Source organism: Nocardioides sp. L-11A, from assembly GCA_029961745.1.
Taxonomy (GTDB): Bacteria; Actinomycetota; Actinomycetes; order Propionibacteriales; family Nocardioidaceae; genus Nocardioides.
The window spans coordinates 1425656-1540336 of sequence record CP124680.1 but is presented as its reverse complement, the minus strand read 5'-3'; the positions used below and the strand labels follow the sequence as shown (position 1 = coordinate 1540336).

Annotated in this window: 104 protein-coding genes and 1 pseudogene (2 of these 105 only partly in view); 32 read left to right on the top strand and 73 right to left on the bottom strand. The window is 72.3% G+C overall.

What is annotated here, in order from left to right:
- On the bottom strand, positions 1–802 hold the 5' portion of the coding sequence (locus QJ852_07235) for a solute carrier family 23 protein (GenBank protein ID WGX98229.1). Its footprint begins 560 nt before the window's first position; the window shows 802 of its 1362 coding nt (coding positions 1–802); its start codon is at positions 800–802; the stop codon falls past the left edge of the window.
- 163 nt (positions 803–965) lie between these two features.
- Positions 966–2195 carry a helix-turn-helix domain-containing protein gene (locus tag QJ852_07230; GenBank protein WGX98228.1) on the bottom strand — a complete coding sequence of 410 codons (1230 nt, stop codon included), beginning with the start codon at positions 2193–2195 and terminating at the stop codon, positions 966–968.
- A gap of 119 nt (positions 2196–2314) precedes the next feature.
- Here QJ852_07230 and QJ852_07225 point away from each other — a divergent pair, with 119 nt between their 5' ends.
- The 3 genes from QJ852_07225 to QJ852_07215 are packed head-to-tail and all read left to right on the top strand — an operon-like array spanning position 2315 to position 5999.
- Positions 2315–3118, top strand: a complete 804-nt coding sequence (locus QJ852_07225) for a DUF2877 domain-containing protein (protein ID WGX98227.1) — start codon at positions 2315–2317, stop codon at positions 3116–3118.
- Positions 3115–4590, top strand: coding sequence for an FdrA family protein (locus QJ852_07220; GenBank protein WGX98226.1), 1476 nt, complete (start codon positions 3115–3117; stop codon positions 4588–4590). Before QJ852_07225 ends, QJ852_07220 begins: the two co-directional genes overlap by 4 nt.
- Complete coding sequence (locus tag QJ852_07215; protein WGX98225.1) at positions 4587–5999, top strand: DUF1116 domain-containing protein; 1413 nt, start codon at positions 4587–4589, stop codon at positions 5997–5999. The genes QJ852_07220 and QJ852_07215 overlap by 4 nt, the downstream gene beginning before the upstream one ends.
- A gap of 18 nt (positions 6000–6017) precedes the next feature.
- On the opposite strand, the gene QJ852_07210 is transcribed toward QJ852_07215, so the two are convergent.
- Together QJ852_07210 and QJ852_07205 are read right to left on the bottom strand one after the other, a co-directional pair.
- Complete coding sequence (locus QJ852_07210) at positions 6018–7328, bottom strand: thymidine phosphorylase (protein WGX98224.1); 1311 nt, start codon at positions 7326–7328, stop codon at positions 6018–6020.
- On the bottom strand, positions 7325–7750 hold the full coding sequence (locus tag QJ852_07205) for a cytidine deaminase (GenBank protein ID WGX98223.1): 426 nt from the start codon (positions 7748–7750) through the stop codon (positions 7325–7327). The genes QJ852_07210 and QJ852_07205 overlap by 4 nt, the downstream gene beginning before the upstream one ends.
- A 219-nt stretch (positions 7751–7969) precedes the next feature.
- Between QJ852_07205 and QJ852_07200 the strand changes: the two genes are divergently transcribed.
- The 6 genes from QJ852_07200 to QJ852_07175 all read left to right on the top strand — a co-directional run bounded on the left by QJ852_07200 (position 7970) and on the right by QJ852_07175 (position 15603).
- Positions 7970–9061, top strand: a complete 1092-nt coding sequence (locus tag QJ852_07200) for a BMP family ABC transporter substrate-binding protein (protein ID WGX98222.1) — start codon at positions 7970–7972, stop codon at positions 9059–9061.
- 161 nt (positions 9062–9222) lie between these two features.
- Positions 9223–10737, top strand: a complete 1515-nt coding sequence (locus QJ852_07195) for an ABC transporter ATP-binding protein (GenBank protein ID WGX98221.1) — start codon at positions 9223–9225, stop codon at positions 10735–10737.
- The gene (locus tag QJ852_07190; GenBank protein ID WGX98220.1) at positions 10734–11936 is read left to right on the top strand and encodes an ABC transporter permease; all 1203 of its coding nucleotides are present in this window, start codon (positions 10734–10736) and stop codon (positions 11934–11936) included. Before QJ852_07195 ends, QJ852_07190 begins: the two co-directional genes overlap by 4 nt.
- The gene (locus QJ852_07185; protein ID WGX98219.1) at positions 11933–13222 is read left to right on the top strand and encodes an ABC transporter permease; all 1290 of its coding nucleotides are present in this window, start codon (positions 11933–11935) and stop codon (positions 13220–13222) included. The genes QJ852_07190 and QJ852_07185 overlap by 4 nt, the downstream gene beginning before the upstream one ends.
- A gap of 60 nt (positions 13223–13282) precedes the next feature.
- Positions 13283–13804 carry a hypothetical protein gene (locus QJ852_07180; protein WGX98218.1) on the top strand — a complete coding sequence of 174 codons (522 nt, stop codon included), beginning with the start codon at positions 13283–13285 and terminating at the stop codon, positions 13802–13804.
- Positions 13801–15603 carry a hypothetical protein gene (locus QJ852_07175; protein ID WGX98217.1) on the top strand — a complete coding sequence of 601 codons (1803 nt, stop codon included), beginning with the start codon at positions 13801–13803 and terminating at the stop codon, positions 15601–15603. The genes QJ852_07180 and QJ852_07175 overlap by 4 nt, the downstream gene beginning before the upstream one ends.
- A 26-nt stretch (positions 15604–15629) precedes the next feature.
- On the opposite strand, the gene QJ852_07170 is transcribed toward QJ852_07175, so the two are convergent.
- From QJ852_07170 to QJ852_07095, 16 genes and pseudogenes are all read right to left on the bottom strand, one after another.
- Positions 15630–16193: a neutral/alkaline non-lysosomal ceramidase N-terminal domain-containing protein gene (locus tag QJ852_07170; GenBank protein WGX98216.1), complete on the bottom strand. Its 564-nt coding sequence runs from the start codon at positions 16191–16193 to the stop codon at positions 15630–15632.
- A 58-nt stretch (positions 16194–16251) separates the two neighbouring features.
- Positions 16252–17379: pseudogene (locus tag QJ852_07165) on the bottom strand (neutral/alkaline non-lysosomal ceramidase N-terminal domain-containing protein).
- 74 nt (positions 17380–17453) lie between these two features.
- The gene (locus tag QJ852_07160; GenBank protein ID WGX98215.1) at positions 17454–18077 is read right to left on the bottom strand and encodes a MazG family protein; all 624 of its coding nucleotides are present in this window, start codon (positions 18075–18077) and stop codon (positions 17454–17456) included.
- 4 nt (positions 18078–18081) lie between these two features.
- Positions 18082–18789, bottom strand: coding sequence for a hypothetical protein (locus QJ852_07155; GenBank protein ID WGX98214.1), 708 nt, complete (start codon positions 18787–18789; stop codon positions 18082–18084).
- 41 nt (positions 18790–18830) lie between these two features.
- Positions 18831–22394, bottom strand: coding sequence for a transcription-repair coupling factor (gene mfd / locus QJ852_07150; GenBank protein ID WGX98213.1), 3564 nt, complete (start codon positions 22392–22394; stop codon positions 18831–18833).
- Between the two features lie 157 nt (positions 22395–22551).
- Positions 22552–23328, bottom strand: coding sequence for a phosphate ABC transporter ATP-binding protein (locus QJ852_07145; protein WGX99542.1), 777 nt, complete (start codon positions 23326–23328; stop codon positions 22552–22554).
- 194 nt (positions 23329–23522) lie between these two features.
- Positions 23523–25019 (bottom strand): substrate-binding domain-containing protein, encoded by a 1497-nt coding sequence (locus tag QJ852_07140; protein WGX98212.1) that lies wholly within the window; start codon positions 25017–25019, stop codon positions 23523–23525.
- 74 nt (positions 25020–25093) lie between these two features.
- Positions 25094–25993: a class E sortase gene (locus tag QJ852_07135; GenBank protein WGX98211.1), complete on the bottom strand. Its 900-nt coding sequence runs from the start codon at positions 25991–25993 to the stop codon at positions 25094–25096.
- On the bottom strand, positions 25990–28581 hold the full coding sequence (locus tag QJ852_07130) for a hypothetical protein (GenBank protein ID WGX98210.1): 2592 nt from the start codon (positions 28579–28581) through the stop codon (positions 25990–25992). Before QJ852_07130 ends, QJ852_07135 begins: the two co-directional genes overlap by 4 nt.
- On the bottom strand, positions 28578–30155 hold the full coding sequence (locus QJ852_07125; protein WGX98209.1) for a phosphate ABC transporter substrate-binding protein PstS: 1578 nt from the start codon (positions 30153–30155) through the stop codon (positions 28578–28580). The genes QJ852_07130 and QJ852_07125 overlap by 4 nt, the downstream gene beginning before the upstream one ends.
- On the bottom strand, positions 30152–31348 hold the full coding sequence (pstA, locus tag QJ852_07120) for a phosphate ABC transporter permease PstA (protein ID WGX98208.1): 1197 nt from the start codon (positions 31346–31348) through the stop codon (positions 30152–30154). Before pstA ends, QJ852_07125 begins: the two co-directional genes overlap by 4 nt.
- A gap of 1 nt (position 31349) precedes the next feature.
- Positions 31350–32363, bottom strand: coding sequence for a phosphate ABC transporter permease subunit PstC (gene pstC, locus QJ852_07115; GenBank protein WGX98207.1), 1014 nt, complete (start codon positions 32361–32363; stop codon positions 31350–31352).
- Between the two features lie 187 nt (positions 32364–32550).
- The gene (locus QJ852_07110; GenBank protein WGX98206.1) at positions 32551–33891 is read right to left on the bottom strand and encodes a serpin family protein; all 1341 of its coding nucleotides are present in this window, start codon (positions 33889–33891) and stop codon (positions 32551–32553) included.
- A 61-nt stretch (positions 33892–33952) separates the two neighbouring features.
- The gene (locus tag QJ852_07105; GenBank protein ID WGX98205.1) at positions 33953–34402 is read right to left on the bottom strand and encodes a DUF3817 domain-containing protein; all 450 of its coding nucleotides are present in this window, start codon (positions 34400–34402) and stop codon (positions 33953–33955) included.
- Positions 34399–35163: a siderophore-interacting protein gene (locus QJ852_07100; protein ID WGX98204.1), complete on the bottom strand. Its 765-nt coding sequence runs from the start codon at positions 35161–35163 to the stop codon at positions 34399–34401. Before QJ852_07100 ends, QJ852_07105 begins: the two co-directional genes overlap by 4 nt.
- Positions 35164–35216: 53 nt before the next feature.
- A complete protein-coding gene (locus QJ852_07095) occupies positions 35217–35990 on the bottom strand; it encodes an isoprenyl transferase (protein ID WGX98203.1) in 774 nt (257 codons plus the stop codon).
- A 109-nt stretch (positions 35991–36099) separates the two neighbouring features.
- Between QJ852_07095 and QJ852_07090 the strand changes: the two genes are divergently transcribed.
- Positions 36100–37218, top strand: a complete 1119-nt coding sequence (locus tag QJ852_07090) for an AIM24 family protein (protein ID WGX98202.1) — start codon at positions 36100–36102, stop codon at positions 37216–37218.
- Between the two features lie 86 nt (positions 37219–37304).
- Positions 37305–38045 (top strand): hemolysin III family protein, encoded by a 741-nt coding sequence (locus QJ852_07085; protein WGX98201.1) that lies wholly within the window; start codon positions 37305–37307, stop codon positions 38043–38045.
- A gap of 79 nt (positions 38046–38124) precedes the next feature.
- Here the strand turns inward: QJ852_07085 and rlmC are convergent, their stop codons facing one another.
- Genes rlmC through QJ852_07070 form a run of 3 tightly spaced genes read right to left on the bottom strand, consistent with a single transcriptional unit; the run spans position 38125 to position 40662 of the window.
- The gene (gene rlmC, locus QJ852_07080) at positions 38125–39282 is read right to left on the bottom strand and encodes a 23S rRNA (uracil(747)-C(5))-methyltransferase RlmC (protein ID WGX98200.1); all 1158 of its coding nucleotides are present in this window, start codon (positions 39280–39282) and stop codon (positions 38125–38127) included.
- 23 nt (positions 39283–39305) lie between these two features.
- Positions 39306–40322 carry a hypothetical protein gene (locus QJ852_07075; protein ID WGX98199.1) on the bottom strand — a complete coding sequence of 339 codons (1017 nt, stop codon included), beginning with the start codon at positions 40320–40322 and terminating at the stop codon, positions 39306–39308.
- Complete coding sequence (locus tag QJ852_07070) at positions 40315–40662, bottom strand: PadR family transcriptional regulator (GenBank protein WGX98198.1); 348 nt, start codon at positions 40660–40662, stop codon at positions 40315–40317. Before QJ852_07070 ends, QJ852_07075 begins: the two co-directional genes overlap by 8 nt.
- A gap of 66 nt (positions 40663–40728) precedes the next feature.
- Here QJ852_07070 and QJ852_07065 point away from each other — a divergent pair, with 66 nt between their 5' ends.
- Positions 40729–41457 (top strand): hypothetical protein, encoded by a 729-nt coding sequence (locus QJ852_07065; protein ID WGX98197.1) that lies wholly within the window; start codon positions 40729–40731, stop codon positions 41455–41457.
- Here the strand turns inward: QJ852_07065 and QJ852_07060 are convergent.
- The 4 genes from QJ852_07060 to QJ852_07045 are packed head-to-tail and all read right to left on the bottom strand — an operon-like array spanning position 41454 to position 44321.
- On the bottom strand, positions 41454–42281 hold the full coding sequence (locus QJ852_07060) for a 3-keto-5-aminohexanoate cleavage protein (protein WGX98196.1): 828 nt from the start codon (positions 42279–42281) through the stop codon (positions 41454–41456). The two genes, QJ852_07065 and QJ852_07060, sit on opposite strands and share 4 nt — an antisense overlap.
- Positions 42278–42655, bottom strand: a complete 378-nt coding sequence (locus tag QJ852_07055) for a 3-aminobutyryl-CoA ammonia-lyase (GenBank protein ID WGX98195.1) — start codon at positions 42653–42655, stop codon at positions 42278–42280. The genes QJ852_07060 and QJ852_07055 overlap by 4 nt, the downstream gene beginning before the upstream one ends.
- Positions 42652–43716: an L-erythro-3,5-diaminohexanoate dehydrogenase gene (locus QJ852_07050; GenBank protein WGX98194.1), complete on the bottom strand. Its 1065-nt coding sequence runs from the start codon at positions 43714–43716 to the stop codon at positions 42652–42654. Before QJ852_07050 ends, QJ852_07055 begins: the two co-directional genes overlap by 4 nt.
- A complete protein-coding gene (locus QJ852_07045; GenBank protein ID WGX98193.1) occupies positions 43713–44321 on the bottom strand; it encodes a TetR/AcrR family transcriptional regulator in 609 nt (202 codons plus the stop codon). Before QJ852_07045 ends, QJ852_07050 begins: the two co-directional genes overlap by 4 nt.
- 277 nt (positions 44322–44598) lie before the next feature.
- On the opposite strand from QJ852_07045, the gene QJ852_07040 reads away from it, so the two are divergent.
- From QJ852_07040 to QJ852_07025, 4 genes are read left to right on the top strand one after another with little or no spacing between them, the layout of a single operon-like run.
- Entirely contained in the window at positions 44599–45480 is an 882-nt protein-coding gene (locus tag QJ852_07040; GenBank protein ID WGX98192.1) for an ABC transporter substrate-binding protein, read from the top strand.
- A gap of 30 nt (positions 45481–45510) precedes the next feature.
- Entirely contained in the window at positions 45511–46332 is an 822-nt protein-coding gene (locus QJ852_07035; protein ID WGX98191.1) for an amino acid ABC transporter permease, read from the top strand.
- The gene (locus QJ852_07030) at positions 46329–47108 is read left to right on the top strand and encodes an amino acid ABC transporter ATP-binding protein (protein ID WGX98190.1); all 780 of its coding nucleotides are present in this window, start codon (positions 46329–46331) and stop codon (positions 47106–47108) included. The genes QJ852_07035 and QJ852_07030 overlap by 4 nt, the downstream gene beginning before the upstream one ends.
- On the top strand, positions 47108–48040 hold the full coding sequence (locus QJ852_07025; GenBank protein ID WGX98189.1) for a hypothetical protein: 933 nt from the start codon (positions 47108–47110) through the stop codon (positions 48038–48040). Before QJ852_07030 ends, QJ852_07025 begins: the two co-directional genes overlap by 1 nt.
- On the opposite strand, the gene QJ852_07020 is transcribed toward QJ852_07025, so the two are convergent.
- On the bottom strand, positions 48037–48681 hold the full coding sequence (locus tag QJ852_07020) for a UdgX family uracil-DNA binding protein (protein WGX98188.1): 645 nt from the start codon (positions 48679–48681) through the stop codon (positions 48037–48039). The genes QJ852_07025 and QJ852_07020 overlap by 4 nt on opposite strands.
- 18 nt (positions 48682–48699) lie before the next feature.
- Complete coding sequence (locus QJ852_07015) at positions 48700–50112, bottom strand: PLP-dependent aminotransferase family protein (GenBank protein WGX98187.1); 1413 nt, start codon at positions 50110–50112, stop codon at positions 48700–48702.
- Here QJ852_07015 and QJ852_07010 point away from each other — a divergent pair.
- Positions 50111–51076, top strand: a complete 966-nt coding sequence (locus tag QJ852_07010) for a DMT family transporter (GenBank protein WGX98186.1) — start codon at positions 50111–50113, stop codon at positions 51074–51076. The two genes, QJ852_07015 and QJ852_07010, sit on opposite strands and share 2 nt — an antisense overlap.
- Before the next feature lie 42 nt (positions 51077–51118).
- On the opposite strand, the gene QJ852_07005 is transcribed toward QJ852_07010, so the two are convergent.
- From QJ852_07005 to QJ852_06940, 14 genes are all read right to left on the bottom strand, one after another.
- Entirely contained in the window at positions 51119–52600 is a 1482-nt protein-coding gene (locus tag QJ852_07005; GenBank protein WGX98185.1) for an aldehyde dehydrogenase family protein, read from the bottom strand.
- 27 nt (positions 52601–52627) lie between these two features.
- Positions 52628–53509 (bottom strand): DUF1353 domain-containing protein, encoded by an 882-nt coding sequence (locus QJ852_07000; protein WGX98184.1) that lies wholly within the window; start codon positions 53507–53509, stop codon positions 52628–52630.
- Complete coding sequence (locus tag QJ852_06995) at positions 53506–54252, bottom strand: matrixin family metalloprotease (GenBank protein WGX98183.1); 747 nt, start codon at positions 54250–54252, stop codon at positions 53506–53508. Before QJ852_06995 ends, QJ852_07000 begins: the two co-directional genes overlap by 4 nt.
- Entirely contained in the window at positions 54252–56252 is a 2001-nt protein-coding gene (locus tag QJ852_06990; GenBank protein WGX98182.1) for a thioredoxin domain-containing protein, read from the bottom strand. Before QJ852_06990 ends, QJ852_06995 begins: the two co-directional genes overlap by 1 nt.
- Before the next feature lie 98 nt (positions 56253–56350).
- Positions 56351–56890, bottom strand: a complete 540-nt coding sequence (locus QJ852_06985) for a YaeQ family protein (GenBank protein WGX98181.1) — start codon at positions 56888–56890, stop codon at positions 56351–56353.
- Positions 56891–57059: 169 nt separating this feature from the next.
- Positions 57060–57719 carry an isochorismatase family cysteine hydrolase gene (locus QJ852_06980; protein WGX98180.1) on the bottom strand — a complete coding sequence of 220 codons (660 nt, stop codon included), beginning with the start codon at positions 57717–57719 and terminating at the stop codon, positions 57060–57062.
- 56 nt (positions 57720–57775) lie between these two features.
- Positions 57776–58594 (bottom strand): CoA ester lyase, encoded by an 819-nt coding sequence (locus QJ852_06975; protein WGX98179.1) that lies wholly within the window; start codon positions 58592–58594, stop codon positions 57776–57778.
- Entirely contained in the window at positions 58591–59829 is a 1239-nt protein-coding gene (locus QJ852_06970) for a CoA transferase (protein ID WGX99541.1), read from the bottom strand. The genes QJ852_06975 and QJ852_06970 overlap by 4 nt, the downstream gene beginning before the upstream one ends.
- Complete coding sequence (locus QJ852_06965) at positions 59829–60365, bottom strand: MaoC family dehydratase (GenBank protein ID WGX98178.1); 537 nt, start codon at positions 60363–60365, stop codon at positions 59829–59831. The genes QJ852_06970 and QJ852_06965 overlap by 1 nt, the downstream gene beginning before the upstream one ends.
- Before the next feature lie 48 nt (positions 60366–60413).
- Positions 60414–61322 (bottom strand): ATP-binding cassette domain-containing protein, encoded by a 909-nt coding sequence (locus QJ852_06960; GenBank protein WGX98177.1) that lies wholly within the window; start codon positions 61320–61322, stop codon positions 60414–60416.
- Positions 61319–63223 (bottom strand): dipeptide/oligopeptide/nickel ABC transporter permease/ATP-binding protein, encoded by a 1905-nt coding sequence (locus QJ852_06955; protein WGX98176.1) that lies wholly within the window; start codon positions 63221–63223, stop codon positions 61319–61321. The genes QJ852_06960 and QJ852_06955 overlap by 4 nt, the downstream gene beginning before the upstream one ends.
- On the bottom strand, positions 63220–64257 hold the full coding sequence (locus QJ852_06950; GenBank protein WGX98175.1) for an ABC transporter permease: 1038 nt from the start codon (positions 64255–64257) through the stop codon (positions 63220–63222). The genes QJ852_06955 and QJ852_06950 overlap by 4 nt, the downstream gene beginning before the upstream one ends.
- On the bottom strand, positions 64254–65828 hold the full coding sequence (locus tag QJ852_06945) for an ABC transporter substrate-binding protein (protein ID WGX98174.1): 1575 nt from the start codon (positions 65826–65828) through the stop codon (positions 64254–64256). The genes QJ852_06950 and QJ852_06945 overlap by 4 nt, the downstream gene beginning before the upstream one ends.
- Before the next feature lie 79 nt (positions 65829–65907).
- Positions 65908–66648, bottom strand: coding sequence for a FadR/GntR family transcriptional regulator (locus tag QJ852_06940; protein WGX98173.1), 741 nt, complete (start codon positions 66646–66648; stop codon positions 65908–65910).
- Between the two features lie 159 nt (positions 66649–66807).
- On the opposite strand from QJ852_06940, the gene QJ852_06935 reads away from it, so the two are divergent.
- Positions 66808–67761 carry an acyl-ACP desaturase gene (locus QJ852_06935; protein ID WGX98172.1) on the top strand — a complete coding sequence of 318 codons (954 nt, stop codon included), beginning with the start codon at positions 66808–66810 and terminating at the stop codon, positions 67759–67761.
- A gap of 4 nt (positions 67762–67765) precedes the next feature.
- Here QJ852_06935 and QJ852_06930 read toward each other — a convergent pair whose 3' ends face one another.
- Genes QJ852_06930 through QJ852_06890 form a run of 9 tightly spaced genes read right to left on the bottom strand, consistent with a single transcriptional unit; the run spans position 67766 to position 76631 of the window.
- Positions 67766–69157: an amidase family protein gene (locus QJ852_06930; protein WGX98171.1), complete on the bottom strand. Its 1392-nt coding sequence runs from the start codon at positions 69155–69157 to the stop codon at positions 67766–67768.
- Complete coding sequence (locus QJ852_06925) at positions 69154–69819, bottom strand: DUF1028 domain-containing protein (protein ID WGX98170.1); 666 nt, start codon at positions 69817–69819, stop codon at positions 69154–69156. The genes QJ852_06930 and QJ852_06925 overlap by 4 nt, the downstream gene beginning before the upstream one ends.
- Positions 69816–70319 carry a nuclear transport factor 2 family protein gene (locus tag QJ852_06920; protein WGX98169.1) on the bottom strand — a complete coding sequence of 168 codons (504 nt, stop codon included), beginning with the start codon at positions 70317–70319 and terminating at the stop codon, positions 69816–69818. Before QJ852_06920 ends, QJ852_06925 begins: the two co-directional genes overlap by 4 nt.
- Positions 70320–70339: 20 nt before the next feature.
- Positions 70340–71320 (bottom strand): LLM class flavin-dependent oxidoreductase, encoded by a 981-nt coding sequence (locus QJ852_06915; protein ID WGX98168.1) that lies wholly within the window; start codon positions 71318–71320, stop codon positions 70340–70342.
- A complete protein-coding gene (locus QJ852_06910) occupies positions 71317–72600 on the bottom strand; it encodes a M20/M25/M40 family metallo-hydrolase (GenBank protein WGX98167.1) in 1284 nt (427 codons plus the stop codon). Before QJ852_06910 ends, QJ852_06915 begins: the two co-directional genes overlap by 4 nt.
- Positions 72597–73685, bottom strand: a complete 1089-nt coding sequence (locus QJ852_06905; protein WGX98166.1) for an ABC transporter ATP-binding protein — start codon at positions 73683–73685, stop codon at positions 72597–72599. The genes QJ852_06910 and QJ852_06905 overlap by 4 nt, the downstream gene beginning before the upstream one ends.
- Positions 73682–74506 carry an ABC transporter permease subunit gene (locus QJ852_06900; GenBank protein ID WGX98165.1) on the bottom strand — a complete coding sequence of 275 codons (825 nt, stop codon included), beginning with the start codon at positions 74504–74506 and terminating at the stop codon, positions 73682–73684. Before QJ852_06900 ends, QJ852_06905 begins: the two co-directional genes overlap by 4 nt.
- A complete protein-coding gene (locus QJ852_06895) occupies positions 74503–75411 on the bottom strand; it encodes an ABC transporter permease subunit (GenBank protein ID WGX98164.1) in 909 nt (302 codons plus the stop codon). Before QJ852_06895 ends, QJ852_06900 begins: the two co-directional genes overlap by 4 nt.
- Positions 75402–76631, bottom strand: coding sequence for an extracellular solute-binding protein (locus tag QJ852_06890; GenBank protein ID WGX98163.1), 1230 nt, complete (start codon positions 76629–76631; stop codon positions 75402–75404). The genes QJ852_06895 and QJ852_06890 overlap by 10 nt, the downstream gene beginning before the upstream one ends.
- A gap of 168 nt (positions 76632–76799) precedes the next feature.
- Between QJ852_06890 and QJ852_06885 the strand changes: the two genes are divergently transcribed.
- Together QJ852_06885 and ilvA are read left to right on the top strand one after the other, a co-directional pair.
- Positions 76800–78236 (top strand): PLP-dependent aminotransferase family protein, encoded by a 1437-nt coding sequence (locus QJ852_06885; protein ID WGX98162.1) that lies wholly within the window; start codon positions 76800–76802, stop codon positions 78234–78236.
- Positions 78233–79444, top strand: coding sequence for a threonine ammonia-lyase (gene ilvA, locus QJ852_06880; GenBank protein ID WGX98161.1), 1212 nt, complete (start codon positions 78233–78235; stop codon positions 79442–79444). The genes QJ852_06885 and ilvA overlap by 4 nt, the downstream gene beginning before the upstream one ends.
- Positions 79445–79457: 13 nt before the next feature.
- Here the strand turns inward: ilvA and QJ852_06875 are convergent, their stop codons facing one another.
- Both QJ852_06875 and QJ852_06870 read right to left on the bottom strand, forming a co-directional pair.
- Positions 79458–80882, bottom strand: coding sequence for a carboxyl transferase domain-containing protein (locus QJ852_06875; GenBank protein ID WGX98160.1), 1425 nt, complete (start codon positions 80880–80882; stop codon positions 79458–79460).
- Positions 80879–82078 (bottom strand): CoA transferase, encoded by a 1200-nt coding sequence (locus QJ852_06870; GenBank protein WGX98159.1) that lies wholly within the window; start codon positions 82076–82078, stop codon positions 80879–80881. Before QJ852_06870 ends, QJ852_06875 begins: the two co-directional genes overlap by 4 nt.
- An 89-nt stretch (positions 82079–82167) precedes the next feature.
- Here QJ852_06870 and QJ852_06865 point away from each other — a divergent pair, with 89 nt between their 5' ends.
- Positions 82168–82869: an FCD domain-containing protein gene (locus QJ852_06865; GenBank protein WGX98158.1), complete on the top strand. Its 702-nt coding sequence runs from the start codon at positions 82168–82170 to the stop codon at positions 82867–82869.
- Here QJ852_06865 and QJ852_06860 read toward each other — a convergent pair.
- The 3 genes from QJ852_06860 to QJ852_06850 form a co-directional block, all read right to left on the bottom strand.
- Entirely contained in the window at positions 82835–83422 is a 588-nt protein-coding gene (locus QJ852_06860) for a hypothetical protein (GenBank protein ID WGX98157.1), read from the bottom strand. The two genes, QJ852_06865 and QJ852_06860, sit on opposite strands and share 35 nt — an antisense overlap.
- 1 nt (position 83423) lies before the next feature.
- Entirely contained in the window at positions 83424–84836 is a 1413-nt protein-coding gene (locus QJ852_06855; GenBank protein ID WGX98156.1) for an SIR2 family protein, read from the bottom strand.
- A 111-nt stretch (positions 84837–84947) separates the two neighbouring features.
- Positions 84948–85727: an enoyl-CoA hydratase-related protein gene (locus QJ852_06850; GenBank protein WGX98155.1), complete on the bottom strand. Its 780-nt coding sequence runs from the start codon at positions 85725–85727 to the stop codon at positions 84948–84950.
- A 16-nt stretch (positions 85728–85743) separates the two neighbouring features.
- Here QJ852_06850 and QJ852_06845 point away from each other — a divergent pair, with 16 nt between their 5' ends.
- Complete coding sequence (locus QJ852_06845; GenBank protein ID WGX98154.1) at positions 85744–86415, top strand: PaaI family thioesterase; 672 nt, start codon at positions 85744–85746, stop codon at positions 86413–86415.
- Between the two features lie 8 nt (positions 86416–86423).
- On the opposite strand, the gene QJ852_06840 is transcribed toward QJ852_06845, so the two are convergent.
- Entirely contained in the window at positions 86424–86807 is a 384-nt protein-coding gene (locus QJ852_06840; protein WGX98153.1) for an MmcQ/YjbR family DNA-binding protein, read from the bottom strand.
- A gap of 140 nt (positions 86808–86947) precedes the next feature.
- Here QJ852_06840 and QJ852_06835 point away from each other — a divergent pair, with 140 nt between their 5' ends.
- From QJ852_06835 to QJ852_06820, 4 genes are all read left to right on the top strand, one after another.
- A complete protein-coding gene (locus QJ852_06835; protein ID WGX98152.1) occupies positions 86948–87394 on the top strand; it encodes a hypothetical protein in 447 nt (148 codons plus the stop codon).
- A 105-nt stretch (positions 87395–87499) separates the two neighbouring features.
- Positions 87500–88816, top strand: a complete 1317-nt coding sequence (locus QJ852_06830) for a DUF222 domain-containing protein (protein WGX98151.1) — start codon at positions 87500–87502, stop codon at positions 88814–88816.
- 108 nt (positions 88817–88924) lie between these two features.
- Complete coding sequence (locus tag QJ852_06825) at positions 88925–89449, top strand: SigE family RNA polymerase sigma factor (protein ID WGX98150.1); 525 nt, start codon at positions 88925–88927, stop codon at positions 89447–89449.
- Positions 89442–90389: a hypothetical protein gene (locus QJ852_06820; protein WGX98149.1), complete on the top strand. Its 948-nt coding sequence runs from the start codon at positions 89442–89444 to the stop codon at positions 90387–90389. Before QJ852_06825 ends, QJ852_06820 begins: the two co-directional genes overlap by 8 nt.
- Here QJ852_06820 and QJ852_06815 read toward each other — a convergent pair.
- Entirely contained in the window at positions 90379–91650 is a 1272-nt protein-coding gene (locus QJ852_06815; protein WGX98148.1) for an oxygenase MpaB family protein, read from the bottom strand. The two genes, QJ852_06820 and QJ852_06815, sit on opposite strands and share 11 nt — an antisense overlap.
- Before the next feature lie 61 nt (positions 91651–91711).
- Here QJ852_06815 and QJ852_06810 point away from each other — a divergent pair, with 61 nt between their 5' ends.
- Complete coding sequence (locus QJ852_06810; GenBank protein ID WGX98147.1) at positions 91712–92305, top strand: TetR/AcrR family transcriptional regulator; 594 nt, start codon at positions 91712–91714, stop codon at positions 92303–92305.
- On the opposite strand, the gene QJ852_06805 is transcribed toward QJ852_06810, so the two are convergent.
- Together QJ852_06805 and mca are read right to left on the bottom strand one after the other, a co-directional pair.
- Entirely contained in the window at positions 92290–92571 is a 282-nt protein-coding gene (locus tag QJ852_06805; protein WGX98146.1) for a hypothetical protein, read from the bottom strand. The genes QJ852_06810 and QJ852_06805 overlap by 16 nt on opposite strands.
- Positions 92572–92602: 31 nt before the next feature.
- Positions 92603–93502, bottom strand: coding sequence for a mycothiol conjugate amidase Mca (gene mca / locus QJ852_06800; GenBank protein WGX98145.1), 900 nt, complete (start codon positions 93500–93502; stop codon positions 92603–92605).
- A gap of 41 nt (positions 93503–93543) precedes the next feature.
- On the opposite strand from mca, the gene QJ852_06795 reads away from it, so the two are divergent.
- Positions 93544–93966, top strand: coding sequence for a DUF4307 domain-containing protein (locus QJ852_06795; protein WGX98144.1), 423 nt, complete (start codon positions 93544–93546; stop codon positions 93964–93966).
- Positions 93967–94020: 54 nt separating this feature from the next.
- The gene (gene greA, locus QJ852_06790; GenBank protein ID WGX98143.1) at positions 94021–94527 is read left to right on the top strand and encodes a transcription elongation factor GreA; all 507 of its coding nucleotides are present in this window, start codon (positions 94021–94023) and stop codon (positions 94525–94527) included.
- Here greA and QJ852_06785 read toward each other — a convergent pair.
- From QJ852_06785 to QJ852_06770, 4 genes are read right to left on the bottom strand one after another with little or no spacing between them, the layout of a single operon-like run.
- A complete protein-coding gene (locus QJ852_06785) occupies positions 94515–95861 on the bottom strand; it encodes an AI-2E family transporter (protein WGX98142.1) in 1347 nt (448 codons plus the stop codon). The genes greA and QJ852_06785 overlap by 13 nt on opposite strands.
- A gap of 22 nt (positions 95862–95883) precedes the next feature.
- Positions 95884–97038, bottom strand: coding sequence for a cystathionine gamma-synthase (locus tag QJ852_06780; GenBank protein WGX99540.1), 1155 nt, complete (start codon positions 97036–97038; stop codon positions 95884–95886).
- 60 nt (positions 97039–97098) lie between these two features.
- Positions 97099–97497 (bottom strand): type II toxin-antitoxin system death-on-curing family toxin, encoded by a 399-nt coding sequence (locus tag QJ852_06775; protein WGX98141.1) that lies wholly within the window; start codon positions 97495–97497, stop codon positions 97099–97101.
- The gene (locus QJ852_06770) at positions 97497–97700 is read right to left on the bottom strand and encodes a hypothetical protein (GenBank protein ID WGX98140.1); all 204 of its coding nucleotides are present in this window, start codon (positions 97698–97700) and stop codon (positions 97497–97499) included. The genes QJ852_06775 and QJ852_06770 overlap by 1 nt, the downstream gene beginning before the upstream one ends.
- A 126-nt stretch (positions 97701–97826) precedes the next feature.
- Between QJ852_06770 and QJ852_06765 the strand changes: the two genes are divergently transcribed.
- Entirely contained in the window at positions 97827–98759 is a 933-nt protein-coding gene (locus QJ852_06765) for a DUF5995 family protein (protein WGX98139.1), read from the top strand.
- Positions 98760–98799: 40 nt separating this feature from the next.
- Entirely contained in the window at positions 98800–99450 is a 651-nt protein-coding gene (msrA, locus tag QJ852_06760; GenBank protein ID WGX98138.1) for a peptide-methionine (S)-S-oxide reductase MsrA, read from the top strand.
- A gap of 147 nt (positions 99451–99597) precedes the next feature.
- Here the strand turns inward: msrA and QJ852_06755 are convergent, their stop codons facing one another.
- Together QJ852_06755 and QJ852_06750 are read right to left on the bottom strand one after the other, a co-directional pair.
- Positions 99598–99942, bottom strand: a complete 345-nt coding sequence (locus QJ852_06755) for a hypothetical protein (GenBank protein WGX98137.1) — start codon at positions 99940–99942, stop codon at positions 99598–99600.
- A 70-nt stretch (positions 99943–100012) separates the two neighbouring features.
- Positions 100013–107614 carry a DUF5979 domain-containing protein gene (locus QJ852_06750; protein ID WGX98136.1) on the bottom strand — a complete coding sequence of 2534 codons (7602 nt, stop codon included), beginning with the start codon at positions 107612–107614 and terminating at the stop codon, positions 100013–100015.
- Between the two features lie 334 nt (positions 107615–107948).
- Here QJ852_06750 and QJ852_06745 point away from each other — a divergent pair, with 334 nt between their 5' ends.
- The gene (locus QJ852_06745) at positions 107949–109286 is read left to right on the top strand and encodes an AarF/ABC1/UbiB kinase family protein (protein ID WGX98135.1); all 1338 of its coding nucleotides are present in this window, start codon (positions 107949–107951) and stop codon (positions 109284–109286) included.
- Here QJ852_06745 and QJ852_06740 read toward each other — a convergent pair.
- The 6 genes from QJ852_06740 to QJ852_06715 all read right to left on the bottom strand — a co-directional run.
- On the bottom strand, positions 109270–109665 hold the full coding sequence (locus QJ852_06740) for a pyridoxamine 5'-phosphate oxidase family protein (GenBank protein ID WGX98134.1): 396 nt from the start codon (positions 109663–109665) through the stop codon (positions 109270–109272). The two genes, QJ852_06745 and QJ852_06740, sit on opposite strands and share 17 nt — an antisense overlap.
- Positions 109666–109694: 29 nt before the next feature.
- Entirely contained in the window at positions 109695–110474 is a 780-nt protein-coding gene (locus tag QJ852_06735; GenBank protein WGX98133.1) for a TSUP family transporter, read from the bottom strand.
- A gap of 10 nt (positions 110475–110484) precedes the next feature.
- Positions 110485–111027 carry a hypothetical protein gene (locus tag QJ852_06730; protein ID WGX98132.1) on the bottom strand — a complete coding sequence of 181 codons (543 nt, stop codon included), beginning with the start codon at positions 111025–111027 and terminating at the stop codon, positions 110485–110487.
- A complete protein-coding gene (locus tag QJ852_06725; protein WGX98131.1) occupies positions 111024–112796 on the bottom strand; it encodes an alpha/beta hydrolase in 1773 nt (590 codons plus the stop codon). Before QJ852_06725 ends, QJ852_06730 begins: the two co-directional genes overlap by 4 nt.
- On the bottom strand, positions 112793–113128 hold the full coding sequence (locus QJ852_06720; protein ID WGX98130.1) for a hypothetical protein: 336 nt from the start codon (positions 113126–113128) through the stop codon (positions 112793–112795). Before QJ852_06720 ends, QJ852_06725 begins: the two co-directional genes overlap by 4 nt.
- A 122-nt stretch (positions 113129–113250) precedes the next feature.
- Positions 113251–114681: the 3' portion of a VWA domain-containing protein gene (locus QJ852_06715; protein ID WGX98129.1), read on the bottom strand. 588 nt of this gene lie beyond the right edge of the window; the window shows 1431 of its 2019 coding nt (coding positions 589–2019); the start codon falls outside the window, past its right edge; its stop codon occupies positions 113251–113253.

Genomic DNA, 114681 nt, shown 5'->3' with positions numbered 1-114681 from the left:
TGACGCCGGGCAGGACGAGCAGGATGAAGGTCATCGAGAAGCTGGGGCCGTGGACGACGGAGACGCCGTCGGCGAGGTCGCCGCTCGGGAAGCCGATCCAGTCAGCCGCCTTCACGCCGGCCCAGGAGACGCGGTCGTGCTCGACCGCGTCAGGACCGGTCGGCAGCACCGAGGTGATGGTGCCGAACAGCTTGTCCGCGAGGAACGAGACGATATAGCCGAAGATCAGCGCGAGGAACACGGCGATCCGCGACCAGAAGCCCGGCAGCAGGACGGACGCGCAGACCATGAACGCCGCGGTGGCCAGGGCGATCCACTGGTCCTGGGGCCAGTAGGTGCCGGCGACGACCGGGGCCAGGTTGAAGCCGATGAGCATGACCACCGCGCCGGTGACGGCGGGCGGCAGGATCTTGTGGATCAGTCCGGCGCCGGCGAAGTGCACGGCGACGCCGATCGCGGCCAGCACGAGACCGGCGACCAGGATCGCGCCGGTGACGTCGGCCGAGTCACCGCCCTGCGCGCGGATCGCGGCCACACCGGCAACGAACGAGGCGCTGGTGCCGAGGTAGCTCGGCACCTTGTTGTTGCAGACCAGCAGGAAGCCGATCGTGCAGATACCCGAGAACATGATGGCGAGGTTGGGGTCGAGGCCCATCACGATCGGGAACACGAAGGTCGCGCCGAACATGGCGACGACGTGCTGTGCTCCCAGGCCTACGGTTCGCCCCCAAGGGAGCCGTTGGTGCGGCGCTACCGGTTCGCCGGGCGCCGGGTTGACTACCTCCCACTTGAACATCGACATGCTGAGTCCTCCTGATCTGGGGCTGCTCGACTTGGTGCTCCCTTGATGGTGCCGTCGAGGCTCCCCAACCTATTGAGGGCGAGATCACACCTCACTGGCCACTTTCGCCAAAGGATCCGGGGAAAGTGCTGTCGAAGTTTGCCTGTGATTCAGCTCCGCCCTGTCATTTGCTGACGACCTCCAGCACCTTCAGCGCCACGGCGACGTCCAGGCGCAGGTTCTGGTCGGACGCGACCGGTCCGAGGAGCCGCTCGAGCTTCCCGACCCGGTAGCGCATCGTGTTGTAGTGGAAGAACTGCGTGCGCGCGGCCTCCGCGACGTTGAAGTTGGTGTTCAGCAGCACCTGGAGCGTCTCGCGCAGCGTGACCGCCTCCTCGGTGGTCCCGGCGAGCTCCCCGAGCACGTCGTGGGCGAAGGCCCGCAGCTCGTCGGTGTCGGGCACCATCGCGATCAGGCGGTGCAGCCCGAGGTCGTCGAACCAGGTCGTGGTGCTCGGCCCCCGGAACCGGCGCCCGACCTCGAGCGCGCGCCGGGCCTGGCTGTAGCTGTCCGGCAGTCCGGACGGCACCGAGGCCACCCGCCCGACGCCCGCGGTGAACGGGCGCCGGCCGCCGCCCTTGTCGCCGGCCACGGCATGCACGAGGCGCCGGACCAGAGCGGCCGCGGCTCCCGGATCCTCGGCCGGCAGCACGGCCACCACCTCGGAGCCGAAGTCGGCGATCGGGATGGCCCGGTCGACCGAGGCGGCGACCTGACGCCAGGCGTTCGCGAACCGCTCCTGCCAGTGGCGGCGGTCCGCGACCGACGCCGGCGGCTGGTACGACGGCTGCGGGTCGATCTGCGCGGCGAGCACGATCGTCGGGCCGCTCAGGTCCCACCCGAAGCCGACCACGTGCTCGCTGACGAACTCGTCGGAGCCCGCGCGGCCCAGGAAGACGTCGCGCAGGAAGTCACCGCGGTACTTGTTCTCCACCGCGGAGACGGCCTGCTCCCGGGTGATCGAGAGCGACACCGCGGTGGCCGCGCGCTGCAGCGCGACGATCTGCTGCGGCACCATCCCCTCCTCGGCGATCGCGACCAGGTGGCCGAGCGCCTGGTTGGGCGCGGCCAGCGGCTCGCGGTGGACGTGGGCCCCGGTCACCGGCTGACCCTCGTGACCGCCCCGGTCGCCCAGCCACTCGACCCGCAGCCGACCGGTCTCGTCGGTCAGGCCGGCCGCGGTGATCCGCTCCCGCATGGCGTCGTCGATCCGCGCCGCGCGTTCGCGACCGTCGGTGGTGGTCACGGCGACCTGGACGTCGAGGGCGTCGCCGATGGCGGCGACGAGGTCGCCGAGATCCGCTCCGGCCAGCACCAGCTGGGCGAGCGACTCGGCGAGCTCCTCCACGTCCATCACGCCATGGTCCGCGATACCGCCCCCGGTCGTGGCTATCAACTCTTGCCCGACTTCTGCTCGGACGTTGGCAATGCTCACCATTCGATGCACGATACCCAGCCGTTAGCGTCCCAGAGGTGCAACAGGTCACATCGCAGGTCGAGTCGCAGGTCGGAGGAGCCGGCTCGCCGCTGCTGCGCAGCCTGCTCCACGGCCCTCCGGCGACCGGCACGGTCGTGCATGCCGGACGCCAGGCCGTGTACGCCGACCTCGGCGGCCGGATCCTCGGCGTGCTGGCCCGCGGCGCGGTGCACGTGCCCTGCGCGATCGCCACGGCGCTCCCCGAGCTCCCCGACCTGCCCGGCATCGCGGTCGGCGCGCCGGTCGCCACCGGGTCCGGAACGCTCCGGGTCGGCCCGCTGGGTGTGGGCCTCACCCGTCTGGTCTCCTTCGCCACCCCGCCCCTGTCCCCCGCGGCGGCACGCCGGCTGCTCGCCGTCCCCGTGGACCTCGCGCCGGCCCGCGACCAGCTCCCGGCGGACGCCCTCGAGCGGCTCGCCGCCGCCGACCCCGCGGCCGTGTCCGCCCTCGTCGGCCGCGGCGACGGCCTGACCCCCGTCGGCGACGACGTGCTCTCCGGCTGGCTGGTCGCGACCCGCGCTGCGGGGGGCGACACCCACGCCGTGGCCGCGGCGGTCCGCGAGCGGCTCCCGCGCACGACCGGCCTCTCGGCGACGCTGCTGCGCCACGCCGCCGACGGCGAGGCGATCACGCCCTTCCGCAGCGCCCTGGCCACCGGCGACCCTGCCGCGGTCGCCGCGCTGCTCGCCGTGGGCCACACCTCCGGCGCCGGGATGCTGCTCGGCGCCCACCTCGCGCTCTCCTCTCGTGACAGTCAGTCCGCAATCACCAACGAAGCCCTTGAAGGGAGTACTCGATGACCGTCGAGCACGTCGAGATCCGGCCCGGTGCGTACGCCGACAGCGTCGCGCTGCTGCAGGTCAGCCGGGACGTCGCCGCCACGCCCGGCGTCGCCGCCGCCCAGGTGGCGATGGCGACCGAGCTGAACGTGGAGGTGCTGCAGGGCATGGGCTTCACGCTGCCCGCGGCCAGCCCCAACGACATGGTCGTGGCGCTGCGGCTCGACGACGAGTCGGCCCTGTCCGCCGCCCTGGCGGCCGTCGATGCCGCGCTCGCGGCGGCCCGCAAGGGCTCCTCCGGCGGCGAGGTCACCGCGCCGCCGCGCACCACGGGCTCGGCGCTGCGCCGCGCGGGCGGCGACCTGGCGCTGGTCTCGGTGCCGGGCGCCTCGGCCCTCGTCGAGGCGATGGACGCCCTCGACGCCGACGTCGACGTGATGATCTTCAGCGACAACGTCCCGGTCGAGCAGGAGCTCGCCATGAAGCGGATCGCGCGCGAGCGCGGCCTGCTCGTGATGGGCCCCGACTGCGGCACCGCCGTCGTCGGCGGCGTCGGCCTCGGCTTCGCCAACACCGTCTCCCCCGGCAAGGTCGGCGTCGTCGCCGCCTCGGGCACCGGCTGCCAGCAGGTCCTCGCGCTCCTCGACGCCGCGGGCGTGGGCGTCGCCGCCGCGCTCGGCGTGGGCGGCCGCGACCTCTCCGCGGCGATCGGCGGCATCTCCACCATGACCGCCCTGGACCGGCTGGACGCCGACCCGGCGGTCGAGCAGGTCGTCGTGGTGTCGAAGCCCCCGGCCGCCGAGGTGGCCGCCGCGGTCGAGAAGTACGCCGCCGGGCTGACCACGCCGGTGCGCTTCGCCCTGCTCGGCGCCGGCCAGCCCGACCTCACCACGCAGGTCGAGGCACTGCTGGGCGACCTCGGCGTCGCCGTACCGGCCTGGCCGACGTGGGGCACCCCCGCCGCACCGGCCCCCGACGGCGGCAGCGCGCTGCGCGGCCTCTTCGTCGGCGGCACCCTGTGCGACGAGGCGATGCTCCTCGCCGCGGAGACGCTCGGGCCGATCCGCAGCAACATCCCGCTCGCGCCCGACCTGGCCCTCGACAGCAGCCTGCTCGAGCCGGGCCACCTGATGATCGACTTCGGCGACGACGGCCTGACCCGCGGGCGGGCGCACCCGATGATCGACCCGACGCTGCGCCTGGAGCACCTCGCCAAGGTCGCGGCCGACCCCGACACCGCCGTGATCCTGATGGACGTCGTCCTCGGTCACGGCGCCGAGGACGACCCGGCCGCCGGGCTCGCCCCGGCGATCGCCGCGGCCCGCGCCGTCCGCGAGGTCCCCGTCGTCGTCGCCTGCGTCGGCACCTCCGCCGACCCGCAGGGCCTCACCCGTCAGGCCGAGGCGCTGGCCGCCGCCGGCGCCGAGGTCCACCTGTCCAACGCCGCGGCCACCCGCCGCGCGATCGCTCTCGCCACCGGAGGCGCCCGATGACCACCACCTCCCTGCCCAGCGTCGCCCCCGCCGCCGTCGCCGCGGTCGGTGCCGACATGTTCGCCACCGCCGTCGCCGACCAGGCCGTGCCCGTCGAGCGGGTCGACTGGACGCCGCCGATGGAGGGCACCTCCGACGACCTCGCCACGGTCGCGGCCGACCCCCTGCGCCGCGACGCCAACGCGCTCGCGGTCTCCCGGATGCTCGACGTGCAGGCGATGCTCGTCGGCGTCGCGCCCGCCTCCGAGCTGCTCGGCCTCGAGAAGGGCCAGTTCCTGCACGCCGGGCCGCCCATCGAGTGGGCCCGCGCGTCGGGCCCGCTGCGCGGCGCGCTGATGGGCGCCGCGGCGTTCGAGGGGCTGGTCGAGGACCCGGAGGACGCCGAGGCGCTCTTCGCCGCCGGCACCGAGGTGTCGTTGGAGCCGTGCCACCACCGCAGCGCCGTCGGCCCGATGGCGGGCGTCGTCTCGCCGTCGATGTGGATGTTCGTCCTCGAGGACCCGGCCACCGGTCGGCGCACCTACTGCTCGCTGAACGAGGGTCTCGGCAAGGTGCTGCGCTACGGCGCCTACGGCCCCGAGGTGCTCGAGCGGCTGCGCTGGATGCGCGACGTGCTCGGGCCGCTGCTCGGCGAGGCCGTCTCCGCCGCCGGTCCGGTCGACGCGACCGCGATCCTCGGCCAGATGCTGCAGATGGGCGACGAGGCCCACAACCGCAACCGGGCGGGCACCCTGATGCTGCTGCGCGACATCGCGCCGTCGCTGGTCCGCTCCTCGCGCTCCTCGGAGGAGGTCGCCGAGGCGTTCGCCTTCATGGGCGGCAACGACCACTTCTTCCTCAACGTCGCCATGCCGGCCTGCAAGCTGGCGCTCGACGCGGCGCGCGACGTACCGGGCTCGACGATGGTGGTCGCGATGGCCCGCAACGGCACGGACTTCGGCATCCAGGTGTCCGGCACCGGCGACCAGTGGTTCACCGGCCCCGCCCAGCTGGCCGACGGCCTGTTCCTGGGCGACTACGGCCCCGACGACGCCAACCCCGACATCGGCGACTCCGCCATCACCGAGACCGCCGGCATCGGCGGCTTCGCGATGGCGGCGGCACCCGCCATCGTCCGCTTCGTCGGCGGCACCGTCCCGGACGCGCTGGCCACCAGCCGTCGGATGCGCGAGATCACCATCGGCGAGAACAATCGCTGGCCGATCCCCGTGCTCGACTTCGCCGGCGCCGCCACCGGCATCGACGTCTCGTCGGTGTGCCGTACCGGCATCCTGCCGCAGATCAACACCGGCATGGCCGGCAAGGTCGCCGGCGTGGGTCAGGTCGGCGCCGGCCTGGTCACGCCGCCGGCGTCGATCTTCCCGGCCGCGCTGGCCGAGCTGGCCCGGCGCACGCGGGACCGCGCCTGACCAGTCGACTCAGTCGACTCAGTCGACGCGATCGATGACCAGCGGCCGGGGCGTGTACGACGTCCCGGCCGCTGCCACGTCGTAGGACCCCTCGAGCGCGGCGAGTGCCCGCTCGAAGCGCTCGGGGGTGTCGGTGTGCAGGGTGAACAGCGGCGCGCCGGCCGTCACGGCGTCACCCGGGCGGGCGTGCCAGACGACGCCGGCACCGGCCTGCACCGGGTCCTCCTTGCGCTCGCGGCCGGCCCCGAGGCGCCAGGCGGCGATGCCGACGGACAGCGCGTCGAGGCGGGTGAGGACGCCGTCGGTCGGGGCGGTGACGACGTGCTGCTCGCGGGCGACGGGGAGGGCGGCGTCGGGCTCCCCGCCCTGGGCCTGGATCATCCGCCGCCAGGCATCCATCGCGGAGCCGTCGGCGAGCCTGTCGGCCGGGTCGACGTCGTCGCGCCCGGCGCCCGCGAGCATCTCCCGGGCCAGGGCCAGGGTGAGCTCGACGACGTCGGCGGGACCGCCGCCGGCGAGCACCTCGACCGACTCGGCGACCTCGATGGCGTTGCCGGCCGTGTGGCCGAGCGGCACGGACATGTCGGTGAGCAGCGCCACCGTGCGGACGCCCGCGTCGGTGCCCAGCGCCACCATCACCTCGGCCAGCTCCCGCGCCCGGTCGACGTCCTTCATGAAGGCGCCGCTGCCGACCTTGACGTCGAGGACGAGGGCGCCGGTGCCCTCGGCGATCTTCTTGCTCATGATCGACGACGCGATGAGCGGGATCGCCTCGACGGTGCCGGTGACGTCGCGCAGCGCGTAGAGCTTCTTGTCCGCCGGCGCAAGGCCGTCGCCGGCGGCGCAGATGACCGCGCCGACCGACTCGAGCTGCGCGAGCATCTCCTCGTTGGACAGCTGCGCCCGCCAGCCGGGGATCGACTCCAGCTTGTCGAGGGTGCCGCCGGTGTGGCCCAGCCCCCGCCCCGACAGCTGGGGTACGGCGACCCCGCACGCCGCGACGAGGGGGGCGAGCGGCAGCGTGATCTTGTCGCCGACTCCCCCGGTGGAGTGCTTGTCCGTCGTCGGGCGGGTGAGCGAGGAGAAGTCCATCCGCTCGCCGGAGGCGATCATCGCCGCGGTCCAGTCGGAGATCTCACGGCGGTCCATGCCGTTGAGGAGGATCGCCATCAGCAGCGCGGACATCTGCTCGTCGGCGACGGCGGCGCGGGTGTAGGCGTCGACCATCCACTCGATCTGGCTGCTGCTGAGGGTCCGTCCGTCGCGCTTGGCGTGGATCACCTCGACGGCGTCGTGCTGCTGGCCCGACGGGGCGCTCTGGCTGCTCACGGTGCGTTTGTACCAGGAACGGCCACGCGGTCGAGATCCTCGGGCCCGAACGCCTGCGGCAGGACCGCGTCCATCGGCAGCACTCCTCGGGGCGTCAGCACCTCCAGCGCGGCGCCGCCGGCCTCCCACAGCAGCTGGCGGCAGCGGCCGCACGGCATGATCACCTCGCTCGCGCCGCGCGGGTCGAGGGTGACGCACACGAAGTGGGCCAGCCGGCCACCGCCGGTGGCGTGCAGCTGCGAGACGAGCCCGCACTCGGCGCACAGGGTGACGCCGTACGCCGCGTTCTCGACGTTGCAGCCCACCACCAGACGTCCGTCGTCGGCGAGGGCGGCGGCGCCCACCCGGAAGCCGGAGTAGGGCGCATAGGCCCGCGCGGCGATGTCGCTCGCCGCCCGCGTGAGGGAGTCCCAGTCGACCACGGCGTCACGCTAGTCGCCGGGGGCCGCCTGCGCGAGGATCTTCCGCAGACCGACCTGTGGACGAGAAATGTCCCAAGTTGGTAACCGTTTCGACGAATGCGCTTCCCGCAGAGCGGTCCGTGGGTGAGGATGCACCCCGGGATACCAGCACCTCTGCTGGGCGAACCAAGAACAAGCTGCCCTGCGACTCGGAGCCGGGCGTCGACCTGGAGGACATCTGTGAAGACCTGGAAGAGGACGACGGCCGCCGCGGCCGTGGCGCTGATGGCGAGCGCGGCCCTGGCCGCCTGTGGGGACGCCCCCGACGACGACGACAAGGGCGCATCGGAGAAGAGCGACTTCCTCCCCTGCATCCTCTCCGACGCGGGCGGCTTCGACGACAAGTCGTTCAACCAGCTCAGCTACGAGGGCGTGCAGGACGCCGCCAAGGAGCTCGGCAGCGAGTACAAGGAGTTCGAGTCCAAGAACGAGAACGACTACGCCGGTGCGCTCGAGCAGTTCGTCGCCCAGGGCTGTGACGCGATCGTGACCGTCGGCTTCGCGCTCTCCGCCGCGACCGTCGAGTCGGCCACGGCCAACCCGGACATCGAGTACATCCTCATCGACGACGCCGCCGACAACGACTTCGACGGCACCAAGGACGCCGACAACATCAAGCCGATCCTCTACGACACCGCGCAGGCCGCGTTCCTCGCCGGCTACGCGGCGGCGGACTACACGAAGACCGGCGTCGTCGGCACCTACGGCGGCCAGCCGTTCCCGACCGTCACCATCTTCATGGACGGCTTCAAGCAGGGCGTCGACTACTACAACGAGAAGAAGGGCAAGGACGTCAAGCTCTTCGGCTGGGAGGGCAACGACAAGGGCGTCTTCACCGGTGGCTTCGATGCCAACGAGAAGGCGACCAACGCCGCCAAGCAGATCCTCGACCAGAACGCCGACGTGATCCTGCCGGTCGGTGGCCCGATCTACCAGGGCGCGCTCACCGCGATCAAGGACTCCGGCAAGGACGTCGCGATGATCGGCGTCGACGCCGACTTCTTCGAGACCGACCCGAACACCCAGGACCTGGTCCTGACGTCGATCCTGAAGAACATGAAGATCTCGACGACCGAGGCCGTGGTGGCCGCGGGCAACGACGAGTTCGACACCGAGGCGTACGTCGGCACGCTCGAGAACGACGGGGTCGGCATCGCGCCGTTCCACAACTTCGAGTCGAAGATCTCCGACACGCTGCAGGCCGAGCTCGACGAGGTCAAGGCCGGGATCATCGACGGCAGCATCCCGGTGGCGTCCTACCTCAACCAGTGACACCCACCTGCCCTCCGTCGGCCGTGCGCTGACCGCAGGGCGGAGACACCCTCCGGGGGAGGTCGGTTCCGACCTCCCCCGGAGGCGTTCGCGCCGGACCGCCCACCGTGTCCCCGGCGGAACTGCTGGCTTCTGCACTCCCGCTCCGAGAGGATTCCCCCATGACGCTCGAACTCCGGGGCATCACCAAGCGCTTCGGCCCCCTGGTCGCCAACGACCGGATCTCCCTCACCGTCAACGAGGGCGAGATCCATGCCCTCCTCGGTGAGAACGGCGCGGGCAAGTCCACCCTGATGAACGTGCTCTACGGGCTCTACCAGGCCGACGAGGGCGAGCTGGTCCTCGACGGCGAGGTGCGGAGGTTCGCCGGGCCCGGCGACGCGATGGCCGCCGGCATCGGCATGGTCCACCAGCACTTCATGCTGGTCCCCGTCTTCACCGTCGCCGAGAACGTCATGCTCGGCAACGAGGCCACCGGCTTCGCCGGGACCCTCGACATCGGCGCCGCGCGCGAGCGGGTCCGGGAGATCTCCCAGCGGTTCGGGTTCGACGTCGACCCCGACGCGCTGGTCGAGACCCTGCCCGTCGGCGTCCAGCAGCGGGTCGAGATCATCAAGGCGCTCTCCCGCGACGCCCGCGTGCTCGTCTTCGACGAGCCGACCGCGGTGCTGACCCCGCAGGAGACCGACGAGCTGATGGGCATCATGCGCCAGCTCCGCGAGTCCGGCACCGCGATCGTCTTCATCAGCCACAAGCTGCGCGAGGTGCGCGCCATCGCCGACCGGATCACCGTGATCCGGCGCGGCGCCGTCGTCGGCGAGGCCAGCCCCACCGCGACCAACGCCGAGCTCGCCTCGCTCATGGTCGGCCGGCCGGTGGAGCTGACCGTGCACAAGGAGCCGGCCCAGCCCGGGCCCGACGCCCTCGTCGTCCGCGACCTGCGGGTGCTCGACGAGACCGGCCACACCCACCTCGACGGCATCAGCTTCTCGATCGCCCGGGGCGAGGTGCTCGGCGTGGCCGGCGTCCAGGGCAACGGGCAGACCGAGCTCACCGAGGCGATCATGGGCCTGCAGACCCACGTGCGCGGCTCGATCCGGCTGGGCGAGCACGAGCTGGTCGGGAGGTCGGTGCGCAAGGTCCTCGACGCCGGCGTCGGCTTCGTGCCCGAGGACCGGCAGGTCGACGGCCTGGTCGGCGAGTTCACCATCGCCGAGAACCTCATGCTCAACCGCAGCCACGGCAAGCCGTTCGTGTCCGCCGGCACGGTCCGCAGCGGGGTGCTCGAGGAGTTCGCCCAGCGCAAGCTCGTCGAGTACGACGTCCGCGCGTCCGGCATCCAGGCCAGGGCCAACCAGCTCTCCGGCGGCAACCAGCAGAAGGTCGTCGTCGCCCGCGAGCTCTCCCGCGACCTCAGCCTGCTGGTCGCCGCCCAGCCGACCCGTGGGGTCGACGTCGGCTCCATCGAGTTCATCCACAAGCAGGTCGTCGCCACCCGGGACTCCGGTGTCCCGGTGCTCCTGGTGTCCACCGAGCTGGACGAGATCGTCGCCCTGTCCGACCGGATCATGGTCCTCTACCGCGGGCAGGTGGTCGGCATCGTGCCGGCCGACACCCCCCGCGAGACCCTCGGCCTGATGATGGCCGGCGAGCGCCCCGAAGGGACGGCCGCGTGAGCACGAACGACGAGACCCAGCCCACCGACCACGAGTCCGGCCGCTTCAGCGGCGTGCTGCGCGAGATCGTGCTCGGCAACGCCCTGGTCTCCGTGCTCTCGGTCGTCCTCGCGGTCCTGGTCGGCTCGCTGATGATCCTGCTGACCGACGAGAACGTGCGCGACACGGTCGGCTACATCGGGGCCCGCCCCGGCGACTTCTTCAGCGCCGTGTGGACCGCCATCTCCGATGCCTACTCCGCGCTGTTCCGGGGCGCGATCTACAACACCAACGTCGAGGGCTTCGAGGGCCGGATCAAGCCGCTGACGGAGACCCTCAAGTTTTCCGCCCCGCTGATCCTCGCCGGTCTCGGCGTCGGCCTCGCGTTCCGCGCCGGCCTGTTCAACATCGGCGGTCGCGGGCAGATGCTGCTGGCCGGCGCCGCCGCCGGCTGGGTCGGCGTCGGCATGGACCTGCCGCTCGCCCTGCACCTGCCGCTGGCCGTGCTCGCGGGTGCCCTCGCCGGCGCGCTGTGGGCCGGCATCGCGGGCTTCCTCAAGGCGCAGAGCGGCGCCCACGAGGTGATCGTCACGATCATGCTCAACTACGTCGGCTACTACCTGGTCTTCTACGCGCTCTCGAAGCAGGGCCTGCTCCAGGCACCGGGCTCGCTGAACCCGAAGTCGGAGCCGATGCCGGACTCGGTGATCCTGCCCAAGCTCCTCGGCGACCGGTTCAACCTCCATCTCGGCTTCGTCATCGCGCTCGTCGCGGTCGGCGTCGTGTGGTGGCTGCTCAACAAGTCCGCGATGGGCTTCCGGTTCCGCGCGGTCGGTGAGAACCCCGACGCCGCGCGCGCCTCGGGCATCGACGTCGGCCGGACCTACGTCACGGTGATGCTCATCGCCGGCGGCCTGGTCGGCCTCGCGGGCGTCAACCAGATCCTCGGCACCGCCACGAGCGGCATCACGGTCGACCTCGACGCCGGCATCGGCTTCGACGCGATCACGGTCGCCCTGCTCGGACGGTCCCGCCCGCTGGGCATCCTGGCCGCGGGCCTGCTCTTCGGCGGCCTCAAGGCGGGCAGCTTCTCGATGGCGGCGGCCGAGGGCATCCCCGTCGAGATCGTCCTCGTCATCCAGTCGCTCATCGTCCTGTTCATCGCGGCTCCGCCACTGGTGCGAGCGATCTTCCGGCTCCCGAAGGAGGCGACGGCATGAGCACCACCGCCAAGGTCCCGGTCCCGGTCGACGAGTCGGAGCCCACCAGCGTCCCGCTGCGCACCGCGCTCAAGGCGCCGATCATGCTCGGCGTGGTCACGATGCTGGTCGCGCTGCTGGTCGCCTTCAAGGCCCGCTCCGGCAAGACGACCTTCCGGCTCGCGGCCGACACCGACTTCTTCGACCTGCCGGAGATCACCCTCCCCTCGACCGCCACCGTCGCCACGGTCGTGGTGCTGCTCGCCGCCGGCACGGCCGTCTCGGCGCTGCTGGTCAGCCGCGGCCGTCGTACGCCGGTGTGGCTGGTCGCGCTCTTCGCGGTGGTCGCGATGATCGGCTTCCTCGCCTGGGCCGCGGCCGGCAAGTCGGTCCCGGTGATCGGCCTGCTCGGCGGCTCGATCGCCCTCGCCGTCCCCCTCGTGTTCGGCGCCCTCGGCGGCGTGCTCGGCGAGCGCGCCGGCGTCGTCAACATCGCGATCGACGGCCAGCTGCTGTTCGGCGCCTTCGCCGCCGCGATCTTCGGCACCGTCGTCGGCTCGCCGTGGGGCGGACTGGTCGCCGCGATGCTGGCCGGCGCCCTCGTCGCCCTGGTGCTCGGCTTCTTCGCGATCACCTACTTCGTCAACCAGATCATCGTCGGCGTCGTCCTCAACGTGCTGGTGATCGGCCTGACCAGCTTCCTGTTCGGCCAGGTGCTCGCCGAGCACCCGAAGGAGCTGAACGCGCCCGACCACTTCTCGCGGATCCCGATCCCCGTGCTCGGCGAGATCCCGGTGATCGGGCCGGTGCTGTTCCGGCAGACGATCCTGGTCTACCTGATGTACATCGCCGTCGCGGTCGTCGCGTGGGCGCTCTACCGCACCAAGTGGGGCCTGCGGGTGCGCGCGGTCGGCGAGCACCCGAAGGCCGCCGACACCGTCGGCATCAAGGTCAACCGGACCCGCTACACCACGCTGCTCATCGCCGGCCTGATCGCGGGCGCCGGCGGCGCGACGTACACCCTGGTCTCCGTGCCGCAGTTCGGCGAGGAGATGACCGACGGCGCCGGCTATATCGCCCTCGCCGCCGTCATCTTCGGCCGCTGGGACCCGGTCCGCGCGACCCTGGCGGCGCTGCTGTTCGGCTTCGCGACGAACCTGTCCGGCGTGCTGTCCGTGCTCGGCTCCCCCGTGCCCAGTCAGTTCATGCTGATGCTGCCCTACGTCGTCACGATCATCGCGGTCGCCGGCCTGGTCGGGGCGTCCCGGCCTCCTGCCGCCGACGGCGAGCCGTACCGCAAGGGGTAGCCCGCACGGCCGCAAGCCACCCGCAAGGCCACCGCAAGCGCGGGCGGCGACGCTGGCCCCATGACCAGCACACCCACCCCCTGGCTGCCCGCGTCCTGGGGCCATCCGACCCGGGTCGCCCTGGCCGGCGGGCACCACCTGCGCCCGATGGGGCCGGCCGACGTCGACCTCGACCTGCCCGCGGTGCGGGCCTCCCGGGACCGCCTGTGGCAGATCTACGGGCAGGCGTGGGGCTGGCCCCCGGCAGAGTTGAGCCGCGAGGCCGACCTCGACGACCTCGCCCACCATGCCGCGGAGATCGAGGCACACGAGTCGTTCCTCTACGGCCTCTTCGACGCCGACGAGTCCGTCCTCCTCGGCTGCGTGTACGTCGATCCGCCGGCCAAGGTCGGCGCGGACGCGGACATCTCGTGGTGGGTGGTGGAGGGCGCCGTGGGCAGTGATCTCGAAGCGGCCCTGGATGCCTTCGTCCCGGCCTGGATCGCGGCCGGCTGGCCGTTCGAGCGGCCGCGGTACGTCGGTCGCGACCTGACCTGGCAGCAGTGGCTCGCCCTGCCCGACCTCGTGGAGGATAGCGCATGAACCGCCGTCCCCTCGCCCGGCTCGTCCTCGGCGCCGTCGCCGTCGCGCTCGGCCTGGCCCCGGTCGCCGTACCGACGGCGGCACACGCCGGCCAGGTCGGCGTCACCATCGGCATCACCGGCGCCGGGCGGGTCGAGGTCGTCGAAGGCTCCATCGAGGACGGCGGCGCGACGGCCTGCGACCACACCACCAACCTCGACCACCGGGTCACCCGCACCTGCGGCCGGATCCGCAACGAGGAGCTCTTCGAGGCCTGGGTCTGGCTGCGCCCCTCGTTCTTCGGCGTGCCGAAGGGCTGGGAGTTCGTCGAGTGGCAGGGCTGCGACCAGACCCGCACCAACAGCAGCGGCACCCGGCACTGCGCCGTCCACTCCGCCATCACCGGCAGCGTCGAGAAGTTCCCGGTCGCCGTCTTCCGCGACGCCGAGCCGCCGGAGATCTTCGGCTTCACGTCCACCCAGGTGGTCAACGAGCAGGGTCGGTTCCGGTTCGCCTGGTCCGCCAGCGGCGCGGTGCGCAGTCACTGCCAGCTGGACAACGGAGGCTGGGAGACCTGCACCTCGCCGCGTGTCCTGACCCTTCCCGAGGGTCCGCACCTCTTCGCGGTCCGGGCAGAGGACGCCTCGGGCAACCTGAGCCACAGCTGGTCGCACCAGGTCCACTCGGTCGACACGGCGTTCACCGCGACGCCGCCCCGGCTCACGAACAGCCGCAACGCGAACTTCGCCTTCACCTCGGCGGGCGGCAACGCCTTCGACTGCACCCTCGACGGCTACCAGTTCACCTGCGACAACGGGGCAGGGATCTTCTCGGACCTGATCGACGGCGAGCACACGCTCACGGTCGCGGCCCGCCACGGTCTGTGGGTCGACCCGGTCCCGGTCCGCTGGGACTGGACGGTCGACGCGACCGCGCCGGAGACCACGCTGACCGGCGGCCCCGTCGAGGGCTCGGCGACCACCGACCCGGCAGCCGAGTTCACCCTCGACGCGCCGGGCGCGGTGGACTTCCACTGCACCCTCGACGGGGCGCTCACCCCGTGCTCCCGCGGCGCCGTCCGACTGGACGGGCTCGCCCCCGGACCGCACGTGTTCACCGCCGCCGGGCGCGACCAGGCGGGCAACCGCGACCCGAGCCCGGCCACGCGCTCCTGGACCGTCACCGTCCGCGACACCACCGTCCCGGACACGACCGCACCGGACACCACCCTCGCCGGAGGCCCCGAGGAGGGGTCGATCGCGCTCACGCCCGACGCCGACTTCGAGGTCGGTACGACGGAGGCCGGCGCGGCTCCGGCGTGCACGCTCGACGGCGCCGACCTGCCCTGCGCGACCGGACCGCTCGCCCTCACCGGCCTGGCCCCGGGCACCCACGTGCTCTCCGTGCGCTCGACCGACGCCGCCGGCAACACCGACGCCACCGCCGCCACCCGGACCTGGACCGTCCCCGCGCCGGCCTCCGCACTCGGGGCCCGCAAGGGCTGGAGGCTCAAGCCGGTCGCCGGCAGCTATGCCGGCACGGCGCTGACGGCGAAGCGCAGGAGCGCCGTCGCGACGTACGCGGTCACCGACGCCCGCCGGCTCGCGCTCGTCGTGAGCCGGGGCAAGGCACTCGGCAAGGTCAAGGTGTACGCCGGCAGGCGACTGCTCCGCACCGTGTCCCTCAGGGGCGGCACCGCCACCCGGCAGCTCGTCCCGGTGACGACCTTCGACACCGGCTTCAGCGGCCGGATCCGTGTCGTCGTCGCCACCAGCGGCCGGCCGGTGCGCATCGAGGGGATCGCGGCCCCCACCCGCTGATCCCGGGCGCGCGACGCCGCCGACCGTCAGTGGACGACGATCGGCGGCGTCGTCGCGTCGGTGCGGCCGACACAGGTGATCCGGTAGCTGCCCGGCGGGCCCGCGACCCAGGTGACCTCGGCGACGAAGCGCAGCGCCCGGTCCCGGCGCCAGGTGATCGTGGTCGTCGGCGAGGCATCGTCGGCGACCGGCAGCCAGGCGCCGCCGTCGCGCCGCTCGACGCGGAGGTAGGTCGGCCGCAGCTCGGCATTCGGATGGTCGGTCCCGAAGGTCGCGGTGACCACCTCGCCGGTGCGGGCCGTGACCGGGGCGTGCCGCACTCCCGGTCGCCCGGCCCGGGCCAGGCGCGGCGACCCGACCGGCAGGGTCCAGCGCAGCCGTCGCGGAGGCGGCGGACGACCGGGGTCGACGATGGCGCCGCCGCGCAGGGCGGCGGCGAGCTCGACGACCGCATCCTGGAGCACCGCCAGCTGGTGCCGGCCGAAGACCGTCGAACCCGCCTCGTAGAGCTGCTCGCCGTACTCCTCCGGTGTCGTGACGTAGTGCCCGTAGCCGTTGGCGTAGCCCTGCAGCACCCACATCCTCGACATCGACCCCCAGCTCCGCCGCCACGGCTCGCCGCAGCCGCCAGCCGGCGACGACGGTCACCTCGAACGGCAGGCAGACCAGGTGGAGCCGGCCCCACCGGACCAGCTGGAGCAGGTAGGTCTCCTGCACCCAGCGCAGGCCGCCGACCGGCAGCAACAGGTCCTTCGGCGCGTGGGCCGCCGCGAGCGCGGGGCGGCGCCGGTAGAGCCACCGGCTGATCCGCTCCGGCACCGGGTTGCGCCGGCCCTCGTCGAACAGCGGCGAGCCCGGCCCGTCGGTCAGCTTGCCCGCGGCGAAGCTCGCGCCGAGGATCGCGCGGCCGGTCCGGCCGGACCCGCCGGGGGCGGCGGGACGGTCGGCGAGCCGCACCCACCGATGGCGTACGTCGACCAGCGGCTCCACCTCGACACCGGGTCCGGCGGCGATCCGCCGGGCGGCGGCCAGCTGACGCTCGCCGATGATCCGGGTGTTCTCCCGCTCGTCCGGGGTCGGGCCGGTCGCGGGCCGCAGGTCCAGGTTGGGGCTGAGGTCGCCCGCGTTGGTCTGCGCGAACGCGGTCACCAGGTCGCCGTCCTGCTCCCAGCGATGGGCGGCCCAGCCCTTGTTGTCGGCGCTGATCAACCGGTTGCGGTTGGACATCGAGGTGTTGTGGACGCCGAACCAGCTGATCGCGCCGGCCAGCCCGCCGGCGCGCTCCAGGGTCAGCACCGTCATCCGCGGGTCGATGCCGTCGGGGAACAGCGCCCGCTCCTCGGCGGGATCGCGCTCGAAGGCCGCCCGGGCGCGGTTGGCACTGGCGTCGCGCACCTCGCCGTGCGCCAACCGCAGGGTGGCCGGGGCGAGGTCGGCGTCGGCCCGCGCGATCGCCTCGACCACGCCGTCGACGAGCCGTTCGAAGGTCTGCGGCCGGAAGCCGCCGGTCGTGATGTTGTAGAGGATGTCGTGGCCGTGGCCGCCGGGCCCACAGTGGGTGTGGGTGGCGGTGAGGACGACATTGCCGGCGTCGTAGCGGCCGTCGAGGCGGGCGGCCAGCCGCGCGTGGATCGCCGCCACCGTCGCCTCGAAGAACATGCCGATGTCGGCGACGACGAAGGCCACGCGGCGACTGCCGTCGTCGAGGACGAACGCCCGGGCGTACTGCCGCGACAGGATCCCCCGCGTGCGCTGGTCGGGCATGCCGTAGCCCATCATCCCGACGCCCCACGGCTCGCCGGTGATGTCGGCGCGGGCGCGGCCGGCCCGCCAGCCCCGCGGCGCGTCGCTCACTGCCGTCGGCGCACGGCGTCGCGCAGCGCCTGCTCCGGATCGGTGCCCGCGGCGCGGGCCTCGGCGACCAGCGCGAGCAGCCGCTCCCCCAGGTCCGGCGAGTCCGCCGCCACGTCGGTCGGCAGCCCGGCCCGCTCGCGCCGGGCGAGCACCTTGTCGGCGTACAGCAGGGCGGGGAGGGCGGAGGGCAGCTCCTGGCCTCCGGCGCCGTCGGGACGCTCGGCCTCCTTGATCCGCTGCCAGCGCGCGTCGACCTGCTCGGCGGTCAGGCCCTCGTCCAGGTCGTCGCCGAAGACGTGCGGGTTGCGGCGACGCATCTTCGCGGTGATGCCGCGGGCGACGTCGTCGAGGTCGAAGTCGCCGCGCTCCTCCGCGATCACCGCATGGAAGACGACCTGCAGCAGCAGGTCGCCCAGCTCCTCGGCCACGTGCCCGAAGTCGCCACTGACCTCGGCCTCGTCGATCGCGTCGACCGTCTCGTAGGTCTCCTCGAGCAGATAGCGCACCAGCGAGCGGTGGGTCTGCTCCCGTTTCCAGGGGCACTCGGCGCGCAACCGCCGCATCACCGCGACGAACTCGGCGACCGCTCCGTCCGCGGCCGCGGCCGACGGCCCCGGCACGGCCCTACCCCTGGGGCGCGACCGCCGCCGGGGCCGCGGCCGGGCCGCAGCGCTGGTCGGCCGGCAGGTCCGCGACCTGCTCGGGGCTCAGCGCCGTGGTGTCGGCGGCGGCCTTGGCCTCGCCGCTGACCGGGACCGACAGGGCGTCGCTGCCGAAGGCGCCCGTCTCGGCGTCGTAGCTGCCGAAGACCGGGTTGAAGGTGACGTCGTTGTCGTCGAGCCACTGCGTGATCAGGTCGATGCCGGCGGCGACGGCCTCCTGGCCCTCGACACCGGCGTCGTCGGCGCCGAGCTCGGCGACCGGGTCGCTGAGCCGCTGCTGGATCCAGGTCAGCCACTCGAAGGTCTCGTAGTTGTCGTCGTCGATCGTGCCGAGCGGCTCCCACGCCTGCTGGACCGAGGTGCGGTCGATCGCCTCCGACGGCAGGGTCACGCCGTGCTCGCCGGCGAGGGCGTCGACGGCGACCGCCTGGGTCCAGCCGACGACGAACTGGGCCCGGATCAGCGCCGTCGGCGCGGCGGACGCCTGCGGGTTGGCGGCCCGCAGCGCGCAGTAGTCCTCGACCGCCCGGTCGACCCTGCTCAGCCGGAGCTGCTGGCCCTCGACCTCCGCGGCCAGACCCGGCTTGACGCCGTCGTCGGACACCCCGCAGCCGGCGGCCAGCAGGGCGGTCGCGGACAGCGCCGCCACGGCGGGCAGGAGCCTCGGCACGGACCTGGACGCGAACCTGGGCACGAACGAGGGGCGCACACTCACTCCTTGGGGTCGATGACCGAGTCGATGACGAGTCTGGCCCATTCAAGCAGGGCGACCCCCTCCAGGGGGGTGCCCGTCCGTCCCGGGATGCCGGGACGAGGCACCAGGATCGACTCCAGCTGGTGCTTGACGATCGACTTCGGGTAGAGCCGGTTGAGCCGGATGGTGCGCGACTCGGGCAGCACCACGGGGTGGAAGCGGACGTTCTTGCCGACCGTCGTGATCTCCTTGACCCCGGCCTGGCGGGCCCGGGCGCGGAAGCGCGCGACCAGCAGCAGCGCGGCGACCTGCTCGGGCGGCTCGCCGTACCTGTCGTCCATCTCGGCGGCGATCTCGTCGACGTCGGCGTCGGTGCGGACCTCGGCGAGACGCTTGTACATCTCCAGGCGCAGCCGCTCGCTCGGGATGTAGTCGTGCGGCAGGTGCGCCTCGACCGGGAGCTCGATGCGGACCTCGTCGAGCTGCTCGGGGGCCCCTCCGTCGGACCGGAAGTCGCGCACCGCCTCGCCGACCAGGCGGACGTAGAGGTCGAAGCCGACGTCGGCGATGTGGCCGGACTGCTCGCCGCCGAGCAGGTTGCCGGCGCCGCGGATCTCGAGGTCCTTCATCGCGATCGCCATGCCGCCGCCGAGGTCGGAGTGCTGGGCCAGGGTCGCGAGCCGCTCGTGGGCGGTCTCGGTGAGTGGCTTCTCGGTCGGGTAGAGGAAGTAGGCGTAGGCCCGCTCCCGGGACCGGCCGACCCGGCCGCGCAGCTGGTGCAGCTGGGAGAGGCCGAGGGTGTCGGACCGCTCGATGATCATCGTGTTGGCGTTGGAGACGTCGATGCCGGACTCGACGATCGTCGTGCAGACGAGGACGTCGAAGTTCTTCTCCCAGAAGTCGACCATCACCTGCTCGAGCTGGTGCTCCCCCATCTGTCCGTGCGCGGTCGCGACCCGGGCCTCGGGCACCAGCTCGCGGATCTTGGCCGCGGCCTTCTCGATCGAGCTGACCCGGTTGTGGATGTAGAACACCTGGCCGTCGCGGAGCAGCTCGCGGCGTACGGCGGCCACGACCTGGCGATCCTCGTAGCCGCCGACGTAGGTCAGCACCGGGTGCCGCTCCTCCGGCGGCGTGGTGATGGTCGACATCTCGCGGATGCCGGTGATCGCCATCTCGAGCGTGCGCGGGATCGGCGTCGCGGACATGGAGAGGACGTCGACGGAGGTGCGCAGCCGCTTCATCGCCTCCTTGTGCTCGACGCCGAAGCGCTGCTCCTCGTCGACGATGATCAGGCCGAGGTCCTTGAACCTCGTGTCGGCGTTGAACAGCCGGTGCGTGCCGACGACGAGGTCGATGCTGCCCTCGGCGAGTCCGGCGATGGTCTCGGCCGCCTCCTTGTCGGTCTGGAACCGGCTCAGCGGCTTGAGGACGACGGGGAACCCGCTCATCCGCTCGGAGAAGGTCGCGAGGTGCTGGTTGACCAACAGCGTGGTCGGCACCAGCACGGCCACCTGCTTGCCGTCCTGGACCGCCTTGAACGCCGCCCGCACCGCGATCTCGGTCTTGCCGTAGCCGACATCGCCGCAGACCAGCCGGTCCATCGGGACGGTGCGCTCCATGTCGGCCTTGACCTCGTCGACCGTGGTCAGCTGGTCGGGGGTCTCGTGGAACGGGAAGGCGTCCTCGAGCTCGCGCTGCCAGGGGGTGTCGGGGCCGAACGCGTGGCCCTGGGTGGCCTGCCGGGCGGCGTACAGCTTGATCAGCTCGGCCGCGATCTCGCGGACCGCCTTGCGCGCCTTGTTCTTGCGCTTGGTCCAGTCGCCACCGCCGAGCCGGTCGAGGCTGGGCTGCTCGCCGCCGACGTAGCGGGTGACCTGGTCGAGGGTGTCGGCCGGCACGAACAGCCGGTCCGGCGGCCCGCCGCGCTTGGACGGGCCGTACTCGAGGACGAGGTACTCGCGCACCGCGCCCTGGACCTCGCGCTGCTTCATCTCCACGAACCGGCCGACGCCGTGCTGCTCGTGCACGACATAGTCGCCGGCCTTGAGCTCGAGCGGGTCGATCTGGCGCTTGCGGCGCACCGGCATCGCGCCCTTGTCGCGGGTCGAGGCCTTGGTGCCGACGATGTCCTCGCCGGTGAGGACCACGAGGCCCCGGTCGGTGTCGATCAGGCCGTGGCCGAGGTTGCCGCAGGTGATCGTGACGACGGCGGGGTCGAGCTCGTGGCCGGCCGGGAGGTCGTCGACCAGCCGGGCGGGGACGTCCTGCTCCCCCAGCGCCTCGACCATGCGCTGCGCGGGGCCGTGGCCGACGTGGACGACGGCGACCGCGTGTCCCTCACCGCGCCAGCGGGCGATGTCGGCGAAGGCCTTCGCCACGTCGCCGCGGTACGACGGGGCCGGTGTGAACCGTCGTACCGGACGTTCCTGCTGCTCGTCGGCCGCGGAGAGGACCGGATCGTCCGGTGCGTCGTCGACGTCGAGGCCGAACGGGCTGAACGTCCACCACGCCTGCCCGCGCTCGCGCGCGTGGGTCCGCACGTCGGCGAGCGACTGGTACGACGCCGCCTGCAGGTCGATGGGCGCCTGGCCGCCGTTGGCCGCGGTGGCCCAGGACGCCGCCAGGAACTCCTCGCTGGTCGCGACGAGGTCGTGCGCACGGGCCCGCGCGCGCTCGGGGTCGAGCACCAGGACCCGGGTGTCCGCCGGCATCAGGTCGACCAGCAGCTCCAGCTCGTCGACGAGTGCCGGGATGAGCGCCTCCATGCCCTCGACGGCGATGCCCTCGCTGAGCTTGTCGGTGATCTCCAGCAGCTGGGGGTGGGTCCGCCCCAGCTCCGCGGCCCGCGCCCGGACCTGGTCGGTGAGCAGCAGCTCGCGACACGGCGGCGCCCACAGCCGGTCGACCTTCTCGATGGTGCGCTGATCGGCGACCGCGAAGGAGCGGATCTCGTCGATCTCGTCGCCGAAGAACTCCACCCGCAGCGGGTGCTCCTCGGTCGGCGGGAAGACGTCGACGATGCCGCCGCGCACCGCGAACTCGCCGCGCTTCTCGACGAGGTCGACGCGGGAGTAGGCGGCGCCGACCAGACCCGTGACGACGTCCTCGATCTCGGCACTCGCGCCCACGGCCAGCTCGACCGGCGCGAGGTCGCCGAGGCCCTTGACCTGCGGCTGCAGGACGCTGCGCACGGGCGCGACCACGACCTGGACCGGTCCGGTCGCCGGGTCGGGGCCGGGGTGGCAGAGCCGGCGGAGCACGGCCAGCCGCCGCCCGACCGTGTCGCTGCGCGGGCTCAGCCGCTCGTGGGGCAGGGTCTCCCAGCTCGGGTAGTAGGCGACCCGGTCGGGATCGATCAGGTCACCGAGCTCGGCGACCAGCTGCTCGGCCTCGCGGGTGGTCGCGGTGACGACCAGCACGGGCCGCTCGGCGCGGACCAGCCCGGTCACCAGGAACGGCCGCAGGGCCTCGGGACCGGTCAGCTCACCGGTCGGCTGGGTGCCGTCGATCGCGCCCGCGAGCGCCGCGGACAGGGTCGGGTCGGCGAGGACGGCGTCGGCGAGGCCGGCGAGACTCACGGGAGTACACCTTCGGTCGGGGGACAGCGCGAGCGCCCCCGGTCTGGGACGACCGGGGGTGCGGCGCCCAGCCTACGGCGTACCGCCGACCCGGCGCGTTTGAACGCGACGGGTCGGCGTCTCTCAGGCGTTCAGATGCGACGGGTCGGCGGGATGATCAGCCGAAGCGGCCGTTGACGTAGTCGTAGGTGCGGGAGTCCTGTGGGCTCTGGAACATCGCCTCGGTCTTCCCGTGCTCGACGATCACGCCCGGCCGGCCCTGGGAGGCGAGGAAGAAGGCGCACTGGTCGGAGACCCGGGCGGCCTGCTGCATGTTGTGGGTGACGATCACGATCGTCACCTCGCGGGCGAGGTCGAGCATGGTCTCCTCGATCACCCGGGTGGACGTCGGGTCGAGGGCCGAGCAGGGCTCGTCCATGAGCAGCACCCGCGGCCGGATCGCGAGCGACCGCGCGATGCACAGCCGCTGCTGCTGACCGCCGGAGAGGCCGCCGCCGGGTGCGTCGAGGCGGTCCTTGACCTCGTTCCACAGGCCGCCCTTGACCAGGCAGGACTCGACGAGGTCGTCCTTGTCGGACTTCCGCATCCGGGTGCCGGTGAGCTTGAGGCCGGCGAGCACGTTCTCCTGGATCGACATCGCCGGGAACGGGTTCGGCTTCTGGAACACCATGCCGATCGAGCGGCGGGCGTCGATGAGCCGCTTGCCCGGGTCGTAGATGTCCTCACCGTCGAGCAGCACCTCGCCGGCCAACTGCGCCGACGGGACCAGCTCGTGCATCCGGTTGAGGATGCGCAGGAAGGTGGACTTGCCGCAGCCGGACGGCCCGATCAGGGCGGTGATCCGCCCGGCGTCCATGGTGAGCGAGACCCGGTCGAGGACCTTGTGGTCGCCGAACCACGCCGTGATCTCCCGCGCCTCCAGCTGCGCGAGCACGCCGGGGGCGGGTACGCCGCCGGGGGCGACGGTGGCCTCGGGGGCGACCGTGTCCTCGACGGCGGGCAGGACGGTGGTCTGGTCGGCTGTGGAGTCCATGGCTCTCTTCTCATCGGGAGGTGCCGGGCGGCCCGTGGGCCGCCCGGCACCGGTGCTGCGGGTGATACGGGTACTGCCGAACTGCGGGGGTCGCGTCAGGACGCGGCGACGACCGCGGCGGCGGCGGTCTTCTTGGCCTGCTTGGCCTTCTTCAGCTTCTTCTTCAGCTTGACCTTCTTGGCGCCCGTGGCCTTCTTGAGCTGCTTCTTGACCTTCTTCACCTTGGCCTGGGCCTTGTCGAACTGGGCCTGGGCCGCGGCGAGGGCCGGGGACGGACCGGTGGCCGGCGGGGCGTAGTTCACCGTGGTGGTCGTCTCCGAGCCGAGGAACTTCGCGTTGTTGGGCGTGAAGACGGCCTTGTAGGTGTGCGCGCCGACCGTCGGGGACGGGACGACGTAGTTGCCCTGGCCCGACACGACCGTGACCTTCTGCAGCAGAGTCGCACCCTCGTAGAAGGACACCGATCCCGTCGGCTGCGAAGAGCCGGAGACGGTCGCGGTCAGCCGGACGCCCGCGGCCAGGTTGGCACCGGTCAGCGTGGTCGCGCTGGCCACGACCTCGTTGGTGGTGAAGTTGGAGGTGCTGTCGGCCGGCGAACCACAGACGCCGTCGTTGGCCTCGGTGGCGAGCTGGGTCAGACCACCTCGGGCGATTGCCTCGTTGGCGGCCGCGGAGCACAGGAAGCCGTCAGGACCGAAGAACGCCTGGATCTCGGGCTTCGTGATCTCCGTCGCGCGCACCAGGTTGTAGACAGCGCGCTTGAACGAGACCTGCGCACCGCCGACGAGACGCACCGGGTTGTTCGCCACCAGACTCGCACGGCCCTTGGAGATCGGGACGATCGCGTTCGGGTCGGTCTGGACGGCCGTGACGTCGTGCTCCTGGACACTGGCCTCGCCCGGGTCCTTGGTGCCGTTGCCGTTGGCGTCGATGTAGTCCTTGACACAGGCGCCCGTCGCGACGCCGAGGCTCGACGTGAAGAAGCTCAGCGTCCCCGAGCCCGACTGCGGGACGAGCGGCCTGATGGGGGCGTTGCTGCCGCCGACCTGGTTCCAGTTGGTCACCGAGCAGTCATAGATGTCCTGCAGCTGCTCGAGGGTGAGCGTCGCGGGAGCGGCCGAGGCCGTACCGCCGCCGTTGTTGGACACCGCCATCTCCACGGTGTCCAGAGCGAACGGGATGCCCTCCAACGTCTCGGCCGCGGACCCGCTGATCGCGGAGGACGATCGCGCGAAGTCCATCGCCGGGTTGGCGATGAGGGCGTCTCGTCCCTTCCCGGACCCGTTGGGGCGGAGGATCTCGGTGCCGTTCCCCAGCGGGATGTCGCCGCCGCCGAAGGCGTCAAAGGACGCGATGTCGAAGGCCTGGCCGTAGCCGGCCTTGGCGCCGTTGTTCCAGAGCTCGGCCACCTCGTACATGGCGATCATGGTCGTGTCGGAGCCGCCACCGACCAGGTCGGCCGCGGTCGGCGCGGGCTTGCTGTCATAGGGCTGCTCGGTGTAGGCGGCGTGGGCCGGAGAGGCGATCATCGTCACCGCCGACGTGGCCACCGCGGCCGCGAAGGTGGCCGTGAGGGACTTGCGTACGGACATTGCGTTGTTCGACTTTCTGTGAGGGACGTGCGGCTGCCGGTGCAGCCGCGTTGCGGACGCCGCGACCGCGGCGGTCAGGTCAGGTTGGGCAGGAGCCGCATCACTCCGTCGGTCGTCACCCAGGCCAGGGCGATCGCGAGGGGGGTCGCAACCACCCACACGTGCACCAGCGACCATCTCTGACGGGCGGCGATGACCCCGAGGGTCAACGCCAGGAGCAGCGCGAGATCGAGGGCGAGCAGGGGCAGCACCCCTGTGTCGATGCCCATCGGCTTCTCCGACTCGGGCACCGTCGGCGGCAGGCCGGACGGCGCGGGGAACGCCGAGGACGACTCGGCGTCGACATAGAGGACCTCACCCGGAGCGATCGCCCGCAGCCGGCCCTGGCCCTCGGCGGTGACCAGGGTGAGTCGCGAGCGACCGCTCGCGAGCGGCTGGGGCAGCGGGTCGCCGCTACGGCGCAGCCCCTGCACGGTGAACACGGCGCGGCCCTGGCCGACGGTGACCTCGATCCGGTCACCGGGCTCGAGGCGGTCGACCTCCGCGAACGGGCTGCCGTACGTCGCCGCGCGGCCGAGCACCACCGACGTGCCGGCCTGCCCCGGCAGCACCGTGTTGCGGAGGTGGCCCGGACCGGCGAGGAGGTCGCCCGACGCGGTCCCCTCGACGACGACCTGCTGCATCCCCAGACGCGGGATCTCCAGCAGCGCGACCGGGGCGCCCGGCTCCGTGACCGGACCGACCGGCGCGGTCGCCGCGGCGACCTGCGCCCGGAACTCCTGGTACAGCAGCGACTGGCTGCGCTCCTGCGCGACGCCACCGAGGACGAGCATCTGCAGCGCCATCCATAGCGTGACCAGGGCGACCATCGTGGTCGACGTACTGACCACCGAGCCTGCCGTCTCGACCCGGCTCGGGGGGCCGGCCGGCCGGCCCGCGCGGAACCCGGCCCGCGGCACGTCGAGCGTGGTCATCGGCGGCTCCGCAGGACGACGACGCGCGAGACGGCGCTGACCACGGAGAAGACCAGGCCGAGCATGAGCAGCACCGGCAGCAGGCGACCGCTCCACTCCGAGGAGACCGCCTTCGTCGGCGGCATGGTGAGCGCCTCGGGTGCGGCAGCGGCCGGGCCCGCAGCGGGTGCGGCGGCGACGGGCTCGCCGGCGGGGACCGCCTCGGGAGCCCCCGGGGTCACGGTCGCGGGGCCCGCCTCCGGGGGCGCGGCCGGCACCTTCTGCTGCTCGATGGCGCGGGCGACCGACTGGGCGCGGTCGTACAGCGCCTGGGTGGCGCCACTCTTGCGGATCGGCACGAAGCCGCCGGGCAGCTGGCCGTTGCCGCTGCCGGGCCGCTGCCCCTCCGAGGTCGCGGTGCGGACGAACTGGGCCACCTTGGCGGCGTCCTTCTTGTCCAGGTTCTGGAGCCGCGCCGCGGTGTAGACGAGCATCGTGCCCGGATAGGCGTTTCCCGCCTTGCGGAGGTCAGCCATGTCCATCTCGAACGGGCCACGTCCGCCCGCGGGCTCGGCCAGCTTCACGGCCGCCGTCAGCGACTCGGTCGTCGGCGTGACGTACCGGCCCTTGCGGGTCTCCAGGCCCGCCGTACGCAGCCCATAGCGCTGGGCGTCCCCGAGGCTGACCACGCCCAGCATGAGCCGGTGGCCGTAGTGCTGGCGCTCGGTGCGACCGAGCTTGTAGATCGGCGGGTCGACGCTGAGATCGGTGTCGCAGCGCGTCTGCACATTAGGCCACGCGTCGAGCAGCGCCTCGGCGATCTTGCGCAGTGTGGACACCGGCGCGGCGAGGTCGTTGAAGTACGTCGAGGGGTTGTTCGCCTTGCACTCCGTGCCGCCAGACGGCACGTAGTCGTCGAGCAGCGGCCACTCGTCGCGGGGCAGCTTGATCTTCTTGTACGACGGGTTGACCCGCATCCCCCACGGGTCCGCCTTGCCCTTGACGAACGCCATCGCGTCCTTGTCGCTGGCGAGATACTCCGTGAGCTGACGGATCACGTCGGAGGAGTTCGACAAGGAGAGCAGGGCCGCCCCCGCTTCCATCGCCTCGTCGGTGAGGCCCGGGTTGAGGGCGACGAACTCCGGGTCACGGTTGACGGTCCACGGGTTCTGCTCCATGCCCGGGTGTCCGGCGCCGAAACTGGACCCGGTGTAGGACTGGGTGATCAGCTTGGCCAACAGCCGGGCGTTCAGCCGCAGGTCGGTGAGCTCGCCGGCGTTGTCCGGCTTGTCGATGATGTAGCCGATGCCGAACCCGGTCAGCGCGACCGGGGCGTAGCCGACCGGATCACCGGTCGCCTCGTACTTCGACGACACCAGCGCAGCCGCACCGCCGCCCGAGGCCATCAGCGAGAAGCCGGCCTGGTCGGGCATCTGGTTGTGCTGGAACTTGAAGCGCTTCTTGTTCAGGCAGTACGCCGGCGCCCACTGCAGCGCGGCCTGGGCCATCAGCTCCGAGCCGTAGAAGCCCGTCGGCACCCGCGGGTCGAGGATGTCGCAGGTGTCCGGCGGGTCGCCGAACGTGACCGGGATGACGAAGCGGTTGCGCCAGTTGGACTCCGACCACCACAGCAGCGGCGATGCCGCCTGGTCCACGCCGATGCTGGTGAAGTTGCTCGACCCCGGCAGGAACTGTCCGGTACGCCGGCACGACTTCTCGGTCACCGAGAGCTTCGAGGCGTCCTCCGTCGAGGCGGTGTCGCAGCTGAGCCCCACGATCGGGATCACGACGATGGAGCACGCGGTCGTCTTGCTGCACCCCAGCGACTCGTTCTCGACGTCGGTGCGCACCTCGAACTGGATGCTGCCGCCACCGGCGGCGTCGGTGAAGGCGTACATCTCGTTGGCCGGCAGGGCGGCGTCCGCGGCCGCCTCGGGCGGCATGGTCTTGGCGTCGCAGGCCGGGAAGACGGTCCCATTGGCCGCGACGAAGGGGACGACCCGGGTGTAGAGCAGACCCGTCCGGTCGATCGTCGGACACGTGGCGGCGTCCGGCACGGTGCCGTTGCTGGACGAGACCTTCTCCTTGGCCGCGGCGCCGGCGTGCAGGTCCTCGGTCCAGCCGGCGTCACTGCCCGACTTGGAAACCTGGGAGCGCTGCGCGAAGGACGACGTCCAGCACGTCTCCGGCGTGATGGCATCACCGGTCCCTCGGCATTGGAGCACGACCACCGGGTACTCCTGGTTCACACCGCCGGGTCCGAACGGGTCGTTGGCCCGGCCGGCGCTGGGCTGGGCCCCGCTCCAGGTGATGCCGACCCGCTCGCGACCGCGCAGGTTCTGGGTGTGGTCGACGTCGACCTTCACCTGCCATGGACTGCCGGTGCTCGGGTCCGAGATCGTGGTCGGCGTACCGTCGGCGGCGACGAACTGGCGCTCCATGGACCTGGTCTGGCTCCACGCGTCGCCGGCGACCGCGGCGCGCGGCGTCACGGGCTGCGGCCGGTCGGCGAGCGCCGGTGCGGTGACGCCGGTGGCCGCGCTCGCACCGACGACCAGGGCGACGACGCCGAGCCGGAGTGCCCGGGCGAGTCGGGGCGCGGGCCTCATCGGGTCGCTCCCCGCGACATCAGCCGGCGGCGGAACGCCGCCGCCAGCAGGCCGGGCAACAGCACGAGGGCCAGCAGCTCGACGACGATCAGCCAGCCGAACGGGCGCCGGTCGCCGGCCCGGTCGGCGGAGAGCGTGTCGGGCGAGGCGTAGACGTCCTGGGTGCCGCTGGAGACCGGGACGGTGCCGCTCTCGGCGACGGGGACGTCCTGCCCGGTCGCCGGATCGACGGCGGCCGGCGGGGCCTCCCCCGCGGGCGGTGCGTCCGCGGGCGGCGCGGCGGCGTCGTCGGTGGCCGGCTCGCCGGTCCCGGTCTCGGTGCCGCAGGGGCCCGCCCCCTCCTTGTCGCACTCCGGCGGCTTCGGCGCCTTCTGAGCGAGCAGATTCTTGTGGGGGTTCTTGCCGTCGAAGGTCGGGTTGTTGCAGCTCTTGACGTCGCGGTTGGTGAGCTCGACAGCCGGGTCGGCCGCCTTCAGCTTCGCGATCTGCTCGAAGCCGGCCTGGACCAGGTTGAGCGGCAGCGAGGAGTAGCCGTAGGCACCGGCCTTGGTCTGCCCGGTGCACAGCGAGTAGTACATGAAGTCGGCCAGGGTCTGCCGCTTGGCCGTCGACATCCGCTGGTCGCCTCCACCGGTGGGCAGCAGCATGTAGGAGTACGACGAGATGGGGTAGGACCGCGGGTCGTCGTAGGTGTAGACGCCGTCGAGGTTCTGGGTCAGGTAGAGCTGCGACGTCGTGTCCATGTTGATCTTGGCCTGGGTCAGCGCCACCGCTGTGTTGTACTGCGTCGGCTCCACGAAGTAGCCGGCCGCGTTCTTGACCTTCACCACCGGGTAGTTGGCGTTGATCGCGTACGAGTACTCGACGTAGCCGATCATCCCGTTGCCCGAGAAGCCCTTGATCGTGTTCATCACCTGGTCGGACCCGGCCTGGCTGACCATCCGGCTGCCCGACTTCTTCGGGTAGTACGACGTCAGGCCCGAGCGGCCGAAGTACGGACGCCAGATGCTCGGGTGCTGCTTGTCCATCCAGGTGGTGAACTGCGCCGTCGTACCCGAGCCGTCGGAGCGGACGACCGGGATGATCGGCAGGGACGGGAACTTCCGGCCGTTGTTGTCCTTGGCGATGGCCGGGTCGTCCCAGTTGGTGATCTGGTTGGTGAAGATCTTGGCGAGGGTCTCCCCCGACAACCGGAGGTTCTTGACCTGCTGCTTGCCGATCTTGAGCTGGTAGGTGAAGGCGGTGCCACCGGCGACGATCGGCAGATAGGCGTAGTCGCGCCCTTGGCTGGTGTCGGCCTGACCCTGCTCGTCGGTGCCCTGGTAGGGGATCTCGGAGATCGCGAAGTCGACGCTGTTGTTGGCGAAGTCCTTGCGGCCCTTGGTCGAGCCGCCGCCGGTGTAGACGACCTTCATGCCGTTGGCGTTCACGTCGGCGATCCACTGCTGGACGATCAGCTCCGACCACGTCGACCCGGTGCCCTCGATCTGGGCGTAGGGGACGGCGGCATGGGCAGCGAGCGGCAGGCTGACACCACACACGAGTGCCACCAGGGCCGCCACGAGGCGCTTCACGAGATCTCCTTCACGGGACGGGAGCCCGTCGTCGACGGTCGGGTCTTCTTCGCCCTCTTCGCCCTCTTCGGGCGGGCCACGACCCGCGCCAGGACGAACAGGAACAGCACGAGCGCGAGCAGCACCGTCGCGGCGGCGAAGGCCCGCGTGATCGCCTGCGGCTCGCCGCTGCGCACGGTCGTGTAGATGTAGAGCGGGAGGGAGTTCATGACGCCGTCGGTGGGCCCGACGACCAGGAACGCGGCCGCGCCCGAGGTGAGCAGCACCGGCGAGGTCTCCCCCACGCCCCGGGCGACGCCGAGGATGACGGCGGTCGCGAGGCCGGGGCGGGCCGTCGGGAGTACGACGTGCCACACCGTGCGCCACCGGCTCGCGCCCAGGGCGAGCCCGGCCTCGCGCAGATTGCCCGGTACGACGCGCAGCACGACGTCGGCGGCCCGGGCCACGATCGGCAGCATCATCACGGCGAGCGCGAGCGCCGCGGCCAGGCCCGAGCGCGGCCAGCCGGCCACCACGATCACGGTCGTGTAGACGAACAGTCCGGCGACGACCGACGGCAGCGCGGTCATCGCCTCGACGATGGTGCGCACCAGGACCGCGAAGCGTCCGCCGACCTCGGTCATGAAGATCGCCGTGCCGATGCCGAGCGGCAGCACGATGACCAGCGCGATCCCGATCTCGATCATCGAGCCGACCGCCGCGTGGGCGATGCCGCCCATGTCGAACGGGTCCTTCGGGCCGACGCCGGCCATGTCGTCGACGAAGAAGTTGGCATGCAGCAGCGGTCGCCAGCCCCGCAGCACGATGAACACCAGGGTGCTGACGAGGGCCGCGCCCACGACGAGGGCTCCACCGGTGACGACGGCGGCCGCGACCCGGTCCCGGACCTCGACCATCGTCACGGTCAGCGCGGAGAGCACCGCGGTGACGACCAGGCCGAGGACGAACCAGACGAGCAGGAACCAGGCCGGCCCCGGCAGCGGGAGCAGCCGCTGGGTGACCAACCAGGCCAGCCCGAGGGCGGAGACCCAGGAGCCCCAGCGCACGAACCGCTCGTCGAGGCTGGGCCGACCCAGGGCGGGGCGCGGCAGGGCGGGCGGCGCGTCGTCGTCGTACGACGGCAGGACGGTCGTGCCGCGCGGCGCGGCCTGCGCCGGAGCGCCGGGCTGCGAGCTGAGCTGCGAGGTCGTCATCTCAGGCCTCCGCCCCGGCACCCGAGCGGCTGCGGTTCACGACGACGGCGGCGAGGGTGTTGACGCCGAGGGTGATGACGAAGAGGACGAATCCGGCGGCGAGGAGCGCGGAGAGCTGGCTCGCGCTGGCGTCGCCGAACCGGCCGGCGATGAGCGCGCTGACGCTGTTGGTGCCGATCTCGAGCGGACGGAACTTCAGGTCGAAGGCCGGTGAGATGATGAGCAGGACCGCGATGGTCTCGCCCAGCGCCCGGCCGAGCGCGAGCATCGTGCCGCCGATGATGCCGCCGCGGCCGAACGGCAGCACGACGGTGCGGATCATCCCCCAGCGGGTCGCACCGAGGGCCAGTGCGGCCTCCTTCTCACCCGGCGGGGTCTGGCTGAAGACCTGCCGCATCACGGCGCAGGCCATCGGCAGCACCATCATCGCCACGGCGATGCCGGCGCAGAACGCGCTCGCGGTGTAGCGGCTGGCGTCCCAGATCGCGGCGTCCGGGTCGGTGTCCTTCACGTCGAAGATCGGGATCCAGCCGAGATGGCGCTGCAGGAAGGTCGCGAACGCCGCGGCGTGGGGCATGACGAGGAAGAAGCCCCACAGGCCGTAGACGATCGACGGGATCGCGGCCATCAGGTCGACGAGCGAGACCAGCGTGGAGCGCAGCGACGCCGGCGCGTACTCGGAGATGTACAGCGCCGTCAGCAGCGCGAGCGGGAAGGCGATCACCATGGCGACCACCGCGATCTGCAGGGTCCCGGCGAGGACGGCCCCGATCCCGAGCACGTCGGCCTCGGGCAGCCAGTCCGACTCGGTGAAGAACCGCCAGCCGTAGCGCTGGAGGGTCGGGAACGCCTGCCAGCCGAGGAAGAGCCCGACCCCGCCGGTGATGACCAGCACCGAGGCGCCGATCGCGCGCGAGACGTTGACGAAGACCGCGTCGGCACCCGTGGCTTTGCGGGAGATCCGTCGCGGCCGCGCTTCCGGCGCGCTCGGATCGACAAGGGGCAGGCTGGTCACACGTCGTCCTCAGTCGTGGCCACCCGAGAAAGGCCGTCTCATGGCAGCGCGGAACCGCGCCACCACGGGGAACGGTGGCGGTGGTCCACGACCAATCGGGGTGAGGTCGGTGAACAGGACGGGAACGGTGCTGGGCGACTTCGCTCGGATCCGGCGGCGGGTGGGGCCCGGAGCTCTCAGCCCGGAGTCAGGCCGTGGGATCCGTCACGCGGCCGACGAAGAGCGGGGTGCGGTGCTCGACGTCGTGGACGACGAAGAGGAACGGCCGGTCGACGACGAGCTCCTCGGTGACGACCGCACTCTCGGTCCGCATCACCACCGCCGTCGCCGCCGCGGCCTCGGTGCCCTCCTCGTCGACGGCGACGAACCCCTGGTGGAGCACCGCGGCGAGGTACAGGAACAGGTCCTCGTCGGTCATCGCGGAGAAGTCGGCGCGGCGGTCGTCGAAGGCCATGGGCATGCCGAGCTCCTTGAGGACGTCGCCCAGCGGCGCCTCGGTGCGGAAGGTCCAGCGCGGCAGGGTGAGGTCGAGGGCGGCGGGCGCGGCTCCCGCCAGCAGCCGGGCGAAGCCGCCGTCGGCGACCGCGGCCTCGATCCCGCCGAACGCCCCGTCGTCGGGCAGCACGACGGTCATCGCGAGTCGCTGCCCGGCGTACGGCACGACGGCCGCGCGGAAGCCGTCTCCCGTGACCAGGCCGCCGGCCAGGTCCGGGCGGCGCATCCGGTCCACCTCGACCTCGCTTCCGTCGGCCCGCCGGAAGATGCCGGGCGCCGTCAGCTCCTTCTCGAAAGGGTGCTCCCACGGCGCCTTGAGGTAGACCGCGTTGACCAGCACCAGCCGGGTCAGGTTGTCGAGCACGCCCTCGGGCACCAGGTCGACGATCCGGTCGCGGGTCCGCTCCTCGACCCAGGCGTTGATCAGGGTGCGGGCCCGCTCGGTCGCCGTCTCGAAGTCGACCGCGCGGATCGGTGCGGCGTACTCCTTGGCGAGCAGGTCGAGGAAGTCGGCCGACCAGCCGACGCCGCGCTGGCCGAAGATCTGGTTCGCGGTCTCCAGCGCCAGCTCGGCGGAGGAGCCGTCGGCGCGCCGCTGCGGGCCCGCCAGCCCCTCGACGTGGGTGGTGAGGGCGTTCACGCCGCGGTGCCACCGGTCGCCGAGGTCGCCGACGCCGAGCACCGTCCGCATCTCCTCCGCCGTCGGACCCGCCGCGCCGGTCAGGGTCATGCCCAGCGCGACGAGGACCGAGTACGGCGAGAGCACCAGGTTGCCCTCGGTGGTCGCCAGCGCGCCGTACAGCCGGCCCGCGAAGCGGTCGAGACCGGCGACGACCGGGGAGACCAGTCCGGGATCGCCCGCGGCACGGCGCACGTCCGAGGAGACCAGTTCGATGCCGTCGGCCCCGGTCCCCGACCCGCTGCCCGGTCCCGTACCTCGTCCGGGCCCACCGCCGGAGCAGGCGCAGAGGGCGCCGGTGCCGAGGGCCGCGAGGGCGAGCTGCAGGGCGTTGCGTCGGGCGAGGGCGGTCATGCCCGTACGACGTGCTCCCGCCCCGGTCGGTTCCCCGCGGAGGTGCCTTCGCCGGGAGCGGTCAGGAGGTGGGCGGACCGACCAGGAGGGCGAGGGCGGTCAGGCCGCCGACGGCGACGGCGCCCATCGCCAGGCCGCGCAGCGGGTTGGCGATCATCCAGCCGACGCAGCGGTCCGGGAGCGACCGGGTCGTGCCGGCCGGCAGCCGCCACGCGTCGCCGAGCCAGCCCTTGCGCACGGCCCACCACTCGAGCGGCAGGGTCGCCAGCGGCGGGATCGCGGCGAGCAGCGTGAGCAGTCCCCGGCCGGCCGACCAGCGCCGGTCCACCCAGAGCACGACCGTCGTCACGACGTAGGCCACGAAGACGACGCCGTGCAGCATCCCGAAGACCCGGACGCCTGCCTCGGTGGTCTCCGTGACGTACTTGAGGAACATGCCGAGCAGCAGGCCGGTCCAGGTGATCGCCTCGGCGATCGCGACGGTGCGGAACAGGCGGGTGGGGGTGGTCACGACGTGCCTTCCTCGGTGCGGGCCAGCTCCGCCTTCCACTCGCGGAAGGTCTCCTCGGTGCGGCCCTGCTTCCAGTACGCGGAGATCGAGACGTCGGCGCGCGGGACGCCGCGCTCGACGTACAGGTAGGGGCGGATGTCCTTCATCACGGCCTGTCCCTCGCCGTGGACGAACGCGTGCACCCGGCCCTCCCGCCAGGGCAGCGCGCGGACGGCGTCGGCGAGGCCCGGCTGGGCGGGGTCGGCGCGGTGCAGCCAGGTCAGCGCGACGCCCGCCGGGGTCGCGACCGGCTGTTCGTGCACCGGGCCGTCGACCTGGATCACGGCGTACCCCTGCGCGTCGTCGGGGAGGGCCGCCAGGGCCTGGCGGATGGCGGGGATCGCGGCCTCGTCGCCGGCGAGCAGGTGCCAGTCGGCGGCCGGGTCGGGGGCGTAGGCGCCGCCCGGGCCACGGACGTGGATGGTGTCGCCGGGACGGGCCCGGGCCGCCCACGGGCCCGCGACGCCCTGGTCGCCGTGGACCACGAAGTCGATCGCGAGCGTGCCCCGGGCGACGTCGGGCGCGATGACGGTGTAGGTCCGCAGGGTCGGCCGGCCGCCCGTCTCGAGCTCGGCGGGATCACCGAAGACGAGCTTGACGTAGCGGTCGGTGAAGGCGCTGTCCGCGAAGGCCGCGAGATCGCCCGAGAAGCGGATCCGGACCATCCCGGGGCTGAGCTGCTCCGTCGCCTCGACGGTCAGCAGCGTGATGGGCTTGCTCACGGGTCCCGAGGGTACCCGTGTGACCCAGGTCGCCCGGACCCGGTGAAGGGCGGTCAGGCCCCGAAGCGGCGCTCGCGCTGGGCGTAGGCGCGGATGGCGCGCAGGAAGTCGACGCGACGGAAGTCGGGCCAGTAGGCCTCGCAGAAGTAGAACTCCGACTTCGCGCTCTGCCACAGCAGGAAACCGCCCAGCCGCTGCTCGCCCGACGTCCGGATGACGAGGTCCGGGTCGGGCTGGCCCCGGGTGTAGAGGTGCTCCTCGATGTGCTCGATGTCGATCTGCTGGGCCAGCATCTCCAGCGGCGTCCCGAGCGCGGCGTGCTCGGTGAGCAGGGAGCGGACGGCGTCGGCGATCTCCCGGCGCCCGCCGTAGGCCACGGCGACGTTGACGATCATCCCGTCGATGTCGGCGGTCGCCTCGGCCGCGGCCTTGAGCCGCTTGGCGGTGCTGGCCGGGAGCAGGTCGAGAGCGCCGACCGGGTGCAGTCGCCAGCGTCGCTGGTCGGCCAGCGAGTCGACGGCGTCGGCGATGATCTCCAGGAGCGGCTCGAGCTCGGCCGCGGGACGGTTGAGGTTGTCGGTCGACAGCAGCCAGAGCGTGACGACCTCGATGCCGACGTCGTCGCACCAGCCCAGCAGTGGCTCGATATTGGCCGCGCCGGCGCGGTGGCCGTGGGCGGTGTCGCGCCCGACCGCCTTGGCCCAGCGCCGGTTGCCGTCGAGCATCACGCCGATGTGCTTGGGCAGGTTGCCGGGCATCCGGCGAAGCATGCGCGCCTCGTACGCGGGGTAGAGCACCCTGCGCACACCGCGCTTCCAGTCCGCCACGTTCCGATATTAGCCGGGCTTCCGGCCTTCCCACGTGGCTGACACGATGAGCAGCACAACCACGGCCCCCGGGCCGCGGCCCCCGAACCGATGACAGATAGGACGACCCATGACTGCAGCCGCCTGGCACCCGGACCCGACCGGCCGCCACGAGCTCCGCTACTGGGACGGCTCCCAGTGGACCGATCACGTGTCCGACCAGGGCGTCCAGTCGACCTCGCCGCTGTATCCGACGGCCGAGCCGGCCGCGGACAGCACCACCGGCGACAGCACCGGCGACGTGACCGGCGACGTGTGGGTCGGGAGCCAGGAGGCCGCGCAGGCCGGCGAGGCCCCGTCCGCCGAGGTCACCGCCGAGCCGGCGTTCTCGTTCGACGCCGAGACGGCCGTGGCGCCCCGGGCCGAGCAGCAGGCACCCGAGGCCGCGGCCGCCCAGCCCTACCAGCAGCAGGCCCCGGCGCCGTCGTACCAGCCGGCCCAGCCCTACCAGCAGGCTCAGCCCGGGGGGCAGCCGCAGGGCGGGTACGGCGGCCAGGCGGTTCCCGCGGACGCGTTCACCGGCATCTCCGGCGAGCTGATCGACGGCCGGTTCAGCGAGATCGACGGCGCCGGCGCGATCCTGCAGAACAAGCGCCTGCTCCGGGTGCGGATCACCGAGCCGTTCATGGCCAAGCAGGGTGCGATGGTCGCCTACCAGGGCAACGTGAACTTCAACTATCAGGGCGGCGGCGCCGCGAAGTTCCTCAAGAAGGCGTTCACCGGCGAGGGCCTGTCCCTGATGCGGGTCGAGGGTCAGGGCGACGTCTTCCTCGCCGACGGCGCGCACGAGGTCCACATCCTGCACCTCAACAACAGCGGCCTGTCGGTCAACGGCCAGAACGTCCTCGCCTTCTCGGCCGCCCTCGAGTGGAACGTCGAGCGGGTCAAGGGCGGCAGCATGGCCGCCGGCGGCCTGTTCAACACGACGCTGCGCGGGACCGGCTGGGTGGCCATCACCACCGACGGCGACCCGGTCGTGCTCAACCCGGGCGAGGCGGCGACCTTCGCCGACGCCAACGCGCTGGTCGCCTGGTCCACGCACCTGCAGACGTCGATCCGCTCGACCTTCACGGCCGGCGCGCTCATCGGCCGCGGGTCCGGCGAGGCCTTCCAGGTCGCGTTCCAGGGTCAGGGCTTCGTCATCGTGCAGCCGTCCGAGGGCAACTCGGTCCCGCCCCACACGCACTGACCCGTCGTACCGGACCCGTCGGTCGTGATCGGAGCCGATCGACGAGGCGATGGGTCCGGTACGACCCCGGCCGGTATCCTCACGTCATGAACCAGGCCCTCCACCACGCGAACGAGAAGGTCCGCGCGCGGCTGGACGACCTCGGGGAACAGATCAGCGACAAGGTCGCCGAGATCAAGCCCAGGCTCCGCGGCTGGATCCACCTCGTCTCGACCCCCCTGGTCCTCGCCGCCGGCGTCGTACTCATCGCCCTCTCGCCGACCGCGACCACCAAGGTCGGCTCGGCGCTGTACGCCGGCTCGGCGCTGCTGCTGTTCGGCATCTCCGCGCTCTACCACCGCGGCACCTGGTCGCCGAAGGTCTGGACGGTGCTCAACCGGTTCGACCACTCGAACATCTTCCTGTTCATCGCCGGCTCCTACACGCCGTTCGCCCTGATCCTGCTCGACGGCGCGTCCCGGGTCGTGATGCTGGCGACGGTGTGGACCGGCGCCCTGCTCGGCATCGCGTTCAAGCTGTTCTGGCCCACCGCGCCGCGCTGGCTCTCCGCGCCGATCTACATCGCGCTCGGCTGGGCGGCGATCTTCTTCATCCCGGCCTTCTTCGAGGGCGCCACGGCGCTAGGTCTCGGCATCGGGATCGCGATCTTCGTGCTCATCGCCGTGGGTGGCGCGCTCTACACCATGGGCGGCCTGGTCTACGGCTTCAAGTGGCCCAACCCCTCGCCCCGGGTCTTCGGCTTCCACGAGATCTTCCACGGCTTCACCATCGCCGCGTTCGCCACGCACTACGTCGGGGTCTCGCTGGCGACGTACTCGCTGCGCTGAGCGAGGTGGGGCCGGTTCACCTACCGGATCTGTCGCGATCCGGCCCGTTGGACGACGAATTCGGTCGTTGCGCCGCACCTCAGGAGCGCGAGAGGAGTATCAGCACCTCGGCGTGGGAGGTCTGGGGGAACATGTCGAGCAGCCGCCCCCGCACCGGCCGGTACGACGCCAGCTCGGTCAGGTCGCGGGCGAGCGTCTCGGGGTTGCAGCTGGAGTAGAGCACGTGGCGCGCGCCGGACCCCTCGAGCCGCCGGGCGAGCTCCCGGCCCAGGCCGCGCCGCGGTGGGTTGACCACGACCAGGTCGGCGCCGGCGAGCAGCCCGGCCCACTCCGGAGCGGTCGCGTCCCCCACGGCGAAGTCGATCTCACCCGGCAGTCCGGCCTCGTCGCGGGAGCGCTCGGCCGACGCGATCGCGTCGGCGCTGAGCTCGATGCCGCTCACCCGCCGGCCGGGCGCGGCGAGGTGCAGCGCGAACCCGCCGACGCCGCAGTACAGGTCCACCACACGGCGCGGCCCGAGATCGGCGACCCAGGCGGCCGCCTCACGGTAGAGCGCCGCGGCGACGGTGGTGTTGGTCTGGAAGAAGCTGCGCGGGCGCAGGTGCAGGGTGATCGCCCCCAGCCGCATCGGCAGCGTGTCGGCCTCGGTCAGCACGATCTCGCGCTCCCCCTCCAGCACCGCGCGGTGCTCGGGCTGCACGTTGATCGTGACCACCCGCAGGCCGGGCAGGGCGCCGAGCAGCCAGGGCAGGTGCTTGCGCACCCGGGCCTCGGCCGATGTCGAGCGCAGGACCAGCCGCACCATCAGCTCGCCGTCCGGCGAATCGGTGACCAGCACATGCTTGAGCTCGCCCCGCCCGCCCACCGGGCCGCTCCCCCCGACGTCGTACGGCGTCAGGCCGGCCCGGCGGACGAGCTCGGCCAGCGTCGGCAGCGCGGCCACGATCCCCGGGGTGTGCAGCGCGCAGTCACGCAGGTCGATCCCGGCGCCGTCGGGCCCGAGGATGCCCAGGGTGGGCGCGGCGGCGGTACCGCCGACGACCATCTTCGCCTTGCTGCGGAAACTCGCCGACGGGCTGGTCACCGGCGGCAGCCACACCAGCCCCGGCCGGTCCACGAGGGCTCGGGTCGCGGCCTGCTTGGCGGCCAGCTGCTCGTCGTACCGGCGTCCCAGCCAGGTGCAGGACCGGCACTCCCCCGCCGTGAAGTGGGCGCAGTCGAGCACGGCGGGACCCATGGCTCCCATCGTAGGACGCCGGCTCACCGCCGCCGGTGCTCGCTCCACGCCATGCAGCCGAACAGGCCGGCCATCACGAGGCCGCGCCACGGGTGTCCGTCGAAGGACAGCACCACGCAGACGCCGGCCAGGACGAGGAGTGCCACGACGACCAGCCGGCGCCGCCGGACGCGGTCCGGCCCGAGCCGCGCGGCGTACTCCTCCGGGGCGCCGAACTCCTCACCCGGCGAGCGACCGCTCTCGGCGGCATGGGACCGTGCCTCGGCGACGAGCTCACGCACCCGCGCGTCCGGCCACCAGCCGGGCCCGCGCAGGATGCCGGCCAGCCGGCGCGACCACTCGTCGTCGGTGAGCAGCCGTGCCGAGTCCGCCCCGCCGGCTGCCCCGCCAGCAGCGGACCATCGCCCGAGGAGCGCGCCAGCCGCCCACAGAGCCGCGGCCTCGACGGGCAGAAGCCAGCCTCCGATCCCCTCTGCCGGCGATGCATCGCGCGTCAGCATCAGGAGCGAGCCCACCGCCGCTGAGACCCCGATCACGGCGGCGACGAAGCCGGGTACGGCGACCGCCGCGGCCCGGCGCCGAGAGAGCCGGTCCCACCATGCGGGCAGGCCCATGGCCGCGAGCCCCAGGCAGGGCGGGAGGAGCAGGTGGCCGAGGCTCGGGCTCGGCTCGCCTCGCAGCAGGCCGAGCAGCCAGACCCCGACCGTCACGGCGGCGGAGACCTGCAGGCCCGTTCCGACCGCCTCGCGGACGGAGCCCGCTCCCGCGAGCGACCAGACCGCGCGGCCCTCGGCGCACCACCGCGCGTAGACCTCCGCGGCGTGCTCGCGGGCTGGTCCGAACAACTGTTCCGGAGATTCCTGGGTCGCGCGGACGACCTCGAGCACCTGTTCCAGATCGTCGCGGACCACGTCGTCGCGGACGTCCCGGGTCAGCATGGCGAAGCAGACCTGCAGCGCCCACACGCCGTCCTGCTCCTCGCCCCGCGCGCGGTCGAACGCGTCGATCGCCCTCGCCAGTGGAGTCGTCGCCTCAGCCATGCGTGATCGCTCCCTCGCCCATCGTCGCCAGCGTCTCGCCCAGGTCCCGCCACGAGGCGAGCTCGCGCCGCAGCCGGTCCCGGCCGCGGCCGGTCAGCTCGTACTCGCGCCGGCCGGGGCCGCCCTGCCCCTCGACCCACCCCGCCTTGACGTCGCCGGCTTCCTCCAGCCGGCTGAGCACGGGATAGAGCGAGCCTCCCCGGAGCAGCCCGAAGCCGTGGGCCGCCAGGTTCTGGCCGATGGCGTACCCGTGCAAGGCGCCGTCGGTGAGACTCGCCAGGACCGCGAGATCGAGGGCTGCCCGCACCCACGGAGCGGGCCAGCTCGCTGCGTCTGTCATGTATCTAAGTACAGCACATATCTAGTTGATCGCTCGTCGGGGACCGGCACCTCGTAGGCTGCCGCCGTGCCGTCCCCGCTCGAGAAGGTCCAGGCCGCGCCGGTGCTCGCCACCGTGCGCCGGCTGGAGCAGCGGATCGAGGCGCGCTTCCCTGGGCGCGGCCTGCACCGGGTCGCCGGGGAGCTGGCGGCCCTGGTGGAGACGGTGGCGTCCTCGACGGCGACGGTGCGCGGGCGCCGGTCCTGGCTCCGGCCGGTGTCGCGGTTCGGGATCGCCGCGGTGCTCCTCGTCACCGGCACGGTCATGGTGCTCGCCGTCCGTGCGGCCCTCGCCGATGCGCCGGACGACGGCCTGGCCTGGATCCCGCTGCTGGAGAGCGCGGTCAACGACCTCGTCTTCGCGGCGCTGGCGATCTGGTTCCTCTACTCCGTCCCCGAGCGGCTGCAGCGCTCGAGCCTGCTCGCGCTGCTCCACCGACTGCGGTCGATGGCCCATATCGTCGACATGCACCAGCTGACCAAGGACCCCGAGCGCCTGCGCTCGGAGTTCACCCCCACGGACGCGAGCGTCCCGATGGACCTCGACACCGACCAGCTCGAGCACTACCTCGACTACTGCTCGGAGCTGCTGAGCCTGATCGGCAAGACCGCGGCGCTGTGCGCCGAGGCGTCACGCGACCCGGTCGTGCTCGACACGGTCAGTACCGTCGAGACGCTGACCGTCTCGCTGGAGCGCAAGATCTGGCAGAAGATCGCGGTGCTCAACCACCATCGCGGATCGTCGCCCGCGAGCTAGGCATCCGCGGACAGCCCGAGCAGGACCCGGGTCCGCGCGCTGTCGGCGACCGGGCGCTGGGCGATCTTGGCGAGCGCGACGGCGCGGTCGACGAGCTGGGCGTTGTCGCGCACCGGCTCGTCGCGCGAGAACCGGAGCACGTCCTCCATGCCGACCCGCAGGTGCCCGCCGAGCGCGAGCGTGGTCAGCATGACCGGGAGCGTGCTGCGCCCGATGCCGGTCGCCGACCACGACGCGCCCACCGGCAGCTGCGCGCGGGCGGCGAGCAGGGCCTGCGGGGTGCCGGGCATGCCCCCCGGCACACCCATGACCAGGTTGCAGTGGACCACGCCCCGCCGCGGCGGGCCGTGCCGGTCGAGGAGACGGTGCAGGGTCTCGATGTGCCCGAGGTCGAAGCACTCGAACTCCGGCAGCACGTCGTTCTCGAGCATCGCGAGATAGAGGCGCTCGACGAAGGGGTACGGGTTGCGGAAGATCTCGTCGCCGAAGTTGACGCTGCCGCAGGTCAGCGAGCAGGACTCCGGTCGCAGGCCGACCACCGCCAGCCGGTCGTCGAAGCCGTCCCGGACCCCACCCCCCGTGGAGAGCTGGACGACCAGGTCGGTGCGCTCGCGCACCCCGGCGACGATCTCGCCGAGCACGACCGGGTCGAGGCTCGATGCGCCCTCGGCGTCGCGGCCGTGGATGTGGATGAGACCGGCCCCGGCCTGCTCGCAGGCGACCGCCTGGGCGACGATCTCGTCGGGCTGGAGCGGGATGTTCGGGTTGTCCCGGTAGTGGGACTCGGCGCCCGTGGGCGCGACGGTGACGACGAGCTCGCTCACCCCTCCTCCCCCGGTACGACGAGGATGCCGATCGCCTCGGTCACGAGGATCTTGTCCGCCAGCAGCACCGAGCCGGACTCCCGGGTGCTCGCGTCGGCGCGGGCGGTGACGTGGCAGGTGAGCTCGAGCCGCCGGCTGCGGCGGCCGAACTCGACCGCGCGGCCGGTCACCTCGACGATGTCCCCCGCATAGACCGGGGCGAGGAAGCCGACGGACTCGTAGCCCGCCAGCAGGCCCTCGTCGCCGTCGGTGGCGATGCTGATCTCCGTCGCGACCTCGCCGAACAGGCGCATCACGAAGGCGCCGTCGGCGAGTCCGCCGGCGTAGTGGGCGTCGCCGTGCGAGACGTAGCGACGGTGGGTGACGGTGCTCATGGGGTTCCTGTCGATCGTGCGGGCGCGGCGCTGCGGGAGTCGAAGAACTCAAGGACCGCGGGGTACTGGCGAGCCAGCTCGACGGCCAGCTCGGCGTGGCCGGGGACGTAGCCCGAGCCGATGAAGAGGTCGAGGTCGAGGGTGAGCGCCTCGGCGCCGAGCGCGACGGCCGCGAACTCCGTGGCCATCGAGAAGTAGACGACGGCGCCGCCGGGACGGGTCGCCAGCAGCGGGGCGTGCTCGCACCCCGGCTGGTTGACGCACACCAGGGTGACGTCGGCGAGGGGGCCGCGGGCCAGGAGTTCGGCCCGCAGGGCCAGCGGATGTCGGGCGTCGGCGACGATCACCTCGTCGAACAGGTCCCGTCCGCGCAGGTCCTCGGCCTCGTCCGCGAAGGGCACCACGGCCTGCACCCACACCCCGACCCGGCGCGCGGCGGCGGCACTGAGCACCGCGCTCTTGCCGCCGCCCAGCACGAGCAGCCGCTCGGCATGACCGACGAGGAGTGGTCGCTGGAGCGTGCGCAGGGTCAGGGCCGGCGCGCCGGCGACGTCGAAGATGGACAGGGCCGTCTCCTCGGCGAGGTCGTCGGGGAGTCGGACGAGCACGCCGTCGCCGAAGACCACCGCACGGCCGCGGGTCGGGATGATCTCCGAGCGGCCGTCCCACCGACCGAGGTCGTCGTCGAGGGCGAGGGGCGTCGCGGTGAGCGACACCAGGGTGGCCACCCGCTCTCCCACGGCGAACCCGCTGGCGGCGCCGGCGTCCGCGACCCGGCCGATGAGCATGCCGCCCGAGCCGGTGACGGGATTGTGCATCTTGCCGCGCGAGCCGATGATCGCGCGCACCTCGGTGCGCATCCGCTCGACGTCGCCGCCGGCCGCGGTCCGGATCTGATGGAAGCTGGCCGCGTCGAGGTTGAGGTCGGACACCGCGATGGCCACCTCGTCGTCCCGGAGCGGTCCATCCACGTCGAGCACCCGGGCCGCCTGCGGCAGCGCGTCGGCCGGCTCGACGACACGGGCGGCTCCGAACGGGAGCGGGGGCACGGCTGCTGTCATCGCTGTTCTCGCCTTCGTCGTGTCTTCTGCGCTCGGAGCGCGTTCGCGCACAGGTCGGTGTAGAGGTCGACGAGCTCGGCGAGCTCGATCGGGCCCTCCGGCCGGTACCAGTGGGCGACACCGGTGCACATCTCGATCAGTGCCCGGGCCGCCACCGCGACGTTCTTGACCTGGAAGTCCTCCGCGGACCTGCCCGCCTGGATGGTGCGTCGCCAGATCGCCTCGTACTGGTCGCGGTAGCCGACGACCTTCTGCTTCTGCTCCTCGCTCAGCGAGCGGATCTCGGTGTCGCTGACGATGCACAGCAGCCGCTGCTCGGTGTGGATCCGGACGTGCACCTCGACGAGGGCGGCGAGCTGGTCGACGGGCTTGGCGACCTCCAGCAGCGCGAGCTCGGCGTCGCGCAGCAGCGTGACGATGTTCTCCGTCACCATGCCGACGAGGAGGTCCTCCTTGTTCGACATGTAGTGGTAGAGCGTCGCCAGGGAGACGCCCGCCTCCTGGGCGATCAGCCGGATGCCGGTCCCGCTGAAGCCCACCGTGCTGAACAGGTGCAGCGCCGCATTGCGGATCGCGGCCTGGGTCGACTCGTGCGCATCATTCACGCCGGCCAGCCTCCTCCTCACTCGTCGCCGATCGATCGATCGGGATCCACACCCTAGAGCGGTCGATCCCCATCGGTCAACAATCTCGCTTCAATGGTCGCCGTCGAGCGATAAGCCCGCAGTAGAGCAGGATTCTCGGACCGATCGAGGAAATCTCAAGAGACCATTGCCACTCGATCGATCGATCGGTATGGTCCCCGGCACGGGTCAGCGCCGGCGACACGAGTCAGCAGCGGCGCACTCCACACGCACACCTAGGCACCGCGGGAGAAGAGCAATGAAGAGAGCAGTCCAGAGGATCACCGTCCTGGCGATCGCCGCGCTGGCGGCCACCGCCTGCACCAAGGCATCGTCCGACGACGACTCCGCGACGCCCTCCGCCGACGTCGTCGCCACCGTCGACTCCGCCGCCCTGGTCCGGCCGGGTCACCTGACGACCTGCATGGACATGCCCTACAAGCCGTTCCAGTACTTCGACGAGTCCGGCGATCCCGTCGGCGTCGACATCGACCTGATCAAGGAGGTCGCGGCGCGGATCGGCCTGAAGGTCAACATCCAGAACTCGGTCTTCGACACGATCATCGCAGCGCTCAAGGGCGGCAAGTGCGACATGATCTGGGCCGACCAGTACGTCACGCCGGAGCGGATCGAGCAGATCGACATGGTGGCCTACTGGAAGGCCTCCGAGGTGGTCGTCGTCCCCGAGGGGAACCCCAAGGGCATGGGCGGCAAGGACGAGCTGTGCGGCTTCAAGGTCGCCGGGCAGAAGGGCGGCGCCGACGTCGCTGCCCTGGAGCAGCTCGACGCCGCCTGCAAGGCGGCCGGCCGGCCGGGCATCGAGATCCTCCAGTTCCCGCGCAGTCCCGACGCCTACCAGGCGCTCGCCTCGGGCCACGCTGACGCGTGGATGACCGAGCAGGTGGCCGCGCTGCTGCTCAAGGACGAGTCCAAGGCGAAGATCGAGTTCACCGACACCTTCGCGCTCGGCGACGGCGACCTGGCCGGTCTGACCGGACTCTCCTTCCGGCTCGACGACAGCGCCGTCAAGGAGCCGGTGATGAAGGCGCTCGCCGCCATGGTCGAGGACGGCACGTACGCCGAGATCTGGGAGAAGTGGGGCCTGACCGACGCCGCGCTCGACCCGGACGACTCGCTCTAGGACCGCCGAGACGCCACGGAGACGCCTCACATGTACTCGACCACCTCGGTCATGGCCGCGGGAACCACCTATCCCTTCGACTGGGACGCCTTCACCGACTACCTCCTGCACCCGAGCAGCATGGTGATCCACGGCCTGGGGCTGACCGTCCTCATCGCCGTGCTCTCCCAGTTCCTCGGCACCCTGATCGGCATCGGCGCCGACCTCACCCGGCGGGCACGCTTCGCCCCGCTGCGCTGGCTGGCCTCCGGCTACGTCTGGCTGTTCCGCGGCACGCCCTTCCTCGTCCAGGTGTCGATCATCTACTTCGCCGGCCTGCCGTTCTTCGGGCTCGCGATCTTCGGCGGCTACCGGTGGGACGACGTCGAGGTCGTCGGGTACCTGATCGCCGGCCGGGTCATCGCGGGCATCTTCGCCCTCTCCCTCAACGAGGGCGCCTACATGGCCGAGATCGTGCGCTCAGGGATCGACTCCGTCGACCGGGGCCAGGTCGAGGCGGCGCATGCGGTCGGGATGACCTCCCGGCAGACCACCCGCCGGATCGTCCTGCCCCAGGCACTGCGCACGATCGTCCCGCCGTTGGGCAACCAGTTCAACCTGATGCTCAAGAGCACCTCGCTGCTCTCGGTGATCAGCGTGACCGAGCTGTACACGGCGGCCGCCATCATCCAGGGCCAGACCTTCCAGCCCTTCGAGGTCTTCGGCGCCGTGGCCATCTACTACCTCGCCCTCACCGCCGGCTGGACCCTGATCCAGGGCCGGATCGAACGCCGGCTGGGCCGCGGCTGGGGCGAGACGCCGCCCCGGCGTACCCGGCCGTCCCGCACCCGACGACTGGAAGTGACCTCATGACCGACACCGGCAGCCCCCGCCCGCTGATCCAGGTGCGCGGCCTGTGCAAGTCCTTCGGGGAGCGCCAGATCCTCTTCGACGTCGACCTGGACGTCGACGCGGGCAAGGTGGTCGTCCTGATCGGCCCGTCGGGCTCGGGCAAGACCACCCTGCTGCGCTGCATCAACCGGCTGGAGCATCCCGAGCAGGGCGAGGTGCTCCTCGACGGCACGCCGATCGGCACCCGGGTCGTCCGCGGCCGGAGCACACCACTGTCCAACAAGGAGCTGGCCCAGCAGCGCTCCCAGGTCGGGATGGTGTTCCAGCGCTTCAACCTGTTCCACCACAAGACGGCCCTGCAGAACATCACCGAGGGCATGGTGCAGGTCGCCGGGATCGCACCGGACGTCGCGGCCGCCACCGGCCACGACCTGCTGACGCGGGTCGGCCTCGCGGAGAAGGCGGACTCCTACCCGAGCCAGCTCTCCGGGGGCCAGCAGCAGCGGGTCGCCATCGCCCGGGCGCTGGGCATGGGTCCGCGCGCCATCCTGTTCGACGAGCCCACGAGCGCCCTCGACCCGGAGACGGTGGGCGACGTCCTCGGCGTCATGCGGGACCTCGCCGACCAGGGCATGACCATGGTCGTGGCCACCCACGAGATGGGCTTCGCCCGCGAGGTCGCCGACCTGGTCGTGATGATGGACCAGGGCCGCGTCGTCGAGAGCGCGCCGCCCACGGACTTCTTCGGCCGGCCGTCCTCGGAACGCACCACCCGGTTCCTGGCCAAGGTGCTCTAGTGGCCGGCCGGGTGATGACGGTCGACGGTCCGGTCGACGCGGCGGAGCTGGGCGTGGTGCTGCCCCATGAGCACCTGTTCTGCAACACCCTCCGCGAGTACCGGAGCGACGGGCTGCTCGACGACCGTGCGCTGATGGAACGCGAGGTCGCGGCCTTCCACGACGCCGGCGGCGGCACGATCGTCGAGCTCACCGGGAGCACCCTGGGACGGCGCCCCGAGGACCTGCGGGCGGTGTCCCGCGCGACCGGGGTCCACGTCGTGATGGGCTGCGGGCTCTACCGCGATCCCTATCTCGCCGACACCGGGATCGACCGGCTCTCGGTGGCGGCCCTCGCGGAGGCGATGGTCGCCGAGATCGTGGACGGCGTGGGCGACACCGGTATCCGCCCGGGTGTGATCGGCGAGGTCGGGACCGACGCCGCCTGGGTGTCCGCACGGGAGGAGCGCTCCCTGCGCGCGGCCGCCCGCGCCCAGGTCGCCACCGGGCTGACCCTCTCCCTGCACGCGGCGCGCTGGCCGGTGGGTCGCCTGATCCTGCCGATCCTGGAGCAGGAGGGCGTGGCCGCCACCCGCGTGATCGTCGGTCACCTCGACACCGTCCGGGACTCGCCGTACCACGTGGAGCTGGCCCGCCAGGGCTGCTACGTGGAGTTCGACGGCTTCAGCACCACGCACGAGTACGACCTGGAGCGGATGGTCCGCGACATCGTCGCCGTCGCCGACGCCGGCTTCCTCGACCGGCTGCTGATCTCGCACGACCTCTTCCGCCAGAGCCACCTCACGGCGTACGGCGGCGTGGGCTTCGCGTTCATCCTCGAGCACGTCACGGGGCGACTGCGGGCCGCGGGCTTCGGCGACGACGAGCTGCGCCGGGTCCTGGTCGACAACCCCCGCGCAGCGCTGACCGGCGAGGCCGCCGGCGGCGCCTAGAGGAGCCCGGCCGCCACCCTCAGATCCGCCACCAGCGCGTCGTACGCCGCCTGCCGCTCCCCGCGCGCCCGCAGCACCGCGGAGGGGTGGGTGGTCGCCAACGTCCAGTCCGGCGGGTGGTCGAGCTGGAGGTCGTCGGGCCAGGCCAGCCGCCGGCCACGGGCCTCGCCGACCCGGAACCGCGGACCGTAGAGGGCCTGCCCGGCCGTGCCGCCCAGGACGACGACGCCCCGGGGGCGGACCAGCGCGAGCTCGGCCTGCAGCCAGGGACGGCAGGCGTCGACGTGGCCGCGGTGCGGGGACTGATGGATGCGACGCTTGCCGCGGGTCCCGGACCACCGGAAGTGCTTGACGACGTTGGTGCGGAACACGTCGGCGGCGGCGATGCCCGCGTCGCCCAGCGCGTCGTCGAGCACCTGACCGGCCGGGCCGACGAAGGGCTCGCCCTGCTGGTCCTCCTGGTCACCGGGTTGCTCACCCAGCAGGAGCAGCCGAGCGGTGCGGGCGCCGTCGCCCATCACGCCCTGGGTGGCGTCGCGGTAGAGCTCGCAGCCCCGGCACTCCTGCACGGCCGCCCTCAGCGCGGGCAGGGTCGGATGCGCGGGGACCCACTCCTGCGCGCCGGGCCGTCGGGACGCCATGCGCGGGTGGTACCCCGGCTACCGCTTCTGCAGACCGACCGCCCGCTCGACGACCCGCATCGCCTGCGGGTAGCCGGCGGGTTCGGGCCCGATGAAGGTCAGCCGCAGGTACGGCGCCGCCGGCTCGGCCGGGAACCACTCGTCGCCCGCCGCGACCCACACCCCCTCGGCCGTGCAGTCGCGCACCAGTCGCTCGGCGTCGGTGCCGTCGGGCAGTCGCGCCCACAGGTGCAGCCCGCCGGCAGGGACGGCGGCGAGGTGCAGGGACGGGGCGTGCTCCCGGACCGCGGCGGCGAGGAGGTCGCGGCGCCCGCGGAGCTGGACCCGCAGCCGGCGCAGGTGGGTGCGCCAGCCGGGGTCGCTGACGACCTCGAGGGCGGCCTGCTGGAGCAGCCCGCTGACGTACATCGACTCGGCGGCACGGTCGCCGAGGATCCGGTCCCGGGCCGGGCCGCGGGCGATCACGGCCGCGACCCGCAGGGCCGGGGACACGCTCTTGGTCAGTGACCGCAGGTAGACGACGTGGCCGGCGTCGTCGCGGGCGGCGAGCGGCGTCACCTCCGCGTCGATGCCGAAGTCGTGCGCCCAGTCGTCCTCGACCAGGAAGGCGCCGTGGGCGCGGACGACGTCGAGGACCTGCTCCGCGCGCTCGGCGCTCCACCGGGCGCCGGTGGGGTTGGCGAAGCTGGGCTGGGCGTAGAACGCGCGGGCACCGGTCTCCCGCAGCGCCCGCTCGACCTCCGCGGGCTCCGGGCCGTGCGCGTCGCTGGGCACGGGGACCAGCTCGACGCCTGCCTGGCGCGCCGCCTGGATCGCCCCCCAGTAGGTCGGCGACTCGAGGAGCAGCGGCTGGCCGGGCGCAACGAGCGCACGGAAGATCGAGGCCAGCGCGCTCTGCGAGCCGGGTGCCACGATCACGTCGTGGGCGGTCGCGACGCCGAGCTGGGTGGGCGTCGCGTCCGCGAGCTCCGTGGCGAACCAGGCCCGCAGGTCGGGCAGGCCGGCGGCGGGCGGGCGCGAGGTGGCCGCCGCCCCGCGGGCGGCCCGGCCGAGCGCGGTGCGGACCAGCCGCTCAGGCAGCAGGTCCGGTCCCGGGTAGCCCGCATGCAGCGCCTGTGCCTCCGGTGGCGGGGTCTGCAGCGGACCGGCGATGCGCGGGAGGTCGGCGCGAGGCGTGCGCAGCGCACCGCTCTGCCAGCCGAAGTCCGGTCCCCGGGCCGGCCGGACGGCGCGCACGAAGCTCCCGACGCCGGGACGGCTCTCGACCAGGCCCTCGGCCACCAGCCGGCGCAGCGCCTTCTGCACGGTGATCGGGCTGGCGGCGTACTCGGCGACGAGGCGGCGGGACGACGGCAGCTGGGCGCCCGGCGCGGCGTCCCGGATCCAGGCACGCAGGGCGGCGGCGATCCGGACACTGCTATCATTGCTCATGTCAGTACAGAGTAGCGCTATCGTTCCAGATCGGCACCCGCTATCGCGCCCGGGAGCGCCGGTCGCCGGGCTGGCCTGGGGACTGCTCGGCGTCCTGGCCTTCTCCTTCACCGTGCCGCTCACCCGGGTGGCGGTCGGTGGCCTCGATCCACTGTTCATCGGCGCCGGGCGGGCCGTGGTCGCGGCGCTGCTGGCGGCAGGCGCCCTCGCCCTCACCCGCCAGGCCCTCCCCCGCGGCCGGCAGTGGCTCCGGCTCGCGGTGGTCGCCGGCGGCGTGGTCGCCGGGTTCCCGCTACTGACGTCGTACGCCCTGACCGAGGTCCCAGCCAGCCACGGCGCCGTGGTGATCGCGATGCTGCCCGCCACCACCGCCGTGATCATCGTGCTGCGCACCGGGGAGCGGCCGGTCCGCGCGTTCTGGGTCTTCGCCGCGCTCGGGGCGGTCGCGGCGGTCGGCTTCGCGATGCTGCAGGGCGGCGGCACCGGGCACCTGCAGCGCGCCGACCTGCTCCTCGTGCTCGGGGTGCTCGCCTGCGCGATCGGGTACGCCGAGGGCGGCGCGATCTCGCGCGAGCTCGGCTCGTGGCAGGCGATCTCGTGGGCCCTGGTCCTCGCCGCGCCCGCGATGGCCGTGCTCACCGCCGTGAGCGTCGTCCGCGAGCAGCCGTCGGCGACGGCGACACAGTGGCTGTGCTTCGCCTATCTCGCCTGCGTGAGCATGTTCCTCGGCTTCTTCGCGTGGTACCGCGGCCTCGCCATCGGTCCGATGGCGCAGGTCAGCCAGGTGCAGCTCGCCCAACCGGTGCTGAGCATCGCCTGGGCCGGTCTGCTGCTGGGCGAGCAGGTGACCTGGCTGACCGTGATGGGCGGGTCGGCCGTCGTGGCCTGCGCGGCGGGCGCCAGCTCCTCCCGCCGGCGGGCGCCCGTCGTACCGGACAGGACGGCTGTGAAATCACCGATTTGACGACCGTTTTGTCCGGTACGACAGGAAGACGGTGCCCCGGGGCTAGCTCTTCCCGCGGCCGTACAGCCCGCGCACGACCTTCGTGAGCTGCTTCTCCTCCTTGGCCGTGCGGCGGAAGGTGGTGAGCGCGATCGCCGGCTTGAACCGCTGCCGGGCGATCGCGTGGGGGTAGGTGAACTCGCGCAGGCCGTCGGGACCGTGGATCCGGCCGAAGCCGGAGTCGCCGACGCCGCCGAAGGGCAGGGTCGGGATGCCGGCGAAGGAGATGACGCCGTTGATCGCGGTCATCCCGGCCCGCAGCCGCTGCGCGATCTCCATGCCCTGGCTCTTGGAGAACACCGTCGAGCCGAGGGCGTAGCGGGTGCCGTTGGCCCGCTCGACGGCCTCGTCCATGCTCGCCACGCGCGACACCGTGACCGTGGGGCCGAAGGTCTCCTCCTGCACCGCCGCCGAGTCCTCCGGCACGTCGACCAGCACGGTCGGCTGCACGAAGCGGGCGCCCTCGGGCACCGGGCCGCCGACCAGGGCGCGGCCTCCGCGGGCCAGCGCGTCGTCGATGTGGCGCCTGATGATGTCGACCTGGGAGGGCATGGTGATCGGGCCGACCTGGCCACCGGGACGCGCCTCGAGCTGCTCGGCCTGCGCGACCAGCTCGTCGAGGAACCTGTCGTAGACGCGGTCGTGGACGTAGACCCGCTCCACCCCGGCGCAGGTCTGCCCGGCGTTGGCCGCGGCGCCCCACAGAGCCGCCTCGGCCGCCTCGGTGACGTCGGCGTCCTCCGCAACGATGAGGGCGTCCTTGCCGCCGGCCTCGATGACGACCGGGGTCAGCGTCTCGGCGCAGGCAGCCATCACCCGCTTGCCGGTGGCGGTGGAGCCGGTGAAGGCCACCTTGTCGACACCGGCCTTGGTGAGCGCAGCCCCGGTGTCGCCGTACCCGGTGACGACCTGGAGCACCGGCCGGCCGACGGCCTCCTGGAAGGTCGCGGCGAGCCACTCGCCGACGCCGGGGGTGTATTCCGAGGGCTTGAAGACGACCGCGTTGCCGGCCGCGAGGGCGTAGGCGATCGAGCCCATCGGGGTGAAGACGGGGTAGTTCCACGGGCCGATGACGCCGACGACGCCGAGCGGGCGGTACTCGACGCTCGCCGCCTGGTTGACCATGAGCAGCCCCGGGGAGACGCTGCGCCGCTTGAGCACCTTCTCGGCGTGGCTCGCGGCCCAGGCGAGGTGGTCGATGGCGAGGGCGGTCTCGAGCAGCGCGTCGCCGTCGGGCTTGCCGGTCTCGCGGGCCATCAGGGCGGCGAGCTCCTCCATCCGCCGGGCGATCACCTTGCGCCAGCGGACCAGGGCCTGCTTGCGGCCGTCGAAGCCGAGCGCACGCCACCACTCGGCCTGCTTGCGGGCGGTGGCGACCGCCGCCTCCACCGCGGCGGCGTCGTGGATCGGGTGGGTGCCGACGACCGCGCCGGTGGCGGGGTCGAGCGAGGTGAAGGTCTGGGCGGGAGCGTCCGTGGTCGTCACGAACCCGAACCTACTCGTCGGTCACCTTCAGCGGAACGGGCTGACGAACAAAACGACCAGCACCAGATCGGCGGTGATCACGACGCCGGCGATCACGACGGCCGCGACCGGGGTACGCCGCGCGACCCACTCCGCCGCCTGGTAGGCGAGGGTGATCAGCGCGAGCGCGACGGTGACGTGGAGCAGCACGGCCAGGGCGACGCCGGTGACCACCCCCGCGATGGCGAAGCGCCCCCAGGTCAGGCCCAGCAGGAGGGGCACGACGACCGCGCCGGCCAGGCCGCCGGCGAGCTCCCTCGCGAAGGACCGCTCCCCCATCCACGGCACGCCGTCGATGACGTCGAACAGGTCGAGCGTGGCGAGCACCCCGAGCACCGCGACGACCAGGACCGTCGCCAGCGCGGCCAGTCGGTAGCGCAGGTGCCGCGCCGGGGACCAGGAGGCGGAGCCGTGCCAGATCGTCGACAGGGTCACCGCCGACCAGACCAGCCAGCTGCGCACCGGCCCCGTGTCGGTGTCGCGCATGGCCGCCCGGAACACCCGGTCCGCGGCCACCCGGTCGAGGACGTGCCCCTCCACCGACAGGTAGGTGGGCAGCTCGTCGGGTGCGTGGACCAGTCCGTCGTGCAGCAGCGCCGGCGGGAGATGACGGCCGGTGCGCGGCACCAGCCAGGTGAAGATCGTCGGGACCGAGGTCAGGTCCGTCTCGAAGGAGCCGAGGTCGGCGGGCACCAGCAGGTCGCCGTACTCGCGGTCGCGGTAGGCGATCCGGTGCAGCATCCGGAACCGCTCGGTACGACGATGGAGGTCGCCGGACTCCACGCGCTCCAGGACGATCCGCGGTGGGTCGGCCGATCCCTCGTCGTGGAAGCGCTCCGGCTCGGGCCGCACCGGCGTCCAGGGGCTCATCGGCAGCGGCCCTTCCCCAGCTGCGCGAGGCCGTTGAGATCGCCCTGCCCGAACCCGGCCTGACCCACGTTGTCTGCGTACATCAGCTCGGCCGGGGAGTCGACGTGGTCCAGGCCGACCAGGTGCCCGAGCTCGTGGAGCAGGATCGCCCGGGCCTGCTCGCCGCCGTCGCGCTCCTCCGCGATCCGGTCGAAGGCGTCGGCGTCCAGGGTGACACCGCCGGTCACGAACCAGAGCCACGCGTCGTCGTACGACCGGGCGGTCGCGCCGCCCACGCCGGCGACGGCCCCCTTGAGCTCCTCGACCTCGTCGTCGGTGGCCCAGGCGACGAGGACCGGGGCCGGCCGTGCGGTGAGCAGGCCGCGGCCGCCGTGCTCGGGTCGCCGGTCGGTGCGGCCCTCGTAGGCGAAGCGCAGGCCGGTGATCGCCGCGACCTCGGCGATCCCGTCCTGGACGAAGGCGACCGTCTCCTCGGCGTCGTCGGGTGCCTGGTCGGGGTTGATCTCGTAGCGGATCTCGCGGCAGGGATCCCAGGTGACCGGCTCGTCCGCCTGGCGCGGCTGGTGCTCGAGGAAGGCGTGCACGCCGCCCGGCGCGACGTCGGCGGGCTGCCCGAGCGGGTCCTTGCCGAGGCCGATGATCCGCCGCAGCGCGGCCATCTCACTGCCGGGCCCGATCGCGACCACCCCGACGAAGAGCACAGCGCTCAGCACCAGCACGAGTGCCGACCGCCAGCGCTCCATCAGCCGATGCCGTCGGGCTCGGTGACCGGCCGCTCGCAGACGAAGCCCCGGCACACGTACGCCGCCGGGAGCCCGTCGACCGGCGTCCGCCCGGCCAGCAGCGGGATGGCGTCGGTCGCGGGGTCAGCGGGATCGGCGGGGTCGGCGGCGATCACCACCGCGCCGGGGAGCGCGAGGGCGCGGGCGACCAGCGCGTCGCGCCGGGCGCCGGGCGGGCCGACGACGGCGACCTCCAGCGGCCCGTCGAGCATGGTCACCGCCGCCGCGAGCGACCAGCCGGCGAACCGGGGCGCCTTGTCGGCGAGCACGCTGACGGTCGCCAGAGCGGTCTCGGCCGCGTCGCGGTAGCGACCCTCCCCGGTGAGCGCGTGCGCCTCGACGAGGGCGTGGACCAGACTGCTGAGGCCGCTGGGCGAGGCGTTGTCGCCGGGGTCGCGCGGCCGGGTGACGAGCACCTCCGCGTCGGCGCTGGTGTCGTAGAAGCCGCCGTCCGGGGCGGCGAACCCGGCGAGCGCGGTGTCGAGGAGCCTGGTCGCCAGCCCCAGCCAGCGCGGGTCGGCGGTGGCCTGGGCGAGGGCCAGGAAGCCGGTGGCCACGCAGCCGTAGTCCTCGAGCACGCCCGCATGGGCGCCGGCCACACCGTCGCGCGAGACCCGGAGCAGCCGGCCGTCCCGCAGGTGCAGCCGGGCGAGCAGCTCCCCCGCCCGCGTCGCCGCCTCCAGGTAGTCCGGTCGGCCGAGGCGGCGCCCGGCATCGACGAGTCCGCTGATCGCGAGCCCGTTCCACGCCGCGACCACCTTGTCGTCACGGGCCGGACGCGGACGCTGCTCCCGGGCGGCGAGCAGCCGTCGGCGTACCTCGGTCAGGCGGGCGCGGTCCGCCGGGTCCTGTGGATAATGGCGCAGCTGCAGCGTCGACATCCCGTGCTCGAAGGTCCCGTCCTCGGTGACCCCGAAGAGCTCGGCGGCCCAGGCACCGTCGATCGGTCCCAGCACGGTCGCGAGCTGAGCGGGCGTCCAGGCGTAGAACAGCCCCTCCTCCGCGTGCCCGCCCGGCTCGGCCGGGCTGTCGGCGTCGAGCGCCGAGGCGAACCCGCCCTCCGCCGTCAGCAGCTCCCGGAGCAGGAAGTCGGCCGTCTCGGTGGCGATCCGGTCCCCCAGCTCGCTGCCGAGGCGGGCGTAGAGCCCGAGCAGCTGGGCGTTGTCGTAGAGCATCTTCTCGAAGTGCGGCACCACCCAGCCGCGGTCGACGGCGTACCGCGCGAACCCGCCGCCCACCTGGTCGTACATCCCGCTCCCGGCCACCGCCGCAACGGTCCGCGCCAGCATGTGCCGCGCCTGCTGCACCGACTCGCCCCGGTAGCGCCGCAGGAACTCCAGCACCATCGTCGGCGGGAACTTCGGCGCGCCCCCGAACCCGCCCGCCATCGGGTCGAACTCCTGCGCCAGCGTCGCCACCGCCGAGTCGATCCGCTCCCCCGTCAGCGCGTACGACGGCAGGCTCGCCTCCTGGCGCAGGTGCTCGGCCACGTTGGCCGCGGTCTTCCGTACGTCGTCGCCCCGGTCGGTCCACGCCCCGCTCAGCGCCCGCAGCACCTGCGTGAACGAGGGCGACCCGTGCCGCGGCTGGTCCGGCAGGTAGGTCCCCGCGAAGAACGGCGCCCCCTCGTGGTCCATCACCACCGTCATCGGCCACCCGCCCTGCCCCGTCATCGCGGTCGTGGCCTGCATGTAGACCGCGTCGACGTCCGGCCGCTCCTCCCGGTCGACCTTGATGCTGACGTAGTGCTCGTTGAGGTAGTCCGCCGTCGCCTGGTCCTCGAAGGACTCGTGGGCCATGACATGACACCAGTGGCAGGCGGCGTACCCGACGCTGAGGAGGATGGGCACGTTGCGCCGCTTCGCCTCCGCGAATGCCTCCGGTCCCCACTCCCACCAGTCGACGGGGTTGTCCTTGTGCTGGAGGAGGTACGGCGACGTCGCGGCACCGAGACGGTTCATGCGTCCATCATCCCCCGTGCCGTTCGCGTGGCTCTCCGAGCGCCGCCAGGTCGACCTGGAAGTCGCGCATCAGGACCGACAAACGAGACGTCGCCCCGCTAACCGATCGGGTGGTCGTGCACCGCCGATGAGAGGTGCACGCCGTTCAGCTCCAGGTAGAGCTGCCGCTCCGTCACGGTGAGCGTGATCGTGTTGCGGCGCTCCATCGCGTCCACCACGGAATCGATGAACCCAGGATCGAAGCTGTGCAGCACGATCTCGGCGGCGCGGTGGATCCTCGCCCCTGCCCACGGCGCGAGCACCTTGGCCGGGTCGCGGTGCGTGTAGATCGTCGTGCGCTCGGCAGCCTTGCTGCCCGTGTGAAGCCGCGCGGCATCCGGCGCGCCGACCTCGATCCAGGCGAGCAGCTTCCCGCTCAGGTCACGCACCAGCACCGCCGGGGCGTCGGTCGCCGAGATGCCCTCGCTGAATGTGATGCCCTCTTCGTGCTCGAGGCAGTAGGCGAGCACGCGCGTCACGAGGTACGCCTCGGTCTCTGACGGATGCCGCGCCGCGCGCAGCGTGAACTCCTCGTAGACGCCGCGATCCGTGTCGGCCAACTCGACCTCGAACGTGTGCATCGTCGCGCCGGCCGCCATGAGGCTCAGCCTAGTCCGGGGACTACCGTCGCGGAGCCGTCATCGACCTCGGAGGCCGGTTCCGCGTGCCGGTCCCGCGCTGGCATGTCCACGGATTGATCCGCGGGTCGCGGGCGACACCGCCTTCAGCCTTCGGGCGCGGTCGGGAAGCGGGGCCGGCCGGAACCCGTCAGACTGTGCGCCGCAGTACGGCAGTCGCCTCACGGCTCGTCAGCAGTACGCCCCAGAGACGCTGGAAGCTCTCCATCGCCGAGCGGTGCGTACGCGGGTCGAAGGCCGCCGTGGCATCTTCCAGGACGAACGTCCCGTAGCCGTGGTCACTGGCGTCAAGTGCAGTGATGTGAACGCAGGCGTCGCTCGCCACACCTCCGACAAGGAGCTGCTCGACCCTCATGTTTCGCAGGACGCTGTCGAGACCTGCCGAGGTGAAGGCGCTTCGAGTGACCTTGTTGAGGACGATCTCACCGGGCTGCGGGCTCAGCTCCGGGACGATCTCGTGCCACTTCGATGAGCAGACCAGTCCGCCATCGACGCTCGGCGACGGATCCCGTTCGTCCGCGAACCTGCTGCGCATGTGGGGAAGCAGTTCTCTCCTGCCGTCTCCTTGGGCACCCGTTGTGACATGCACGACGGGGTGCCGGGCGGCACGATAGGCCTCGAGCACCTGTGCGAGATTGGGGATCAACGACTCCCGAACCGTGCGATAGAAGTCGTCGGCCAGGGTCGGGAAGCTGTGTCGAAAATGAACACCGAGCGGCCCACTGGGATCGAGGAAATATCTCTGCATGTCGATGATGACGAGGGCCGACCCGGACGGCGAGAACTGCACGTCCGGAAATCTCACCGGATAGCCCGCATCATCCGAGACCTCAGGTCGAGGATCCACTATTCGCTGCCTTCCAAGCTCACCTGCAAGGTCGCGATATAACGAGCACGCCGCAGGATCGCTTCATCGACCATCTCGCCATCGACGGCTGACGCGCCGGCATCCGTTGCCTGCGCGAGCAAGCGCTGAGCCCACTCCACCTCAGCTGCCGTCGGAGAGTAGTGAGTGTTGATCGCGGGAACCTGAGTGGGATGAATGCTGAGCTTGCCACCGAAGCCGAGAGCTCGGCCGCTGCGGCACTCCTCAGCCAACAGGCTCTCGTCCTGGACCTTCGTCACGACTCCGTCGATGGGGGCTGCGATACCGGCAGCAGCGGACGCGAAGACGAGCGTGGAACGTGCCCATTGGAGACCGGGCCAGTTGTCGTGGCTCAGGCCGACATCCGCCGCGAGATCACCGTTCCCGAAGGCCGCGCGCTTCACACCACGAGTCGAGCAGATGTCGACGGCTTCGAACACACCTTGCGCCGACTCGATGATGGGGAGCAGGAAGCTGTCCGGCCGCAGGCACCGTGCGACGACAGCCGTCGATTGCGCTGTTGCCTTGGGCAACATGATGCCGGCGCCGATCGCCTCCGCGAAAGCCGCGATGTCGTGGGCGTACGCCTCGGTTCCCGGCGGGTTGATGCGCACCACGCCCCGCCCTCCAGCTGCTTTCCAGTCGGCGACCCGTTGCCGGGCGGTGTCCTTGTCCTCCTCCGCCACGCCGTCCTCCAGATCGAGGACGATCTCGTCGGCTCCGCTGGCGGATGCCTTCTCGAAGCGGTCGGAGCGGGCGCCCGGGACGAAGAGCATCGACCTGGCGGTGACCGCGCTCACCGATCTGCCTTGCCTGTCGAGGCGGTCGTCAGACTCCGGTCCGGGTCGCCGAAAGCCCCCGCTGCCACAGCCTCTGCGATGTCGCTCTCGCTCATCCCGAGATCGTGGAGCACATCCGAGCCGTGCTCCCCGCGCCGAGGTGCGCGCTGATACTCCTGCTCCGCAGATCCGGCACGCACAGCGGAGCGCACGTGACGAACGTCGCCGAGTCGGGGATGGCTGGTCGAGATGAGGAGGCCGCGAGCATGCGTGTGCGGATCGTCCAGCGCCTGTGGGACGTCGTGGACCGGACCGCTCGGGACGCCCGCCTCACGGAGGATCCGAACCCAGTGGTCGGTGGTCTGGGCCCGCAACGCCTCGTCCAGGATCTCCTGCAAAGCCTCCCGGTGCTCGAACCGCTTCTCGAACGATTCGAAGCGTGGATCATTCACCAGCCCCGGTCTGCCGATCGCGATGGCGAGGCGCTGCCAGAACTTCTCCTTCGCACATCCCGCAACGATCCAACCGTCGCGGGTGGGGAAGAGTTGGAAAGGCACCAGGGAGGGATGCGCCGACCGTGCCATCCGCTGGGGGTCGTACCCCGCTGACAGATGCCAGGTCGCAAGGTAGGAGAGCATGCTCATCGAGGTGTCGTACAGGCTCACGTCACAATCCATGCCCCGACCGTCCCTCCTGGCCGCATGCACGGCCGCCAGGAGCGAGAGCGCCGCCACCAGACCGCCCGACAAGTCGACCAGGGAGAGACCCGATTTCGTCGGCGGACCGTCCGGTTCACCCGTGAGCGACATCCATCCGGCAAGTCCCTGGAGGACGTAGTCGTAGCCAGGCTCGGCGTGACGTGGCCCGGCCATGCCGAAGCCGCTCAGCGAGCAGCACACGATGGCGGGGTTGATGTGCGCAAGCTGGTCGTAGGTGATGCCCAGCTTCTTCGGAACGTCGCCACGCAGGTTGAAGTACACGGCATCGGCGTCGGCCACCAACCGTTCGAAGATCGCGCGCCCGGCCCCGGACTTGATGTCCAAGCTGACGCTGCGCTTTCCTCGGTTCAGGGACTCGAAGAAGAGGGAGTCCTCGCCTTCGGCGAAGGGTGGTACATAGCGGCCGACGTCTCCGCCGTCGTTCGGATTCTCGATCTTGATGACGTCGGCTCCGAGATCTGCCAGCTGCAGCGACCCGAACGGCCCCGCTCCATACTGCTCGACCGCGAGGATACGAACATCTGCCAAGGGCATCATCACGCGGTGGCCCCAGCGGCAGGCTCCGGGGCGAACGGCTCGAGCGGCTCCGGGAACGAGCTGACCGTTGCGGCGGCGCGCTTCTTCACCATGAACGTGCGAACGTAGGACAGCACCTCCGCGCCGGTCTGCTTCAGCCCACGGGTACGGACCGTGACGATCCCGGCATGCGGTCGGCTGTTCGACTCGCGCAGGTCCAGCACGATCGACTCCGACCAGATCGTGTCGCCGGCGAACACCGGGTTCTTCAGCTTGATGCCGTCCCAACCCAGGTTGGCGATCGCCTGATAGGAGGTGTCGATCACGCTCTGACCAGCCACCACCGCCAGCGTCAGCGTGGAGTTGACCAGGGATCGACCGAAGTCGGAGGCTTCCCCCACCACCTGGTTGAAGTGCATCTCCGCGGTGTTCTGGGTCAACAGGGTGAACCAGGTGTTGTCGGTCTGTGTGATGGTGCGGCCGAGGGGGTGGCGATAGTGGTCCCCGACCTCGAAGTCCTCGAAGAATCGTCCCTGCCAGCCAGCCTTTGTCTGCACGGTCCACTGTCCTTTCCTATGAGCATGTCTCGGTGGTGCTCGTGGTCACTAGTCGGTGGTCGCGGCGGATGACGCGACACCGTTGGCAGCCGCGGGTTCGAGCATCGAACTCGTTCGCGCGGCTGGAGAAGTTGCGCGGCGCGCCCGTTGGAGCCGCGCATTGGGGATGGGTACCGAGCTGAGGAGCTTCTGGGTGTACGGGTCACGGGGTCGCTCGTACACCTCCCGCGCCGGGCCCTGTTCGACGAACCTTCCCCGGTGGATGACTGCGATCCGGTGCGACACGTTCCGCACCACGGGCAGGTCGTGAGCGATGAAGAGATACGCCATGTTGAAGTCGCGCTGCAGGTCACGCAACAGGTTGAGTACCTGCGCCTGGACCGAGACGTCGAGAGCGCTCACCGCTTCATCACAGATGACGAGCCGGGGCTGGGTCATCAGCGCGCGCGCGATCGCGATGCGCTGGCGCTGCCCCCCGCTGAATGCCGCCGGATACCGCTGCGCAGCATCGGCCGGCAGGCCGACACGCTCGAGCATCTCCGCGATGCGCTCCCGGCTCGTGGCCGTCCCCGCCCTGTCGCCGCCCGCGCGCAGCATCTCCGCCAGCGACTGCCCGATGGTTCTCGTGGGGTTCAGTGAGCTGTAGGGATCCTGGAAGACGACTTGGAGGTCGCGGGTGAGGAGGCCCCGCTTCCTGGCGGGCACCGAGGTCAGATCTCGCCCCAGGAAGTTGACCCGTCCTGCGGACACCGGCGTCAGGCCGAGGACCGCGCGCGCGATCGTGGACTTGCCGGAGCCCGACTCCCCCACCAGCCCGAGGGTCTCACCGGGCCGGAGATCGAAGCTCACTCCGCGCACCGCCGGGGTCGCCTGACGACCACGGCCGTACTTGACCTCGAGGTCGCGGACGGAGAGAACGGGGTCGACGGTGGGCAGGATGGGCGTGTCGGTGGTCATGCCGGGGCCTCCTCGAAGATGTCCGTGCGAATGCACCGAGCCTCGCGATGGTCAGGCAACTGCAAGAGCGGAACGGCGCGGTCGGTGCACGCCGAGGTGCTGAAGTCGCACCGGTCGCTGAAGTGGCAACCGGCCGGCCACTCCTCGGGACGGGGCACGACACCACGGATGAAGGGGAGGCGTTCGGCGTCCGGGTCGTGGTGCGGGTCCGAGGCGATCAATCCGCGCGTGTAGGGATGGCACGGCGACTCGAAGATGTCGTCGACGTCGGCCCTCTCGACGACCTCGCCGGCGTACATCACGACGACCCGGTCGGCGATGTCCGCCACCACCCCCCAGTCATGGGTCACCAGCAGGAGCGCCATCTTGCGTTGCTTCTGGAGGCGACGCAGAAGCGCGAGGATCTCCGCCTGGAGCGTGACGTCGAGAGCCGTCGTCGGCTCGTCGGCGATGAGCACGTCCGGGTCGCCCGCGAGTGCTCGAGCGATGGACACGCGCTGCGCCATGCCGCCCGACAGCTCGTGCGGGTACCGGCGAGCGACGTCAGCGGGGTCGGGCAACCCGACCTCACCCAGCAGGTCGATCGCCCGACGCCAGGCTTCGGCACGGGAGATCCCTTGGTGTCGCCGCACTCCCTCGGCAATCTGCCAACCGACTCGGAGGACGGGCGTGAGGCTGACCATGGGCTCCTGCGAGACCCAGGCGATCGCCTTGCCGCGAAGCGCATGGCGCTGCTTGCGCGGCAATGTCGCCAGGTCGCGACCACGGTAGACGACTGCGCCGCGAGTCAGCTCTCCGCCCGACGGGAGCAACCCCACGATGGACCGCGCCGTCATAGTCTTGCCGCAACCGGACTCGCCGACAAGGGCGACCACCTCGCCCTCATCGAGGGAGAACGACACGTCGTGCAGGACTTGGACCGGTACGCCGTCGCGCGGCAGCGTGACGGCCAGTGACCGCACGGACAGCAGAGCCGAGCCTGCTTCCTCCTCGGTGCTCTGCGCCGGCGCGCCGAGGTCTCTGCGCTGCTTGGGCATCAGCTGCGGCGCGGGCGACCATGCCGCGGACGACGTATCCCTGATCACGTCGCCCAACAGGCCGAAGACGAGGATCGTGACCGTCACCGTCAGGCCCGGCGGGATCACGAGCCACGCGTTGGTCTGTAGGACCCGGATCCCATCCGCGATCATGCCGCCCCAACTGGGCTGCGGGTTGGGAACCACCAGCTCGAGGAAGGCCAACGCGGTCTGCACGATGAGTGCGACGCCGCACACGAGAGAAGCCTGGACGATGATCGGCCCCAGGATCCTCGGAAGGACGTGCCTGCTCAGGATGTAGGGGGCCGAGAGGCCGGCGGCCTTGGCCGCGTCGATGTACAGCTCTTCGCGTACGACCAGCGTTGCCGAGCGGACCACGCGGATGAGGGTCGGCGAGAGCAGGAGGCCCAGGGTGATCATGGCGGCGACCATGTTGTGCGGGAAGATCGTCAGGACGACGAAGATGATGATGATCGTGGGCATGGCGAACGCGAGGTCGGCGATCCAGCCGACCACACGATCCACGAGGCCTCTGGCGTAGCCGGCCAGGAGGCCCAACGGAACGCCGATCGCCAACGCGCAGGAGACGGCGATGACCAGGCCCACCAAGGTGACGCGGGTGCCCACCAGCAACCTGTCCAGCACATCCCGTCCGAGGGTGTCGGTTCCGAGCAGATGACCGGAGCCGGGCGGCGCGTTGGTGATCCGAAGGTCACCGGCCTGCTGCGTGGCCACATCGGGGAGCAGGATCGGCGCGAGGACCGCGACGACCGTCAGCACGAGGATGTAGATCAGGCACAGCGCCCCCGCCGGCCGTCGCAATGCCGTGATGAGCGTGGATCGACGTGTCAGGTTACGGCTCATGCTGCCCTCACCCGTGGGTTGAGCCAGGCGTAGACGATGTCCACCAGAAGATTCACCGCTACCACCATGAACGCGTAGTAGAGGACGATCCCTTGGATCACGGGCACGTCGCCGCGGCTGGTCGCGTTGGAGGCCAACGTCCCCAGTCCGGGCAAGGAGAAGACGTTCTCCACGACCACCGTCCCACCGAGGAGGGTCAGCGCCTGTAGACCGAGGATCGTGGTGATGCGCAGCGAGGCCACCTTGAGCACGTGCCGGAACAGGATCGAGCCGATACTCACGCCGTTGGCAAGCGCAACACTGACGAACGGCTGGGCCAACGCGTCGAGGAACGCGTCTCTCGATTGCTTGGCGATCGCAGCGATGCCACCGAAGGCGAGGGCCGCTACGGGCAGAGCCAGGGATCTCGCCCACTCGCCCGAGTCGACGCCCAGTGGCACGTAGCCCGTCGCGGGAAACCACCCGAGTTGCACCGCGAAGAGGACGATCAGCTGCGCACCCAACCAGAAGGATGGAACGGCGAACCCGATCAGGGCGAAGATGTCGATCGCTCGACCGAAGGCGCCCCGGCGCACCGCACTCGCCATCCCCAGAGCCACACCGACGACCAGGCTGACGATCAGCGCCCCGAACATCAAGGAGAGCGTCACGGGGAGCCGTTGAGCGATGGCGTGCGACACGGATTCCCCGTTGTAGAGCGACGTCCCGACATCGCCGTGCAGAACTCCGGTCAGCCAACCCCAGTACTGCTCGTGGAGTGGGAGATTGAGCCCCAGCTGCTCGCGCAACTGGTCGTACGCCGCAGGTGTCGCCTCGGGCCCCAGGATCGCCTGGGCGACGTCGCCCGGAGCGAGCGCGATGAGCACGAAGGTCAGTGCGGTGACCGCCAGCAGGAGCGGGACCGCGCCCAACAGCCGCGTGGCGATGATGCCGATCGGGCTTCCCACGATCCGCCGTCCGGACCGTCCGGGGCGCCGATCGGCGGCATCGGGGACCTGCGCCGCACCGCGTTTCGTGTCGGTTGCGGTGCTCACTTCGGCGACCACTCGGTGGCCCAGCTGTACTCCGGCCGCCCCTCGGTCAACTCCACGCCGGCGACTCGGTCGGAGACGTAGTAGAAGACCCTCAGCGCATTGAAGACCGGCACGAAGACGGCTTCGGTGACCGTGCGCTGACTCAGCTCACTCCACGCCTGGGCATCGTTGGTGCGGGAGGCGCGCTCGAAGATGGCGGTCATCGTGGCGTCGGTGGCTCCGAACGGGTTGAGCCCGCCCGTGGGCGCGAGCGCCATCCTGTACCCAGCGCCCATCGGACCGGTGGGCACCGAGTAGAAGACGATCGGATACCGCTTGCTCGACCGCTTCTCCGCATACTCGGCGGCTGTGGGCGCGGTCGTGATCTTGGCATCGACGCCCACCTTCGACCAGTACGACGCGATGGCTTGGGCGAGCGGGGTGCCGCTCACCCCGTATCCGCCGTACGTCAGGACGTCGACGGCGAAGCCATCTCCGTATCCCGCCTCGGCGAGGAGACTCTTCGCGCGCTCGACGTCATAGTCGTAGTGGTCGCGCAGCAGGGATTCGACGTCGGTGGCGAACAACTGCGACGTGGGCTCACCGTTCTCGCCGACGAGTCCCTCGGTGATGGCTTCCCTGTCGATCGCATAGTTCAAGGCCTGACGGACCCGGACATCTCCCACGGGTCCGTCGCCGGCGCGATCGGCGAAGATGAGGCCGCCGGTTCCGCTCGGCCGGCCCACCACCTCGAGCCCGCTCTTCTCCGCCGCGGCCACCGTCGTGAGGTCTCCCCAGGCGACGTCGATCTGACCGGTGCTCTGTGCCTGGAGCCGGGCGTTCGCATCCGGGATGATGTCGACGACGACCCGGTCCCACTTCACGGCATCCGGTTTGTCGTAGTGCGGATTCGGCACCAGGACGTACTTCTTGTCGCTGATCGACTGGTCAGGATCGAGCATGTAGGGGCCTGCCCCGACGGTCTCGGTCCCCAGAACATCGGGAGTGGCGACGGCCTTCGGCGAGGAGACGGCTCCCCAGTTGGCACTCTCGGACAGCAGATAGGGGATGAGGGGGTTGGACTCGGCCAGCGTGAGCCGCACCGTGAGGGCATCGACGGCTTCGACGGCATCGACGGTCCCCATCAATGCGGTGAACGCTCCAGCACCCTTCGAGAAGTACTCCAACCACGTGCTCACCGCCTCGGCGTCGACCGGCGACCCGTCCGAGAACGTCGCGCCCTCACGCAGGGTGAGCTCGAACACCTGGTAGGCCTCGTCCACATACCGCCACGACGAGGCCAGGCCCGGCTGGATCGACCCGTCGGTGGCCTGGTGGAGCAGGAACTCGTTGGTCAGCGGCCGGATGTTGCCGAAGGTCACGCTGTCCTTCGACGGGTCGAGACTGACCGGCCCACTCGGAAGACCGATCGTCAGGACCTTGTCGCTGTCGCCGGCGTCATCGGCCGAGCCGCAGGCCACGGCCGTGCCGCTCAGCACGAGGCTCAGGACGACAGCGCTGAGATGGCGGAACCGGCGCTGTGTACGGCGCGCGTTCCCGCGCCTTCGGCGGTGATCGATCCCTACGTTCATCGGGCCTCCTCGGTGTCGGCGCCTACGGGTGGCGCCAGCCGAGGGTGAATCTAACCTCGGAGGTTAGATGTGTCAACGGTCACTTCGGATCGTGCGGCACACGCTTGTCGATCGTGCTGTACAGCCGCCGGAGGCTGCGGAGGTGCGCCCGGGTGGCCTCGCGTGCCGCCAGGGGGTCGCGCGCCTCGATGGCCTGGGCGATCTCGCGGTGTTCGTCATTGACCCGCTGGTGCGTCTCGGGGGACATGGAGCCTCGATTCATGCGGCGGTGGAGGACTTCGAAGACCGGCTCCGCGATGACCTCGATGACCGGATTGTGGGTCGCGCGCAGCAACACACCGTGAAAGGCCCGGTTGTGTTCGTAGGTGCCGTCGGGGGCCACCCTGCCGGTGTCGTCGACGCACCGCTGCAGTTCGGCGAGCTCCTCGTCGGTTCGTCTCATCGCGGCGATCTCGGCCGCAGGAACCTCCAGCATCTCGCGTGTTTCGATGAGCTTCTCCAACGGAATCGCCTCCGACTCAGCGAGAAGCCCCAAGCCGACACCGAGTTGAGCTCCCAGCTGATCGGTCGACGGATGCGCCACGAACGTCCCCCCGGACGTGCCGCGCTTGGAGGTCACGAACCCTTGGCTCGCCAACACCCGAAGGGCCTCCCTAGCCGTGTTCCGACTGACCTGGTAGGCATCGGAGAGCTCGGGCTCAGCAGGCAACCGGTCGTTCGGCTTCAACACCCCCGCCACGATCTGTTGGCGCAGGAACTCCGCAAGACGTCCGTAGGCCGTACCGTCGCCCGAGCCGACCTGTCCGGGGGAACCTGCCATTCGTCTCTCCTTCGCCACATTGCCTACTCCTCGCCGCGGGTGCCGCGCCGACTTTGCTCCGAGGATAAAGCACCTCGTCCTGGCGACCGCGGAGCCGAGCGGAATGCCCGGCCTTCCGGCGAGGCGTACGCTCACCGACATCCGAGCGAGGGAGGGCCCGTGAGTACTGCGAAGCACCTGCTGGAGGAACTGGAGCCGGTGGTGGCGGAGAACCTCGACCGCCACCTCGGCCTGGCCCAGGAGTGGCACCCGCACGACTACATCCCCTGGAGCGAGGGACGCGACTTCGCGTTCCTGGGCGGGGAGGACTGGGCTCCGGAACAGTCCCGGCTCTCGGAGACCGCCAAGGCGGCGATGTTCACCAACCTGCTGACCGAGGACAACCTGCCGTCGTACCACCGCGAGATCGCCACCCGGTTCGGCCGCGACGGCGCGTGGGGCACCTGGGTGGGGCGGTGGACGGCCGAGGAGAACCGGCACGGCATCGCGATGCGCGACTACCTGGTGGTGACCCGGGGCGTGGATCCGGTCGAGCTGGAGCGCGCGCGGATGGACTACATGACGTCCGGCTACGACTCGGGCGACAAGACGCCGCTGGAGGCGGTGACGTACGTGTCCTTCCAGGAGCTCGCCACCCGCGTCTCGCACCGCAACACCGGCAAGGTCACCAACGACCCGATCGCCGACCGGATGCTCGCCCGGATCGCCAAGGACGAGAACCTGCACATGGTGTTCTACCGCAACATCGTGGCTGCGGCGCTGGAGATCGCGCCCGACGAGACCATGCGCGCGATCGCCGACGAGGTCATCGGGTTCGAGATGCCGGGGGCCACGATGGCGGGCTTCCGGCGCAACTCGATGATCATCGCCAAGGCCGGCATCTACGACCTGCGGCTGCACCACGACGACGTCATCATGCCGATCCTGCGGCACTGGGACGTCTTCGAGCGCACCGGCCTCGGCGCCGTCGGCGAGCAGGCCCGCGACGACCTCGCCGCCTTCCTCGAGGGCCTGGACACCCAGGCCGCCCGCTTCGTCGAACGGCGGGCCGAGCACCGCGCCCGTGCCGCCGCCCACGCCGACAGCGACACGACGCTCGACATCGCCACCTGAGCGTTCAACCCGCCACCCGACGTGGGAGCCGGGGTCCCAGTGCCCGCTCGGCGTACGCCGCCAGCGCCAGCACCACGGCGTCGCCATGCGTGGGACCCGCGATCTGTACGCCGACCGGGAGCCCGTCGGCGGTGGTGCCCGCCGGCAGCGAGATGGCCGGGAAGCCCGTGAGGTTCCAGACCTGGGTGAGCCGCGCCCAGTCGGTGAGCCCGACAGCCACGCCCGCGACCGTGCCAGGGTGCTCCAGCCCGGCGTCGAAGGCGACGGTGCTGGTCGTCGGGGTGATGACCAGGTCGTAGTCGCGCAGCACCGCGTCCGCCCGGGCCGCGACGGTACGCCGCACCAGCTCGGCATCGGGCCCCGCGCTGCGGGGCAGGGCGCGGGTCGAGTCGATGAACGCGCGCAGCTGCGGGCTGAGCTGCTCTTGCGCGGACGGCGGCAGCGCATCGACCTGCCGGGTGATCGACTGGGCGTAGAGCCGGTCCCAGGTGTCCTCGACGCCGTCGAGGACCAGGTCGAAGCGGGTCACCGGTACGCCGGCCGCGACCAGGGCCGCGACCCACGCGTCGACGACCGCTCGGACCTCCGGATCGACCGGTCCCCCGTTCAGCGCGGGCGAGTAGCCGACCCGCAGATGCTCCACGGGCCGCCCGCAGGCACGCGCCATCGGCCCCACCTCGGCTCCGGTGTGCCCGGTCAGCACGTCGAGCAGCCGGGCCACGTCGCGGACGCTGCGGGCCATCGGTCCGAGGTGGCCCAGGGTGCCCAGGTCGCTCGGCGGGTACGTCGGCACCCGGCCGCTGGTCGGCTTGAGCCCGACCACCCCGGTGAACGCCGCGGGGAGCCGGATCGAGCCGCCGCCGTCGGTGGCGACCGCAAGCGGCCCCATCCCCGCGGCGAGCGCGGCGCCCGCGCCGCCCGAGGAGCCGCCCGCGGTCCGGTCCGGGCGCCACGGGTTGAGGGTGCGGCCCGTGACCGGGCTGGCGGTGATGAAGGACCAGCCGAACTCCGGGGTCGTCGTCTTCCCCACGCAGACCGCGCCCGCCTGCCGCAGGAGGGTCGCGGCGGGTGCGTCGGCCTGGGCCACGGTGTCCGCGAACGGTACGGCGCCGCGGATCGTCGGCAGCCCGCGCACGTCGATCAGGTCCTTCACCGAGCACGGGACGCCGTGCAGGGCGCCAAGCTCGGCGCCGGAGGTCACCTGCGCCTCGGCGGCCCGGGCGGCGGCCCGCGCGCCGTCGGCGTCGACGGTCGCGAAGCAGGACAGGCCCGGGTCGATCTTCTCGATGCGCGCGAGCACCGCGTCGACCAGCTCGACCGGCGAGAGCCGGCGGGCCCGGATCTCGGCGGCGGCGGCCTCGGCGGTGAGCTCGTGCAGCTCGGGAGACCCGCTCATCGCACGGCCCCCGGCGGATCCGCGGGGACGAACACGCCCGTCTCGTCGTACGCCGTCCAGTGGGTCCGCCAGCGCGTCAGCAACCGGCCCAGCGCACCCACCGGGTCGGCGTCGTGGTCGATCCGGAGGTCGACCGCGGGCCAGGGCCGGTCGTCGACCACCAGCAGCGCGGCCGACTCGCGTCCCCGGCTGTCGCCACCCGCGGCGTCGCCGGCCGCGAGCGCGGCCAGCAGCCGGTCGGCCAGGTCACCCGGGCAGGCGTGGAAGGCCGCGAGCATCGCCGGCAGGGGCTCGCCGTCGGCGAGCAGATTGCCGCCGACGGCGACGTCCGGCTCGACGAGGTGGCCGTTCCAGCCAGCCACCTCGTCGCCGGTGTGGGCGGCGGTGCCGTCCGGCCCGGCGAGGAGCACCTGGCGGCGCGCGGCGCCGGGATCGTCCGCGAGGGCCGCCCGGAGCGCGGCGTCCGCGTCTCCCCCGGCGGCACCCGTGAGTCCGGCGAGCACGGCACCGGCCAGCGCCGGATTCACGATCGCCTGGGTCGCGCAGGCACCCACCCCCGCGGTGACGAACGCGGAGCGCGCCCCGACGCTCGGCCGGGCGGTCGCGATCGCGACCCCGAAGCTGCCGGAGCCCGGATCCCTCGCGACGACGGAGAAGGTCATGCCGGCGCCCCGGCGGGATCCCGGTCCGGCCGCAGCCCCTCGTCCTCGGTCGAGAAGTGCGCGTGCACGACCCGCCAGCCGTCGTCCCCGCGGCGCAGCACGAGCGTGCTGCGGTACGCCGCCGGGTTGTGCTCCAGGTCGCCGCCCACCCAGCGCTTGAACCGGGTCACCCGGTCCGAGGCGATGAAGGCGAGGCCGTCGGCGATGCCCACCCGCAGCCTCCCCGGCAGGTACGGCGCCACCAGGGCGAACTGCGGACGGTAGAAGTTCCAGATGTTCTCCCAGTCCGCCAGCCCCTCGTAGGTGTGGCCGTTGGTGTTGAAGAAGAGGTTCTCGGCCGCGTCGTCCCACACGGTCGAGAGCAGCCCGAAGTCGAGGTGGTCGTTGGCGACCATGTAGGTGTGGTACGCCACGAGGAGCGCCCGCAGGTCGTCGGCCGATCCTCCCTCCACGTGCAGGTCGAGGTCGGCGTAGCGCTCGGGCAGGTCCAGGGACTCCATGTCGTTCTCCTTCTCGGGGGTCATCGCAGGGCGTGCGCACGGTCGGCGAGGCCGGCCGCGTGCGCGGTGAATCCGGGGTGCTCCGCGGCCTGGAGCAGCACCACCTCGTCGACGCCGGCGGCGGCGAGGCGCTCGAGCCGGGTCGTGACGGCGGCGAGGTCGCCGGCGAGACAGAGCTCGTCGACGACCCGGTCGGCGACGTCGTCGGGGCGCCCGTCGCGGGCACAGGCCGCCGCCTCCTCCAGGTCGGCGAGAGTGAGCTCGCCGGCCGTCAGCACGGGCAGCAGCGACGGGATGCGCAGCAGCCGCACCATCGTCGCGGCGACATCGGCCTTGAGCCGGGCACGGGCGAGGGCCGGGTCGTCGTCGAGCGCGGCGGCGACGAACGCGGTCACCCGGCCGCGCCGGCCGGTCCGCTCGGCCGCGCGGTGGTCGCGTGCGATCCGCTCGATCTCGGCCGGCGGCACGTGCGCGGAGATGACGATCCCGTCGGCGGCCGCCGCGCTCATCGCGAGCATCCGCGGGCCGATCGTGCCGACGACCAGCGGCGGGGCCGCGACCGGGAAGGACAGCCGGACGTCGCGCAGCCGATGCACTGCACCCTCGTGGGCGGTGATGCCCTCGCCGAAGAGGGCGCGCAGGACGACGAGGGTCTCCTCGATCGCGTCCACCGGGCGGGCGACGCCGATGCCGAGGTCCTCCAGGACCCGGGGCCCGCCGACGCCCAGCCCGAGCACCAGCCGCCCGCCGGAGAGCCGCTGCACCTGCCCGGCCTCCATCGCGAGCACGGCGGGCGAGCGGGTGAAGGCGCTGACCACGCCGATGCCGATCTCGACCCGCGAGGAGCGGGCCGCGACCGCGCCCGCCGTCGCGAACGCCCCCGGCCAGTAGGGGTTCTCCGCGATCCAGACGCTGTCGAGCCCGGCGCGGTCGACCTGCTCGACCAGCGCGAGGGCGGCCGCCGGGTCGAGCCCCTGCGGGTAGCCGACGCCGATCTTCATCGTTCCTCCTCGCTCCGCGCCGCGACGGCCGCGACGGCCGCGGTGATCGCCACCGCGGCCCGCATGCCGTAGCGGTAGTCGTCGACGCGGACGTTCTCGTCCACGCCGTGGTTGTTCTGGTCGGCGCCGGCGAGCGGCACCAGCAGGACGGGCGCGTCCAGACCGTCGGCGAGCGCGGCCAACGGCAGCGTGCCGCCGAGGGACGTGACGACCTCCGGCGCGGTACCGCCGGCCCGCGCGAGCGCGTCGACGACCGTGCCGAGCCACGGCTCGTCCGCGGCGCACCGGTAGGGGTCGGTCGCACCGATCACCCGCGCCGAGACGCCGGCGAACCGCTCCAGGTGGGCGACCACGGCCGCCCCGACCTCGCGCGCGGGCTGCCCCGGCACCAGCCGGCACTCGACCTTCGCGTGCGCCCGGTGCGGGACGACGGTCTTCATGCCCTGACCCTGGAAGCCCCCACCCAGCCCGGCGATCCCAAGGTGCGGCCGCAACGCGGGCGCCTCAGGATCCGCAGTGCTGTCGGGGAATCCGGCCACCGCCACCCTCCCGTCGGCGTCGTGGAGGGAGGCCAGCGCCGCGACCAGCCGTGACGCCGCATTGGGTACGGCGCCGCCGTACGAGCCGCCGTGCAGCTCGCGCTCGGCGCCGGTGACCGCGACCTCGACGTACACCAGGCCACGGCAGCCGCGGACCACCGTCGGCGCACCCGAGCGGTGCATCGCGCCGTCGGTGGCGACGACCAGGTCGCTGCCGACGGTGGCGCGGTGCGCGGCGAGCACCGGCCCGAGCGACGGGGAGGTGGTCTCCTCCTCACCGTCGATGATCACGCTGACGTCGACCGGCAGGTCCGGTCGCGCCGCCAGCAGCGCCCGCAGGCCGTGCAGCACGGCGAGGTGCTGGGCCTTGTTGTCGGCGCTGCCGCGTCCGTACAGCCGCCCGTCGCGCAGGGTCGGGGCGAACGGTGCCGAGGTCCAGCCGTCGGCGGCGGCCGCGGGCTGCACGTCGTAGTGGCCGTAGAACGTCAGTCGGGGCGCTCCGGGCGGTCCGGGGCGGCGCCCGACGACAGCCGGATGACCGGCGGTCCCGACCACCTCGCCGGTGAGGCCACAGGCCCGCACGAACGCGCACAGCCGGTCGGCCGCGTCCCGGATCCCCTCGCCGGTCGAGCTCACGCTCGGCTGGGCGACGTGCTCGGCGAGTACGGCGAGCGCGGCGTCCAGTTCGTCGTCGAGACGGGCGTACACGTCGTCGAGGAGCTCCGGGCCGATCACCGTCACGCGGCACCCCGGTCGGGGTCGTGGACGAGCGCCGCCCGGTCGCTGCGCCAGCCGATCCGGCCGCGGCCGCCGACGTCGGGCACGACGGAGCCCGCCGGCACCCGCGAGCGGACGACGGCGCCGCCGAGCACGGGCACCGTCCAGGTGAGATCGCGGACCGCGCCGTGGAACTTGCTGCCGGCCAGCTCTGCGTCGAGCACCACGTCGGTGCCGGCGGCCGGGTCGAGGAGGACGTCCTCCGGCTTGATCGCCAGCGCATGGGCCGCCGGCACCGCCGTCGCGGGCACCGCCAGCGCGAGGGCCGTCTCGCCGACCCGGAACCGCGTCGCGCCGCCGGTCCCCTCGATCTGGCCCGCCAGGAGGTTGGAGGCCCCGACGAAGCGCGCGGTGTAGGCGAAGGCGGGCCGCCGGAAGATGTCCTCCGGCGCGGCGACCTCGAGGATCCGGCCCTCGGCCATGATCGCCACGCGGTCGGCCATCGACATCGCCTCGTCCTGGTCGTGGGTGACCATCACCGTCGTCACCCCGACCTTGCGGATGATCGACTCGACCTCCGCCCGCATCCGGTCGCGCAGGTTGGCGTCCAGCGCCGAGAACGGCTCGTCGAGCAGGAGGATCCGCGGCGCGGGCGCCAGCGCCCGGGCCAGGGCCGCACGCTGTGACTGACCGCCCGAGAGCTGGGCCGGCTCGGACTCCGCGAACTCCTCCAGTCCGACCAGAGCGAGCATCTCGGCGACCCGCCGGCGCCGCTCCGGACGGGACATCCGGCGCCGCAGCCCGTACTCGACGTTGCGGGCCACGCTCAGGTGCGGGAAGAGCGCGTGGTTCTGGAAGACCAGGCCCAGCTCGCGCCGCCACGGCGGGGTGAACGTGACGTCGTCGTCGCCGAAGTGGATGGTGCCCGCCGTCGGCGTCACCAGGCCGGCGATGGCCCGCAGGGTGGTCGACTTGCCGCAGCCGCTCTGCCCCAGGAGGGCGGTGATCTCGCCGGGCGCGACCGTCAGGTCGAGGTCGGTGACCACCGGGCCCTTGCCGTAGTCGACGCTCACGCCGGCGAGCGCGACACGCTGCGATGGTGCCGTCATTGAAGCAACCTCACTCGTAGGAACCGTTCCACGGCGGCAGCCGCCGCCAGGAGGAGAACCGCCAGCAGCAGGGACAGCGCAGCGAGCACGGGGCTGCGGTTGCTGGCCATCTGCTGGTAGATGCTGATCGGGAGCGGACGCTGGTCCGAGGGCGCCAGGAACAGCGAGAGCGGCACGTTCACGAAGGAGAGGGTGAACGCGAACACCGAGCTCGCGATGAGTGCCGGGCGCAGCATGGGGAAGGTGACCGTCGTCAGCACCCGGACGGGCGAGGAGCCGAGGGCCATCGCCGTCGCCTCGTACGACGTCCCCTGGGTCTGCAGGGCGCCGGCGACCAGCCGGATCACGAACGGCGCGACGAAGACCCCGTGCGCCACCACGAGTCCCGCCAGGCCGACCCGGAGCTGGAGCTGGTTGATCACCTGGAGGATCGCCAGGCCGACCACGATCTGCGGGATGACGATCGGGCCCATCAGCACCGACGTCACCCCCGCACCCGACATCCACCGCGGACCGCGGGTCACCGCGAACGCCGTGGAGACACCGAGGACCAGCGCGAGGGCGGTGGCCCCGATCCCGATCTTGGCGCTGGTCCAGGTGCCCGCGACGAACTCGTCGTAGGTGAGTAGGTCGGTGAACCAGTGCAGGGTGAGGCCGCGCATCCGGTCGGGGAAGACCGGCGAGTCGTTGAAGGCCTGCACGACCACGGGCAGCACGGGTCCGAGCACGAAGGCGAACCCGAGCACCACCGTCGCCGTCCGCAGCACCCGCCAGCCGATCCAGCCCTGCTGCCGCCGTCGGCGGTGCGTCCGGGCGCTCATCGAGCGGCCTCACGGCGGACGCTGCGACTGAGCACCCGGCCGTAGACGGCGACCAGGAGCAGGCCCAGGCCGACGAGGAGGACCGAGCTCGCGGCCGCGAGGGTGGGGTTGAAGGTGTTGACCAGCTGGCTCACCAGCGTGGTCAGCACCAGATTGCGTTCCCCACCGAGGAAGCGGGCATTGACGAACGCGCTCATCGCCATCGCCAGACCGACGATCGAGGCCGCGAGGATCCCGGGCCGGCACAGCGGGAGCACCACCCGGAACACCGTGCGCACGGGCGGGACCCCCAGCGTCAGCGACGCCTCCAGGAGATCCTTGGAGACCGTGCGGGCGATCGGATAGAGCGTGAGGACGATGAACGGGACGACGAAGTGGACCGTCCCTATCGTCATCGCGATCTCGGTCTCCGCCACCCGGCCCGGCGTACCGCCCCACAGGGGACGCAGCGCGTTGACCACCCGGTAGCCGATGCCGCCCTCGACGAAGAGGCCCATCCAGCCGAGCACCGTGATGACCGGGCCCGACAGGATCGGCGCGACGAGGAGGAACAGCCACACCGAGCTGACCTCCTTGCGGCGGAAGGCGGTCAGCCCGATCACCAGGGCCAGCCCGATCACGACGCTCGCGATCCCGCCGACCACGCTGACCCGAAGCGTCCGCAGCAGCACGTCCCGATAGATCGGGTCGGTGAGCAGGCGGTGGTAGTTCCCCCAGGTGTCGTGCGGGGCGCTGGGATCGCCGAGCGGGTTGGGCTGGAGGCTCTGGTGGAAGATCACCGCGGCCGGCACGAGCACCGCGACGGCGAAGGCGATCACCGCCGGCAGCACCGACAGCCCGGACCCTCCGATGACGTGGCTCGTCGAGGCCCGCGCGCCGCGGACCCGGCGAGGAATCACTCCCACGAGGGCAGCACCTCGGAGTTGAGCCGCTCGGTCCACTCCGCGCGCTTGGTCGCGATCTTGCCCAGGTCGAAGAAGCGGACCTGGTCGAGGATGTCCGCCGCGAGCGGGACCCTGCCGGCGATCTTGGGCGCGATCGTGGCCTTGACGTTGGCCGGCGAACCGAGCCACTCGCCACAGAAGGCGGTCTGCACGTCGGCGTCGAAGGCGACGTCGAGGAAGACGTGCGCCAGGTCCTCGTTGGGCCGACCCTTGACGATCGCCATCGTGTTGTCGGCGGCGATCGCCTTCTCCTCCGGGAAGTCGAAGGTGAAGCCCACCCCGGCGTCGTTGGCGCCGAGCAGGGAGTAGTTGAACTCCGGTACGACGCTCACCTCGCCCGCCTTGGCGCGGTCGGCCCACTCGCCCCAGAAGTACTGGAGCACGGCGGGGTCGAGCTTCGCCAGCGCCTTCAGGCCGGGATCGATGTCGCTCTCGGAGCCGCCGTTCAGCTCGGCCGCCATGATCAGGAACATCGGCATCTGGGTGTGCCCGATCCCCGGCAGCCCGAGCTTGCCCGCGAGGTCGGGCCGCCACAGGTCCGACCAGCTCGTCAGCGCCGGCACGCCGGCCGCCCGGGTGAGACCGAACGCGACGAGGCCGTAGGAGATGCCGTACGGGAACAGCTTCGCCCAGTCCGCGATGTCCGCGGCGTTGGGGACCCGGCGGGTGTCGATGTCGGCGAGAAGGCCCTGCCGGTTGGCCTGGAAGACGTTCTCACCGGAGTTGACGAAGACGTCGACGGTCGGCGCGCTGGCCTGGGCGAGCAGCTTGTTGAAGCGCTCGCCGCCCGACCCGGTGTCGTACTGCACCTTGGCGCCGGTGAGCTTGCGGAAGACCGGCTCGACGGTCTCCTTGAACGCCCGCTCGGTCTCGCCGCCCCAGACCGAGACCGACAGGGTGCGCCCGCTGCCGTCGGGGATCCCGGTCGCCGACGCGCCGGCCGCCGGGCTGCTGTCGCCGCCGCAGGCGGCCAACAGGGTCGGTGCCGCGGCGACACCGGCGCCGATGCCGAGCCACTTCAGGACGTCGCGCCGCGACCTGGCCGCGGTGACCAGCCCGCCGAGGGACGCGCGCGTCTGCGCCAGGTGGGTGGACGACCCGAGCCGTGTCGCGACATCCTGTGCCCACTCGTCACGCTCCCCGAGCCGGCGTGACGCATTCTGCGAACCGTTGAGAGACATGCCTCGCTCCTTGGAATCACCAGTTGGTCTGGTTTGGACTGGACGAGCCTCGCATATTGGAATCTCTTTGCGTGACCAATTCCAGATGTCAGGTAGTCTGCGGAGGAACGACCCGCGCGTACATATCCAATCTGCCGCATATTGGCCTTGAAATGCAGAGGAAGGCATATGACTGGCCTCAACCTCGGTGACGTGCTCGGCCCCTGGGCGTCCGGCGCCGGCCCGCGCTACGTCCAGCTCGCCGCCGCCGTCCGCGCCGCCGTCGAGCGCTACGACCTGGCGCCCGGCACCCGACTGCCACCGGAGCGGCAGATCGCGGACTCTCTCGGCGTCAGCCGCACGACGGTCGTCGCCGCCCTCGACCGGCTCAAGCAGGACGGCTGGCTCGAGGCACGGCAGGGCGCCGGCACCTGGGTCGCAACCCGCGGCGAGACTCTCGGCGTCTCCCCCGACGGCGCCGTCTACTCCTCCTACCCCGTGCAGCGGCTGCTCCGCTCGACCCGCGAGCCGGCGCCGGCGCTGATCGACATGGCCAGCGCCGCGTTCCCGGAGCCCGCGGGCGTGACCGAGGCCCTCGCCACCCTCGACCTCGACCCCGGCGGGATCGGGATGGGCTATCTTCCCTACGGCCATCCCGACCTGCGCGCCGCGATCGCGAGCCACCTGAGCGCCCGCGGCCTGCCGACCGTGCCGAGCCAGATCCTCATCACGACCGGAGTGGCCCAGGCGATCACGCTGCTGGCCCAGCTCTTCCTGCCGAACCGCGAGCCGGTCGTCCTCGAGAACCCCACCTGGACGGGCACCCTCGACGCCATCACCGCGCACGGGTCCAAGATCCGCTCGCTGCCGGTCGACGACCAGGGCGCCCGGGTCGACCTGGTGCCCGACGCGATCGCGAAGTCGCAGGCCGACCTCGTGCTCGTGACGCCCGACTTCCACAACCCCACCGGGGCACAGCTGACCCTCGGCAGGCGCCGGCGCCTGGCCGAGCTCGCCCACGACCTGCAGGTGCCGGTGGTCGAGAACATCGCCCTCGCGGGGCTCCACCTGGGCGACACCCCGCTCCTGCCGCCCATCGCGTCGTTCTCGCCGGACCGCTGGATCCTCACCGTCGGCTCGTTCTCCAAGGTGGTCTGGGCCGGCCTGCGGATCGGGTGGGTGCGCTCCTCGGAGCCGACCATCGACCGGCTCGCCCGGCTCAAGGCGGTCGCCGACAACGGCACGCCGGTGCTCAGCCAGCTCGTCGTGCTCGGCCTGATCGACCGTTTCGACGAGCTGGCCGCCGGACGCCGTGCGCACGCCGAGAAGGGTCTCGCCACGCTCACCGCGGCGCTCGCCGAGCGGCTCCCGACCTGGCGCCCGAAGCCGCCGGTCGGCGGGCTGTCGATGTGGACCCAGCTCCCCCACGGCAGCGCCCACGAGTTCGCCCGAGTCGCCCTGCACCACGGTGTGGACCTCTCCCCCGGACCGATCTTCTGCGCCGACGAGAGTCATCACGACCACGTGCGGCTGCCCTTCGTCGCGCCACCGGCGGTCCTCGTCGAGGCGGTCGACCGCCTCGCCGCCGCCTGGGCCGACTACGAGCGCGAGCGGGAGGCGCTGTGATCGACCTCGACGCCATCCGCGCCGCCCAGCGCCTGATCGCACCGGTGGTGGTCCGCACCCCGCTGGAGGAGTCCCGGTGGCTCTCCGGCGTCGTCGGCGGACGGGTCCTGCTCAAGGCCGAGAACCTGCAGCGGGCGGGGTCGTTCAAGATCCGTGGCGCCTACGTGCGGATGAGCCGGCTCACCCCGGCCGAGCGCGCGGCCGGCGTGGTGGCGGCCAGCGCCGGCAACCACGCCCAGGGCGTCGCACTGGCCGCGCAGCTCCTCGACATCCCGGCCGTCGTCTACATGCCGCGCGGGGCCTCGATCCCCAAGGAGGCGGCCACCCGCGGGTACGGCGCCGAGGTGCGCATCGCCGGCGCCACCATCGACGAGGCACTCACCCATGCCGAGGCGTACGCCGCCGAGACCGGCGCCACCCTGGTGCACCCCTTCGACCACCCCGACATCGTCGCGGGCCAGGGCACGCTCGGCCTGGAACTGCTGGAGCAGTGCCCGGAGGTGGCGAGCGTGGTCGTGCCCGTGGGCGGCGGCGGGCTCGCCGCGGGCGTCGCGCACGCGATCCGCACCGTCCGGCCCGACGTCCGCATCGTCGGCGTGCAGGCCGCCGCCGCGGCCGCCTATCCGGCCTCGTTGCGCGCCGGCGCACCGGTCGCACTGGACCGGATGGCGACCATCGCCGACGGCATCGCGGTCGCCCGCCCCGGGAACCTGCCCTTCGCCCACGTCCGGGCGGAGGTGGACGAGGTCGTCACGGTGAGCGAGGACCAGATCGCGCATGCCGTCCTGCACCTGATGGAGCGGGCGAAACTGACGGTCGAGCCGGCCGGTGCGGTCGCCGTCGCCGCCCTGCTCGCTGCCCCGGCGGCCTTCACGACGCCGGTGTGCGCGGTGCTCTCGGGCGGCAACATCGACCCGCTGCTGATGATGAACGTGATCCGGCACGGCCTGGCGGCGTCGGGTCGCTACCTGTCCGTGCGGGTCCGCATCCCCGACCGCACCGGCGGTCTCGCCGGCCTGCTCGCCGAGCTGGTGCGCTGCGAGGTCAACGTGCAGGAGGTCGCCCACGACCGCGCCACCCGGCACGCGCTCGGCGAGGTCGACGTGTCCCTCCAGCTGGAGACCCGCGGTCGCGAGCACACCCGCGCCGTCGTCGCCACGCTGCGCGAGCACTACCTGGTCCTCGAGCACGACGCCGAGCGGCCCTGAACCGCACGGCCGCCTAGCGCACGGGAGCGGCGGCGAGCGCCGTACCGCACGCCGCCGCCACGGCGACGGCCAGCGCGGCCGGGCTGTCGTCGTCGCCCTCGGGTACGACGACGTGGACCGCGCCGTCCGCGTGCAGGTCGACCGCGCGGACTCCCTGCCGGCGCGCCATGTCGGCGGCGTGGGCCACGTGGCCGTGCACGATCACGCTGGCCCCCTCCGGGGGCAGTGGCGCGAGCCAGGCGCGCTCGGCCGCGATGACGGTCCGCGCGGGCAGCAGCGCCAGCGCTCCTCCGCCACAGCCCTGCCCGAGCAGCACCGACACCGTGGGGACGGTCAGCGTGGTCAGGGTGGCGATGCAGCGGGCGATCTCGCCCGCCAGCGCGCCCTCCTCGGCCGCCTGCGACAGCTCGGCGCCGGGTGTGTCGATGACGGTCACCAACGGCAGGCGCAGCTCCTCGGCCAGCTCCATGCCGCGCCGCGCCTGCCGGAGCGCGGAGGGCCCCATCGGCGACTCGGGCGTCTGTCGTGACCGGTCCTGCCCGACGACCACGCACGGCTGCCCGTCCAGGCGGGTCAGCGCCACCAGCACGGTCGCGTCGCGCTCCCCCTCGTCGGTGCCGGAGAGCCGAACCGTTCCCGAGGCGCCGTGCCGCAGCAGGTCGCGCACGCCGACGCGCTCCTCGGCGCGGGTGCTGGTGATGCACGCCCACGCGTCGCGGTCCGTGGCGGCGCCGAGGCGGCGCGGCAGCGTCGGTCGGACCGGCGGATCCACCAGGACGCCGAGCGCCCGGTCCACCAGCTCCGGCAGGTCGTCGGCCGGGACGACCGCGTCGATGACCCCGTGGGCGGCGAGGTTCTCCGCGACCTGGACCCCCGCCGGGAACGGCGAGCCGTGGAGCGCCTCGTACACCTTCGGCCCGAGGAAGCCGACCAGCGCCCCCGGCTCGGCGACGGTGATGTGGGCGAGCGAGCCCCAGGAGGCGAACACGCCACCGGTGGTGGGGTGACGCAGGTAGGCGAGGTACGGCAGACCCGCGGCACGGTGGTCCATGAGGGCCCGCGAGATCTCCACCATCTGCACGAAGGCGGGCGTGCCCTCCTGCATCCGGGTCCCGCCGGACGCCGTGGCCGCGAGCAGGGGCAGCCCCTCGGCCGTCGCGCGGCGGACCGCCGCCACGATCCGCGCCGCCGCCGCGCGCCCGATCGAGCCCGCGAGGAAGCGGAACTCGTTGACGACGAACGCCACCGGCCGGCCCCGGACCAGCCCGCGACCGGTGATCACCGACTCGTCGGTCCCGGCCCTGGCCGCCGCGGCCTCCAGCTCAGCGCGATAGTCCGGCGCCACGCCGGACAGGTCGACGGGCCGGTCCCAGGACACCGCGGTGCCGGCGTCGAGCACCAGGTCGACCAGGTCGCGGGCACCGAGCCGGACGCTCACGCCTGCCCCACCCAGGCGCGCAGCGCGGCACCGTGCTGGTCGAGGGTCGGCGGCGCCCGGTGTCCGCTCGGGGTCCGCTCGACGCCGCCCGCTTCGAAGAAGCGCAGCGGCGGTCCGGGCAGCCGCACCCGGCCCAGCGTCGAGTGGTCGACGTCCAGCAGGAGTCCCTGGCTCTCGGTCTGGGCCCACCCGTAGACCTCGTCGAGGGTGCGGACCCGCCCCGCGGGGATGCCGGCGTCGTCGAGACGCTCGAGCAGCTCCTCGGTCGACCAGGTCGCGAACGCCGACTCGACCAGGGCGACGGTCTCCTCCCGCCGCGCGACCCGCTCGGCGTTCGTCGCGAGGCCCGGACGATCCGGGTCGAGGCCGAACGCGGCACAGAACCGGGACCACAGCGACTCCGAGCCGACCGCGATCTGCACCGCACCGTCGGCGCAGCGGAACAGGCCGTAGGGAGCGATCGACGGATGGTGGTTGCCCTGGGCCCGGCCGACCTCACCGGCCACGGTCCACCGGGTGCCCTGGAAGGCGTGGACACCCACCGCCGCCGACAGCAGCGAGGTGCGCACGATCTGTCCGACCCCGGTGCGCGTGCGCTCGTGGAGCGCCGCGAGCACCCCGTAGGCGCCGTACATGCCGGCGAGGAGGTCGGCGATCGGGGTGCCCACCCGCTGCGGGTCGTCGGGGCCGGAGCCGGTCAGGGACATCAGTCCCGCCTCCCCCTGGGCGATCTGGTCGTAGCCCGCGCGTCCGCCCTCGGGCCCGTCGTGGCCGAAGCCGGTGATCGACAGGGCGACCAGGCGCGGGTTGCGCTCCAGGAGCGTGTCGAGCCCGAGCCCGAGGCGCTCGAGCACGCCGGTCCGGAAGTTCTCGACGAGCACGTCGGCGCGGTCGACGAGGCCCAGGAGGACCGCACGGTCGGCGTCGTCCTTGAGGTCGAGCGCGATGGACTCCTTGTTGCGGTTGGCCGAGAGGAAGTACGTCGACTCCCGCTCGCCGCCGCCGTCCGGCTCCACGAACGGGGGACCCCAGCCCCGGGTGTCGTCGCCGCGTCCGGGGGCCTCCACCTTGACCACGCGGGCACCGAGGTCGCCCAGCATCATCGTCGCGTGCGGCCCGGCCAGCGCCCGGGACAGGTCCACCACCAGTACGCCGGCGAGCGGGCCCGCCGTCCCCTCGTCCTGCTCCGGTCCCATGGGTCTCCTCCGTCACCTGGCACGGTCGCCTCGTTGGCTCAGTGGCCTAGCCAATAGGACACCGTGACACCTGTCAATAGCATGGGCCCATGGCCGCCGACCGCACCCTCGTCCCGAAGGTCGCCCGGACCCGGCTCTACGAGCAGGTCGCCGAGCAGATCACCGCGTGGATCGCCGACGCCGGGCTGGGGGTCGGCGACCGGCTGCCCCCGGAGCGCGAGCTGGCCCAGCAGCTCGGCGTCAGCCGGGCCACCCTGAGCCAGGCCCTCGTGGCCCTGGAGGTCATCGGCGCGGTCACCGTGCGCCACGGCGACGGGACCGTGATCAGTCAGACGACCGCCGGCACCATCGCCCAGGCGATCCGCGAGCACGCCGACCGGCTCCCCGAGATCCTCGAGACCCGCGACGCGCTCGAGACCAAGATCGCCGCCCTCGCCGCGCAGCGCCGTACCGACGAGGACCTGGCCCAGATCGAGGCGGCACTCGCCGCCATGGCGGCCGAGATCGCCGCCGGGGGACGCGGGATCGACGGCGACGAGAGGTTCCACGCGGCGGTCACCGCCGCCAGCCACTCCGCGCTGCTGGCGCGGCTCATGGTGGAGATCGGGGCGCTGGTCCGCGAGACCCGGATCGAGTCGCTGTCCCAGCCCGATCGCCCGCAGGCCTCCCTCGCCGGCCACCGGGCGATCGCCGCCGCCATCGCCGCCGGCGACCCCACCGCCGCCGCCCGCGCGATGCAGGACCACATCGGGCTGGTCAGCGAGGTGGCTCTGCTCGACGACGGCAGCTGAGTCGCCGGGTCGCGGCCCATCCGCCGCCCTGGGGGACCAGGTGGGCACCGCTGCCGGCGGTGGCGTCGATCGACACGCTCATCACGATCAGGTCGGTCCTGCCGGCCGCCGCCAGCGTCCGCAGAGCACCGAGCATGTTGGCACCCGAGGCGATCACGTTGTCGACGACGACGAGCCTCCCCGGATGGCGTCCGGTCACCGCAAGGCTGTCGCACACGCTGTCGAGGCCGGGACGCTCCCCGGACGAATGCGCCGAGGGGATCTCGTGAGGACGCAGCAGGCATTCACGCAGCGGCAGTCTCCAGCTGGTCGCCAGCGCCGCGGCGAGCGCGTGCCCCGGCCCCGGAGACCCGTCATGCCCGGGCACCCAGGTCACCGCGTCGGCACGCTCGGGCCGGGGCAGGAGCTCGGAGGCTCGACGCAGTGCGTCGGCAGGTTCGAGGTAGTCCCGCCCCCAGCGGTCGACATAGGGCCGGGCAGCCAGCCGCACCCCCCGCGCCAGGTCGCGGATCGAGCCCGCGTGCGGGCCGAGCGTGACCAGTTGCGCTCTCATCTCAATGGTGCCCGCGCAGGTGGGTGCTGACCTCGTGCGCCACCAGCTCGGCCAGCACGATGGGATCGTCCATGCTCAGCGAGCGCAGCATCTGTCCCCCGGCCGTCCGGCTCATCTCGTTCCACAGCTCCTGGCTGTACGGCACCACTCCCCCAGCATCCTCCCCGACCGGGACGGGAAGGACACGCACCCCCTGCCTCCGGCACTCCTCGACCTCCAGGCGGGTGTGCTCGCCGCCGCCGATCACGATGCAGATGCTCGCCCGGGAGCACAGGTCGACGCGGACGTCGGCCGACTCGGTCCCGGGGAAGACGATGGTTCCCAGCCGGCGCTCGGTGACGGTCTCGGTGCCGACACCGGGCTCGCTGCGGCGTACCTGGACCAGGCGCGAGTCGCCGTAGCTGCCGGACCGCTCCAGGTGCTCCGCGAAACGGTGGGCGACGACTCCGATCGTCTCGCTTCCGCCGTGGACGAGGCTCACGCTCTCGTGGACGGTGGCCAGCTTCGTCCCCAGCGCGCTCATGAACTGGGGGATCGCCGGGCCGACGGTGCCGAGCGAGCCGCAGACCATCACGGTGGGCGGCCGTGAGGCGACCTCGAGCCGGCGGAGGAGATCCGGGATGTCGTCGAAGGAGTCGACCTCGACCGCCTCGACGCCGCCCTGGCGAAGATCCGCCGTCTGCAGGGCGTACAGCGCCGCGGTCGAGCGGTCCAGCTCGCCGTCGACCTTCTCGACGATGGAGTAGTGACGCTGCATGTTGCGCGACTCGCTCGTCCGCACCAGACGCAGGAGGGTCTGCATGTTGGGGTCGGCGAAGCTGATCCCGATGAAGAGGATCGACTTCGTGTAGAAGTCGGCGATCAGCCGGGCCCAGGTCCGCGGATAGGTCTTCACGTACGCGTCGAAGTCGTCGCGCGTGATGACCAGGCGTCGCCCCGGAGTGGCCTCGATGTCGTCGATGCCGCCGTGCATCTTGACCAGCGTGCAGCCCCCGCGCGACAACGATCCGGTCATCTCCGAGTCGTCCTGGATGATGCGCGGCAGGTGCCCCTTGTCGCGATGATGGGCCAGCTCGAGGAGGTTGTCGAAATTGAGGGACCAGAGGTAGGGCACCGGGAGGTCCCACAGCAGGTGGTGGATCGGGTTGGGGTCGAAGTCCCGGGCCGTCAGGGCCGAGCGGATGGCCTTCGTCAGCCGTGCCCGGCCTCCGTCGATCTGCGACACGTAGTACGTCGCCAGCAGCGCCAGATCGGAGAAGGACTCGTCGAGGTCGAGCTCCGCGCGGGCGTCGGCGAGAAGCTCGTTCCAGTCGGGAAGGCTGCTGGGGACCGAGATGCCGGCGCCGCACACGACCGCCGCGTCGCCGGCTCGCAGGCGACGAGCGAACTCAGTGATGAAGTCGGTCGGTTCCATGGTCGCCCTGCCCTTCCACGCGTTCTCCCGGGTAGGCCGAATCCTGGCAGCGCGGGGCGCCGAGGATCCCTGGAACCCCTGAAATGCCGTCGTACGGGCGCGGGGCGCGGGTCACCGGCCCGTCCAGCGCGGCTCACGTCGCTCGAAGAACGCGGCGACCCCCTCGACCAGATCGGCGGAGGCCAGCAGCCGCTCGTGCGCGGCGTGGCTGGCCGCCCAGCTGGCGGTCTCGTCGCCGTTGATCTCGTCGTGTGCCAGCGCCAGTGCCGCACGGACGGCGAGGGGCGCGTTGCCGCTGATGGTGGCGGCCAGGCCGAGGGCGATGTCGAGGGTCGTGCCGGGCTCGACGAGCCGGTTGACGAAGCCGAGACGCTCGGCGCGGACGGCGTCGATCGGCTCGCCGGTCAGCAGCATCTCGCGGGCGACATTGGCCGGCAGCACCCGCGGGGCGCGGAAGACGCCGCCGAAGTCGGGTAGCAGGCCGCGCTTCACCTCGGGGAAGCCGAAGCTCGCCGTACGGGAGGCGACGACGAGGTCGCAGCACAGCACCAGCTCGAGGCCACCGCCCAGCGCGTAGCCCTCGACAGCGGCGATCAGTGGCTTCGGGCGGGCACGCGACATGATCCCGGCGATGCCGCCGCGCTCCGTCGGCTCCCCCGGGCCCTCGGCGAGGTCGGCGCCCGCCGAGAACACGTCCGGCCCACCGGTCAGGACGCCGCACCACAGGCCGTCGTCGTCCTCGAGCAGGTTGAGCGCCTCGTCGAGGCCCCGGGTGACGGCGCCGTTGATGGCGTTGCGCTTGGCCGGGCGGTCCAGCCCGATGACGAGGGTGCGCTCGACGCGGATGGTCTGGACGGCGGGGTTGGCCGGTGCGTCGGCGGTCTCACTCATGCACGACAATCTAGGGATGCCCATGGAGATGTTCATCCACGACGAGATCCCGACCGACGAGGTCGAGCGTCGCGAGAAGGCCCTCTCCGCCCTCGCCGATTCGGTGCGCGACCTCGTCGACGCCACGATCCGCAGCACCGTCGCCGACGAGGAGCTGGCGGCCGTGCGGGCCGATGTCGACGGGCTCGTCGCCCGCCTGCGGGCCGCGCAGCTGCCCGGGCCCGCAGGGGTCCGCTTCAACTCGGAGGGCCGCAGCTGGAACTGGGGCAACGCCGTCGTGGGCCGGGGCAACGCGGTCGCGCCTCCGGTCGACATCGTGCATGACGCCTTCGGCAGCGCGTACGCCGAGATGACGCTCGGGGCGGCGTACGAGGGCCCGCCGGGGATGGTGCACGGCGGCGTGTCCGCGCTGATGCTCGACCAGATCATGGGCGAGACCGCGAGCGGCTTCAAGCGGCTGACGATGACCGGCACCCTCACCCTGCGCTACCGCCGGCCGCTGCCCCTCGGGCCGGTCCGGATGGAGGCCCGGATCGCCGGCGAGGAGGGCCGCAAGATCACCGTCGAGGCGCGGATCGGCGTCCCGGGCGCGGACGCTGCCGTCGAGGCGACCGGACTGTTCCTCATCCCGAAGTGGGCGCCGCTCGACGAGACGGAGCAGGGCTGGTCCCGCTCCGCCGAGGGCTGAGCGGCCGCTCAGGCCCCGGGTCGGTCGACGAGGTCGACCAGGCGCTGCGGCGCCTGCAGGCAGAACGAGTCGGTGAGCAGCTCGGCGAGCTCCTCCCAGTCGGTGTCGTCGTCGATCAGCAGGCCGACGACATTGCCACCCCACTCGGCCTTGAAGTACGGCGCCCCGAGGTGCTGGAAGGCCATCACCTCCTCCGGCTCGGCGCGCAGGACGATCCGGAACAGCTGGTCCTCACCACCGAAGACGTGCGCGACGGTGGCGGTCGTGCCCGCCACGCGCCAGCGCACACCGACCCAGGCGTCCTCCTCACGGCACTCCGGCAGCCGCGCGAAGATCGCGCGCAGGCGCGCGACGTACGCGCCGGGGACGTCGGGACGGGTCGGGCGGGCCACGACAGGAAATCTGCCACACCGCGCCGACAGCGGCACCGGGCGAGGAAGATCATGGGTTCGCCCCACGGCGGATGGGTAGGACGGTCCCGGTGAGGCCCCACCAAAGCGAGGCCTCCATCCGATCGAGGAGACAACGAGACATGCGTACACGAATCCCGGGCCTGCTCCTGGCGGCGACCGTCGGACTCTCCGGCCTGCTGACCGCCTGCGGCAGTGACGACGCGGACAAGCCCGACACCGAGGAGAAGTCCTCGCAGAGCACCGAGACCCAGGAGTCCGACACCGACGCCGATACCGACGACGACACCGGCGACGCGCCCGAGGCCGACGGCGACAAGCCGTCGCGCGACGACGTCGTCGCCGGGTACGGCGACATCGTGAAGGAGACCAGCGAGCAGGCCGGTATCGACATGCCCGAGGGCGTCATCGAGAAGGTGCTCTCCTGCTTCATCGACGAGGTGTACGACGACGCGTCGGCGAAGACCCTCCAGGCGCTCGCCGACAGCGACCCGACCGGCATCGACCCGGCGGACGTCGAGCTGTTCACCAACGCGCAGGCCACCTGCCAGCAGGCGGCGATGGGCTGAGCACCGACTCCGTCGGTCGGCGGCGTCGGTCCTTCGGGACCGGCGCCGCTGGCGTGTCCGGCGGGTTCCCGGGGTTGTGTCGGACCCCCTGTGTTTGATGCCGGCATGGTCAGTGATGGGACGGTGGCGGGTCTTGAGGACCTGTCGGCGGTGGGGGTGCTCGAGTTCGTCGAGCGCCAGCACGCCGCGCGTCTGGAGGCTGAGCGTGAGGTGTTGCGGGCGGCGTATCAGTGGGCGGTGCTGCACCATCCCGACCGGCTGCCAGCCTCGGATCGGCGGGGCCGGTCACGAGCGAGACCAGCGGGTGGGGCCGGTACGCCGCTGGTCACCGAGCATGCTGCGGCGGCGTTCGGGGCCCGGGTCCAGCTGAGTCCCTATGGCGCGCGCCGGTTGATCGCGGATGCGGTCGACCTCCACCTCCGCCTCCCGAGGCTGTGGGCCGGGGTCCGGGCCGGCACGGTGCGGGTGCCGCATGCCCGCCATGTCGCGGCCGCGACCCGCGACCTCACTCCTGAGGAAGCAGCCTGGGTCGACGCCGAGGTCCATGAGGTCGCGGACGGCCGGTTGGCGTGGTCGAGGTTCGAGTCCGTGGTGGACGGCAAGGTCGCCGCCGCCGCGCCGGAGTTGGCTCGGGTCCGGGAGGAGGCTGCGGCGAAGGAGCGGTGTGCCCGCATGTCGCGGGTCAACAAGCACGGGATGGCCACGTTCACCATCCGTGCCGACGCACTCACCATCGCGGGGATCGATGCTGCGGTGAGCGCGGTCGCGGAGAGGTTGAAGGACCAGTTGCCCGACGCGGACTCCAACGACCGCCGGGTTGCAGCGGCGGCGTTGTTGCTCAATCCCACCGCACACGCCGACCTCGACCTCTCGGACGGGCCGGTGAAGGTCCGGGCCACGGTGTACCTGCACCTGTACGCCGACTCACCCATCGCCCGTCTCGAGGGCCACGGTCCGGTCACCATCGCCCGGATGATGCGACTGCTCGGTGAGGCGGGAGCGAGAGTCCGGATCACCCCCGTCATCGATCTACCTGGCCAGGCACCGGTCGATGCCTATGAGATCCCCGCGCGGCTGCGTGAGGCGGTGCACCTGATCCATCCCGCCGACGTGTTCCCGTTCGCTGCGAACACCACCCGCAACGTCGATCTGGACCATGCGGTCCCCTACAGCGAGGGCGGGCCGACCAGCATCGGCAACCTGGGGCCGTTGACGCGTACCCACCACCGGGTCAAGACCCACGCCGGTTGGGAAGCACGACATCCGTTCCCCGGGATCGTGATCTGGCGCGATCCCTACGGGGCCCACTACCTCATCGACCCGACCGGCACCCGCCGGGTCACCCCCACCACCGGTGACGACACACCGACCCGCACCGACATCATGGTCACCCATTTCGTCCTCGACCACACCGCCGCCTGACCGACACCATCGGACCGACGTCAACGCCCCCTGACACCGGCGAGCCCGCCGAGATCGGCTGACAACCCTTTCGCGCACCCAGCCCGTCCTGCCTCCTGGAGGTGGAGAATGCGCGACGCTGTACCCGTGCTCGACGAGACGACCGGCCGGCTGCCGTCGTTCGACGAGTACGTCGCCGCCCGCGGCCGCGCGCTGTGGCGCAGCGCGTGGCTGCTGACCGGCGACCGGCACCGGGCCGAGGACCTGGTCCAGACGGCACTCCTGAAGTGCTGGCGGCGCTGGGATCGGATCGCCGACGCCGAGGCGGTCGAGGCCTATGTGCGACGCACCATGCTGACGACGTACACCGACTGGTGGCGGCGCCGGTGGAACGGTGAGCTGCCGACCTCGGAGCTCCCCGAGCCCGCCCCGGCGGAGTCCACGGATCCCGGGTTGCGACAGGACGTGCTGGCCGCGCTCGCCCGGCTCCCCCGGGGCCAGCGCGCGGTCGTGGTCCTGCGCTACTTCGACGACCTGACCGAGGCGCAGACCGCGGCCGCGCTCGGGATCGGCGTCGGGACCGTCAAGAGCCAGACGTCCCGCGCCCTGCGCAGCCTCCGCGCGTCCGGACTGCTGGAGGAGAGCGATGACTGAGCGACTGCGCGAGATGTTGGCGCGGGCCGTGCCCGACGATGCGCCGGTGTTCGAGCCGCACGCGCTGGCGGCGAGGGCGCGGCGCCGCCGCAATCGCGGACGCGCGGTCGGCGCGGGACTCGCGACGGCCGTCCTGGCAATCGGGCTGGCCGGCACGCTCGCGAGCACGGGGGGTGACGAGGATCCGCCCGTGGCTCGCGACCCGGACCCGTACGCCGTCCCGGCGTGCCCGGATCCCTTCCGGATGCCCACCACCACGCCCGAGGTGCCGTCGTACGACGGCCTGGTCGGCGTGCGCCTGTGCGCGGAGCAGGCCGGGCCGGGTGCCGACGGGCTCGTCGAGCTCGACGGCCTGCCGGCGCGGGTCGCGGCACTCGACGACTTCGACCCGGGCCGCTGTGCCGCGATCGACGTCATCCCGCTGCGCCAGCTGCTGCTCTTCGGCTACGCCGACGGATCGACGGTCGAGGTGCCCGCCACGATGTGCTCCCCCGCGGGGATCGACGGCCGCCAGGTCGACGGCGGCGACCTCCTCGGCGCCTACCTCGACGCCCTGGCGGCACAGCGCGACGGCCTGGCCGCCGGGCGTCCCTACATCGGCGCGTTCGACTGTGCGGCCCTCCCCGCGTCCAGCGCGGCGCGCCCCGGCCACGAGCGGATCACCTCGGGCGCGGTGTGCCGCGGGTTCGGGGACCAGCCGGCCGAGCCCCTCACCGAGGAGCAGGTCCAGCGGGTGGCCGATGCGTGGGCCGACCCCGGGCCGCTGAGGCTCGCGAAGTGCACCCCGCCGGACGAGCCGCTGTCGCTGCTGCTCGGCACCGACCGGGGCGATGTCGTCCAGGTCCAGGACGGCTGCACGACGCTGACGTGGACCGGACCGACCGAGGGCCAGAGCGCGTCGCTGCCGGTCTCGATGGCTGAGCTGGGGCTCACCCCCTGAGCTCGCCGACGTCCTCCCGGTCGCCCTGGAAGTAGCTGTCGAGCAGCCACTGCGCCCGCCGCGCGCCCCAGGCGGCGAGCCGGTCGCGGCCGCCGGGCAGGTGCTTGAGGACGCGGTACCGCAGCGTGTTGAGCACGACGAGGTAGCCGTGCGCCCACGGCGGGCGCAGCGGCAGGCCGAACTCGCGCATGCTCTCGGGGCCGAGGAAGACGGTGAGCATGGAGAGCAGGCGCTCCCGCTCGTAGCGTGCGCGCAGCGGCTGCAGCGCCGCCGGCCACCCCGGGTAGCGCCGGAGCGCCTGGGCCTCGACCACGGCCCGGGCCAGCTGCGGCCCGGCCGCCGTGATCGGCCCCTGGGCGAGCAGGACGTGGTAGTCGATGCGATGCCGCTCCCACTCGTCGTCGACGAGGAAGTCAGAGTGCACGCCCATCAGCCAACCGACGTACTTCCACAGATGCATGAGCGCCCGCGACTCGGACCGCGTGACCGGGACGCCGAGGGCACGGGAGCCGATGATGAGCACGCCGTCGAAGAGGCCCAGGGTGGAGGCCTGGTCGGCCTGGTTGATCGGCAGGCCCCAGGTAGGGCTGTCCCAGCTGTCCTCGAAGGAATGGTTGACCAGCGCGTGCATGAGCCGCACGTGGACGGTCAGCCGCCAGCCCTCGCCGGGCGCCCGACCGTCGCGCGGCGGAAGCAGCGAGAGCGGGTCGGTGAGACTCGCACCCCACTTCTGGGTCTCGGCGAGCCGGCGCAGGGTCTGGCTGCCGGTGAGCCCGCCCGTCGCGACGAGCAGGTCGGTGGGGCCGCCGAAGCGGTACCCACCGACGAGGGACAGCTGGAGCAGCACGTCCTGCGCGTTCTGCCCGAGGCGCCGGAAGACCCGGGCGCCCTCCTCGACCAGGTCGCGGTCGAGCCAGTCCGGGTCGGTCTCGAGCTCCTCGAGGAAGGCACGCAGCGCCGGCGGGGCGTCCGGTACGGCGGCGAGCCCGCCCTCCAGCGCCCGGCGGAACTGGTCCATCCGCACCCGCTCCGGGGCATCCCCTCGCAACCGGATCGCGTCCGCGAGGCGCGCCCCGAGCTCGTCGCGCTCGAACATCGCGCGGCCGATCCGGTCCAGGAGCGCCTCGTCGACGCCGCGGACCCGCCCGGCCAGCTTGAGCGGCCGGCCGAGGCGACGGTTGCGCTCGCCCCCGGCGCGGAACCGGGTCGGGTAGGGACGCTCACGGGGGTCGCCGGCCACCGGGGCCGTGTCGGTGCTCATGCCATCATCTTGACGCGAGCGATTGCTCGCATTCAATTCGCAAATGCCCTAGCCTGCTCCCGTGCGCAAGGCTCCGCAGCAGGCCCGGTCCCGGGAGATGGTGGAGCGGATCGTCGCCGCCGGCCGGGCCGTCCTCGTCGAGCGCGGCTACGACGCCTTCAGCACCAACCGGGTCGCCACCGTCGCCGGCGTGAGCCCCGGCTCGCTCTACCAGTACTTCCCCGACAAGGCCGCGATCCTCGACATCGTCATCGACCGCTACTGGGAGGAGGTCGCCGAGCGGGTCGCTGCCTCGCTGGCCGACCGGATCGGCACCTTCGGACCCGCCATGGTCCGCGACACGGCCGACGCACTCGTCACCGCCCTGGAGGCGGACCGCGAGCTGCTCCGGGTCGTCGCCGAGGAGCTGCCCGTCCAGCGCAGCCGCGAGCGCCGCGCGGCGCTGGAGCGACGGGTCCGCGAGCTCGTCGCGACCTATCTGGCCGCCCGCCCCGACACCACGCACCGGCCCCACCCCGGCGTCGCGGCCTGGGTCGTGGTCCTCGCGGTCGAGAGCCTCGCGATGCGCTGGGTGCTCGACCGGCCGGCCTTCGTCACCCGCGAGCAACTGCTCGACGAGATGCTCGCCTTGGTCGGCGGCTACCTGCTGGCGTGACCCTCCGGACCGGCCTCGTCGTCCGCGTCCGCCGGGTCGGCGACCGGCTCGTCGCCGTACACGCCGGCGGCCTTGGCCCGGTCCGCGGTGCGCAGGCTCCGGGTCAGCGCCCAGCCGATCAGGCCGACGGCCACGATCAGCGCGACGAAGATCCACAGCGCCGTCCAGCCGGCCACGATGTTGGTGTCCTGGTCGACCGGCTTGTCCTTGGCGTTCACCAGCGACTCGGTGGCGACGTGGACGGCGGAGGCGACGACGGCGTGCATGATCTCAGTGTGTCAGGCGGCGGCGGACCGGTCAGGCATCGGGGGTGACGCCGGCGAAGAGGTCGTCCTCCGGCGTCGGCGCGGTGACGTGGCTGGCCACGAGCTCGTAGTCCTCGGTCGGCCACACCTCCTGCTGGATCTCCCGCGGGATGGCGAACCAGTGGCCGTCGGGGTCGATCTGGGTGGCGTGCGCCAGCAGCGCCTGGTCGCGCACGCCGAAGTAGTCGGCGCACGGCACCCGGGTCGTGATCCGGGCGTCCCAGTCGGGCTCCGGCTTCCACTCCTCGAGCCGCTCGGCCCACGGCGAGTCCAGGCCGTGCTCGAGCATCGCGTCGTGCAGCGCCTGCATCCGCGGCCGGTTGAAGGAGTGGTGGTAGTAGAGCTTCAGCGGCTGCCAGGGCTCGCCCGCGTCGGGGAACCGCTCCGGGTCGCCGGCCGCGTCGAAGGCGGCGACGCTGACCTCGTGGCAGCGGATGTGGTCGGGGTGCGGGTAGCCCCCGCGCTCGTCGTACGTCGTGACGACATGGGGCCGGAACTCCCGGATCTGCCGGACCAGCCGCTCGGTCGCCTCCTCCAGCGGCACCAGCCCGAAGCAGCCCTCGGGGAGCGGCGGCTTGGGGTCCCCGTCGGGCCACCCGGAGTCGACGAATCCCAGCCAGGACTGGGAGATCCCGAGGATGTCGCGGGCCCGCTCCATCTCCTGGCGGCGCACCTCGGTGATATTCGCGAGGATCTCGGGGCGGTCCATCTTCGGGTTGAGGATGGACCCGCGCTCGCCGCCGGTACAGGTCACGACGCGCACCTCGGCACCCTGGGCGGCGTACATCGCCGTCGACGCGGCGCCCTTGCTCGACTCGTCGTCGGGGTGGGCGTGGACATGCATCAACCGCAGCCCTGAGCGGTCGGTGGCGGGCGCGTGCGTGGTGGGCATGCCCCCCATCGTAGGGAGGGGACGCATGGGATCATGGATCGGTGAGCTCGCCCAGCGGACCCGTGCCGCCGTCCCTGGCCCAGCGCTACGGCGCGCCGTCGCGCGGTCGCCGTACGGCGGTGGTCGTCGGCGCGGTCGTGGTCGCGGTCGCCTTCCTCGGCTGGCTGCTGTGGGCGATGCTCTTCCACGCCAATCCGGCGGTCTCCTCGGAGGAGATCGGCTTCCGGGTGGTCGACGACCACACCGCGACCATCAAGGTGCGGGTGAGCTACGGCGGCGATCCGCTCGACGCGACCTGCGTGGCCCGGGCCATCTCCCACGACAAGGCGGTCGTCGGCCAGCTGAGCGTGACGCCGAGCCGCCAGGACGGCGCGGTCGAGGAGTTCACGGTACGCACCGAACGCCGTGCCACGACGGTCGAGTGGATCGGCTGCAAGGCGGCCGGGCAGCCGCGCTACCGGTAGACTCGATCGTTCATGTACCCGCACGGGTACGCGACGAGCAGCACAGGAGCACCCATGACGCAGACCGACCAGAGCGGTCAGAACACCATCTGGCTGACCCAGGACGCCTACGACAAGCTGCAGGCGGAGCTGGAGCATCTCCAGGGGCCTCGCCGCGCCGAGATCGTGGCCGAGATCAGTGCGGCGCGTGACGAGGGTGACCTGAAGGAGAACGGCGGCTACCACGCCGCTCGCGAGGAGCAGGGCAAGAACGAGGCCCGCATCCTCCAGCTCAAGGACATGCTGCGCCGGGCCGAGGTCGGCGAGACGCCGCCGGACGACGGCGTCGTCGAGCCGGGCATGGTCGTGACCTACAAGTTCGAGGGCGATGACGACGACGAGGCGGAGTCCTTCCTCCTCGGCGCGCGCGAGATCGAGCCCGACGGCCTGACCGTCTACTCGCCGCAGTCGCCGCTCGGCCAGGCCATCAACGGCCGCAGCAAGGGCGAGACCGTCTCCTACGAGGTCAACGGCAAGCAGCAGACCGTGATCATCCTCGACGCGCGGCCCTACGCCGGCTGAGGCTCCTCCGCGTCCGAGCCGCCGGTCTCCCCCGTGGGGGCCGGCGGCTCCGCCATTTCGGCCAGGTGCAGGACCACCGCGTTCGCCGCGGCCGCGAGCGGTACGGCGACCAGGGCGCCCGCGACACCGGCGACGAGCACGCCGCAGGCGATGGCGAGGATCACGCCGAGCGGGTGCAGTGACACCCAGCGCCCGAGCAGGAACGGCTGCAGCACATGGCCCTCGAGCTGCTGCACGCCGATCACGACCGCGAACATCAGCAGGGCGGTGACCGGGCCCTGGTCGACGAGCGCGACCAGGATGGCCACGCTGCCCGCGATCGTCGCACCGATCATCGGCACGAAGGCGCCGAGGAACACCAGCACCCCGATGGCGAGCACGAAGGGGACCTTCAGGATCGCCGCGCCGATCGCGATGCCGATCGCATCGACGAGCGCGACCATCACGGTCGCCCGCACGAACTGCACGAGCGAGAGCCAGGCCACCCGGCCCGAGCTGTCGACCCGCTGACGCGCGGCGCGCGGCGCCAGCCGGACCAGCCAGGACCAGATCCGGTCGCCGTCGGCGAGGAAGAAGTAGGTCGCGAAGAGCGCGATGAAGAAGCCGGCGACGACATGTCCCAGCGCGGCACCGACCTCGGTGACCTGGGAGATCACCTCACCGTCCTGGGAGCGGGTGCGGATCATGTCCTGGGCGCTCTTGAGCCAGTCGTTGATCTGGGAGTCGCTGGCGTTGAGCGGTCCGTCCTTGAGCCAGTCCCGGATCTCCTCGAGCCCCTTGACCGTGGAGTCGGCCAGGTCCTGGGCGCCCGCCGCGACCTGCTGCCCGGCGAAGGTCAGCAGGGCGCCGACCACGGCGAAGCCGGTGATGACGACGAGCAGCGCCGAGAGCCCGCGGGGTACGCCGATGCGGGTGACCAGGTGCACGAACGGCGCCGCGAGCGCGCTGATCAGCAGGGCCACCGCGAGCGGCACCGTCACGACCGCGAAGTACCCGACCAACCACAGCAGCAGGTAGCCCGCGCCGGCGATGAGCAACAGGCGCCAGGCCCAGCCCGCCGCCAGGTCGAGGCCGTAGGGCACCTCCGCCCGGCGCAGGTTGGACGGCCCGGTCGCGAAACCCGGCTGCTCGTGTCGCCGCTCCTCCCGCTCCTCGCGGGCCAGCGCCCACTGGTGGGCGAAGCGGCGGAACAGCCGCTCCTCGCGCTCCCCCTCGTCGGGCCCCAGGGGCGGCTCGTCCTCGCGGGCCTCCTCGACCGCGTGGTCCTGCTCGGGCTCGGTCGACCGCTCGGGCTCGGTCGGCGTCGCGGGCTCGGTCGGCTCCTCGCTGGTCACCCGGTCAGGCTAGATGATGCGCTCAGGCCGTGGCGGCCAGCGCGCGCTCGAGGTCGGCGATCTGGTCCTCGGACGTCTCGATGCCGACGCTGAGCCGGACCAGGTCGGCCGGCACCTCGAGGTCGGTGCCCGCGACGCTGGCGTGGGTCATCCGGCCGGGGTGCTCGATGAGCGACTCGACGCCGCCCAGCGACTCGCCGAGCGTGAAGACGGAGGTCGCCGCGCAGATCGCGAGCGCCTGCTCCTCGCCGCCCTTCACCCGGAAGGAGACCATGCCGCCGTAGCGCCGCATCTGGCGCGAGGCGACCGCGTGGCCGGGGTGGTCGGCCAGGCCCGGGTAGATCACCTGGCTGACCGCGGGGTGACCGGTGAGGAAGTCCGCGACCTTCTCGGCGTTGTCGCTGTGCCGCTCCATGCGCAGCGCGAGCGTCTTGAGCCCGCGCAGCACCAGCCACGCGTCGAACGGTCCGGCGACGCCGCCGATGGAGTTCTGATGGAACCCGATCCGCTCGGCGAGGTCGGCATCGTCGACGACGAGGGCTCCCCCGACGACGTCGGAGTGGCCGCCGGCGTACTTCGTGGTCGAGTGGACGACGAGGTCGGCGCCGAGGGCCAGCGGCTGCTGGAGGTACGACGACGCGAAGGTGTTGTCCACCACGAGCAGCGCCCCGGCGTCGTGGGCGACCGCGGCGAGCGCCTCGATGTCGCCGATCGAGAGCAGCGGGTTGGTGGGCGTCTCGACCCAGACCAGCCGGGTCGTGCCCGGACGGATCGCGGCGCGGACCGCGTCGATGTCGGTCACCGGCGCCGGGCTGTGCTCGACGCCCCAGGCGGTGGCCACCTTGTCGAAGAGCCGGAAGGTACCGCCGTAGGCGTCGTTGGGCAGCACCACGTGGTCGCCGGGCTTGCACAGCGCGCGGATCAGCGTGTCCTCGGCGGCCAGGCCGGACGCGAAGGCGAAGCCGTGCGCCCCGCCCTCGAGCGCCGCCAGCGTCGACTCCAGCGCGGTCCGGGTCGGGTTGGCCGAGCGGCTGTACTCGTAGCCGTTCCGCAGTCCGCCCACGCCGTCCTGGGCGTAGGTCGAGGTCGCGTAGATGGGCGGGATCACCGCACCGGTGGTCGGGTCGGGCCGATAGCCCGCGTGGATGGCCCGGGTCTCGAAGCCGGCGTCCGACAGGTGCTCGTCGATGTGCCCGTGGGTGTCCCCGCTGATGTCGTTGGCGCTCACCGTTCGAGCCTACTCAGGTGAACGGCCGAAGGTTGCGGGAGCGGTGCCGGCATCGATCCGGTCGGCGATCTCCGCCACATCGTCGAGCACACCGGAGGCGATGTCGATCACGAGGTCGTAGGCCGCGTCATCGCTCAGGGTGATCCGTTCTCCGTTCAGAGCCAGGAAGGCGAAGAGCGAGGCGAAGGCCAGCCGCTTGTTGCCGTCGACGAGCGCGTGGTTGCGCGCCACGGAGTGGACCAGCGCGGCCGCCTTGTCGTGCGTACGCGGATAGGCCTCATCGCCGAAGACAGTCGTGGCGGGCCGGGCCACCGCAGCCTCCAGGAGTCCGATGTCTCGGATCTCGACGGCGCCAATCGCTCGACGAGCGATGTGGAGAACATCGTCGAGATCGAGGTAGCGGACCACTACTGCCCGAGCCGGTCGAGGACGGCGGCCCAGCGCGGGAGCTCGCTGTCCAGCACCGCGTCGAGGTCATGCCTCTTCTTCGTCTTCGCGGCCTCTGCGAGCACAAGTCGACGAACGACCTCCTGCTTCGACAGCCCGAACTCCTCGGCCAGCGTCGCCAGAGCGGCGTCGAGCTCGGCGTCGGTCCGCAGGGTGAAGGCCATGACACTCATGATAGTCCTCTCGGTATCAGTGCGATACCACCATCGTGCGCCGACCGGGCTGCAGTGTCGAACGGCTTTCCACAGCCCTCTCGTGACCAAAGCGAGCGGACGCTCGTTTCTCGGGGTGTGACCGCCCTCACTCGAATCCTGGCCGCCGTTGTCCTGCCCTGCCTGCTCGCGCTCGGCGCACTGGTCGCGCCACCCGCCTCAGCGGCCGGGTACGACGACGACCCGGATCCCCTGCGCGGCCTGCTCCTCCCCCCGCTCGATGCCGTGGTCGCCCTGCTGGCGCCGATCCCGGTGCCGGCGACGCCGTACACCGGCGACGTGTGCGTCGACGGCGCGGACGCCTGCATCGACGACGTGGTGGCCCGGATGGAGGCCCGGCTCGACGGGCTGGCGAGCACCTGCTCGCACAGCGCGATCTTCTCCCTGGCCTACCTCCGGGTCACCGAGAACGTCCGGGACGCGGTGCGCGGCGGCTACTTCGCCGACCGGGCCTGGCTGAACCGGGTCGACGCGGTGTTCGCCGAGATGTACTTCGACACCACCGGCCGCTGGGAGGCCGGTCAGCGCACCGGCATCCCCGCGGCCTGGCGCATCGCCCTACAGGCCGAGGACGACCGGGCGATGAGCGGCCTCGGCAACTTCCTGCTCGCCATGAACGCCCACATCAACAGCGACTTCCCGCGGGTCCTCGCCGCCGTGGGCCTCACCGGTCCCGACGGAAGTCACAAGCCGGACCACAACCGCTACAACAACCGTCTCGACAGCCTCTACGCCCCGGTGTTCGCGGAGGAAGCGGCCCGCTTCGACCCGACCTTCGACGACATCGACGCCGGCACGGCCGAGGAGGCGGTCGCCGGCGTGATCATGCGCGGCTGGCGGGAGATGGTCTGGCGTCACGCCGAGGCGCTGGTGCTTGCGAGGAAGCCCGCGGCACGGCGGCTGGTCGAGAAGGAGATCGAGCTCTACTCGGCGCTCCAGGCCCAGCTGATCCGTGCGGTCTTCCAGGCGAAGCCGGCGAAGCGCGACGCCTGGTGCGCCGACCACGGCTGAGCCGGCCGGCCGTGCTTGCCGGCGGGGAGACAATGGAGGCATGTTCTCCCGCCGCACCCCCGACCTCGTCGATGCCACCGAGGCACTGCCCGGCCGCGCCGCCCCGGCGTTCGCCCTCCCCCCGCTGCACGAGGTGCTGCACACCCCGCTGGTGACCGGCCCCGACACCGGCGAGGTCCCCGACGGCCTCGAGGTCGCCATCTTCGGCCTCGGCTGCTTCTGGGGCGCCGAGGAGATCTACTGGCAGGTGCCGGGCGTGTGGTCGACCTCGGTCGGCTACGCCGGCGGGTACACCCCGCACCCGACGTACGAGGAGGTCTGCAGCGGCCGCACCGGCCACACCGAGGCCGTCCGGATCGTCTTCGACCCCGCCCGGGTCACCTACGCCGACCTCGTCAAGCAGTTCTTCGAGGTCCACGACCCGACCCAGGGCATGCGTCAGGGCAATGACATCGGCAGCCAGTACCGCTCGGCGATCTACTACACGTCGCCCGAGCAGGAGCAGACCGCGCGCGAGCTGACGCAGGTGTACGGAGCCGAGATCGCCGGTCGCGGCTACGGAGAGATCACCACCGAGATCGCGCCCGCGCCGGCGTACTACTACGCCGAGCCGCACCACCAGCAGTACCTCCACAAGGTCCCGCACGGCTACCGGTGCCACGCCAACACGGGTGTGCCCTTCCCTGCCTGAGCCGATGCGATCCGCTTGGCTCTGTCGGCGGCATGAGCGATACTTGATGCGCTTGGGGCACTAGCCCCAAGAAGTGAGCCCGAGACCCGTCCGGACGGACGTGGCGCTCGGGCTTCGCGTTTCTCAGACCTCGCGCACTCGTGCGATCTACGGCGAGATCCGGCGACGCCAATCCCCGCCACGAGCCCAACACCAGGCAACGACGTCCGGCAGGGCCAGGAGTTGCTCTTCATTGCGGCGAGCATGCTCGTAGGTGACGGCGTCCCGGGCCTGCGACGGCACCGCCGCGTAGAGGCGACGACGATCAGAGGCGACCAGGGTCTCGTCGAAGTCCAGGACGACCCGAGCAGGTGACATGCCGACGGCATCCTGGCAGATCGCATCGAGACACCGACCACGGCGCTCCAGCTCGCTCTCGGGCCCGCGACCGGCATCAAGGACCAGCGCGCGAACCCCCTCATCCACCAGCCCGGCCACCACGTCGACGATCATGTCGTCAACCACCGACACGGGCGTGCCCTTCCCTGTCTGAGAAGGACACGCCCGTCTGCGAGGGGCTCACTCAGGCGCGGTGGGTGCCCTTCCGGTTCCGGCCGATCAGGTAGCCACCGCACAGCAGCATCAGCACGCCGGAGACAAGGAACCACGGCAGGCTGGCCGGGCTGCCGGTGTCCGGCAGAGCCACGCCGCCGACCTCACCGTCCTTGTCGCCGCCGCCCTTCTTGCCGCCGCCGTCGTCGACACCACCGACATCGCCCGGGCTGGGCGGGGTGGTGTGCTCGGTGGTGCACAGGCTCGCCACGCGCGCCGGGCTGCCGATCTTCGGGCAGGACGACGGCGGCGTGTCCTCCGCGCTGCCGCTGACCACGTTGCGCAGGGTCACGCCCCACGCGCCGGTGTTGACGACGACCGTGTAGCTCAGCGTGGCGACTGCGCCCGGCGCCAGCGTCGGGATCTGCCACACCAGGCGGTTGTCGGTGCGGGTGACGCTGCCGGCGCTCGGCGTGCCGAGCGGCTGGAGCTGCGCGTTGCCCAGGACGGCGGTGAGGTCGTCCTCGACCACGATGCCGACGACCGCGGTCTTCTTCGACCGGCTGGTGGCCGTGAGCGTGTAGGTGATCGAGCCGCCGGGCGCGACCCGCGAGCCCGAGGCCGGGTCGGCCGTCTTCGTCAGGTCCCACTCCGCCTTGGTCTCGTGCGTCGTCTGGCACGGCTCGCACGTCGTCGGCGGCACCTCGCCCGTCGCGGAGGCCACATTGCGCAGCTCCACACCGACGGCTGCGGCGTCCACCTGGTAGCGGTAGGTCAGCGTCAACGGCTGGCTGCCGTCGACGGTGCCCGCGGTCCACCGGATCTTCTGCCCGTCGACGACCGCCGTGCCCTGGCTGGCCACGGGCGCGCCGACGGCGGTGGCGTACGGCGCGATCTCGGCGAGATCGTCCACGACCACGACGTCGTCGACCGGGTTGGTGCCGTCGGGCGTGATCGTCACCGTGTAGGTGATCACGTCGCCCGGGGCCACGACCGCGCCGGACCCGGGGTCCGAGGTCTTCGCGACCCGGTAGCCGCCGGGAGTGCGCAGCAGCGTGTTGGTGGCGACCACCGCGACCGTCGTGTCGGCGCCGATGGTCAGGTCGACGTCGCGACCCGATCCGGCGGCATCGCCGTCGACGGTGTAGCTGACGTCGCCCCACGCGAAGCCGCGGTCGGGGGCGGGCAGGTCCGCGGTCGGCTCGGTGAGCCGGCAGGTGCTGCCCTGCGGCAGCCGCGGCCCGTCGTACGCCGTCACCGTGCCGACGGGCACCTCGATCCGGCCGGTCACCGGGTCGTCGGTGCCGGGCACGTCACAGGCGTAGTCGAACGGGTAGGTGACGCCCTGCGGGGCACCCGCGGGGACACCGGAGCCGGTCAGCGCCTTCTTCACGCTGAAGGTGCCGAACACCCGGCTGATCGGGTTGTCGACCGTGACCCGGACCGGGCCCTGGCCGGCGGTGACGGTCACCGGGCCGGACGGGGTGTAGGTCGGCGTGCCCCAGCGGTACGACGGGTCGGCGAGTGCCGGCCGGGTCGCCTGCTCCTGGACCGTGCAGGTGGAGCCGATCGGAACGTCGCTCACGGTGCCCGCCGTGGTCGGCGAGACCGTCAGGGTCCGCGTGATCTCGGCCCCGCTGACCGGCGTGCACGTCACGTCCACGGCGAAGTCGCCGCCGACATAGCCCGCCTTCGTCCCGGAGACCGTCTTGGCGACCTCCACGGCGCGGGTGTGCCGCTGGAGCTCGTTGGTGACCGTGACGACGACCGCCGCCTGGCCGGCGGGCAGCGTGAAGGTGACGCCGGCGGGCCCGGTGCTGACGCCGTTCTCGTCGACGCCGGCGACGCCGTACGCCGCGGCCTTCCACGAGTACGACGGGTCACCGAGCGCGGGGAGCGCGTTCTCGCTCACCGTGCAGGAGCTGCCGACCGGGACGTCGGGTGCGTTCCAGATCCCGCCCGCGGCGATGGCGTCGGAGGTGCCCTTGACCTCGTCGCCGTTCTTGGCCACGCAGGAGTAGTCGAAGGTGTAGGTCTGGCCGTTCGGCTCGCCGGCCGTGGCACCCGTCAGCGCCTTGGTGATGGCGAAGGCGCCCGTGGTCCGCGACGCGGTGTTGGTGACGGTCAGCGTGACCCTCGTCCCGGCGCCGACGGTGACCGAGTCCGGCGCGACGACCGGCGCCTGCCACACGAACGAGGGGTCACCGGCGACCGGCGCGGGCCGGAGCGCAGTGTCCTCGGTGGCGGTGCAGGTCGAGCCGACCAGGACGCCACCGACGGTGAAGGTGCCCTCGTCGGTGACCGTCCAGGTCCCCGTGACCGGGGCGTCGCCGCCGTAGGTGCACCGGTAGCCGCCGGTGAAGGTCAGGTCGTCGTCGAGCGACTGGCCGCCCGCGATCTCCTTGGTGATCGCCAGGGTCCCGTAGACGCGGGCGACGTCGTTGGTGATCGTCACCTTCTGGCCGCCGGCCGCGGTGAGCGTGACGACGCCGTCGTCCGGCGCGATGACCGGAGCGAGCCACGTGTACGAGCCGTCGGCGAGGTCGCCGTCGTCGAGGGTGTCCTCGGTGACGGTGCAGACCGACTCGGCGGGGATCCGCTCGGCCGGACCGGCGACCTGGACCGAGCCACCCGTCGCGGGCAGCTCCCAGCGACCCTGGCCGACGACCGTGGTGTCGTAGCTGCAGCTCCAGGCGCCCTGGACGGTGGTGCCGCCGGGCAGGGCGGCCGCGGGGCCGTCGTATTCCTTGACCACGGTGAGGTCGGAGTAGACCCGCTTCACGTCGTTGGTGACGACCAGCGCCGGCGTCGTGGCGCCGACGGTGACCGGTCCGGAGACCTGGGGTGCGGTCCACGTCCAGGAGGTGTCGGTCAGGTCACCGTCGTCGAGCGCGTCCTCCGTTGCCGAGCAGACCGCGCCGAGCGGCAGGTCCGAGTCGGGGGTGAGCGCGGCGTCGCCGGTGCCGGTGACGCGCCAGGTGCCGGAGAAGGTCTCCTCCGTCGCCTCGCCCTGGTCGTAGACGCAGGACCAGGTGCCGGTGAACGCGGTGCCCGAGGCGATGACGCCCGAGGTCACGCCGGGGCCGTAGGCCTTGCGGATCTCGAGGTCGCCGGTCACCCGGGTGATCGGGTTGGCGACCGCGACGGTGGCGCCGTCGGCGTCGATCTCGACCGTGTCGGTCTCGTCACCGTCGATCTCGATCGTGGGCTCGCCCCAGGCGTACGACGCGTCGCGCAGCACCTGGGCACCTGGGGTGGTCTCGCGGACCTCGCAGGTCCAGCCCCGCGGGATCCCGCCGGCCAGCGGCACCGCGGCGGCACCGGCGACGACCTGGACCTCACCCTCGAAGAAGGGCCCGGTGGCCGGGGCCGCGAGGTAGCAGTGGTAGGCCACGGTGAAGTCGGCACCGGTGCGGGTGTAGCCGTCGGTCTCGCCGGTGACCTTCTTGGTCACGAGGAGGCCGCCGGTGAGGCGCTTGATCTTGTTGGTGACCTTCAGCGTGTTCGGGCCCGCGGCGCTCACCGTGACCCCGGTGAGCGTGGGGGTCTCCCACACGTACGACGGGTCGCCGCTCACGGCGCCACGGTCGTTCTCCGTCGCGGTGCACTGCGAGGTGAGCAGCACGTTGCCCGCCGGGCCGGTGAGGCTGGCGGTGCCCGCGCCGTCGACCGTCCAAGCGCCGCCGACCGACTGCCCGCCGTAGGTGCAGGACCAGGTGCCGGCGTAGGTGCGGTCAGCGGCGAGGACGCCGGAGTGCCCGGCCTCGTCGACGATCTTGGTCAGGTCGACCGCGCCGCGCACCCGCTCCACGGTGTTGGTCACCGTGATCGTGGGCGAGGAGCCCTCGGCGGCCTTGACCGACGCGGGCGCGATGTCCGGGTCGGCGGACCAGGCGAAGGAGGCGTCCGCCAGGCCGGCTCCGGCCGGGATCGGGGACTCGCTCGCCGAGCAGGTCACGCCGAGCGGCACGGTGAAGCTCACCGTGGCGCCGGCCTTGACGCCGTTCGGACCGTAGGTGGTGCCCGCACAGGTCAGCGACACCTGGAAGGTGGTGCTGGCCGCTCCGGTGAACCCGCCGTCGGGGTCGACGACCCGCTTGGTCACCGCGACGTCGACCTCGCGGCGGCTGATCGTGTTGGTGGCCTGCACCGTCACGGCGCCGCCGTCGGCCGGCGTGGTGAAGTCGACGCTGCGGCCCGAGGCCGAGCCGGTCGCACCGGTGACGCTGAAGCTGACGCCGTCGTCCCAGCGGTAGGGGTCGATCGGCGCCGGGTTGGCGCCCTCGGTGATCGTGCAGGAGCTGCCGGCCGGGATCTCGACGCCCGCGGGCAGGCCGGTCGTCTGACCGGCCCGGGCCTGCAGGGAGCCGGTCAGCGCGGTGCCGCCGCCGGCGGGGGTGCAGGAGTAGGTGAAGGTGAACGGCTGGTCGGCGTACGCCGTGCCGGCGGTGCCGCCGTTGACGACCTTGCCCACCGCGAAGGATCCGGTGACCCGGCGTACCGGGTTGGTCACGGTGAACGTGGCCGTCGGGTTCGCCTTGGTGACCTTGACGCTCGCCGGCGTGATCGTCTCCGCGCCCCACACGTAGGAGGCGTCGGTGGCGCTCGGCGCGGCCGGGGACGGGGCGTTCTCGGTGATCGTGCAGGTCGAGCCGAGCAGGATCGTGCCGGTGGGGCCGTTGACCGTCGCGGCGCCCGCGCCGGTGCGCTGCCAGGTGCCGGTGACGGGCGCGTCGCCGCCGTAGACGCACGACCAGTTCCCGGAGAACGTGGTGCCCGCGCCGTTGACGCCGTTCAGCCCGTCGACCGCCTTGGTGACGGCCAGGGCGCCGTAGGCGCGCTTGATCTTGTTGGTCACCGTGACGCCGACCGTGGTGTTCTTCGTGCTCAGCGTCTTCGTGACCGGGGCGGGCGCGCCGTCCCAGACGTAGGACTCGTCGACCAGACCGGCCGAGCCGCTCGGCGCGTTCTCCGTGACGGTGCACGACGTCCCGACCGGGAGGTCCGGCGTGGTCGCGGTGCCCCCGACGGCGAGGTCGAAGGTGTGCTGGTAGTCCGCGCCACCACCGCTGGCCGGGCGGTCACACGCGACGGCGACGGGGAACGTGGTGCCCGAGGCGACGCCCGAGGCGAGCGCCGTCGGCGCGATCGCCTTGGTGACGGAGAGCTTGGCGTAGACCGGGACCGTCGGGTTGGTGACGGTGACGGTCTTGGAGCCGCCGTTCGGCACGGCGACGGTGCCGTTGGTCAGGCCGGCGTAGGACGGCGTTCCCCACTCGTGGGAAGGGGCGAGCAGGTTGCCCGCGGGCGCGGTCTCGACGACGGTGCAGTTGACGTTGGCCGGGACGGACACCGTCTGCTGGCTCGGGGCGCCGCTCGCCGCGAGGTTCACGGTGACCGGGTTGTTGCCGCAGTCGTAGGTGACCGCGAACGGCGTGCCGGTGCCGACGTAGCCGCCGCCCTGGACGACCTTCTTGAGGACCAGGTCAGCGAAGTTGCGCTTGAAGTGGTTGGTGACCGTGGTCGACGTCGTCTGGCCGGCCGCGACGGTGACGCTCGCCGGCGCGAAGGCGTTGCCGTCCCAGCCGTAGGAGCCGTCGGCGAAGTCGCCCGGCTCGGCGCTCAGCGTCTCGGTGAAGGTGCAGGTGGCGCCGGCGGCGATGCCGGGGACGACGGCCGGGGTGCCCGGCGTGACGTCGACGGTGCCGGAGGCGACGACCGTGTCGGCCGGCAGCGAGCAGCTGTAGGTCACCGGGAACGCGCGGGCGCTGCCTCCGGTGTAGCCGCCGGCGGGCGTGCCCGCGCGCGGGGCGACGATCTTGGTGACGCGGATCGAACCGGTCGCCTGGGTGATCGTGTTGGTGATCCTCACCGTCGGGCTGGTGCCGTCGGCGATGGTGACGCCGTTGTCGGCGTAGGTGGGCGTCGACCAGGAGTACGACGCGTTCTTCAGGTTGCCGGTGGGCTGGGTCTCGGTGACGGTGCAGGTCCGGCCGACGGGGATGGCCGGCGACGTGAAGACGGTGCCGGTCGAGACCGAGAACGCGACATTGCCGCTGCCGCAGTTGTAGGTGCCGGTGAACGGCGTGCTCGCCGTACCGGTGAAGCCGTTGGCCGGGTCGGCGATCGTCTTGGCGATCTTGAACGTGCCGGTCTGGTAGCGGTTGACCACGGTGCAGGTCACGTTCTGCCCGTCACCCACCGTGACGGAGCCGTTCGCGCCGTTGCCGGTGCCACCGGTGCACGACCAGCCCTGACCCACGTAGCCCACCGGACCGGTCTCGCCGAGGTCGTAGCTGCCGGTGCCGACGCGCTGGGCGGTGACCGCTGCCGAGTTGCCGGGGCCCGAGATCGTCGTGGGGCCGGTCGCGGTGAGGGTGAAGTTCGCCGCGGTGGCGCTGCCGCCACCGGCGTTCTGGACGGTCTTGACCAGGGTCAGCGTGCCCTTGGGGGTGTAGGTGTTCGTGAAGGTGCAGGTGATCGGGCCGGCGGCGGTCGTGGCCGGCGCCGGGACGTTGGCGAGGTCCAGCTTGCGGGCCGCGAGGTTGTAGCTCGCCTGCGGCACCGTTGCTCCGGTGCCGTCGACACACGCGATGCCGGTCAGTGCCCAGCGGTCACTGCCCGCGCCGCTGGGCGCGGTCTCGGTGACGGAGACCGACTCGGTCTGCAGCAGCTCCTTGGTCGTGGAGTCGGACGTGCTCGAGCTGGAGGTCAGGTTGAACGAGCCGGCGTCCCAGGGCGAGCCGGTGCGGTTGGACGTCGAGCCGAACCCGAAGGTCGTGTTCGGCACGGTGACGCCGCCGGCACCGACGACCTTCTTCACGATCTTCAGGTCCCGGACCTGCACCAGGCTGACGTAGATGCAGGCGGCGGTCCGGGCGTTCTCGTCGGTCAGGAACTCGTTGTTGGTGGCGCCGGCGGGCGCGGCCGGGCAGGTGCCGTTCGAGGAGGGCGCCCGGAAGCCGTCGACGGCGAGGCGGTAGCTGGCGCCGCCGATGGTGACGGTCTGCTGGCTGATCGCGCTGGTGAACTTGATCTGGTCCTGGCAGTTGCCGTTGCCCTTCCACCAATCGCTGGGGCAGGACCAACTGCTGTTCGAGGTCTCCCACAGCGTCCAGTCCCAGGTGAAGGTGTTGGCGCCGGTGACACCGGCGAGCTGGAAGCTCATCTTCCCGGTGAAGCGGTCGTCGCTCGTGGTGACGGGGTTGTTGTAGTGGGTCACCTTCCCGAGCAGGAAGGGCGTGCCGTCCTGGGCGGTGGTGGCGGCCGTCGGCACGACCCCGACCGCGCTCTGCGAGTTGATGCTCAGGTTCGTCGGACAGTTGTTGTCGTAGCCGTGCGCCGTGCGCGCCTCACCCGAGGAGGTCACATAGGCCGAGCTAGTGGAGGTGTTCGTCGGCGCGTACCTGATGCAGTTGCCACTGGTCGGGGCGTGATCGCTCATCTGCGCCGTCACCTGGCCGATGGTGATCGTGGCGGCCTGGGCCGCCGGCACCGTGGCCGGTGACAGTCCGACGCCGATGTTGATGCCCCCGGCCAGCAGGGCCAGGGCGACGATCCGAATGCCCGTGCGACGGATCGCGCCCGGTCGCCGTGACGGCGCGCGCGAAGAACGGTCGGCAATTACGCCCATGATGAAGGCCCCTCCAGCCTTGTGCCCGCTCTTCCCTCCCACGGAATCGAGACGGGCGTGTCCCATTGATCGGCCATCACGCTAGGTGCTTTCCTGAGCGCTGTCCGGTCGATTGCCCGACCAGTTTGCGCATGCGGATGTGTCCTGCGACACCGCTTCACCCTGGACCATTCGATATGTGAGAACGCAGGGTCTCGCGTCACCCCGGCGCGGAGGGGTACACGGGGCCGGTCATCGCCCCCCATCGGCCAGCACGCCGCTCACCTGAGCCGTTCGGTTGGAGCAGATCCCGCGCACCGGGTCACCTGACAGACTGGCCTGACAGACTGGGGGCATGGCTGACCTCCCCCGGAAGGCCGCAGCGCGCACGGCGCGGCTCGCGGCACTCCCCCTCGGGTACGCCGGCCGCACGGCGGTCGGCTTCGGCAAGCGCCTCGGTGGGGCGCCGGCCGAGGCCGTGATGAGCGAGATCCAGCAGCGCACCGCCGAGCAGCTGTTCCGGACCCTCGGCGAGCTCAAGGGCGGGGCGATGAAGTTCGGCCAGGCGCTCTCGGTGCTGGAGTCGGCGCTGCCCGAGGAGATGGCTGCGCCGTACCGCGAGCAGCTGACCCGCCTCCAGGACTCCGCTCCCCCGATGCCGACCCAGACCGTCCGCGACCTCCTCGCCGAGGACCTCGGTGCCGATTGGAAGGAGCGCCTGGTCTGGCTCGACGGGGCGCCGACCGCGGCCGCGAGCATCGGCCAGGTCCACGAGGGTCGCTGGCACGACGGCCGGCGGGTCGCCGTGAAGGTCCAGTACCCCAACGCCGGCGACGCCCTCCTGGCCGACCTGCGCACCCTGGCCCGGGCCGCCCGGGCGATCGGCCCGCTGATCCCGGGCGTCGACATGAAGCCGCTCGTCGAGGAGGTCCAGGCGCGCGCCCGGGAGGAGCTCGACTACGACCTCGAGGCCGAGGCACAGCGGGAGTTCGCCCGGGAGTTCCGCGACGACCCGCACATCGTCGTCCCGGACGTGGTCGCCGTCGGCCCCCGCGTCCTGGTCACCGAGTGGCTCGAGTCGACGAGCTCGCTGGCGGCGGTCATCGCCGACGGCACGCCGGAGGAGCGGGACCACTACGGCGAGATCTTCACCCGCTTCCTGTTCTCCGGGCCGGCCCGCACCGGCCTCCTCCATGCCGACCCGCATCCCGGCAACTTCCGGGTGATCCCCGACTCCGACGGCGCCCCGGGCCGGCTGGGCGTCCTCGACTACGGCGCCGTGGCCCGGCTCCCCCAGCGCGGGCTCCCCGAGCCGATGGGCCGGCTGATCACCCTGTGCGCGGCGGGCGACGGCGACGCGCTGATCGCGGGCCTGCGCGACGAGGGCTTCCTCAAGGACCGGATCCGGATCGAGCCGCAGCTGCTCATGGACTATCTCTCGCCGTTCGTCGACCCGACGCTGGTGGAGCGGTTCCGGTTCAGCCGGGAGTGGATGCGTGAACAGTTCCAGCGGATCAACGACCCCAGGGACCCGGCGTACACCGTGAGCATCAAGCTGAACCTGCCGCCGTCCTACGTCCTCATCCACCGCACCTGGCTGGGCGGCGTCGGCGTGCTCAGCCAGCTCGAGGCGGAGGCGCCGTTCCGGGCGATCATGCAGGAGTTCCTGCCGGGATTCACCCCGGCGGACTGACCGGCGGACCGACCGGCGCGCAGTCGTGGCCGCAGCCGTCGGGCGGGAGCGGGCCGTCGGCGTGGGCGGCGGGCCGGTGCAGCACCCCGGCGCCGGCGGTGACCACGACGTCCTCGCCGTCGACGGAGGCGGTGCCGTCGATGAGCAGGGTGTACCCGTGCCGCTCCCGCGGTGGGAACACGAGCGTCACGGTGGGGTTCTCGGCGAGGTTGCGCAGCGTCCCCCTCCCCGGGCCGGCGATCCGCAGGACGCCGTCGTCGCCGGCCACCGGGTCGACGGTCACGACCTTCACCTGGGCCGAGGAGGTCGTCAGCAGGTAGCCGCTGTCGAAGTCGGCCAGGGCCTGGCGCAGGTCCGCGGGGTCCACCGGGATGCTCATGGCTCCAGGCTAGGACGTCCCCGCTGCCCTCACCACAGGCCGAGCACCCCGCCGCCGATCCTGACGACGAAGGCGCTCACCACCGCGATGAAGAACCACCGGACGAACCGGGAGCCGCGCGCGACGGCCGTCCGTGCGCCGAGGTAGCCGCCGACCAGGTTGCAGGCGCCCATCATCAGCCCGACGTCCCACAGCACCGCCCCGCTGGGCACGAAGAGCAGGAGCGCCCCGAGGTTCGTCGCGAAGTTCGCGAGCTTCGCCTTCGCCGAGGCCTGGAGGAAGTCGTAGCCCATCAGGCCGACGAGGGCGAAGACGAAGAAGCTGCCGGTGCCCGGGCCGAGAATGCCGTCGTAGAAGCCGATCACGAACCCGACGCCCATCGCGGCCGCGAGATGCCGATGCCCCGCGAAGCGCAGCGCGGTCCGCTCCCCCAGCGCGGGGCGCATCAGGACGTACCCACCGACGGCGACCAGCGCCGCCAGCACGATCGGCTCGAAGGCGTCGCGCGGGATCCGGGACGCCAGCAGGGCGCCGGAGAACGCGCCACCGAGCGCGAGCGCCATCAGCGGGAGGAAGGTGCGCGGGTCGGGACCGATCCGCCGGTAGTAGGTCAGCGAGCTGACCGCGGTGCCGCACACGGAGGCGATCTTGTTGGTCGCGAGCACCTGGACCGGGCTGGCCCCCGGCAGGCCGAGCAGCAGGGCCGGCAGCTGGACGAGGCCGCCGCCCCCGACGACGGCGTCGACGAACCCCGCGGTGAGGGCGGCGAGGGCGAGGAGCGCGACGACGGTCAGGCTGAGGTCCCCCACCCGGTCGACTCTACGAGTCCGGCCGGCGCCGCCAGGACCGGCCCAGGTCGACGGCCGGCCGCTCGTCGTACGCGCGGGCGAGCGCGGGTGACGTCGCGACGCAGTCCGACCCGAGGTCGACCTGGACCAGGCTCCACCCGATCCGCAGGTGCAGGGTCAGGCGGCCCTTGCGGGCCGTGAGCAGCGCCTGGTTGTCGGGATCGTCGACCCGCCAGCCGTCGGCCACGAGGAGCGCCACGGCGGCGGCGGTCGCCGCCTCCCGGGTGAGGTCCGAGGAGGAGGTGAGGTGCACGAAGGCGTTGCTCACCACACCGCCGGGCACGCCGATGTCGCCGCAGGTGGCGAACGAGCGGCTGCCCTGCGCCCCACCGAGCCGGAGGGTGCGCGCCAGCTCGCGCAGCACCCCGCCGAGGGCCCGGTCCGTCTCCGCGACGACGTCCTCGACCGCCCGGGCGCCCGCGGCCCGGGACGGCGGGCCGGGGTCGCCGCATCCGGCCGGCACCGCGGCCAGCAGGAGGACGAGGAGCGCGGCCCTCCGGCGCCCCGGCGTCATCGGAGCCCGCTGAACGGGAGCTGCTCCCAGAGCCAGACCCCGGCCTCGGCCAGACCGTGACCGAGGCTCGCCCCGCTCGAGGCGACCAGCAGTTCGGGCAGCGTGAGGTGCGTCTCGCCGGCGGCGCCGCGCGGCGGCTGCTCACTCACCTCGCCGTCGGCGTCCGCGACGATGTGCGCCATGTTGTCGAGGGAGGTCCCCTCGAAGTACGACGAGTGGTTGGCGAGCAGCTCGCCCGCGGCCAGCTCGCCGTCGCCGGTCTCGAAGCGGATGCCGCCGAAGGCGACCGCGGCCGGGTCGTGGCCGAGCGGCCCGCCGCCGAGCAGGGTGACCGGGTCGCGGTCCTTGCTGCCGACCCACACCTCGGCCGTGCTCAGCTCGCCCGCCGTGGCGGCCGGGACGCCGGGGCTGCCGAGGAGGACCGCGTCGTCGACGGGGAGGCCGGCGGCGAGCGCGTGGCCCAGGGTGGTGGAGCCGTAGCTGTGGCCGATCGCCGTCAGGTGGGCCGGCGCGCCCTCGTCGGAGGCCCGGACGCCGTCGACGAAGTCGGAGAGCCGTACGCCGCCGTCCTCGGCCTTGCCGGGCAGGGCGACGGCGCCGGCGTCGAGCTGCCCGAACGGGTCGAACGGGTTGAGGGGGTTGCCGCTCGGCGCGTCGTAGTCGGCCCAGTGGACGGACGCGACGCTGCCCTGCTCCTCGGCGACCGCGGACTGGTGGAGCGCGAGGGTCTTGTCGAGGTTGCCCGAGAGGCTCGCCGACGTGGTGGTCAGCCCGGGCACGTCGACCGACACGTGGTCGGCGGTGTCGGGATCGCCGAAGGAGACCGCGACGCCACCGTCGCCGGAGTGCAGCCCCGGGGTGTAGGCGATCAGCTCGGTGAGGTGGGTGCCGGTGGCCGTGTCGCGGAGGTCGCGGAAGTCCTCTAGGCCGGCGGCCACGTGGGTCGCGTTCGCGAGGATCCGCTCCTCGCGGTGGGTGAGCTGCCCGTCCTCGTCGCGCCGGGTGTAGAGATCGAGATCGCGGGCGAGCTCGCCGCGGTTGGCCTCGTCGCGATCGGCAACCGGGACCCCACCGGCGTTGCCGACCAGCGCGGGATGCTCGGTGGTGAGCGCCTCCTGCTCGGCCCGACGCAGCGCCCGCCACCAGGCGGCCAGCGCGACCGGGTCGCCACGGAGGACACCGAGCCGGCGGGCGAGGCCGGGGGTGTCCGGGCGGCCCGGGGCCGCGGCGGCGGAGCCGCCCTCGGCGACGGTGTCGACGGAGCGCAGCACGGCGATCAGGTCGGCCTCCGCGTCGGCCTCGTCGCTGCCCCAGGCGGCGATCCGGCCCCGCAGCTCGTCGGCCAGGGCAGTGAGCCGGGCCGCACGCTGCTGGAATTCCGCGAGCCGGTCGTCGCCGGTCGTGGCGACGATCTCGGCGGCCAGCTCGTCGATCTCGGCGTTGAGCCCGGCGCGGCGCGCGGTGAGGTCGTCGCGCCGGGCGAGGAGCCCGGCCAGCCGCTCGCCGAAGCGGTCCGCGGCCGTCACCGCCCGGTCGAGGGCGGCCTCCCCGGCGTCGAGCCGGCCGGCGAGCCGCGTGGCGGCATGCGCATGGGCGTCCGCGGTGTCGCCCGCCCAGTCCGGCGCCGCGACCGCGACCGCTCGGCCCTGCACGTTCTTGACCGCGATCGCGGTGGCCCGCAGGTCGGTGGCGAGGTCCTGGGCGCCGGCGGGCTGCGAGTCGAGGAGCGGGCAGGCCGGGACGTGTGCGGGGACCCGGACGATCGTCACGGCCCGTTCACCTCCCGCACCGCGGCCCGCCGCTCGGCCCACGGCAACAGCGCCCGGAGTCGCTCGGCCTGCGCCCGGTCGACGATCACCAGCCGTCGGTGGAAGAAGACGAACTCCTCGGCATGGCCCGCGGCCAGGCCGGCCGCCGCCTTGAGCTCGTCGGCCCACGGCTCGGCGAAGCCCCGGACGGCGGCCGCGACCGACGCGGAGAGGCCGGAGGTCGAGGCCCGGGCGAGCCGGCGCCAGGCCCCGTCGAGCTCGTCGCCCGCGAGGTCCCAGCTCTCGCGGGCCGCGCGGAGGGCGGCGTACGGGACGTCGAGGATCACGGCCATGACGGGGCCGGTGGGGTGAGGTACGGGTTCATGCACCCACGGCTGCCCGAGCGCCGTCGCCGGGAAACGAGCGGTTCCGGTCGTCCACAGGAGGACCCGGATCCCCGCTCGGGAACGTCCGTTCAGCCGACCCAGAAGCCGCGCGAACCGAACCAGTCGCCGTAGCTGCCGGGTCCGGAGCCCCCCGGGCCGCCCGCACCGCCACGACGCGAGCCGAGGTAGGAGCCGACCACGGCCGCACCGAGGTCGCCGGCCTCGGGGGCGATGACCGCGCCCTCCACCCGGCGGGCCATCGAGTCGATGAATCGTGCGAGGCCGGGGTCCTCGCCGAGCCGGAAGAAGGTGGTCTGTGCCCCCAGCCGGCGGGCGTTGTCGAGCTCGCGGACGGCGAGGGCGATCGTCATCGGGTGCGGCGGGTAGGTGAAGAAGACGTCTCCACTGGACTCCAGGTGGGAGGTCGGCTCGCCGTCGGTGACGATGAGCAGCACCGGCTGCGCGTTGGGGTGCTTGCGGAAGTGCCGGTTGGCGAGCAGCAGCGCGTGGTGGAGGTTGGTGCCCTTGGCCCAGCGGGCGTCGAGGGCCGTCAGCTCCTCGATCCGCATGGTCTGGGCGTGCCGGCCGAAGCCGATCAGCTCCAGGCTGTCGCCGCGGAAGCGCGAGCCGATCAGGGTGTGCAGCGCCAGCGCGGTCTGCTTCATCGGCACCCAGCGCCCGTCCATCGCCATCGAGAAGGAGGTGTCGACGCAGAGCGCGACGGCCGCCTGGGTCCGCGCCTCGGTCTCGGCGACCTCGACATCGTCGATCGACAGCAGCGGGCCGCCGGGGTCGCCCGCCCGACGGAGTACGCCGTTGAGCATGGTGCGCGGCAGGTCCCACGGCTCGGTGTCGCCGAACTGCCAGGCCCGGGTGGCCCCGGACAGGTCGCCCGCGGCGCCCGCCTGGCGGACGTCGCGCTGGCCCTGGCGCCCGGACATCCTCTGGGCGACGTCGCGCAACAGCGCCCTGCCGAGCTGGCGCATCGCCTTGGGCGTCAGCCGCAGCTCCCCGTCGAAGCCGCGCTCCATCGCCCCGGACTCGCGCAGCGCCTTCTCCAGCTCCTGCAGCTTGCGGGCATCGACCGCGGCCTCGGTGCCGAGCTGGCGGGCCAGCTTGTCGAGATCGACATCGTCGAGCCGGGCGCCGCCGTACCCCTGGGACAGCTGGTCGGCCAACGCGTCGAGGTCGGCGAGGTCCTGCAGCACACCGGTGCCGTCGCCGAGGCCGAGCCCCTGCTCCCCGTCGCCGAACTGCTCGGAGCCGCCCCAGTCCTCGCCGGGGCGCAGCGACATCAGGTTCGCGTCGAGGCGGTCGAGCTGCTCCATCAGCGCGGGTGACCCGAACGCCTGGGTGGACAGCTGCATCAGCTCGGCGCGCTGCTCGGCGCTCATCGAGTTGAGCATCCGCTGCGCGGCCGCCGAGCGCTGCGCCAGGGCGTCGAGCAGCTCGTCGATGTCCTGCGGGTTCTCGGGGAAGTGCTGGCCGTGCTTGGCCATGAACTCCGCGAAGTCCTCGGG

Bases quoted from the DNA above. Each gene is read 5' to 3' on its own strand.
- QJ852_07230 (WGX98228.1), bottom strand. From the start codon at position 2,195: ATGGACGTGGAGGAGCTCGCCGAGTCGCTCGCCCAGCTGGTGCTGGCC.
- QJ852_07220 (WGX98226.1), top strand. From the start codon at position 3,115: ATGACCGTCGAGCACGTCGAGATCCGGCCCGGTGCGTACGCCGACAGC.
- QJ852_07215 (WGX98225.1), top strand. From the start codon at position 4,587: ATGACCACCACCTCCCTGCCCAGCGTCGCCCCCGCCGCCGTCGCCGCG.
- QJ852_07195 (WGX98221.1), top strand. From the start codon at position 9,223: ATGACGCTCGAACTCCGGGGCATCACCAAGCGCTTCGGCCCCCTGGTC.
- QJ852_07185 (WGX98219.1), top strand. From the start codon at position 11,933: ATGAGCACCACCGCCAAGGTCCCGGTCCCGGTCGACGAGTCGGAGCCC.
- QJ852_07180 (WGX98218.1), top strand. From the start codon at position 13,283: ATGACCAGCACACCCACCCCCTGGCTGCCCGCGTCCTGGGGCCATCCG.
- QJ852_07175 (WGX98217.1), top strand. From the start codon at position 13,801: ATGAACCGCCGTCCCCTCGCCCGGCTCGTCCTCGGCGCCGTCGCCGTC.
- QJ852_07170 (WGX98216.1), bottom strand. From the start codon at position 16,193: ATGTCGAGGATGTGGGTGCTGCAGGGCTACGCCAACGGCTACGGGCAC.
- QJ852_07140 (WGX98212.1), bottom strand. From the start codon at position 25,019: ATGTCCGTACGCAAGTCCCTCACGGCCACCTTCGCGGCCGCGGTGGCC.
- QJ852_07135 (WGX98211.1), bottom strand. From the start codon at position 25,993: ATGACCACGCTCGACGTGCCGCGGGCCGGGTTCCGCGCGGGCCGGCCG.
- QJ852_07130 (WGX98210.1), bottom strand. From the start codon at position 28,581: ATGAGGCCCGCGCCCCGACTCGCCCGGGCACTCCGGCTCGGCGTCGTC.
- pstA (WGX98208.1), bottom strand. From the start codon at position 31,348: ATGACGACCTCGCAGCTCAGCTCGCAGCCCGGCGCTCCGGCGCAGGCC.
- QJ852_07110 (WGX98206.1), bottom strand. From the start codon at position 33,891: ATGACCGCCCTCGCCCGACGCAACGCCCTGCAGCTCGCCCTCGCGGCC.
- QJ852_07090 (WGX98202.1), top strand. From the start codon at position 36,100: ATGACTGCAGCCGCCTGGCACCCGGACCCGACCGGCCGCCACGAGCTC.
- QJ852_07085 (WGX98201.1), top strand. From the start codon at position 37,305: ATGAACCAGGCCCTCCACCACGCGAACGAGAAGGTCCGCGCGCGGCTG.
- rlmC (WGX98200.1), bottom strand. From the start codon at position 39,282: ATGGGTCCCGCCGTGCTCGACTGCGCCCACTTCACGGCGGGGGAGTGC.
- QJ852_07075 (WGX98199.1), bottom strand. From the start codon at position 40,322: ATGGCTGAGGCGACGACTCCACTGGCGAGGGCGATCGACGCGTTCGAC.
- QJ852_07070 (WGX98198.1), bottom strand. From the start codon at position 40,662: ATGACAGACGCAGCGAGCTGGCCCGCTCCGTGGGTGCGGGCAGCCCTC.
- QJ852_07055 (WGX98195.1), bottom strand. From the start codon at position 42,655: ATGAGCACCGTCACCCACCGTCGCTACGTCTCGCACGGCGACGCCCAC.
- QJ852_07050 (WGX98194.1), bottom strand. From the start codon at position 43,716: ATGACAGCAGCCGTGCCCCCGCTCCCGTTCGGAGCCGCCCGTGTCGTC.
- QJ852_07040 (WGX98192.1), top strand. From the start codon at position 44,599: ATGAAGAGAGCAGTCCAGAGGATCACCGTCCTGGCGATCGCCGCGCTG.
- QJ852_07035 (WGX98191.1), top strand. From the start codon at position 45,511: ATGTACTCGACCACCTCGGTCATGGCCGCGGGAACCACCTATCCCTTC.
- QJ852_07030 (WGX98190.1), top strand. From the start codon at position 46,329: ATGACCGACACCGGCAGCCCCCGCCCGCTGATCCAGGTGCGCGGCCTG.
- QJ852_07020 (WGX98188.1), bottom strand. From the start codon at position 48,681: ATGGCGTCCCGACGGCCCGGCGCGCAGGAGTGGGTCCCCGCGCATCCG.
- QJ852_07010 (WGX98186.1), top strand. From the start codon at position 50,111: ATGTCAGTACAGAGTAGCGCTATCGTTCCAGATCGGCACCCGCTATCG.
- QJ852_07015 (WGX98187.1), bottom strand. From the start codon at position 50,112: ATGAGCAATGATAGCAGTGTCCGGATCGCCGCCGCCCTGCGTGCCTGG.
- QJ852_07000 (WGX98184.1), bottom strand. From the start codon at position 53,509: ATGAGCCCCTGGACGCCGGTGCGGCCCGAGCCGGAGCGCTTCCACGAC.
- QJ852_06995 (WGX98183.1), bottom strand. From the start codon at position 54,252: ATGGAGCGCTGGCGGTCGGCACTCGTGCTGGTGCTGAGCGCTGTGCTC.
- QJ852_06990 (WGX98182.1), bottom strand. From the start codon at position 56,252: ATGAACCGTCTCGGTGCCGCGACGTCGCCGTACCTCCTCCAGCACAAG.
- QJ852_06985 (WGX98181.1), bottom strand. From the start codon at position 56,890: ATGGCGGCCGGCGCGACGATGCACACGTTCGAGGTCGAGTTGGCCGAC.
- QJ852_06970 (WGX99541.1), bottom strand. From the start codon at position 59,829: ATGATGCCCTTGGCAGATGTTCGTATCCTCGCGGTCGAGCAGTATGGA.
- QJ852_06960 (WGX98177.1), bottom strand. From the start codon at position 61,322: ATGACCACCGACACGCCCATCCTGCCCACCGTCGACCCCGTTCTCTCC.
- QJ852_06955 (WGX98176.1), bottom strand. From the start codon at position 63,223: ATGAGCCGTAACCTGACACGTCGATCCACGCTCATCACGGCATTGCGA.
- QJ852_06945 (WGX98174.1), bottom strand. From the start codon at position 65,828: ATGAACGTAGGGATCGATCACCGCCGAAGGCGCGGGAACGCGCGCCGT.
- QJ852_06940 (WGX98173.1), bottom strand. From the start codon at position 66,648: ATGGCAGGTTCCCCCGGACAGGTCGGCTCGGGCGACGGTACGGCCTAC.
- QJ852_06930 (WGX98171.1), bottom strand. From the start codon at position 69,157: ATGAGCGGGTCTCCCGAGCTGCACGAGCTCACCGCCGAGGCCGCCGCC.
- QJ852_06925 (WGX98170.1), bottom strand. From the start codon at position 69,819: ATGACCTTCTCCGTCGTCGCGAGGGATCCGGGCTCCGGCAGCTTCGGG.
- QJ852_06920 (WGX98169.1), bottom strand. From the start codon at position 70,319: ATGGAGTCCCTGGACCTGCCCGAGCGCTACGCCGACCTCGACCTGCAC.
- QJ852_06915 (WGX98168.1), bottom strand. From the start codon at position 71,320: ATGAAGATCGGCGTCGGCTACCCGCAGGGGCTCGACCCGGCGGCCGCC.
- QJ852_06905 (WGX98166.1), bottom strand. From the start codon at position 73,685: ATGACGGCACCATCGCAGCGTGTCGCGCTCGCCGGCGTGAGCGTCGAC.
- QJ852_06900 (WGX98165.1), bottom strand. From the start codon at position 74,506: ATGAGCGCCCGGACGCACCGCCGACGGCGGCAGCAGGGCTGGATCGGC.
- QJ852_06890 (WGX98163.1), bottom strand. From the start codon at position 76,631: ATGTCTCTCAACGGTTCGCAGAATGCGTCACGCCGGCTCGGGGAGCGT.
- QJ852_06885 (WGX98162.1), top strand. From the start codon at position 76,800: ATGACTGGCCTCAACCTCGGTGACGTGCTCGGCCCCTGGGCGTCCGGC.
- QJ852_06870 (WGX98159.1), bottom strand. From the start codon at position 82,078: ATGGGACCGGAGCAGGACGAGGGGACGGCGGGCCCGCTCGCCGGCGTA.
- QJ852_06865 (WGX98158.1), top strand. From the start codon at position 82,168: ATGGCCGCCGACCGCACCCTCGTCCCGAAGGTCGCCCGGACCCGGCTC.
- QJ852_06860 (WGX98157.1), bottom strand. From the start codon at position 83,422: ATGAGAGCGCAACTGGTCACGCTCGGCCCGCACGCGGGCTCGATCCGC.
- QJ852_06855 (WGX98156.1), bottom strand. From the start codon at position 84,836: ATGGAACCGACCGACTTCATCACTGAGTTCGCTCGTCGCCTGCGAGCC.
- QJ852_06850 (WGX98155.1), bottom strand. From the start codon at position 85,727: ATGAGTGAGACCGCCGACGCACCGGCCAACCCCGCCGTCCAGACCATC.
- QJ852_06845 (WGX98154.1), top strand. From the start codon at position 85,744: ATGCCCATGGAGATGTTCATCCACGACGAGATCCCGACCGACGAGGTC.
- QJ852_06835 (WGX98152.1), top strand. From the start codon at position 86,948: ATGCGTACACGAATCCCGGGCCTGCTCCTGGCGGCGACCGTCGGACTC.
- QJ852_06830 (WGX98151.1), top strand. From the start codon at position 87,500: ATGGTCAGTGATGGGACGGTGGCGGGTCTTGAGGACCTGTCGGCGGTG.
- QJ852_06825 (WGX98150.1), top strand. From the start codon at position 88,925: ATGCGCGACGCTGTACCCGTGCTCGACGAGACGACCGGCCGGCTGCCG.
- QJ852_06820 (WGX98149.1), top strand. From the start codon at position 89,442: ATGACTGAGCGACTGCGCGAGATGTTGGCGCGGGCCGTGCCCGACGAT.
- QJ852_06815 (WGX98148.1), bottom strand. From the start codon at position 91,650: ATGAGCACCGACACGGCCCCGGTGGCCGGCGACCCCCGTGAGCGTCCC.
- QJ852_06805 (WGX98146.1), bottom strand. From the start codon at position 92,571: ATGCACGCCGTCGTCGCCTCCGCCGTCCACGTCGCCACCGAGTCGCTG.
- mca (WGX98145.1), bottom strand. From the start codon at position 93,502: ATGCCCACCACGCACGCGCCCGCCACCGACCGCTCAGGGCTGCGGTTG.
- greA (WGX98143.1), top strand. From the start codon at position 94,021: ATGACGCAGACCGACCAGAGCGGTCAGAACACCATCTGGCTGACCCAG.
- QJ852_06770 (WGX98140.1), bottom strand. From the start codon at position 97,700: ATGGCCTTCACCCTGCGGACCGACGCCGAGCTCGACGCCGCTCTGGCG.
- msrA (WGX98138.1), top strand. From the start codon at position 98,800: ATGTTCTCCCGCCGCACCCCCGACCTCGTCGATGCCACCGAGGCACTG.
- QJ852_06755 (WGX98137.1), bottom strand. From the start codon at position 99,942: ATGATCGTCGACGTGGTGGCCGGGCTGGTGGATGAGGGGGTTCGCGCG.
- QJ852_06750 (WGX98136.1), bottom strand. From the start codon at position 107,614: ATGGGCGTAATTGCCGACCGTTCTTCGCGCGCGCCGTCACGGCGACCG.
- QJ852_06745 (WGX98135.1), top strand. From the start codon at position 107,949: ATGGCTGACCTCCCCCGGAAGGCCGCAGCGCGCACGGCGCGGCTCGCG.
- QJ852_06740 (WGX98134.1), bottom strand. From the start codon at position 109,665: ATGAGCATCCCGGTGGACCCCGCGGACCTGCGCCAGGCCCTGGCCGAC.
- QJ852_06730 (WGX98132.1), bottom strand. From the start codon at position 111,027: ATGACGCCGGGGCGCCGGAGGGCCGCGCTCCTCGTCCTCCTGCTGGCC.
- QJ852_06720 (WGX98130.1), bottom strand. From the start codon at position 113,128: ATGGCCGTGATCCTCGACGTCCCGTACGCCGCCCTCCGCGCGGCCCGC.